The 113,002-nt window shown below is 73.1% G+C and carries 100 protein-coding genes and 1 tRNA gene (2 of these 101 only partly in view); 24 read left to right on the top strand and 77 right to left on the bottom strand.

What is annotated here, in order from left to right; all coding sequences use genetic code 11:
• Positions 1–192, bottom strand: partial view of a DUF4192 domain-containing protein gene (locus AC4BG9_RS05600; RefSeq protein ID WP_490570088.1) — the start only. It extends 810 nt beyond the left edge of the window; 192 of the gene's 1,002 nt are visible here — the first part of the coding sequence; its start codon is at positions 190–192; its stop codon lies beyond the left edge, outside the window.
• 143 nt (positions 193–335) lie between these two features.
• On the opposite strand from AC4BG9_RS05600, the gene AC4BG9_RS05595 reads away from it, so the two are divergent.
• Entirely contained in the window at positions 336–1,646 is a 1,311-nt protein-coding gene (locus AC4BG9_RS05595; protein ID WP_490570087.1) for a DNA polymerase IV, read from the top strand.
• On the opposite strand, the gene AC4BG9_RS05590 is transcribed toward AC4BG9_RS05595, so the two are convergent.
• From AC4BG9_RS05590 to AC4BG9_RS05580, 3 genes are read right to left on the bottom strand one after another with little or no spacing between them, the layout of a single operon-like run.
• Positions 1,633–2,472, bottom strand: coding sequence for a 5-oxoprolinase subunit C family protein (locus tag AC4BG9_RS05590; protein ID WP_490570086.1), 840 nt, complete (start codon positions 2,470–2,472; stop codon positions 1,633–1,635). The genes AC4BG9_RS05595 and AC4BG9_RS05590 overlap by 14 nt on opposite strands.
• Positions 2,469–3,152, bottom strand: a complete 684-nt coding sequence (locus tag AC4BG9_RS05585; RefSeq protein WP_490570085.1) for a 5-oxoprolinase subunit B family protein — start codon at positions 3,150–3,152, stop codon at positions 2,469–2,471. The genes AC4BG9_RS05590 and AC4BG9_RS05585 overlap by 4 nt, the downstream gene beginning before the upstream one ends.
• 3 nt (positions 3,153–3,155) lie before the next feature.
• A complete protein-coding gene (locus AC4BG9_RS05580; RefSeq protein ID WP_490570084.1) occupies positions 3,156–3,854 on the bottom strand; it encodes a 5-oxoprolinase subunit PxpA in 699 nt (232 codons plus the stop codon).
• Between the two features lie 38 nt (positions 3,855–3,892).
• Here AC4BG9_RS05580 and AC4BG9_RS05575 point away from each other — a divergent pair, with 38 nt between their 5' ends.
• Positions 3,893–6,142 carry a S9 family peptidase gene (locus AC4BG9_RS05575; protein WP_490570083.1) on the top strand — a complete coding sequence of 750 codons (2,250 nt, stop codon included), beginning with the start codon at positions 3,893–3,895 and terminating at the stop codon, positions 6,140–6,142.
• 158 nt (positions 6,143–6,300) lie between these two features.
• The gene (locus AC4BG9_RS05570) at positions 6,301–7,263 is read left to right on the top strand and encodes a sigma-70 family RNA polymerase sigma factor (protein WP_490570082.1); all 963 of its coding nucleotides are present in this window, start codon (positions 6,301–6,303) and stop codon (positions 7,261–7,263) included.
• Positions 7,264–7,326: 63 nt separating this feature from the next.
• Here the strand turns inward: AC4BG9_RS05570 and AC4BG9_RS05565 are convergent, their stop codons facing one another.
• Genes AC4BG9_RS05565 through AC4BG9_RS05555 form a run of 3 tightly spaced genes read right to left on the bottom strand, consistent with a single transcriptional unit; the run spans position 7,327 to position 10,191 of the window.
• Positions 7,327–8,619: a glycoside hydrolase family 3 N-terminal domain-containing protein gene (locus AC4BG9_RS05565; protein ID WP_490570081.1), complete on the bottom strand. Its 1,293-nt coding sequence runs from the start codon at positions 8,617–8,619 to the stop codon at positions 7,327–7,329.
• On the bottom strand, positions 8,616–9,224 hold the full coding sequence (gene coaE / locus AC4BG9_RS05560; protein ID WP_490570221.1) for a dephospho-CoA kinase: 609 nt from the start codon (positions 9,222–9,224) through the stop codon (positions 8,616–8,618). The genes AC4BG9_RS05565 and coaE overlap by 4 nt, the downstream gene beginning before the upstream one ends.
• Positions 9,225–9,282: 58 nt before the next feature.
• Complete coding sequence (locus AC4BG9_RS05555) at positions 9,283–10,191, bottom strand: sulfotransferase domain-containing protein (protein ID WP_490570080.1); 909 nt, start codon at positions 10,189–10,191, stop codon at positions 9,283–9,285.
• A 43-nt stretch (positions 10,192–10,234) separates the two neighbouring features.
• Here AC4BG9_RS05555 and AC4BG9_RS05550 point away from each other — a divergent pair, with 43 nt between their 5' ends.
• Positions 10,235–11,524: a class I adenylate-forming enzyme family protein gene (locus tag AC4BG9_RS05550; RefSeq protein ID WP_490570079.1), complete on the top strand. Its 1,290-nt coding sequence runs from the start codon at positions 10,235–10,237 to the stop codon at positions 11,522–11,524.
• A gap of 144 nt (positions 11,525–11,668) precedes the next feature.
• Here the strand turns inward: AC4BG9_RS05550 and rpsA are convergent, their stop codons facing one another.
• A complete protein-coding gene (gene rpsA / locus AC4BG9_RS05545) occupies positions 11,669–13,144 on the bottom strand; it encodes a 30S ribosomal protein S1 (RefSeq protein WP_490570078.1) in 1,476 nt (491 codons plus the stop codon).
• Between the two features lie 207 nt (positions 13,145–13,351).
• Here rpsA and AC4BG9_RS05540 point away from each other — a divergent pair, with 207 nt between their 5' ends.
• A complete protein-coding gene (locus AC4BG9_RS05540) occupies positions 13,352–14,194 on the top strand; it encodes a class I SAM-dependent methyltransferase (protein ID WP_490570077.1) in 843 nt (280 codons plus the stop codon).
• A gap of 66 nt (positions 14,195–14,260) precedes the next feature.
• Here the strand turns inward: AC4BG9_RS05540 and AC4BG9_RS05535 are convergent, their stop codons facing one another.
• Entirely contained in the window at positions 14,261–15,142 is an 882-nt protein-coding gene (locus tag AC4BG9_RS05535; RefSeq protein WP_490570076.1) for a PorA family protein, read from the bottom strand.
• 112 nt (positions 15,143–15,254) lie between these two features.
• On the opposite strand from AC4BG9_RS05535, the gene AC4BG9_RS05530 reads away from it, so the two are divergent.
• Positions 15,255–16,508, top strand: a complete 1,254-nt coding sequence (locus AC4BG9_RS05530; protein ID WP_490570075.1) for an acyltransferase family protein — start codon at positions 15,255–15,257, stop codon at positions 16,506–16,508.
• Here the strand turns inward: AC4BG9_RS05530 and AC4BG9_RS05525 are convergent.
• Together AC4BG9_RS05525 and AC4BG9_RS05520 are read right to left on the bottom strand one after the other, a co-directional pair.
• Entirely contained in the window at positions 16,409–20,548 is a 4,140-nt protein-coding gene (locus AC4BG9_RS05525) for an alpha-(1->3)-arabinofuranosyltransferase domain-containing protein (RefSeq protein ID WP_490570074.1), read from the bottom strand. The two genes, AC4BG9_RS05530 and AC4BG9_RS05525, sit on opposite strands and share 100 nt — an antisense overlap.
• Positions 20,545–21,306 carry a class I SAM-dependent methyltransferase gene (locus AC4BG9_RS05520; RefSeq protein ID WP_490570073.1) on the bottom strand — a complete coding sequence of 254 codons (762 nt, stop codon included), beginning with the start codon at positions 21,304–21,306 and terminating at the stop codon, positions 20,545–20,547. Before AC4BG9_RS05520 ends, AC4BG9_RS05525 begins: the two co-directional genes overlap by 4 nt.
• A gap of 103 nt (positions 21,307–21,409) precedes the next feature.
• On the opposite strand from AC4BG9_RS05520, the gene AC4BG9_RS05515 reads away from it, so the two are divergent.
• A complete protein-coding gene (locus AC4BG9_RS05515; RefSeq protein ID WP_490570072.1) occupies positions 21,410–22,594 on the top strand; it encodes a glycosyltransferase family 4 protein in 1,185 nt (394 codons plus the stop codon).
• Between the two features lie 73 nt (positions 22,595–22,667).
• On the opposite strand, the gene AC4BG9_RS05510 is transcribed toward AC4BG9_RS05515, so the two are convergent.
• Complete coding sequence (locus AC4BG9_RS05510) at positions 22,668–22,829, bottom strand: DUF2613 family protein (RefSeq protein ID WP_490570071.1); 162 nt, start codon at positions 22,827–22,829, stop codon at positions 22,668–22,670.
• A gap of 121 nt (positions 22,830–22,950) precedes the next feature.
• Positions 22,951–24,699, bottom strand: a complete 1,749-nt coding sequence (locus AC4BG9_RS05505) for an MmpA family trehalose lipid delivery protein (protein WP_490570070.1) — start codon at positions 24,697–24,699, stop codon at positions 22,951–22,953.
• A gap of 62 nt (positions 24,700–24,761) precedes the next feature.
• Between AC4BG9_RS05505 and AC4BG9_RS05500 the strand changes: the two genes are divergently transcribed.
• Positions 24,762–26,033, top strand: a complete 1,272-nt coding sequence (locus AC4BG9_RS05500; RefSeq protein WP_490570069.1) for a lipopolysaccharide biosynthesis protein — start codon at positions 24,762–24,764, stop codon at positions 26,031–26,033.
• Positions 26,034–26,142: 109 nt separating this feature from the next.
• Here AC4BG9_RS05500 and polA read toward each other — a convergent pair whose 3' ends face one another.
• Entirely contained in the window at positions 26,143–28,815 is a 2,673-nt protein-coding gene (gene polA / locus AC4BG9_RS05495; protein ID WP_490570068.1) for a DNA polymerase I, read from the bottom strand.
• A 53-nt stretch (positions 28,816–28,868) separates the two neighbouring features.
• On the opposite strand from polA, the gene AC4BG9_RS05490 reads away from it, so the two are divergent.
• Entirely contained in the window at positions 28,869–29,321 is a 453-nt protein-coding gene (locus tag AC4BG9_RS05490) for a hotdog fold thioesterase (protein WP_490570067.1), read from the top strand.
• An 11-nt stretch (positions 29,322–29,332) separates the two neighbouring features.
• On the opposite strand, the gene AC4BG9_RS05485 is transcribed toward AC4BG9_RS05490, so the two are convergent.
• Positions 29,333–29,884: a GNAT family N-acetyltransferase gene (locus tag AC4BG9_RS05485; RefSeq protein WP_490570220.1), complete on the bottom strand. Its 552-nt coding sequence runs from the start codon at positions 29,882–29,884 to the stop codon at positions 29,333–29,335.
• 324 nt (positions 29,885–30,208) lie between these two features.
• Here AC4BG9_RS05485 and AC4BG9_RS05480 point away from each other — a divergent pair, with 324 nt between their 5' ends.
• Entirely contained in the window at positions 30,209–31,555 is a 1,347-nt protein-coding gene (locus tag AC4BG9_RS05480; protein ID WP_490570066.1) for an ABC transporter substrate-binding protein, read from the top strand.
• 119 nt (positions 31,556–31,674) lie between these two features.
• Here AC4BG9_RS05480 and AC4BG9_RS05475 read toward each other — a convergent pair whose 3' ends face one another.
• From AC4BG9_RS05475 to AC4BG9_RS05455, 5 genes are all read right to left on the bottom strand, one after another.
• Entirely contained in the window at positions 31,675–32,454 is a 780-nt protein-coding gene (locus AC4BG9_RS05475; protein WP_490570065.1) for an ABC transporter ATP-binding protein, read from the bottom strand.
• Positions 32,451–33,446 carry an ABC transporter ATP-binding protein gene (locus AC4BG9_RS05470; protein WP_490570064.1) on the bottom strand — a complete coding sequence of 332 codons (996 nt, stop codon included), beginning with the start codon at positions 33,444–33,446 and terminating at the stop codon, positions 32,451–32,453. The genes AC4BG9_RS05475 and AC4BG9_RS05470 overlap by 4 nt, the downstream gene beginning before the upstream one ends.
• A complete protein-coding gene (locus AC4BG9_RS05465) occupies positions 33,439–34,560 on the bottom strand; it encodes a branched-chain amino acid ABC transporter permease (protein WP_490570063.1) in 1,122 nt (373 codons plus the stop codon). The genes AC4BG9_RS05470 and AC4BG9_RS05465 overlap by 8 nt, the downstream gene beginning before the upstream one ends.
• A 12-nt stretch (positions 34,561–34,572) precedes the next feature.
• Positions 34,573–35,868 (bottom strand): branched-chain amino acid ABC transporter permease, encoded by a 1,296-nt coding sequence (locus AC4BG9_RS05460; protein WP_490570062.1) that lies wholly within the window; start codon positions 35,866–35,868, stop codon positions 34,573–34,575.
• 243 nt (positions 35,869–36,111) lie between these two features.
• Positions 36,112–36,720 carry an ANTAR domain-containing response regulator gene (locus AC4BG9_RS05455; protein WP_490570061.1) on the bottom strand — a complete coding sequence of 203 codons (609 nt, stop codon included), beginning with the start codon at positions 36,718–36,720 and terminating at the stop codon, positions 36,112–36,114.
• 72 nt (positions 36,721–36,792) lie between these two features.
• Here AC4BG9_RS05455 and AC4BG9_RS05450 point away from each other — a divergent pair.
• A tRNA-Leu gene (locus AC4BG9_RS05450) sits at positions 36,793–36,866 on the top strand.
• Between the two features lies 1 nt (position 36,867).
• Here the strand turns inward: AC4BG9_RS05450 and pyk are convergent.
• From pyk to AC4BG9_RS05385, 13 genes are all read right to left on the bottom strand, one after another.
• Positions 36,868–38,322 carry a pyruvate kinase gene (gene pyk, locus AC4BG9_RS05445; RefSeq protein WP_490570060.1) on the bottom strand — a complete coding sequence of 485 codons (1,455 nt, stop codon included), beginning with the start codon at positions 38,320–38,322 and terminating at the stop codon, positions 36,868–36,870.
• 149 nt (positions 38,323–38,471) lie between these two features.
• The gene (locus tag AC4BG9_RS05440; RefSeq protein WP_490570059.1) at positions 38,472–39,932 is read right to left on the bottom strand and encodes a glutamate synthase subunit beta; all 1,461 of its coding nucleotides are present in this window, start codon (positions 39,930–39,932) and stop codon (positions 38,472–38,474) included.
• Positions 39,925–44,454, bottom strand: coding sequence for a glutamate synthase large subunit (gene gltB / locus AC4BG9_RS05435; RefSeq protein ID WP_490570058.1), 4,530 nt, complete (start codon positions 44,452–44,454; stop codon positions 39,925–39,927). Before gltB ends, AC4BG9_RS05440 begins: the two co-directional genes overlap by 8 nt.
• Before the next feature lie 122 nt (positions 44,455–44,576).
• Positions 44,577–45,482 (bottom strand): prolipoprotein diacylglyceryl transferase, encoded by a 906-nt coding sequence (gene lgt / locus AC4BG9_RS05430; RefSeq protein WP_490570057.1) that lies wholly within the window; start codon positions 45,480–45,482, stop codon positions 44,577–44,579.
• 16 nt (positions 45,483–45,498) lie between these two features.
• Entirely contained in the window at positions 45,499–46,128 is a 630-nt protein-coding gene (locus AC4BG9_RS05425) for an SCO family protein (RefSeq protein ID WP_490570056.1), read from the bottom strand.
• Positions 46,125–46,928 carry a tryptophan synthase subunit alpha gene (gene trpA, locus AC4BG9_RS05420; protein ID WP_490570055.1) on the bottom strand — a complete coding sequence of 268 codons (804 nt, stop codon included), beginning with the start codon at positions 46,926–46,928 and terminating at the stop codon, positions 46,125–46,127. Before trpA ends, AC4BG9_RS05425 begins: the two co-directional genes overlap by 4 nt.
• Positions 46,925–48,172 carry a tryptophan synthase subunit beta gene (gene trpB / locus AC4BG9_RS05415; RefSeq protein WP_490570054.1) on the bottom strand — a complete coding sequence of 416 codons (1,248 nt, stop codon included), beginning with the start codon at positions 48,170–48,172 and terminating at the stop codon, positions 46,925–46,927. Before trpB ends, trpA begins: the two co-directional genes overlap by 4 nt.
• Positions 48,169–48,951, bottom strand: coding sequence for an indole-3-glycerol phosphate synthase TrpC (gene trpC, locus AC4BG9_RS05410; RefSeq protein WP_490570053.1), 783 nt, complete (start codon positions 48,949–48,951; stop codon positions 48,169–48,171). The genes trpB and trpC overlap by 4 nt, the downstream gene beginning before the upstream one ends.
• Positions 48,952–49,016: 65 nt before the next feature.
• On the bottom strand, positions 49,017–49,217 hold the full coding sequence (locus AC4BG9_RS05405; RefSeq protein ID WP_490570052.1) for an HGxxPAAW family protein: 201 nt from the start codon (positions 49,215–49,217) through the stop codon (positions 49,017–49,019).
• A gap of 61 nt (positions 49,218–49,278) precedes the next feature.
• Positions 49,279–49,899 carry a Trp biosynthesis-associated membrane protein gene (locus AC4BG9_RS05400; RefSeq protein WP_490570051.1) on the bottom strand — a complete coding sequence of 207 codons (621 nt, stop codon included), beginning with the start codon at positions 49,897–49,899 and terminating at the stop codon, positions 49,279–49,281.
• Positions 49,892–50,248 (bottom strand): phosphoribosyl-AMP cyclohydrolase, encoded by a 357-nt coding sequence (gene hisI, locus AC4BG9_RS05395; RefSeq protein ID WP_490570050.1) that lies wholly within the window; start codon positions 50,246–50,248, stop codon positions 49,892–49,894. Before hisI ends, AC4BG9_RS05400 begins: the two co-directional genes overlap by 8 nt.
• A gap of 16 nt (positions 50,249–50,264) precedes the next feature.
• Positions 50,265–52,079 (bottom strand): ABC transporter ATP-binding protein, encoded by a 1,815-nt coding sequence (locus tag AC4BG9_RS05390; RefSeq protein WP_490570049.1) that lies wholly within the window; start codon positions 52,077–52,079, stop codon positions 50,265–50,267.
• Entirely contained in the window at positions 52,076–53,974 is a 1,899-nt protein-coding gene (locus tag AC4BG9_RS05385; RefSeq protein WP_490570048.1) for an ABC transporter ATP-binding protein, read from the bottom strand. The genes AC4BG9_RS05390 and AC4BG9_RS05385 overlap by 4 nt, the downstream gene beginning before the upstream one ends.
• A 200-nt stretch (positions 53,975–54,174) precedes the next feature.
• Here AC4BG9_RS05385 and AC4BG9_RS05380 point away from each other — a divergent pair, with 200 nt between their 5' ends.
• Positions 54,175–54,798, top strand: coding sequence for a TIGR03085 family metal-binding protein (locus AC4BG9_RS05380; RefSeq protein ID WP_490570047.1), 624 nt, complete (start codon positions 54,175–54,177; stop codon positions 54,796–54,798).
• Here AC4BG9_RS05380 and hisF read toward each other — a convergent pair.
• From hisF to hisD, 6 genes are all read right to left on the bottom strand, one after another.
• On the bottom strand, positions 54,795–55,574 hold the full coding sequence (gene hisF / locus AC4BG9_RS05375) for an imidazole glycerol phosphate synthase subunit HisF (RefSeq protein WP_490570046.1): 780 nt from the start codon (positions 55,572–55,574) through the stop codon (positions 54,795–54,797). The two genes, AC4BG9_RS05380 and hisF, sit on opposite strands and share 4 nt — an antisense overlap.
• The gene (gene priA / locus AC4BG9_RS05370; protein ID WP_490570045.1) at positions 55,571–56,338 is read right to left on the bottom strand and encodes a bifunctional 1-(5-phosphoribosyl)-5-((5-phosphoribosylamino)methylideneamino)imidazole-4-carboxamide isomerase/phosphoribosylanthranilate isomerase PriA; all 768 of its coding nucleotides are present in this window, start codon (positions 56,336–56,338) and stop codon (positions 55,571–55,573) included. The genes hisF and priA overlap by 4 nt, the downstream gene beginning before the upstream one ends.
• A 128-nt stretch (positions 56,339–56,466) precedes the next feature.
• Entirely contained in the window at positions 56,467–57,099 is a 633-nt protein-coding gene (gene hisH, locus AC4BG9_RS05365; RefSeq protein WP_490570219.1) for an imidazole glycerol phosphate synthase subunit HisH, read from the bottom strand.
• 77 nt (positions 57,100–57,176) lie between these two features.
• Positions 57,177–57,809 carry an imidazoleglycerol-phosphate dehydratase HisB gene (gene hisB / locus AC4BG9_RS05360; protein WP_490570044.1) on the bottom strand — a complete coding sequence of 211 codons (633 nt, stop codon included), beginning with the start codon at positions 57,807–57,809 and terminating at the stop codon, positions 57,177–57,179.
• Positions 57,806–58,912 (bottom strand): histidinol-phosphate transaminase, encoded by a 1,107-nt coding sequence (locus AC4BG9_RS05355; RefSeq protein WP_490570043.1) that lies wholly within the window; start codon positions 58,910–58,912, stop codon positions 57,806–57,808. Before AC4BG9_RS05355 ends, hisB begins: the two co-directional genes overlap by 4 nt.
• Complete coding sequence (gene hisD, locus AC4BG9_RS05350) at positions 58,909–60,204, bottom strand: histidinol dehydrogenase (protein WP_490570042.1); 1,296 nt, start codon at positions 60,202–60,204, stop codon at positions 58,909–58,911. The genes AC4BG9_RS05355 and hisD overlap by 4 nt, the downstream gene beginning before the upstream one ends.
• 72 nt (positions 60,205–60,276) lie before the next feature.
• Here hisD and AC4BG9_RS05345 point away from each other — a divergent pair, with 72 nt between their 5' ends.
• Complete coding sequence (locus tag AC4BG9_RS05345) at positions 60,277–60,954, top strand: LON peptidase substrate-binding domain-containing protein (RefSeq protein WP_490570041.1); 678 nt, start codon at positions 60,277–60,279, stop codon at positions 60,952–60,954.
• A 13-nt stretch (positions 60,955–60,967) separates the two neighbouring features.
• Here AC4BG9_RS05345 and AC4BG9_RS05340 read toward each other — a convergent pair whose 3' ends face one another.
• From AC4BG9_RS05340 to mraZ, 26 genes are all read right to left on the bottom strand, one after another.
• Positions 60,968–61,531 carry a hypothetical protein gene (locus AC4BG9_RS05340; protein ID WP_490570040.1) on the bottom strand — a complete coding sequence of 188 codons (564 nt, stop codon included), beginning with the start codon at positions 61,529–61,531 and terminating at the stop codon, positions 60,968–60,970.
• Positions 61,516–65,073, bottom strand: coding sequence for a DNA polymerase III subunit alpha (gene dnaE / locus AC4BG9_RS05335; RefSeq protein ID WP_490570039.1), 3,558 nt, complete (start codon positions 65,071–65,073; stop codon positions 61,516–61,518). The genes AC4BG9_RS05340 and dnaE overlap by 16 nt, the downstream gene beginning before the upstream one ends.
• 143 nt (positions 65,074–65,216) lie before the next feature.
• A complete protein-coding gene (locus AC4BG9_RS05330) occupies positions 65,217–66,197 on the bottom strand; it encodes a DUF2332 domain-containing protein (protein ID WP_490570038.1) in 981 nt (326 codons plus the stop codon).
• A 30-nt stretch (positions 66,198–66,227) separates the two neighbouring features.
• Positions 66,228–66,668: a GNAT family N-acetyltransferase gene (locus tag AC4BG9_RS05325; protein WP_490570037.1), complete on the bottom strand. Its 441-nt coding sequence runs from the start codon at positions 66,666–66,668 to the stop codon at positions 66,228–66,230.
• A gap of 53 nt (positions 66,669–66,721) precedes the next feature.
• Positions 66,722–67,660: an RluA family pseudouridine synthase gene (locus tag AC4BG9_RS05320; RefSeq protein ID WP_490570036.1), complete on the bottom strand. Its 939-nt coding sequence runs from the start codon at positions 67,658–67,660 to the stop codon at positions 66,722–66,724.
• Positions 67,657–68,220 (bottom strand): signal peptidase II, encoded by a 564-nt coding sequence (gene lspA, locus AC4BG9_RS05315; RefSeq protein WP_490570035.1) that lies wholly within the window; start codon positions 68,218–68,220, stop codon positions 67,657–67,659. Before lspA ends, AC4BG9_RS05320 begins: the two co-directional genes overlap by 4 nt.
• Positions 68,193–68,981, bottom strand: coding sequence for a TraR/DksA family transcriptional regulator (locus AC4BG9_RS05310; RefSeq protein ID WP_490570034.1), 789 nt, complete (start codon positions 68,979–68,981; stop codon positions 68,193–68,195). The genes lspA and AC4BG9_RS05310 overlap by 28 nt, the downstream gene beginning before the upstream one ends.
• Positions 68,982–69,155: 174 nt before the next feature.
• Positions 69,156–69,923, bottom strand: coding sequence for a DivIVA domain-containing protein (locus AC4BG9_RS05305; RefSeq protein WP_490570033.1), 768 nt, complete (start codon positions 69,921–69,923; stop codon positions 69,156–69,158).
• A gap of 109 nt (positions 69,924–70,032) precedes the next feature.
• Entirely contained in the window at positions 70,033–70,335 is a 303-nt protein-coding gene (locus AC4BG9_RS05300) for a YggT family protein (protein WP_490570032.1), read from the bottom strand.
• A gap of 9 nt (positions 70,336–70,344) precedes the next feature.
• Positions 70,345–70,845: a cell division protein SepF gene (locus AC4BG9_RS05295; RefSeq protein ID WP_490570031.1), complete on the bottom strand. Its 501-nt coding sequence runs from the start codon at positions 70,843–70,845 to the stop codon at positions 70,345–70,347.
• Between the two features lie 58 nt (positions 70,846–70,903).
• Positions 70,904–71,599, bottom strand: a complete 696-nt coding sequence (locus tag AC4BG9_RS05290; protein ID WP_490570030.1) for a YggS family pyridoxal phosphate-dependent enzyme — start codon at positions 71,597–71,599, stop codon at positions 70,904–70,906.
• Entirely contained in the window at positions 71,596–72,285 is a 690-nt protein-coding gene (locus AC4BG9_RS05285; protein WP_490570029.1) for a purine nucleoside phosphorylase YfiH/LACC1 family protein, read from the bottom strand. Before AC4BG9_RS05285 ends, AC4BG9_RS05290 begins: the two co-directional genes overlap by 4 nt.
• Positions 72,286–72,288: 3 nt before the next feature.
• Positions 72,289–73,548 (bottom strand): cell division protein FtsZ, encoded by a 1,260-nt coding sequence (ftsZ, locus tag AC4BG9_RS05280; RefSeq protein ID WP_490570028.1) that lies wholly within the window; start codon positions 73,546–73,548, stop codon positions 72,289–72,291.
• Positions 73,549–73,813: 265 nt separating this feature from the next.
• Positions 73,814–74,569 (bottom strand): cell division protein FtsQ/DivIB, encoded by a 756-nt coding sequence (locus AC4BG9_RS05275; RefSeq protein WP_490570027.1) that lies wholly within the window; start codon positions 74,567–74,569, stop codon positions 73,814–73,816.
• Entirely contained in the window at positions 74,569–75,987 is a 1,419-nt protein-coding gene (gene murC, locus AC4BG9_RS05270; protein WP_490570026.1) for a UDP-N-acetylmuramate--L-alanine ligase, read from the bottom strand. The genes AC4BG9_RS05275 and murC overlap by 1 nt, the downstream gene beginning before the upstream one ends.
• Complete coding sequence (gene murG, locus AC4BG9_RS05265) at positions 75,984–77,054, bottom strand: undecaprenyldiphospho-muramoylpentapeptide beta-N-acetylglucosaminyltransferase (protein ID WP_490570025.1); 1,071 nt, start codon at positions 77,052–77,054, stop codon at positions 75,984–75,986. Before murG ends, murC begins: the two co-directional genes overlap by 4 nt.
• Positions 77,055–77,066: 12 nt before the next feature.
• Positions 77,067–78,317, bottom strand: a complete 1,251-nt coding sequence (ftsW, locus tag AC4BG9_RS05260) for a putative lipid II flippase FtsW (RefSeq protein WP_490570024.1) — start codon at positions 78,315–78,317, stop codon at positions 77,067–77,069.
• Positions 78,318–78,343: 26 nt separating this feature from the next.
• On the bottom strand, positions 78,344–79,801 hold the full coding sequence (murD, locus tag AC4BG9_RS05255; protein WP_490570023.1) for a UDP-N-acetylmuramoyl-L-alanine--D-glutamate ligase: 1,458 nt from the start codon (positions 79,799–79,801) through the stop codon (positions 78,344–78,346).
• Positions 79,798–80,871 carry a phospho-N-acetylmuramoyl-pentapeptide-transferase gene (gene mraY / locus AC4BG9_RS05250; RefSeq protein ID WP_490570022.1) on the bottom strand — a complete coding sequence of 358 codons (1,074 nt, stop codon included), beginning with the start codon at positions 80,869–80,871 and terminating at the stop codon, positions 79,798–79,800. The genes murD and mraY overlap by 4 nt, the downstream gene beginning before the upstream one ends.
• Positions 80,868–82,256 carry a UDP-N-acetylmuramoyl-tripeptide--D-alanyl-D-alanine ligase gene (locus AC4BG9_RS05245; RefSeq protein ID WP_490570021.1) on the bottom strand — a complete coding sequence of 463 codons (1,389 nt, stop codon included), beginning with the start codon at positions 82,254–82,256 and terminating at the stop codon, positions 80,868–80,870. Before AC4BG9_RS05245 ends, mraY begins: the two co-directional genes overlap by 4 nt.
• A 5-nt stretch (positions 82,257–82,261) precedes the next feature.
• Positions 82,262–83,776, bottom strand: a complete 1,515-nt coding sequence (locus tag AC4BG9_RS05240; RefSeq protein WP_490570020.1) for a UDP-N-acetylmuramoyl-L-alanyl-D-glutamate--2,6-diaminopimelate ligase — start codon at positions 83,774–83,776, stop codon at positions 82,262–82,264.
• A gap of 32 nt (positions 83,777–83,808) precedes the next feature.
• Positions 83,809–85,599 (bottom strand): peptidoglycan D,D-transpeptidase FtsI family protein, encoded by a 1,791-nt coding sequence (locus AC4BG9_RS05235; protein WP_490570019.1) that lies wholly within the window; start codon positions 85,597–85,599, stop codon positions 83,809–83,811.
• 133 nt (positions 85,600–85,732) lie between these two features.
• The gene (ftsL, locus tag AC4BG9_RS05230) at positions 85,733–86,221 is read right to left on the bottom strand and encodes a cell division protein FtsL (protein ID WP_490570018.1); all 489 of its coding nucleotides are present in this window, start codon (positions 86,219–86,221) and stop codon (positions 85,733–85,735) included.
• The gene (gene rsmH, locus AC4BG9_RS05225) at positions 86,218–87,183 is read right to left on the bottom strand and encodes a 16S rRNA (cytosine(1402)-N(4))-methyltransferase RsmH (RefSeq protein ID WP_490570017.1); all 966 of its coding nucleotides are present in this window, start codon (positions 87,181–87,183) and stop codon (positions 86,218–86,220) included. The genes ftsL and rsmH overlap by 4 nt, the downstream gene beginning before the upstream one ends.
• Positions 87,184–87,191: 8 nt before the next feature.
• Positions 87,192–87,347 (bottom strand): hypothetical protein, encoded by a 156-nt coding sequence (locus AC4BG9_RS05220; RefSeq protein ID WP_490570016.1) that lies wholly within the window; start codon positions 87,345–87,347, stop codon positions 87,192–87,194.
• Positions 87,348–87,563: 216 nt separating this feature from the next.
• Positions 87,564–87,992, bottom strand: a complete 429-nt coding sequence (mraZ, locus tag AC4BG9_RS05215; protein WP_490570015.1) for a division/cell wall cluster transcriptional repressor MraZ — start codon at positions 87,990–87,992, stop codon at positions 87,564–87,566.
• Between the two features lie 414 nt (positions 87,993–88,406).
• On the opposite strand from mraZ, the gene AC4BG9_RS05210 reads away from it, so the two are divergent.
• Genes AC4BG9_RS05210 through AC4BG9_RS05200 form a run of 3 tightly spaced genes read left to right on the top strand, consistent with a single transcriptional unit; the run spans position 88,407 to position 92,999 of the window.
• Positions 88,407–89,384: an AAA family ATPase gene (locus AC4BG9_RS05210; protein ID WP_490570014.1), complete on the top strand. Its 978-nt coding sequence runs from the start codon at positions 88,407–88,409 to the stop codon at positions 89,382–89,384.
• Complete coding sequence (locus AC4BG9_RS05205; RefSeq protein ID WP_490570013.1) at positions 89,377–90,654, top strand: DUF58 domain-containing protein; 1,278 nt, start codon at positions 89,377–89,379, stop codon at positions 90,652–90,654. The genes AC4BG9_RS05210 and AC4BG9_RS05205 overlap by 8 nt, the downstream gene beginning before the upstream one ends.
• Positions 90,651–92,999, top strand: coding sequence for a transglutaminase TgpA family protein (locus tag AC4BG9_RS05200; RefSeq protein WP_490570012.1), 2,349 nt, complete (start codon positions 90,651–90,653; stop codon positions 92,997–92,999). Before AC4BG9_RS05205 ends, AC4BG9_RS05200 begins: the two co-directional genes overlap by 4 nt.
• Positions 93,000–93,040: 41 nt before the next feature.
• Here the strand turns inward: AC4BG9_RS05200 and AC4BG9_RS05195 are convergent, their stop codons facing one another.
• The 7 genes from AC4BG9_RS05195 to AC4BG9_RS05165 all read right to left on the bottom strand — a co-directional run bounded on the left by AC4BG9_RS05195 (position 93,041) and on the right by AC4BG9_RS05165 (position 100,827).
• Complete coding sequence (locus AC4BG9_RS05195) at positions 93,041–93,448, bottom strand: SCO2097 family morphological protein (RefSeq protein WP_490570011.1); 408 nt, start codon at positions 93,446–93,448, stop codon at positions 93,041–93,043.
• Positions 93,449–93,603: 155 nt separating this feature from the next.
• On the bottom strand, positions 93,604–94,797 hold the full coding sequence (dinB, locus tag AC4BG9_RS05190) for a DNA polymerase IV (RefSeq protein ID WP_490570010.1): 1,194 nt from the start codon (positions 94,795–94,797) through the stop codon (positions 93,604–93,606).
• 24 nt (positions 94,798–94,821) lie between these two features.
• Complete coding sequence (locus AC4BG9_RS05185) at positions 94,822–95,553, bottom strand: class I SAM-dependent methyltransferase (protein WP_490570009.1); 732 nt, start codon at positions 95,551–95,553, stop codon at positions 94,822–94,824.
• Positions 95,554–95,590: 37 nt separating this feature from the next.
• Positions 95,591–99,373 (bottom strand): DNA polymerase III subunit alpha, encoded by a 3,783-nt coding sequence (locus tag AC4BG9_RS05180; RefSeq protein WP_490570008.1) that lies wholly within the window; start codon positions 99,371–99,373, stop codon positions 95,591–95,593.
• Positions 99,363–99,836 (bottom strand): SAV_6107 family HEPN domain-containing protein, encoded by a 474-nt coding sequence (locus AC4BG9_RS05175; RefSeq protein WP_490570007.1) that lies wholly within the window; start codon positions 99,834–99,836, stop codon positions 99,363–99,365. The genes AC4BG9_RS05180 and AC4BG9_RS05175 overlap by 11 nt, the downstream gene beginning before the upstream one ends.
• Before the next feature lies 1 nt (position 99,837).
• Positions 99,838–100,185, bottom strand: coding sequence for a DUF6504 family protein (locus tag AC4BG9_RS05170; protein ID WP_490570006.1), 348 nt, complete (start codon positions 100,183–100,185; stop codon positions 99,838–99,840).
• 177 nt (positions 100,186–100,362) lie between these two features.
• Complete coding sequence (locus tag AC4BG9_RS05165; protein WP_490570005.1) at positions 100,363–100,827, bottom strand: hypothetical protein; 465 nt, start codon at positions 100,825–100,827, stop codon at positions 100,363–100,365.
• Positions 100,828–100,913: 86 nt separating this feature from the next.
• Here AC4BG9_RS05165 and AC4BG9_RS05160 point away from each other — a divergent pair, with 86 nt between their 5' ends.
• Genes AC4BG9_RS05160 through AC4BG9_RS05150 form a run of 3 tightly spaced genes read left to right on the top strand, consistent with a single transcriptional unit; the run spans position 100,914 to position 102,743 of the window.
• Complete coding sequence (locus AC4BG9_RS05160; RefSeq protein ID WP_490570004.1) at positions 100,914–101,048, top strand: hypothetical protein; 135 nt, start codon at positions 100,914–100,916, stop codon at positions 101,046–101,048.
• Entirely contained in the window at positions 101,048–101,434 is a 387-nt protein-coding gene (locus AC4BG9_RS05155) for an ArsC/Spx/MgsR family protein (RefSeq protein WP_490570003.1), read from the top strand. Before AC4BG9_RS05160 ends, AC4BG9_RS05155 begins: the two co-directional genes overlap by 1 nt.
• Positions 101,435–101,444: 10 nt before the next feature.
• Positions 101,445–102,743, top strand: coding sequence for a phytoene desaturase family protein (locus tag AC4BG9_RS05150; protein ID WP_490570002.1), 1,299 nt, complete (start codon positions 101,445–101,447; stop codon positions 102,741–102,743).
• A gap of 46 nt (positions 102,744–102,789) precedes the next feature.
• Here AC4BG9_RS05150 and AC4BG9_RS05145 read toward each other — a convergent pair whose 3' ends face one another.
• Both AC4BG9_RS05145 and metF read right to left on the bottom strand, forming a co-directional pair.
• A complete protein-coding gene (locus AC4BG9_RS05145; RefSeq protein ID WP_490570001.1) occupies positions 102,790–103,374 on the bottom strand; it encodes an SIMPL domain-containing protein in 585 nt (194 codons plus the stop codon).
• Positions 103,375–103,452: 78 nt separating this feature from the next.
• Positions 103,453–104,343, bottom strand: coding sequence for a methylenetetrahydrofolate reductase [NAD(P)H] (gene metF, locus AC4BG9_RS05140; protein ID WP_490570000.1), 891 nt, complete (start codon positions 104,341–104,343; stop codon positions 103,453–103,455).
• 63 nt (positions 104,344–104,406) lie between these two features.
• Between metF and AC4BG9_RS05135 the strand changes: the two genes are divergently transcribed.
• The gene (locus AC4BG9_RS05135) at positions 104,407–105,510 is read left to right on the top strand and encodes a polyprenyl synthetase family protein (protein WP_490569999.1); all 1,104 of its coding nucleotides are present in this window, start codon (positions 104,407–104,409) and stop codon (positions 105,508–105,510) included.
• Positions 105,511–105,563: 53 nt separating this feature from the next.
• Here AC4BG9_RS05135 and AC4BG9_RS05130 read toward each other — a convergent pair whose 3' ends face one another.
• Positions 105,564–105,935 (bottom strand): Rv2175c family DNA-binding protein, encoded by a 372-nt coding sequence (locus tag AC4BG9_RS05130; RefSeq protein WP_490569998.1) that lies wholly within the window; start codon positions 105,933–105,935, stop codon positions 105,564–105,566.
• A 119-nt stretch (positions 105,936–106,054) separates the two neighbouring features.
• Here AC4BG9_RS05130 and pknB point away from each other — a divergent pair, with 119 nt between their 5' ends.
• From pknB to aroF, 4 genes are all read left to right on the top strand, one after another.
• Entirely contained in the window at positions 106,055–108,151 is a 2,097-nt protein-coding gene (pknB, locus tag AC4BG9_RS05125; protein WP_490569997.1) for a Stk1 family PASTA domain-containing Ser/Thr kinase, read from the top strand.
• A 60-nt stretch (positions 108,152–108,211) separates the two neighbouring features.
• Entirely contained in the window at positions 108,212–109,102 is an 891-nt protein-coding gene (locus tag AC4BG9_RS05120; protein WP_490569996.1) for a deoxyribonuclease IV, read from the top strand.
• On the top strand, positions 109,095–109,988 hold the full coding sequence (locus AC4BG9_RS05115) for a DMT family transporter (RefSeq protein ID WP_490569995.1): 894 nt from the start codon (positions 109,095–109,097) through the stop codon (positions 109,986–109,988). The genes AC4BG9_RS05120 and AC4BG9_RS05115 overlap by 8 nt, the downstream gene beginning before the upstream one ends.
• A gap of 238 nt (positions 109,989–110,226) precedes the next feature.
• Positions 110,227–111,273: a 3-deoxy-7-phosphoheptulonate synthase gene (gene aroF / locus AC4BG9_RS05110; RefSeq protein WP_490569994.1), complete on the top strand. Its 1,047-nt coding sequence runs from the start codon at positions 110,227–110,229 to the stop codon at positions 111,271–111,273.
• Between the two features lie 14 nt (positions 111,274–111,287).
• Here the strand turns inward: aroF and AC4BG9_RS05105 are convergent, their stop codons facing one another.
• Positions 111,288–112,301, bottom strand: a complete 1,014-nt coding sequence (locus tag AC4BG9_RS05105; protein ID WP_490569993.1) for a threonine aldolase family protein — start codon at positions 112,299–112,301, stop codon at positions 111,288–111,290.
• A 28-nt stretch (positions 112,302–112,329) separates the two neighbouring features.
• Positions 112,330–113,002 carry the 3' portion of a class II 3-deoxy-7-phosphoheptulonate synthase gene (locus tag AC4BG9_RS05100; protein WP_490569992.1) on the bottom strand. The gene runs 665 nt beyond the window's last position, so 673 of the gene's 1,338 nt are visible here — the last part of the coding sequence; its start codon lies beyond the right edge, outside the window; its stop codon occupies positions 112,330–112,332.

The raw sequence follows: 113,002 nt of genomic DNA, 5'->3' as shown, positions 1-113,002 counted from the left end.
CGGCGCGAGCAGAGCGGCGCAGACGCCCGGCAGGTCCTCGGGGTCGCCGAGGTCGACGCGGGCGTGCGGCGCGCCCGCACCCCCGAGGCCGAGCATCACCACCGACTCCTCCGGCACGAAGCCGAGGAGCAGCGGCACGCAGGCGAGCAGGTCCTCCGAGGAGCGGGCGACGAGGCCGAGCGGGATGTCCATGCCGGCGAGCCTGTCGCGGCGGCCGGCGCCGTGCCGGCGTCCGCCGGCCGGCCTGGGGAGGACCCGCGCATCCCGTCCGGCTGTGCACGGCGAGCGGGCCGGGGAGTCCACAATGGAGGCATGAGGACGCAGGCGCACGAGGCATGAGGTCACACGCCTCGGTGCTCCACCTCGACCTGGACGCCTTCTTCGCCTCGGTCGAGCAGCGCGACAAGCCCTCGCTGCGCGGCAAGCCCGTGGTGGTCGGCGGGATCGGCGGCCGGGGCGTGGTCTCGACCGCGTCCTACGAGGCGCGCCGCTTCGGGGTGCGCTCGGCGATGTCGACCCGGGAGGCCCGGGCCAGGTGCCCGCACGCCGCGTTCCTCTCCGGCCGGTTCCATGCCTACCGGGAGGCCAGCGCGGCGGTGATGGCGGTGCTGCGCGACCTGTCGCCACTGGTGGAGCCGCTCTCCCTGGACGAGGCCTTCGTCGACCTGGCCGCGGCCGACCTGCCCGACCTCGAGGTGCCCACCCTCACCTCGGTCGCGCAGCGGCTCCGCGCGCGGGTCCACGAGGTGACCGACGGGCTCACCGCGTCGGTGGGCCTCGGCTCCTCCAAGTTCATCGCCAAGATCGCCAGCGAGCTCGACAAGCCCGACGGGCTCACCGTGGTGCCCCCCGGCACCGAGCGCGACCTGCTCCGGCCCCTCCGGGTCAGCGTCATCCCGGGCGTGGGGCCCGCCACCACCGAGCGCCTGCGGCGCGCGGGCATCCACACCGTCGCCGAGCTGGAGCGGGTCGAGGAGGAGGAGCTGGTGCGCCTGGTCGGCCGCGCCCAGGGCCAGAACCTCCACGCCCTGGCACGGGCCCAGGACCACCGGCCGGTGGTGGCCGAGCGGGAGGCGAAGTCGGTGAGCGTCGAGGACACCTACGACACCGACCTGACCGACCGGAAGCTGATGGAGGCGCTCGTCTCCCGCCAGGCGAGCACCGTCGCGGAGCGCCTCGCCAAGCAGGGCCTGGCGGGACGCACCGTGAGCCTCAAGGTCCGGCTCCACGACTTCACCACGCTCTCCCGGTCGACGACCCTGCCGACGCCCGTGGAGTCGGGCCCGGTGGTCGCCCGGCTCGCCCGTGGGCTGCTCGCCGACCTCGACACCTCCGGTGGGGTGCGCCTGCTCGGGGTCGGGGTCTCCGGGCTCGCCGACTGGGTGCAGGAGTCGCTCTTCGAGGACGAGACCGAGCAGGCGCCACCCACGGAGGCGACGGACTTCCAGCCGCCGCGCAGCTCGTCCGGCTGGCGCCCGGGCATGGACGTCGTGCACGCCGAGCTGGGGCCGGGCTGGGTCTGGGGCTCCGGACGCGGCGTGGTCACCGTGAGGTTCGAGACGGCCGCGACCGGCCCCGGTCCGGTGCGCTCGTTCCGCGACGACGACCCGGCCCTGGAGGCGGCCGAGCCGCTCAGGCCAGAGTGAGCCGCAGCTCCTCGCCCGGGCGCGCCTGGGCGCACTCGGCCAGGTCGGCGTGGTCGACCACCGCCACCACGGGGTAGCCGCCCGTCACCGGGTGGTCGGCCAGGAAGACCACCGGCTGACCCGACGGCGGGAGCTGGACGGCGCCGAGCACCACCCCCTCGCTCGGGAGCTCCCCCGACCGGCGCAGCGCCGGCCCTGGCCCCTCCAGCCTCAGCCCCACCCGGTTGGAGGACGCCCCGACCCGGAAGCGCAGCCCCTCGAGCCGCGTCAGGTCCCCGATCCAGTCGGTCCGTGGCCCGGGGTGGAGCCGCAGCGCCCGCCGCCGCGGCAGGCGCCGGCTGACGTCCACCGGAACCGGCTGCCGCGCGGCCCGTCCCACCTCCAGCACGTCGCCGGCGGCCACCGGGGGCGGCCCCAGCCAGGAAAGGGTGTCGGTCGACCGCGACCCCAGCACCGGCGGCACGTCGATCCCTCCGGCGACCGCCAGGTAGCTGCGCACCCCGTCGAGGGCGGGCCCCACCCTGATCCGGGCCCCGGCCGGCACCGCGACGGGCTGGTCGAGGGGGACGGCGCGCCCCTCGACCCGTACCTCGCACAGGGCCCCGGTCACCGCCACGACACGGGACCGGCGGGTCACGACCTCCACACCGGTCAGGGTGGTCTCCAGCACCGCGGCGTCGAGGTCGTTGCCGACCAGCCTGTTGGCCAGCTCGGCGGCCGGCGCGTCGCACGCCCCCGCCACCGGGACGCCGAGGTGGGCCCAGCCCCGCCGCCCCCGGTCCTGGACCGTGGTCAGCGCTCCCGCGTCGGTCACCAGCAGGCTCATGCGACGGTGAACCTGACCCGGGTCCCCGGCGGCAGCAGGGCGGGGCCGGCGGCGCGCGAGACGTCCCAGACCGTCGCGGAGGTGCGCCCGAGCAGCAGCCAGCCGCCCGGCGAGGCGGTCGGGTAGACCCCGCACCAACGGTCCGCGAGGGCGACGGAGCCGGCCGGCACCCGGGCCCGCGGGGTCGCGAGCCGCGGCACCGCGAGCTCGTCGGGAAGCCCCGCGAGATAGCTGAACCCGGGGGCGAAGCCGCAGAACGCCGAGACGAACTCCAGCCCGGTGTGCCGGCGCACCACCTCGGCGACCGAGGTCCCCCACAGCGCGGCCACCCGGGACAGGTCCTCGCCGTCGTAGGTCACCGGCACCTCCACCACCGCTGCCGCACCCGACGGGGCCTCGTCGGTCCCGGGCCACCGCGCGAGCAGCCCCGCGAGCGACTCGGGGGGTCCCCCCTCCTCGGCAGGCCCCTCGGCGAGCCCCTCGAGCAGCACCGTGCAGGCCCCCGGGACGACCTCGCGGCACGCCAGCGGCGAGGCACGCAGCCACGCGGCGAGCGAGGCTGCCGCCCGGTGGTCGGCCACCTCGACCAGCACGGCTCCCGGCCCCGCCCGCCGGACGCCCAGGAGGTCGCGGGAGCCGCGTGAGCCCGGTCCGTCGCCGGGGCGGGGGGTGGGGGCCACGGGTCAGAGTCCGCGCAGGGCGAAGCCTGCGTCCTCGAGCGCGCGCCGCACCGCCCGCGCGTGCGCGACCGCGCCCGGCGAGTCGCCGTGCAGGCACAGCGAGTGGGCGGTCCCGGCGCCGGCGAGCGCCACGGCGCGCCGGGCCACCTCCTGCTCCCCCACCACCAGGGCGCCGGGCTGGTCCCGCGGCACCAGAGCGCCGTCGTCGGTGTAGGCGCGGTCCGGGAACGCCTCGTGCCAGGTGGTGCGTCCCTGCTCCTCGGCCATCCGCAGCAGCACGCCGCCCGGCAGCCCCAGCACGGGGAGCCGCCCCGACCCGGCCAGCACGGCCGCGGCCTGGTCCTCGTCGTCGACCACCCGGTGGTAGAGCGCGCCGTGCGGCTTGAGGTAGCGGACCGCCGTCCCCTCCTGCGTCGCGATGTCGGAAAGCAGGCCGACCTGGTCGGCCACCTGCTCGCGCAGCACCTCGGCCGGCAGGTCGGTGCGGCGTCGACCGAAGTTCTCCCGGTCGGCGTAGGAGACCTGGGCGCCGACCGAGACCCCCAGGCGGGCCGCCTCGGCGCAGGCGATCCGGATCACCGCGGGCGTGCCGGCGTGGTAGCCGCAGGCGACGTTGGCGCTGGTGACCAGGGCCAGCAGGGCCAGGTCGTCGGTGACCTCCTCGGCGAGGTCGGCGTTCAGGTCCACGTGCACGGCGACCATTCTGCTCCCGGCCGAGGGCAGGTCGTACCCTCGGCCACATGCCCGAGACCCCCGTCGAGCCGACGTCCGCGCCCTCCGCCCCCGCCCTGACCGCCCCGCCGGTCGCCGAGCCCCGTCCGGTGACGCGGGTGCTGCACGGTCACGAGCGCACCGACGAGTACGACTGGCTGCGCGACAAGGAGTCCCCCGAGGTGCTGGCCCACCTGGAGGCGGAGAACGCCTGGACGGAGCAGCGGACCAGCCACCTGGCCGGCCTGCGGGCCCGGATCTTCGAGGAGATCAAGGCCCGCACCAAGGAGACCGACCTCTCGGTACCCACCCGCAACCGCGGCTGGTGGTTCTACGCGCGCTCCTTCGAGGGCCGCGAGTACGGCGCCAGCTGCCGGGTGCCGGTCCTCGACCCCGACGACTGGACGCCCCCGCGCCCCGACGGCGACGCCTCCCCCGAGCGGCCCGCCCTGCCCGGCGAGGAGATCCTGCTCGACCTCGACGAGCTCGCCCGCGGGCACGAGTTCTTCTCCCTGGGCGGTTCGGCGCTCAGCCTGGACGGCCGCCTGCTGGCGTGGTCGGTCGACACCACCGGGGACGAGCGCTACACGGTGCGCGTCAAGGAGCTGGCCGAGGGCCGGCTGCTCGACGACGTGGTGGAGGGCGTGCTCGGCGGGGTGACCTGGGAGCCCGACGGGTCCGGCTTCTACTACACGACCGTCGACGAGGCCTGGCGCGCGGACAAGGTGTGGCGCCACCGGCTGGGGACCGCACAGGAGGCGGACGAGCTGGTGTTCCACGAGCAGGACCAGCGTTTCTGGGTCGGCGTCGGCCGGAGCCGCGACGACCGGTTCCTCTTCGTGGTGAGCGGCTCCAAGACCACCACCGAGTGGCAGGTCCGCGACACCGCGGAACCCGGCTCCGGGTTCGTCACCTGGTCGCCGCGGCGCGAAGGGCTGGAGTACACGCTCGAGCCCGCGGTGCTGGCGGGCCGCCAGGTCTTCCTCGTCCTGCACAACGGGACCGGACCCGACTTCGAGGTCGCCACCGCGCCCGTCGCGCCGACGCCGCCGCAGGAGTGGACCCCGCTGCTGCCGCACGACCCCGCGGTCCGCCTGGAGGAGGTCGACGCCTTCGCCGGGCACCTCGTCGTCCACCAGCGCAGCCAGGGCCTCACCCAGCTGCGGATCATCGAGCTGGGCGAGGACGGCCCCGGGGACGACTACCTGGTCGAGTTCGACCGGGAGGTCTACACCGTCGGCTCCGGCGCCAACCCGGCCTTCGACCAGCCGACCGTCCGCCTGGGCTACACCTCGTTGGCGGTCCCCTCCTCGGTCTACGACTACGACGTGCGCACCCGCGAGCTCACCCTGCTGCGCCGGACCCCGGTGCTGGGCGGCTACGACGCCGACGACTACGAGGAGCACCGGCTCTGGGCCCCGGCCCGCGACGGGGAGCGGGTGCCGGTCAGCCTCGTCTGCCGCAAGGGCGCCCGGGAGGCCGGGCCCCTGCCGACCCTGCTCTACGGGTACGGCGCCTACGAGGCGTCGATCGACCCCTACTTCTCCCCCTCCCGGCTCTCGCTGCTCGACCGGGGGGCGGCCTTCGCCATCGCCCACGTCCGCGGTGGCGGCGAGATGGGCCGGCGGTGGTACGACCAGGGCAAGCTGGAGCACAAGGAGAACACCTTCCACGACTTCGTCGACGTGGCCCGGCACCTGGTCGAGACGGGCTGGTCCTCGCCGCAGACCCTGGTGGCCGAGGGCGGCAGCGCCGGCGGCCTGCTCGTCGGCGCGGCGCTGAACGAGGCACCCGAGCTCTTCGCCGGGGTGGTGGCCAGCGTCCCGTTCGTGGACACCCTCACCACCATGCTGGACGCGACCCTCCCCCTCACCGTCGGCGAGTACGACGAGTGGGGCAACCCCGAAGCCGACGCCGACGCCTACGCACGGATCGCCGGCTACGCGCCGTACGACAACGTCGCCGCGGTCGACTACCCGCCGGTCCTGGCCGAGACCTCCCTGAACGACACCCGGGTGCTCTTCGTGGAGCCGGCCAAGTGGGTGGCCAGGCTGCGGGCCAGGGCCGTGGGCCGCCGGGACTTCCTGCTGCGCACCGAGATGGCGGCCGGCCACGGCGGCGTCTCGGGCCGCTACAAGGCCTGGCACGACCGGGCCTTCTCCCTCGCCTGGATCCTGGACCGGATGGGCTTGGCCGACACCCCGCCCGCGCCTGCGCATGGCGCCGCACAGGCGGGGGTACCCACCCTTGACGGCGCAACGGGGAGCGACACCCCCTGAGAAGTCCCTGAGAGTTGTCCCAGCCGGCAACTCTCCAGGGCTCCCGCACGTCGTTGCTGGTGAGAGACAGCGACTCCGGGTGCTCGGGAATGACCGATCCCTCCGGGTCGTTGACCACGATGTGACCACGTCGACGGTCACGGAGCAGGAGGCGGCAGATGGCAACCAGAACAGCAGCTCGCACCAGCACGTCCCGCGAGATCGAGGGGCGCGACAGCGTCGGGCTCTACCTGGACGAGATCGCGCGCACGCCGCTGCTGGACGCCGCCCGCGAGGTGGAGCTCTCCAAGAGCATCGAGGCGGGGCTGATGGCCGAGGCGCTGCTGCGCGAGGGCCGGGTCGGCCGCCGCAAGGGCGGCGCCCCCGGGCGCGCCACGCAGGAGGAGCTGGAGTGGCTCGCCGAGCAGGGTCGCGAGGCGGTCAAGACCTTCATCACCGCCAACCTGCGTCTGGTGGTCTCCATCGCCCGCAAGTACGGCCGCGCGCAGATGCCGATGCTCGACCTGATCCAGGAGGGCAACACCGGCCTGATCCGGGCGGTCGAGAAGTTCGACTACACCAAGGGCTACAAGTTCTCCACCTACGCGACCTGGTGGGTCCGCCAGGCCATCACCCGCGGCATCGCCCAGCAGGCGCGGGTGGTGCGTCTGCCCGTGCACGTCGTCGAGGAGCTCAACCAGGTCGGCAGCGCCAGGCGCAACCTGGAGCGCCAGCTCGGGCGCGAGCCCGACCCGATGGAGATCGCCCAGGAGCTCGGCATGGAGTTCGAGCGGGTGCTCGACCTGATGGCCTGGGGGCGCGACCACGTCTCCCTCGACACCCCGATCGACGAGGACGGCGACACCTCCCTGGGTGACCTGATGGCCCAGGAGACCGCCCCGAGCCCCGACACCAACGTCTTGGACGTGGAGTCGCGCGAGCGGCTCAACCGGCTGGTCTCCCAGCTCGACGACCGGTCGGCCGACATCGTCCGGGCCCGTTACGGCCTGGTCGACGGCCGCCAGCACAAGCTGGCCGACATCGGCGCCCGCCACGGCATCTCCGCGGAGCGGGTCCGTCAGCTCGAGCGCGAGGCGCTGCAGAAGCTGCGCCGGCTCGGCGACCCCGACCTCGCGGCCTGAGTCGCTGGTCCTGAGTCGCTGGTCCTGAGTCGCTGGTCCTGACTCACCCGGCCCGAGCCGGCTTCACCAGGCGGCAGCCTCCAGCTCGGAGGCTGCCGCCTGTGCGCGTACCGCGGCGTCCGGCGGCACCGGGGTCCGGGCGGCGGTCCGCTGCTGCCACAGCTGCAGCGCCACCACGTCGGCCGCCGCCTCCTCCACCCGCTCGCGGGAGAGGGTGCCGTCCTTGAGCGCCGAGACGACCGTGCCGTGCGTGGCCCGGGTGTCGACGGGCATCAGCAGCAGGTCGGCGCCCGCCTCAAGCGCCCGGACCGCCGGGAGGTCCAGCGCGGCCACCGCCCCCATCCCCAGGGAGTCGGTGATGGTCACGCCGTCGAACCCCATCTCCTCGCGCAGGTGGCGGTAGACCTTCGGCGCCACCGACGCCGGGAGGCCGGGCTGCAGGGCAGTGACCTCCAGGTGGCTCATCATCACCGCCGGGGCGCCGGCGCGGATGCTGGTCTTGAAGGGGAGCAGGTCGCGCGCGACGAGCTCGGCCATCGGGGTGTCGAGCGTGGGCAGCACCAGGTGCGAGTCCCCGGTGGCGGCGCCGTGCCCCGGGTAGTGCTTGGTGGTGGAGACGATGCCGGCCGCGTTGTAGCCGCGGACCGCGGCCGCCGCGGCGGTGGCGGCCGTCCGGGGGTCGGTGGAGGGCGAGCGGCTGCCGATGGTGGGGTCGGCCGAGCCCACGGTCACGTCGGCCACCGGCGCGAAGACCCAGGTGAACCCCAGGCCGCGCAGCTCGAGCCCCGAGGCCCGCATCGCGGCCCGGACCAGCTTGCGGCCTGCCCGTCCGCCCTCGGCGCGGTCGACGTCGATCGCGTCACCGGCGGCCCGGAAGGGCGGGAAGGTGCTGGCCACGCCGCGCAGGTGAGCCACCGAGCCCCCCTCCTCGTCCACCCCGATGACGGCCGGGTGGGTCCGCCCGTCCTCGGCGTGCGCGGCGGCGATCGCGGCGGTCGTCTCGACCACCTGCTGGGCGTCGACGACGTTGTCCGAAGTCACGGCCACCCCGGCCAGGTGCAGGTCGCGCACCAGCTGGGCGGGCACCTCGGGGTCGGTGGAGTGGTAGCGCCCGACGATCACCTGGCCGGCCAGGCGCTCCGGCCCCCAGCCGGCGACGAGCCGGCGGGCCCGCTCCACCTCGTCGGGTGTGGGGCCCCACAGCAGCGGACCCTCCTGCGCCGCCTCGGCCTTGGCCCGGTCCCCGCCCACGGGGTCGCCCCCGGAGCGCCTCTCCGACGGGCCTGGCGAGGAGTCCCCGACCAGCCCGCAGGCACCCAGGCACAGCACCAGCAGCGCCGCGAGCAGAGGCCTCATCGGTCGTCCTGGGCGGCCGCCCGGGCCGTGAGCTCGGCGTACAGGGACTCCACGGCGCTGCGCAGCTCCTCCAGGGTGCCGGAGTTGTCGAGCACGTGCGTGGCCGCTGCCCGCCGCTGCTCCCGGGTGGCCTGCGCGGCGATCCGGGACCGGGCCTCCTCGGGCGTCGCTCCCCGCTCGGAGATCAACCGGTCCACCTGCGTCTGCACCTCGACGTCGACCACCACCACAGCGTCGAAGGCTCCCGCCTGACCGGTCTCGACCAGCAGCGGGATGTCGTGGACCACCAGCGCGGTGGCCGGAGCCGCCGCCTCGAGCTCGGCGCCACGGGCCCGCACCCGCGGGTGGATGATCGCCTCCAGGGCCCGCCTGCGGCCCTCGTCGGCGAAGACCAGCGCGCCGAGGGCCGCGCGGTCCAGTGCGCCGTCGGGCGTCAGCACGCCGGGGCCGAACTCGGCCAGCACCTCGTCGAGGCCCTCCGACCCGGGCGCGACCGCCTCGCGGGCCAGCAGGTCGGCATCGATCACCACGGCGCCGAGCTCGGCGAGGATCCGCGAGACCGTGCTCTTCCCCGAGGCCACGCCGCCTGTCAGTCCGACCCGCACTGCCGCCACCCGTCCTCCTGCTCGGTGTCCTGGACCCGACGAGGGTACGTGGCCCGCCTCAGGCGCTCTCAGGGGTCCCTGCGCCCGCGGCGACGAGCCCGGCCTTCGCCGCGTAGCGGGCCGCAAGCTCGTCGGGGTCGAGGTCGCCGGCGAGCAGGCGCACGGTGGTCCAGTGGTCGACGCGGAGCCCGGTGAGCTCGGCGAACTCCGCGACCTCGGGCCGGTAGAGCTCCGCCAGCTCCCACAGCTCGGCCCCCGTGGGGGGCGTCCCGGTGATCGTGCCGGTGGCCTTCATCAGGTGGCGCAGGGGCGGGTGCTCCTCGAACCGCGGCAGCCCCAGGAAGTCGGTGCCGAGGTCGAGGTGACGCTCGTGGTCGGAGAGGAAGGAGACGAAGTCCATGAAGAGCCACTGCTCCCGCCCGAAGAGCTCGAGCCCCCGTCGCACCTGGCTGCCGTAGTAGCCCCGGATGACCCCGGAGGCGCGCTGGAAGCGGCCCGGGTCGGCCTTGCCCCGCAGGTCCTGCGGCACCGCGTCGGGCATGCCCTCGGGCCGCCAGGCGGTGAACTCGGCCCAGTCCGGACCCGTCTCGCCGTGCCGGAGCCGGAGCATCGTCCAGTGCGAGACCAGCCGGTCGAGCGGGTCGCGGAAGATAGCCATCAGCTGCATGTCCGGGTCGTAGGCCCGCATCCGCTCCAGCGCCCCCGGCCAAGCCAGGTAGCGCGGGGTCGCGTCGCCCATGTGGCGGTGCGCCCGCCGCCGGCGCGGCACCCGGTAGTCGCGGTGGTCGGTCCGCGCCCAGTCGACGTTGTCCTTGTCGAAGTAGTGGATCTCCTTGCGCGGCGCCTTCGCGATGTTGACGTGGGCGTTGAAGAGGGCCGACAGGGTCGAGGTGCCCGACTTCTGCACGCCGACGATGGAGAAGGTGTAGCGCTGCCAGCCGAGCGGGGGCGGGGTCTCGACGGACATGGTGCCGGAGATTACCAGTCGCGGCGGTGGCAGGATCGGGCCCGTGACCGAGTGCCCCCTCCCCCGCCTGCACGCCGGCGACCGCGTCGTCCTGTCCCTGCCCGGCTCGCTCCGGTACGTCGAGGTGGTCACCGCCCTGCTGGCAGCCGGGGTCTTCCCGGTCCCGCTGGACCCCTCGCTCACCTCGCGCGAGCGGGCCGGGATCCTGGCGGACGTCGACCCCGCCATGGTCGTCGACGACCCGGAGACCCTCGACGCGCTGGCCGCCACGCTGCCCGCAACGGTCACCGGGCTGCTTCCCCTCGGCCGGCCCATGCACGTCACCAGCGGCACCACGGGGCGACCGAAGCCGGTCGACTCCGGCCTCCTGGACCCGGCTGCGGCCCGGTCGCTGCTGGCCGAGGAGCGCGACCTGTGGGAGTTCGCGGCCGACGACGTCAACCTGGTCATCAGTCCCCTGCACCACTCCGCCCCGCTGCGCTTCGCGATGGGCACCCTGCTGGCCGGCGGGAGCCTGGTGGTTCCCGGGCCCTTCGACGCCGCCACCCTCACCCGGGCGATCGAGGAGTCCCGGCCGACCACGATGTTCTGCGTCCCGACCCACCTCCAGCGGCTCTTCGCCCACTGGGACGAGGTCGGCGTGCCGGACCTGAGCTGCTTCCGCCTCGTGGCGCACGCGGGCGCCCCGTGCCCGCCCGCCGTCAAGCGCCGGCTCATCGACCTCTTCGAGCCCGGCACCACCTGGGAGTTCTACGGCTCCACCGAGGGCCAGTTCACCGCCTGCCGCTCCGAGGAGTGGCTGGCCAGGCCCGGGACGGTGGGCCGGGCCAGGCCGGGGCGGTCCCTGCACGTCGAGGAGTCGGGACAGCTGTGGTGCGTGGTCCCCGAGCACGCCCGCTTCACCTACCGCAACGCGCCCGAGAAGACCGCGGCCGCCTGGCGGACGACGCCGGAAGGACCGGCGTTCACCGTGGGCGACCACGGCCGCATCGACGCGGACGGCTACGTCCACCTCGACGGTCGCCGCGAGGACCTGGTGATCAGCGGCGGGGTCAACGTCTACCCGCTGGAGGTGGAGAACGCCCTGCGCGAGCACCCCGGAGTCGACGACGTCGCGGTCTACGGCGAGCCGGACGCCGAGTGGGGTCAGCGGGTCTGTGCCGCCGTCGTCGGGAGCGCCGACGCGCTCACCCTGGACTCCTTCGCCCGGGAACGGCTCGCGCCGGCCAAGCGCCCCAAGCACTGGACCTTCCCACCGGACCTGCCTCGTACGGCCAGCGGCAAGGTCCGCCGCGACCGCCTGGGCTCCTCGGGCGCCGCTGAGCACCGCTGACGACTCCTCAGGGCTGCTGAGGCCCTGAGTGCTCCCGGAGGAGCTCACGAGCTCGTCCGGACGCGGAACCCGTCCGGACGCGGAACGTCCCGCCCACCCTGACGGGTGGACGGGACGTCCGACAGACGCGGGTGGGGCCTGGACTCAGGCGCCGCCGCCGGTGAGCTTCTCGCGGAGAGCCTGCAGGGCCTCGTCGGAGGCCAGCGAGCCGCCGGTCTCCTGCGCGGCCACGGCCTCGCCGCCCGAGCTGTACGAGGTCGCCTCGCCAGCCTCGACCTCGGCCACCTTGGCCTCGGCCTGCTGCTTGACGTGGGCCTCCCAGCGCGCGTGCGCCTTGGCGTACTGCTCCTCCCAGATGGCCCGCTGCTCGTCGAAGCCCTCGAGCCACTCACCCGTCTCGGGGTCGAAGCCCTCGGGGTAGATGTAGTTGCCCTGCTCGTCGTAGGTCGCAGCCATGCCGTAGAGGGTCGGGTCGAACTCCTCGACGTCCGTGGCGGTGGCCGTCTCGTTGGCCTGCTTCAGCGACAGCGAGATCCGGCGACGCTCGAGGTCGATGTCGATGATCTTGACCATGACGTCGTCGTTGACCTGCACGACCTGCTCCGGGATCTCCACGTGGCGCTCGGCCAGCTCGGAGATGTGGACCAGGCCCTCGATGCCCTCCTCGACCCGCACGAACGAGCCGAAGGGCACCAGCTTGGTGACCTTGCCCGGCACGATCTGGCCGATCTGGTGGGTCCGGGCGAAGTGCTGCCACGGGTCTTCCTGGGTGGCCTTGAGCGAGAGCGAGACCCGCTCGCGGTCCATGTCGACGTCGAGCACCTCGACGGTGACCTCGTCGCCCACGGTGACGACCTCGGACGGGTGGTCGATGTGCTTCCAGGACAGCTCCGAGACGTGCACGAGGCCGTCGACGCCGCCGAGGTCCACGAAGGCACCGAAGTTGACGATCGAGGAGACGACACCCTTGCGGATCTGACCCTTCTGGAGCTGGGTCAGGAAGCCGTGGCGAACCTCGGACTGGGTCTGCTCGAGCCAGGCACGGCGCGACAGGACCACGTTGTTGCGGTTCTTGTCGAGCTCGATGATCTTGGCCTCGAGGGTCTGACCGACGTAGGGCTGAAGGTCGCGCACCCGACGCATCTCCACCAGCGAGGCCGGCAGGAAGCCGCGCAGGCCGATGTCGAGGATCAGGCCGCCCTTGACGACCTCGATGACGGTGCCCTCGACGACGCCGTCCTCCTCCTTGACCTGCTCGATCGTGCCCCACGCGCGCTCGTACTGGGCGCGCTTCTTGGACAGGATCAGGCGGCCTTCCTTGTCCTCCTTCTGGAGCACCAGGGCCTCGACCTTGTCGCCGACGGCGACGACCTCGGACGGGTCGACGTCGTGCTTGATCGACAGCTCGCGCGAGGGGATGACGCCCTCGGTCTTGTAGCCGATGTCGAGGAGCACCTCGTCACGGTCGACCTTGACGATCGTGCCGTCGACGATGTCGCCGTCGTTGAAGTACTTGATGGTCGCGTCGATAGCCGCGAGGAAGTCCTCTTCGGACCCGATGTCGTTGATCGCCACCTGAGGGGCGTCGTAGTCCGGAAGAGCGGAGATGGTACTCGTCATAGGGGCGGGATGTCCTTGGGATGGATGGAGTCGTGCGGGCACACCTGAAGTCGGTTTCGTCGTCCGCGAGGGGCGACGAGCGGGGGTCCGCTCCGTATGGGACCCGGGCAGACGACTGGCGCAATCCACAAGTCTACGCGCCCGCCGCGGCCAGCGTCCAACCCGGCACCGCGCACGGACCGGGCAGGCGCGCGTTAGCCTCGTGCTGTGCCCGAATCCTCGCGCCTCCCACCCACCGACCACCAACCACAGGCCGTGCGGGTCGAGCGCCGGGACGTGGACGAGGCGGAGTCCAGGCGGGCCAACGGCCCCGACTGGGACCGGTACGCCGACGAGTACCAGGCCACCCACGGCGAGTTCCTCGGCGACGTCGGCTTCGTCTGGGGCCCCGAGGGCCTCACCGAGGCCGAGGCCTCGGTGCTGGGCGAGGTCGCCGGCCGCCGGGTGCTGGAGATCGGCAGCGGCGCCGGGCAGTGCTCGCGCTGGATCCGCGCCCAGGGCGGGGTCGCCTTCGGCCTCGACCTCTCCCACCGCCAGCTCCAGCACTCGCGGCGCCTCGACCTCGACACCGGCGTCGCCGTCCCCTCGGTGCTGGCGACCGCGACCGAGCTCCCCTTCGTCGACGCCGCCTTCGACGTCGTCTTCTCCTCCTTCGGGGCCTTGCAGTTCATCAGCGACCTCGGGCGCTGCCTCGACGAGGTCGTCCGGGTGCTGACCCCCGGCGGCCGGCTCGCCTTCTCCATCACCCACCCCACGCGGTGGATGTTCCCCGACGACCCGGGCGAGGCGGGGCTCACCGCCACTCAGTCCTACTGGGACCGCACCCCGTACGTGGAGATCGACGACGAGACCGGGACGGTGGCCTACGTGGAGCACCACCGCACCCTGGGCGACTGGGTCGAGCTGCTCTCGGCCCGCGGGTTCGTGCTGCGCCGGCTGCTGGAGCCGGAGTGGCCCGCGGACCACGACCGGACCTGGGGCGGGTGGTCGCGCACCCGCGGCCTGCTGACACCGGGCACCGCGATCCTCGTCGCCGACCTGGGGGGCTGACGCACGACGGCTCCCGCACCGCGCGAGGCGGTACGGGAGCCGTGGGCCCCGAGAGGAGTGGAGCGACTAGCTCTTGCTCCGGCGCGGCTGGCGAGCCAGCAACAGCGCGATGATGATGAGGATCGGACCGCCGATGACGCCGACGAGCGGGACGGTGCTGGTGATGAGCTTGAGGCTCGCCCCGTTGTCCTTGGCGTCCGCCACGTTGGTGGCGACCTGCTCGTCGGTGAAGGAGACGTCGAGGTCGAGCAGGACCTGACCGTCCTCGCTGGTACGCAGCTCCTTCTGCTCCTGGTCGATGAGCGCCCCGGTCACCTGGTCGACCCAGACCGTCTTCTCCTGGCTGTAGAGGCCGGAGATGTCGCCCGACACGATCGCGGGCTCCTCGCTGACGTTGACGGTGTACTCGTAGGTCGGGAGACCGTCGATCTCGCGCTCCCCGATGTAGGTCGCCGGCACGCCCATCTCCAGGATGCTGTCCCACGAGACGTAGTCACGCTTCTCGGGGTCGAAGGGCCACTTGTTGACGACGCCCTCGTGCTGGACGACGGTGTCGGGCAGGTAGCCCTCCTGGTCGACCGACTCCGCGGTCACCCGGTCGGTGGCGAACATGTCGTCGCCGATGTTGATGACGTTGGGGTCGGCGTCGTCGCCGGTCCCGCCCCGACCGCAGTCCGGGGTGTTCGGGATGTCCTTGACGAGACAGGTGTTGGTCACGAAGACGGCCGTGCCGTCGTCCGAGGCCTCGGAGTCGACCTTGGTGTAGTTCGCGACGCGGACGTCGTACGGCTCACCGACATAGACGGCCGTGCCGGACAGGCGGGTCACCTGGTCGATGTCCAAGGGGGTCTTCTTGACCTGGCCGGGCGCCCAGAACGCACCGATGGCCGCAGCGACGAGCAGGAATGCCCCCAGAAAGAGCAGCACCCAGCTGGTGATCTTACGCACTTATTTCCTCCAGTCCCGTGTGGTGAGCGGCACACTAACAGGTTGTTACTGGTCGGTCAGGCTTCGGCGCAAGCGTCTCGCCCTCGAGTCGCCCCGTGAGATAGTCACGGGCGTGGAGCAGCCAAGGGAGCAGGCAACGGTGCACGCGACGGCGCAGGCGACGGCGGGGTCGAGGGAGCAGGACTCCTACCCCGTCCTCGACACGCTGCGGTTCGTCGGCGCCCTGGCGGTGCTGACCACGCACGTCGCCTTCTGGACCGGGTCCTACGGCTCGCACCCGGTGCTGGGACCGTTCTACTCCCGGCTGGACGTGGGGGTGGCGCTGTTCTTCGTCCTCTCCGGCTTCCTGCTCTCCCGCAAGTGGATCTCGGCCCGTGCGGAGCGGCGCCCCACGCCGGAGGTCCGGCGCTACCTGTGGCACCGCCTGCTGCGGATCTACCCCCTCTACATCGTGACCGCGCTGCTCGCGATCTGCTTCGTCAGCGACAACGCCGACCTGAGCGCCGGCGAGGTGCTGACGACGCTCGCCATGGTGGGGATCTACATCGACCCGTCGCTGCCGGCGGGGCTCTCCCACACCTGGAGCCTGGCGACCGAGGTCTCGTTCTACCTCGCGCTCCCGGCCCTGATGGCGCTCGGCCTGGGCCGCCCCGGGCGCGGACGCGGGCTGCCGGTGCGCCGTCTGCTGCTGCTGGTCGCCGGCATGCTGGTGCTCAGCGTCGCCTGGCTCAGCGGCCTGGCCGCACGGCTGCCCGGCACCGAGAACCTCCCGGTCAACGAGTGGCTGCCCGCCTTCGGAGGATGGTTCGGTGCGGGGATCCTGCTCGCCCTCGCCGAGGTGCTGATCGCGCGGGGCGAGGCCCCGCGCTGGCTGCGTCGGACCGTCGACGCGATCGCGCTGCAGCCCGGCGCCTGCTGGGTGCTGGTGCTGGGGCTGATGCTGGTCGCCACCACACCCCTGGCCGGACCGACGCTGCTGGTGCCGCCCACCACGGCCGAGGCGGTCACCAAGAACCTGCTCTACCTGCTCGTCGGCCTCCTCGTCGTCTCCACCGGCGTCTTCGCCCGCCCCGGGACGGGCTACCACCGCGTGATGAGCACGCCGCTGCTGCGCCACCTGGGCCGGACGTCCTACGCCATGTTCTGCATCCACCTCCCGATCCTGCACGCAGTCGGCTGGCTCACCGACTACCCGCTCTTCTCCGGTCAGATGCTCGGCATGTGGCTGGCCACCCTGGCGCTCACCGTGGTGGCCTCCGAGGTGCTCTACCGGTCGGTGGAGACACCCTTCCTGCGCTTCAAGGACCGCGTCCCCGGCTCCACCGACAAGAAGAGGACCCCGGCCAGGGCCGCCAGGACCAGGTAGTGGGGCCAGGACCAGTCGCCCGCCCACCCCTGGCTGCTCCCCCACGGCCGGAAGAAGTAGGCGCTGGCGGCGACCCACACGGTCGCTCCGCACAGCCACGGCGCGACGTCGTCGCCCAGTCGCTGCAGCCCGGCCACGACGATCCCGACGCCGATCCCGACGCCGACACCGACCCACCCGCCCAGGGTGCCGAGCGCGAGCAGCCCGATGACCGAGACGCTCACCCAGCCCAGCCGCCGGGGACCGGCGGGGGCGGTCCGGCTCCCGGACGACCATCCCCTGCCCTGGAAGGCGAGGAAGGCCAGGATCAGGAGGAGCGCGAGGCCGAAGACGACCCCGGTCTGGTAGGTGCGGTCCGGCTTGAACTCCGCGAAGACCGGGTCCAGGCCCGTCCGGCCGGTGCGCCAGCCCTGCTGCCAGCCGTCGACCGTCACCGGCGTGAGCGTCTCGCCGCCCTGCTGCGCGACCCAGCCCGGGTTGACGTTCTGGCGGAGCACCACCACCTCGTCGGCCGCGGTGGGCGAGATGCGGGTGGTGACCCGGGTTCCCTGCGTGGCGGCCGGGTGGACCGTCGCCCCGGCCGGCGACGACGCCGCGGAGGACTCCCGCAGCGCCACGGTCTCGGCGACCACGGCGCCGGTCGGCACCGAGCGCACCCGGCTCTCGCCGGGACCCAGCCGGACGGCGCCCTGCTCGCAGGGACGGGCCTCGACCACCTCCATGGCGTAGAGCGCGGCCGGGCTGGTCACCAGCTGGGTGGGGAGCTGCTCGCCGTCGACCTCCAGGGAGGGTCCTGAGCCGCACTCGTAGCGCCGCTCCTGCCTCGTGAGCGACTGCGCGGGCAGATCGAGGCCGCGCAGCTGGACCTCCCCCATCCCCAGGGGCAGCACCTCCGTCGCGCCGGTGCTGGTCACCGAGCTGGCGTTCTCGCCGTCGGTGGGCTGCAGGCTGATCCACTCCGCACTCACCGGCGCGAAGGTGGCCCGGCCCCGCTCGTCGAGCTCGACCTTGCGGGAGCCGCCCGGCCAGCGCATCTTCACCTCGGTGGGACGGCGCACGGGCGCGTCGTCGTCGACCAGGATCGTGACGCCGTCGACGGTGCGCTCGTCGGGGAAGCGCAGGGTGAGCTTCGGCTCGTCGTCCTCCGTGCTGGGCGTCCAGCTGGTCCCCAGGTCGCCGTCGACGGCGGCCACGGCCGAGGCCCGGGCGTCGGCGGGTCCGGTGGAGCTGGCCTCGGCCTTGATGAGCTGGTCGCGCTGGAGCAGGTCGACGAGCGCGTCGCCCATCCGGGGCCGAGCGGTCATCGACACCTCGTAGTCGACCTCGGCGGGCAGGGGGACGATCCGGTCGAAGCCCTCGGGCTCCTCCGGCGCGACGACCCGCGACTCCCGGCACGGCACCCGGTCCTCGAGCAGCACGCACCCGGTGCGTCCGTCGGAGAGGGTGCTCAGCAGCACCCCCTCGGGGGCGGGCGCGCCGTTGGGCAGCGGTGGCGTCACGAGCGGGCGGGCGACCTCGAGGCCGTCGTAGGACACCTCGGCCAGCGCCAGCCGGCCCAGCGTGCCGGCGCCCTCGACGCGCACCCGCGACACGGCCTCGTCGCCGAGGTCGAAGTAGCGGACCTCACCGGCGGGCACCGTGCGCACGGCGGAGGCACCGCGGTCGGTCACCACGCGCACCTGCGCACGGGCCGCACCGTCCCGGCCGAGCCGCACCGCGAGCCGGCGCAGCACCTGGGGCTCGTCGAGCTCCATCTGCCACCACGGCGTCCCCTGGCCCTCTCCGACGACCCACTCGGTCTCCTCGGAGCCGTCGACGGCGGCGTAGGGCAGGTGGGCGCGCCGCGCGCCGCCCACCGCGTTGGGGTCCGAGCGCGAGCTCGATGCGGAAAGGGCGGTGGCGCCGAGAAGCCGGGTGGTGGTCAGCCACCGGGTGCCGTCCTCGAGCCGGTAGTCCTCGGCCCGGTTGAGGGAGCGCCGCACGTCGCCGGCGGTGCGCACCGGGGAGATCGCGTCGTGGATCCGCCCGAAGTTGCGCTCACGCTCCTGCATGCCGTCGGTGAGCAGGAGGCGGGACTCGGGGTTCAGGAACGTCTCCTCCTCCGACCCGGCCGCGAGCTGCGCGGGCTCGTCGCCCAGCAGCCCCGCGGTCGAGAGGTCCAGCAGGTCCTCGGGACCACCGACCACGACGGACAGCGCGTCGGAGGTGGCCGCGCGGGCGGGCTGGTCGACGAGGGCGTAGACGTCGATCGCGGAGCGCTCGAAGTCCCAGCCGCCGTTGGGCAGCAGGCGCCCCTCCTCGCTGACCAGGCTGCCGTCGCCGCCGATCTCGGGGCCGAAGCCCCGGACCCGCCGGATGCCCGGGGAGTCGATGAGAGCCTGGTGCACCAGTGCCGGATCCGGGATCTCCGGGGAGGGGGCCAGGTCGTTGCGGACCAGCACGTAGCCGATGCCCGCCCGCCGCAGGTAGGCGGCGAGGCCCTCCGCCCCCTCCCCCTGGTTGAACCGCTCCTCGATGGCATCGAGCATCCGGATGTTGCCCGGAGGGGTCAGCGGGATGGCGTTGCGCGTCGTCCAGCGGTCCAGGCCGAGATACTGCACGGGCTCGTCCTGGGGCTGGCCCCACAGGTACTCGGCGAACTCCGAGCCGGGCGCCACCAGCACGGCCGACTCGCCGGTGTTGTCGTCCAGCCAGCCGACCGCCTCCTGCCAGTAGGCAGGCGTCTCGGCCACGCGCTCGGTGGTGAGCAGGCTGCCCGACATCAGCGGCATGGAGGCACCCACCACCCCGAGGACGGCGAGGCCACCGAAGGTCCAGCGCGGCTGGAGCCAGCCCGGCACCTGTCGCCCGGCGGTGCGCCGGGCCGCGCTGGCCCGCACCGCCTCGTCGACGAACCAGGCGAGGCCCAGCACGAGCGGCAGCCGCACCACCGGGTCGAACTTGTGCACGTTGCGCACCGGGGCCAGCACCCCGTCGAGCGCCTCGTGGAGGGAGCCGGCGAACCAGCCCTGGACCGAGCCGAGGTGTCCCATGGTGACCAGGAAGAGGCCGGCGAGCGTGCTCAGCACCAGGAACTGCCGGTGCCGGTTGGAGCGCAGGGACATGCCGATCACACCCAGCATCAGCACGATCCCGCTGTTGAGGGCGGCGTACGGCGTGGTGGTCAGGCCGCGGCCGCCCTGGCGGGTCTCGTCGATGTAAGGCACCCACGCCGACGTGCCGCGCAGGGCGTCGAAGATGGTGGTCGGGAAGGTCGTGACCCGGGCCGACTCGATGTAGTCCAGGAAGGGCGGGCTGTAGGCCCCGAGCAGGAACAGCGGGACGAGCCACCACAGGGTGCCCATCAGGGTGAAGATCGGCCACCAGATCATCAGGCTGCGACGGCGGGCTCCCGGCTGCCGGGTGAGGAGCCAGATGACGCCCAGCGGGATCACCGCGAAGGTCGCGGCGGCGTTGACGCCGCCCACCAGCGCCACGCCGAGCCCGGCGAGCAGCGCCGCCCGCCGCGTCGAGCCCTGGACGCTCCCGCGCACCAACGGCAGCAGCACCCAGGGCGCCACCGCGCTGGGCCAGGCCTCGATGGAGATCCAGCCGGCGGTGCTCAGGATGCGGGGCGAGGCCGCGAACGCGAACCCGGCGAGCAGGGCGGCCGCGTGCGAGCGCACGCCGACGGCGCGCGCCACCTTGGCGCCGCCGACGAAGGCCACGCACAGCACCAGCGCCAGCCAGAGCCGCTGGATCACCCACTCGGGGAACTGGTAGCCCCACAGGAGCAGGAAGAACGAGCCCATCGGCCACAGGTAGCCGTAGGCCTGGTTCTGCAGCTGCCCCAGCGCCCCGGTGTCCCACAGGTGGAGGGCGCGCGAGAGGAACTGCAACGGGTCGGCCACGAGGTCGAACTTCGTGTCGGCCACCTGGAATCCCGAGGCCTGGACGAAGGCCAGGCCGGTGAGGAGCGCGCAGCCGGCCAGCAGCCGCATCCGCCACTTCCCGGCGTCACGGCCGGAGTCGACGGAGGGAAGGTGGTGGTCCGGGGTCACCTCTTGCGCAGCACGAGCACGAGGTTCCACGTCACCACCTCACGGATCACCGGGACGCGCAGCAACCACCAGGACCACCACGGGTTGTAGCGGGGCAGCACGGCCACGACCTCGGCCGAGGTCGTGGCGGCGGCCCAGGCCAGTCCATCACGGACGGTGACCTTGTACAGGGATTCACCGAACTTGTTCTTCGGCTCGTGACCGTGGCGGCGGGCGTAGCGCCGACGGGCGAACCGGCCACCGAGGTAGTGCCACGGAGCGGTCTCGTGGCCGCCCCAGGGGCCGTACCAGACGGTGTAGCTGATGAACACGAGCCCCCCGGGGCGCGTCACCCGGACCATCTCCTCGGCCATGGTCCAGGGCTCGGGGACGTGCTCGAGCACGTTGGAGGAGTAGGTGACGTCCAGCGACCCGTCCCGGAAGGGGAGCTCCATGCCGCTGCCCAGCACGGTCCCCTCCGCGATCTGCCCGGCGCTGGAGAGCTCGCCGACGTCCGCGTCGAGCGCGTAGTAGGTGGCCCCGCGGGCACGGAAGGCGTCCCGGAAGTAGCCGGGGCCACCACCCACGTCCAGCATCTTCATGCCGGTGAGGTCCTGGTAGCCGGAGAGCTGCCTCGCGGAGTCCTCGGCCAGGGCGGTGTAGAACCTGGCCGGGTCGGTCTGCTCGACCCGGAACTCGCGGAAGAGCCGGATGGAGCGCCTCAGGGTCTCCCAGCGGGCGCTCGGCCGCTCGTCGGCGGACAGGGTCGGCGTCGTCACGGCGGCGACCATACCTGACCGATGAGTAACTCCGGCGCCACTTGTGTCGTAGTGTGCTTCGCCAGGGATGAGGGAGTGGCCGGACTTGAGGGAGGAGCCCGCTGTGGGAGGCACGACGCAAGGAGCCGGCGCAGGAACGCTCTCGCTCGAGGGGCGGCACGTGGTCTTCCTGAGCTGGCGCGACGTCCGCAACCCCGAGGGGGGTGGCGCGGAGGTCTACCTCGAGGAGATCGCCCGGGGGCTGGTCTCCCGCGGTGCCCGGGTCACCGTCTTCTGTGCGGCCCACCCGGCGGCGCCGGCCGAGGGGATGACCGACGGGGTCCGCTTCGTCCGCCGGGGCTCCAAGCTCACGGTCTACGCCTGGGGCATGCTGCTGCTGGCCGCCCGGCGCTTCGGGCGGGTCGACGCGGTCGTCGACGTCCAGAACGGTCTCCCCTTCTTCTCCAGGCTGGTCACCCGCAGTCCCGTGGTGGTCCTGGTCCACCACGTGCACCGGGAGCAGTGGCCGGTGGTCTACCCGGGACCGATCGCCCGGGTCGGCTGGTGGATCGAGTCCTGGCTCGCCCCCCGCCTCTACCGCCGGTGCCAGTACGTCGCGGTCTCGCGCGCGACCCGCGAGGAGCTCGCCGAGGTCGGCGTCGACACCGCGCGGGTGGCGGTGGTCCACAACGGCACCGCCCCCACCGCGGCCCTCGACCTGCCGAGGACGCAGGCGCCCTCCATCTGCGTGGTCGGCCGTCTCGTGCCGCACAAGCAGGTCGAGCACGCGATCGACGCGTGGGCGCGGCTGCGCGAGGACATCCCCGGGCTGCGCCTGCGGATCGTGGGCTCGGGCTGGTGGGAGGACGAGCTGCGCGCGCACGCCGCGAAGGTCGACCCACTCGGCGAGGTGGAGCTGCTCGGTCACGTGAGCGAGGCCGAGAAGCAGCGGGTCTACGCCGAGTCGTGGGTGATGGCGCTGCCGTCGCTCAAGGAGGGCTGGGGGCTGGTAGTCGGCGAGGCCGGCGCGCACGGCACGCCGACGGTCGCCTACCGCTCAGCGGGCGGGACGCAGGAGTCCATCGACGAGAACGTCTCTGGCCTGCTGGCCGACAGCTACGAGGAGTTCGTCGAGGGCCTGCGCCGCGTCCTCACCGACGCCGCGCTGCGCGGCGACCTGGCCGACGGCGCCCGGAAGACCAGCCACCGCTTCACCTGGGAGCACTCCCACGGCTCGTTCGCGCGTGTCCTCCACGAGGTCTGGCACGGAGTCACGGTGCATGCACAAGACCCCGAGGAGACCGTGTAGGTCCTCGGGGTCCTGGGCGGCTGAAGAGTTCCGGAGGTATGGAGCGCCGGTCCTCAGGGGTGCCGGTCGTGCGTCAGTTGCTGCCGTAGTCGACGATGATCGACGACTCGTTGACGTCGGCGGGCGACGACTCGGGCGCGCTCGTCTGGGACGAGATCACACCGACCACGGTCGCGGCGGCGACTCCCGTACCGACCAACAGACTCACAAAGGCACCGATGACGGAGCTTCCCACAGTTGTCCTCCCTCAATTGACTACTCCCCTCTACGCTACCAGCCGGTAGAGGCCCAGGGCCATCTTCGTCCCAAAAAAGCGGGGCGCGTCGGGGGCGTAGGGGCGCCCTGGACGCGTCGGGCTAGGCGGAGCGGCCGCGACGACGACCGGCCCAGGGCAGCGCGAGACCCACGAGGACGAGGCCGACCCAGGCCGCCCAGGCGCCCGCGACCGCCGGGCGCCAGGCCGGCGGGTCGCCGCCGGGGTCGGCGTCACCGAGGTCGACCACCTCGAACGCCTCGTTGCCGAAGACGACCGTCCCGGCGATCGGGGGCACGGCCGCATCCAGGTCACGCTCGATCAGCACCCGATCGACCCCCGCGGCCCGCAGGCCCGCGGCTACGGCGGCGGGGTCGTCGTGGCGCAGCGCGGCGGCGACCCGCCGCGCCAGCGGGTCCTCCCCCGCCAGCACGCGGCCGTCGACGGCCAGCTGGTCGGAGGTGACCACGGGGGCGGAGAAGTAGCGGCCGGCCGGGTTGAGCACCTTCGCGCGGTCGTTCCACTCCGGCGCCCGGTAGCTGGCGAACGGCAGCACCACCACCCGCCCCCCGTCGCCGGCCAGGGCCGGTCGGGCCTCGGCCCAGGTCGCCGGGAAGTCGGTGGGCGCCGGGAGCCCCGCCCCCCAGGCGGCGTCGGGCAGGAAGGTCACCGGCAGGCAGGCCAGCGAAGCCGCCACCAGGCCCCGCTGCCAGCGCTGCCACCTCCCCGCCAGGAGCGAGACGAGCCACGCCACGCCGTGCCCGACGAGGCAGGCCAGCAGCGGCATGCCCAGCCCGAGCAGCCGCGAGCCGTCGCGCAGCAGTCCGCCGCCCGGGACGTGCGCGGCCAGCCAGCCGGTGGCGCCGGGCGAGGCCCAGGTGAACAGGGCCAGGACCAGGCCCACGACCCAGAGGGCCAGCAGCGCGATGCGCAGCCGCGCCTCGGTGCCCGCCCACCAGGACCGGGCCCCGAGGGCGGCCAGGGCCACCAGGGTCACGAGCCCGACCACGGCGAGCAGGGTGTCGCGGCTCGCCGGCACGACCTCGCTGTTCCAGATGCCGCCCAGGGCCAGCGCCTCGAGGGGCGCCGGGAGGAGGGCGCCCCGCAAGGCGAACACCTCGGCGGCCCTCGGGTCGGAGGTGGCGGAGCTCGCGTGGAGCAGTCCCGAGACCACCCAGGGTGCGTTGGCGGCCGCCACCAGGGCCAGCACCACCAGGGCGGTGCCCCGGCGTGCGGCGGCCGCGACCACCGCGAGCGCGAGCATCAGGCCGGCGCTGGGGCTCAGCGAGGCGAGGGGCAGCACCACCGCCAGGGAGGCGGGCAGCCGCCCGGTGGCGTGCAGCCGGTGCGACCACAGCAGCACCCACGGCAGGGCGGCGTAGGCGACCAGCATCGTCCAGTGGCCGAGCAGGAGTCGCTCCACGACGTAGGGGTTCCACACCGCCACGCTCGCGGCGACCAACCGGCCGGGCAGCGGGAGCCCTCGGACCAGCGCCGCGGCCCCGGCACCGGCGCCGACGAGCGAGGCGACCAGGACCAGCTTCTGCAGCACCATGCCGCCGACGACCTCGTCCAGCACGGCGACGACCGCGTCGGCCGGCACCGCCCGGGGCAGCGCCGGACCCAGGCCGAACGAGTCGGCCCGCAGCGTCAGGTCGGGCACCCACACCATGTCGTAGGCCAGCACGAACCCCGGGCCCAGTGCCGGACCGAGCAGGAGGACGGCCAGCACCGCGGACCAGGCAGCCGGCAGCCACCTCTCCCACCCCACCACGCGGCCTCCGTTCCCCACGACGCTGGGCACACCGTAGTCGGTCGACAGTCGGTCGGCCCGCCCGGTCAGGGGCAGCATCGCGGCATCCACCGCGTGCCCCCTACCAGCGGGGACGGCGGTTCGGCGTAGTCTCGGCCGACGTGAGAACTCTGAGCGGGCGCCTGCGCGACCTCATGCACAGCGGGGCCGGCATCGCGGTCGCCATGGCGATCATGAACGTCGCCTCCTACGGCTACACGATCGTGGCCGCCCGGCTGCTGGGGCCCCAGCAGTACGGCGCGTTCGCGTCCATGATGAACCTGCTGCTGGTCGTCAGCGTCGTCAGCCTGGGACTCCAGACGACCGCCGCCCGCCGGATCTCCGCCGATCCCGATCACGTCGACCAGATCCAGCGGCAGGTCCTGCGGGTCACCACCCGGGTGGCTCTGGTGCTGGGCCTCGCCCTGCTCCTCCTGTCCCCGGTGATCAACGTCCTGCTCAACCTGGACAACCTGGCGATGGCGGCACTCATCGGGCCGGCGATGGTGCCCCTGACGATGATGGGCGGCCTGGCCGGGACGCTGCAGGGAGAGCGCCGTTGGCTGCCGCTCGGCGTCCTCTACGTGGCCGCGGGCCTGCCCCGGCTGCTCGTGGGCGTCGCCCTGCTCGCCTGGCAGCCGACCGAGTTCTCGGCGATGCTGGCCGTCACCCTCACCTCGGTCGCTCCCGTCCTGGTCGGGTGGTGGGCGCTGCGGCACGACCGGGCCCCGGGGGCCTCCTCCGCGACCCACCGGGGCCGTGCGGTCGCCAAGGAGGCGCTGCAGAACTCCCAGGCGCTGCTGGCGTTCTTCATCCTCTCCAACGTCGACCTGATCGTGGCCCGCAACGTGCTGAGCGGCCACGACGCCGGCCTCTACGCCGGCGGCCTGATCCTGACCAAGGCCATGCTCTTCCTCCCCCAGTTCGTGGTGATCGTGGCCTTCCCGGCGATGGCCTCCACCCGGGGCCGCCGGCGTGCCCTGGCCCGGGGGCTGGGGCTCGTGGGGGCGATGGGGGTGCTCGGCACCCTGGCCGCGTGGCTGCTGTCGTCGCTGGCGCTGAAGTTCGTCGGCGGCCCGGAGTTCGTGGAGATCCAGGACCGCCTCTGGGCCTTCGCGGTCCTGGGCACCGCGCTGGCGATGCTGCAGCTGCTCGTCTACTCCGTGATCGCCCGGCAGGGCCAGCGCTCGGTCTACCTGCTCTGGGCCGCGCTGGCCGCGCTGATCACCGGCGCCGTCTTCACCGACTCCATCGACGGGCTGCTGGCCTGGGTCGCCCTGGTCGACCTCGGGCTGCTCGCGGCGCTCGCCGCCACCAGCCTCTACCTGCTCAGCGACGACGAGGAGCCGCAGCCGCTCGAGGAGACGCCGGCGGCCCTGCCCGACCAGCCCTAGCCCTGCCGAGCCGGTCGAGGCCTGCTGGGGGGCCGGCCGGGCTGGCCGCAGCCGTCGGCCGGCGCACCTTCGTCCTGGTGCGCCGCGTCGTCTGGTGCGCCGCGTCGTCCTAGTGCGCCGCGTCGTGCCAGCTGCGACCGGTGCCGACGGAGACGTCGAGGGGCACGGTCAGGTCCGCGGCGCGCCCCATCTGGTCGCGGACCAGCGTCTCGAGGGCCTCCAGCTCGCCCTCGGCCACCTCGAAGACGAGCTCGTCGTGGACCTGGAGGAGCATCCGGGAGCGGAGTCCCTGACGAGCCATCTCGCCGTGGACCCCGTGCATGGCCACCTTGACCAGGTCGGCCGCGGAGCCCTGGATCGGGGCGTTGAGGGCCATCCGCTCCGCCATCTCGCGGCGCTGGCGGTTGTCGCTGGTCAGGTCGGGCAGGTAGCGCCGACGCCCCATGATCGTCTCGGTGAACCCGCACCGCCGCGCCTCGTCGACGATGCCGCCGAGGTAGTCCCGCACTCCCCCGAAGGTCTCGAAGTAGTCGTCCATCAGGACCCGCGCCTCGGACGGCTCGATCTTGAGCTGCTGGCTCAGCCCGTAGGCCGAGAGCCCGTAGGCCAGGCCGTAGTTCATCGCCTTGATCTTGGCGCGCATCTCGCCGGTCACCGCCTCGGCGTCGACCCCGAAGACGCGCGAAGCGGTGATGGAGTGGAAGTCGCGCCCGGAGCGGAAGGCGTCGACGAGGAGCTCGTCCTCGGAGAGGTGCGCCATGATCCGCATCTCGATCTGGCTGTAGTCGGCCGTCATCAGGGTCTGGTAGCCCGACCCCACGACGAAGCCGGCACGGATCCGGCGGCCCTCCTCGGTGCGCACCGGGATGTTCTGGAGGTTGGGGTCGGTGCTGGAGAGCCGGCCGGTCGCCGCGATGATCTGGTTGAACGTGGTGTGGATGCGTCCGTCGGGTGCCACCGTCTTGAGCAGGCCCTCGACCGTCTGGCGCAGGCGGCTCACGTCGCGGTGCCGCAGCAGGGCCAGCAGGAACGGGTGCTCGGTCTTGACGAAGAGCTGCTGGAGGGCGTCGGCGTCGGTCGTGTAGCCGGTCTTGGTCCGCTTGGTCTTGGGCATCCCGAGCTCGTCGAAGAGGACGACCTGCAGCTGCTTGGGCGAGCCGAGGTTGATCTCCTTGCCGATGACCGAGAACGCCTCCTCGGCCGCCCGGCGCACCTCGTCGCCGAACTCCTCCTCCAGGCCCTGGAGGTGCTCGAGGTCGACCGCGATCCCGGTCTGCTCCATCCCGGCCAGGATGTGGACGAGCGGGAGCTCGACGTCGGCCAGCAGGCGGGTCCCGCCGTGCTCCTCCACGGCGTCCTCCAGGGCCGCGGCCAGCTCCACCACGGCGCGCGCCCGCAGCATCGCGACGTCGGCCACCGCCTCGTCCTGGTCGAAGAGGAGGGCCTGCCCGTCCTCCACCTCCTCGCGGAGCTCGCGGCGCAGGTAGCGCATGGTGAGGTCGGCGAGGTCGTAGGAGCGCTGGTCGGGGCGGACCAGGTAGGCGGCCAGGGCGGTGTCGCTGCGCAGCCCGCCCAGGGACCAGCCGTGGGCGGCCAGCGCCAGCATCGGCCCCTTGGCGTCGTGCATCACCTTGGGCCGGTCCTCGTCGCAGAGCCACGCGGCCAGGGCCTGGTCGTCGGCGGGCGAGAGAGTGGAGACGTCCAGGTAGGCGGCCTCGCCGGACGCGGTGGAGAGCGCGAGCGCCTCGACGTGCCCGGTGCCCGAGCCCCAGGCGCCGCGCACGTGCAGCCCGATCGTCGAGGTGGCGTGCTCGGCGAGCCACCCCGCGACCTCGTCGGTGGCCAGCACCACGCCGCTCAGCTCGAAGCCGGCCTCCTCCACGTCCTCCTCGGAGGTGAGGGACTCGAAGAGACGGTCGCGCAGGACGCGGAACTCCAGCCCGTCGAAGAGGGTGTGCACCTCCTGCCTGTCCCACGGCTGCCGGAGCAGGTCGTCGGGGCTCAGCGACAGCTCCAGGTCGCGCACCAGCGCGTTGAGCCGGCGGTTGCGGATCACGTCGCCCAGGTGGAGACGCAGGTTCTCCCCGGCCTTGCCCTTCACCTTGTCGGCATGGGCGATCACGTTGTCCAGACCGTCGTACTCGTTGATCCACTTGGCCGCGGTCTTGGGCCCCACCCCGGGGATGCCCGGGAGGTTGTCGGAATCCTCGCCGACCAGCGCCGCGAGCTCGGGGTAGCGATGCGGGGGGACGTTGTACTTCGCCTCGACGGCCTCCGGGGTCATCCGGGCCAGCTCGGAGACCCCGCGCATCGGGTAGAGCACGGTGGAGGTCTCCCCCACCAGCTGGAGGGAGTCGCGGTCCCCGGTGAGGATCAGCACCTCCATGCCCTGGGCGACCCCCTGGGTGGCGAGGGTGGCGATGATGTCGTCCGCCTCGTAGCCCTCGACGGACAGGTGGGGGACGTGCAGGGCGTCCAGCACCTCCTGGATCAGCGGCAGCTGGCTCTTGAACTCGTCGGGGGTCTTGTTGCGCTTGGCCTTGTACTCGGCGTACTCCTCGAGCCGGAAGGTCTGCCGGGACCGGTCGAAGGCCACCCCGACGTGGGTGGGCTCCTCGTCGCGCAGCACGTTGATCAGCATCGAGGTGAAGCCGTAGACGGCGTTGGTCGGCTGACCGGTCGTCGTGGAGAAGTTCTCCACCGGCAGCGCGAAGAAGGCGCGGTAGGCCAGGGAATGGCCGTCGAGCAGGAGCAGGCGGGGGCGGGAGGGTGTCGCGGTCACGTCCTGACCCTATCCGCCGACGGCGACGGGGCCGCGTCCCCCAGAATGGGGCCATGAGCGAGCAGCGGAGCACCCCCGACCACGACACCCCCCTCGACGACCTCGTCGCCCTGATGTCCGAGCACAACGGAGCGCTCGGCGACAAGATGGGGATCAAGGTCCTCGAGCTCTCCGCCGAGCGGGCCGTCGCGACGATGCCCGTGGAGGGCAACACCCAGCCCTTCGGCCTGCTCCACGGAGGTGCGTCGGTGGTGCTCGCGGAGTCGCTGGGCTCCATGGCCTCCGCCGTCCACGCCCACCCCGACCGCATCCCGGTGGGCGTCGACATCAACGCCACCCACCACCGCTCGGCCACCTCGGGACTGGTGACCGGCGTGGCCACCGCCATCCACCGCGGGCGGACCAGCACCGCCTACGAGATCGTGATCAGCGACGACCAGGGACGCCGGCTGTGCACCTCCCGGATCACCTGCGCGCTGATCCCGGCAGTCCGCCCCACCGACTGAGGCCGCGGGGGTCAGGAGACCCGCTCACCCCGCCGGCTCCGCCGGGCCGCGAGGACCCGGTCGAGGTGACGGCTGCCCTGCTGCCCCGCCCGCTCGGGGCGCAGGGCCACCAGCCGGTGGCGCACGCTCTGGGTGGTCGCCATGCGCAGGGTCGCGCTCGCGCCCAACGAGAGCCTCGCGAAGAAGCGGTTGGCCTCGCGGGACCCCGAGATGGCGGCCGCGCCGAGCAACGGGACGTGGCGCTCCTCGGCGAAGGCCACGGCGGCCTCCATCAGGGCGGTGCCGACGCCTCGCCGGCGGTGGTCGGGATGAACGTGAGGGGCGACGACGTGCACCACCGGCTCGCGGTTGACCGGGGAGATCGTGCTCACCTGGAGGTAGACCGCGCCGGCGGTCCGGCCGTCGACCTCGGCCACCAGCACCCGGACCCCGGAGGAGGGGGCGGCCGCCGTCCCCAGGATGCGCGCGACGTCGTCGGCCTGCTGCTCCTGCGAACCCCGACGCAGCGCGTCGCCCCACAGCTCGACCAGCGCCTCCGCGTCGTCGGGCGTGGCGGGTCGCATCGTCACGCTGGCTCGCACCATGGTCAACCTCCGACAGCCAGGACCCGGCCACGCTCTTGCCCCCCGCACGCGCCGGGTGAACACGATAGCGGCTCCGCCTGCACTCCGGCAGGGGCGGTTCGGACCGGTGGAGGAGGAGGTGTCCGGAGATCCGCGCATTCCACTGCCCGGGTCCGGATGCCGGGCACATGGGTAACGAATCGGCAACGACCCGGGACGGGCGGGGCTCGTCGGGGTCTCTCAGCCCTACCTTGACAGGGCTGAGCCCACCCTGTCTGGAAAGGGCGCCGGTGGAAGACAACTCCTGAAAGAAAGGTTCACGACGTGAATCGATCCACGACAGCCTCCTGGCTGAAGGTGATGGCGGGCGCTGCCACGCTGTCCCTCGCGCTCACCGCCTGCGGTGGCGACACCGATGAGTCTGAGTCCGGCAACGAGGCCAGCGACTCCCCGTCGGCCGAGGCCGCCGAGATGACCTTCACCAACGACGAGTGCAGCGGCGACGTCACCAGCGCCGACACGTTCAAGGTCGGCGGCATCCTGCCCCTGACCGGCAACCTGGCCTACCTCGGCCCCCCGGAGATCTCGGGCGTCGGCCTCGCCGTCTCCGACATCAACGCGGCCGGTGGCGTCGGCGGCGCGGACGCCTGCCACACCATCGAGGACTCCGGCGACTCCACCGACATGTCGATCTCCACCTCGGCCGCCCAGAACATGGTCTCGGGCAAGCCCTCGGTCGTCATCGGCGCGGCGTCGTCGAGCGTGTCCCTCAACTTCGTGGACACCCTCACCGACAACAAGATCGTCCAGATCTCCCCGGCCAACACGGCGCTCGACCTCAGCGGCTACTCGGACTTCTACTTCCGCACCGCTCCCCCGGACACCATCCAGGGCAACGCGCTGGGCAACCTGATCGCCCAGGACGGCCACCAGCGACTGGCCTTCCTGGTCTTCAACGACACCTACGGTACCGGGCTGCGCAACGCGGTCGAGAAGACCTTCACCGAGGCCGGTGGCGAGGTCGTCTACGGCGGCAAGGGCGACGGGGACGAGTTCCCGGCCGGCCAGACCACCTTCTCGGCCGAGGTGACCGCCGCGCTCAACTCCTCGCCGGACGCCATCGTGGTCCTCGCCTTCGACGAGACGAAGGCCATCGTGCCCGAGCTCGCCTCGCAGGGCTGGGACATGCCGAAGACCTACTTCACCGACGGCAACACCGCCGACTACACGAAGGACTTCGAGGCCGGCACGCTCGAGGGCGCGCAGGGCACGATCCCCGGTGGTGAGGTCGCCGAGGACTTCGGCGACAAGCTGATCGCCTGGTACGAGCAGGCCGAGAACGAGACCCTCAACGACTTCGCCTACGGGCAGGAGTCCTACGACGCCGTGATCCTGGCCGCGCTGGCCGCGGTCAAGGGCGGCGACACCAAGTCGACGACCGTCCAGAAGAACCTGGCGGCCGTCTCCGGTGCCACCGACGGCGAGGAGTGCACCTCCTACGCCGACTGCGTGGAGCTGATCGAGGCGGGTGAGGAGATCCGCTACGTCGGTCCCTCCGGCATCGGCCCGATCAACGAGGACAACGACCCGTCCTCTGCCTACGTCGGCATCTACACCTTCGACGGCAACAACAAGAACGAGCGCTCGGGCACGGTCGAGGGCAAGATCTGACCTGCACCACCGCGCACGCGGAAGGCCCCGGACCGAGAGGTCCGGGGCCTTCTTCGTGCGCTGTTCCGGGTGCTGATCCGTGTGGGCTGGGCGGAGGTCGCCCTCGCCCGGCGGAGCCGTCAGGCGGGGGCCTGGGTCTCGGTGCCCTTGGTCTCCACGTCGGCTGCCAGCGTGCCGAGGTAGAGCTCGATCACCCTGGGGTCGTTGGCCAGCTCGCGGCCCGAGCCCGTGTGGGCGTCGCGGCCCTGGTCGAGGACGTAGCCGCGGTCGCAGATCTGCAGGCAGCGGCGCGCGTTCTGCTCCACCATCACCACGCAGACCCCGGTCTTGTTGATCATCCGGGTGCGCAGGAAGGTCTCGTCCTGGCGCACCGGCGAGAGCCCGGCCGACGGCTCGTCGAGCAGCAGCACCGAGGGCTCCATCATCAGGGCCCGGGCCATGGCCAGGGACTGGCGCTCACCACCGGAGAGCGCGCCGGCGCTCTGGTTGCGCCGGTCGTGGAGCACCGGGAAGAGGTCCCACATGGCGGCCAGCCGCTCGCTGACCTTCTTCGGCCGCAGGAAGAGCCCCATCCGCAGGTTCTCCTCGATGGAGAGGCTGGGGAAGACGTTGTTGGTCTGCGGGACGAAGCCCACCCCCATCTCCACCAGCTTGTTGGTCCGCGCGTTCGTGATGTCCTCGCCGTGCAGGCGGACCGTCCCCTCGTGCACGTTGACCAGGCCGAAGATCGCCTTGAGCAGCGTCGACTTGCCGGCGCCGTTGGGCCCGATGATGCCGATCATCTCGCCCGGGTAGGCGGTGAGGCTGCACCCGTTGAGGATGTTGACGCCCGGCAGGTAGCCGGCGACGATGTCCTGCGCCTCGATGACGGGCACGGACCCGTCCGTGAGCTGGCTCATCGGCTCTCCTCCGTCGTGCCGGCCGGGTGGGGCTCGGCGGGCTCCTCGTCCTGCGCCTCTTCGGCGAGCTGTTCCATGGTCTCGTCGGTGAGCAACGAGTCGTCGCCCAGGTCGGTGTCGTGGTGGGCACCCAGGTAGGCGTCGATGACGGCCGGGTTGCTCATCACCTCGCCCGCGGCTCCCTCGGCCACGATCCGGCCCTCGGCCATCACGACCACCCAGTCGGAGATGTGCCGGACCATGTGCATGTCGTGCTCGACGAACAGGACGGTCATCCCCTCGTCGCGCAGGCTCTGGATGTGGCCCAGGAGCGACTGGGTCAGAGCCGGGTTCACCCCGGCCATCGGCTCGTCGAGCATGATCATCTTCGGGTCCGTCATCAGCGCCCGCGCCATCTCGAGCAGCTTGCGCTGACCGCCGGAGAGGCTGCCGGCGTAGTCGTCCTTCTTCTCCAGAAGCTTGAAGCGCTGGAGGAGGTCCTTGGCCTTGGCCTCGATCTCCCGCTCCTGGGCCCGCCACAGCGGCGAGAGCCAGGACTTCAGCAGGTTCTCCCCCGCCTGTCCGGTGGCGCCCAGCATCATGTTGTCGAGCACCGTCATCCGGTTGAGCGCCTTGGTCAGCTGGAAGGTGCGGACCATGCCGGCGCGGGCCACGTTGGCCGGCGACGTCTTGTCGAGCTTGGCGCCGTCGAAGGACCAGTGGGCACCGCTGCGCGCCGAGGTGGGCTTGTCGAAGCCGGTGATCAGGTTGAAGAAGGTGGTCTTGCCGGCTCCGTTGGGACCGATCAGGGCGGTGATCACCCCGCGCTGGACCTCGAGGTGGCCGACGTCGACGGCGGTCATGCCGCCGAAGGTGCGCACGATGTTGTCGACCTTGAGGATCGGGTCGGGCTTGGCGGAGCCGGGCTCCGCGGCGACGCCCGCCATCAGCGCTCGGCGCTGCTCGGGGTCGGCACTGTCGAACCGGGCGGTCCCGGTCGTCGTCTCAGACATTGAACCGAAGCTCCCTCTTGTCGCCGAGGATTCCTTGTGGTTTGAAGATCACCAGCAGCATCAGCGCGACGCCCACCACGATCCAGGAGAACTGCTCGGTCTGCTGGCTGTTCATCAGCGAGTTGGGCACCACCACGTCGGCGGTCCCCTTGATGAAGATCCGGACGGTGAAGAACAGGATCGAGCCGAGCACCGGGCCGAAGATGGTGGCCGCGCCGCCCAGCAGCAGGGCGGTCCACGCGAAGAAGGTCAGGGCGCGACCCATGGAGTCGGGCTGCACCGCCGAGGGCAGCACGTAGACCATGCCGCCGAGGGCACCGAGAACGCCGCCGATGACCAGCGCCTGCATCTTGACCGCGAAGGCGTTCTTGCCGAGGCTCAGGATGGCCATCTCGTCCTCGCGGATGCCGCGCAGCAGACGCCCCCAGGGGCTGCGCACCAGCAGGAAGATGCCGAGCACGCACAGGCCGACCAGGGTCCAGGCCACGAACCTGACCCACCACCCGTTGACGCCGGTCATCTGGTAGTTGAGGAAGCCGATGCTGGCCTCCCCGCTGCCGAAGAACGAGAGGTCGGTGAAGGGGTCGCGGTACGTCTTGCCCTGGATGCCCTGGGCGGCACCGGTGAAGTCGGTCAGCAGCGCGGAGCGTCCGACGTAGCGGATGATCTCCGCGGCCGAGATGGTCACGATCGCGAGGTAGTCCCCGCGCAGCTTCAGGGTCGGCAGGCCGAGGATCAGGGCGAAGACCACCGCCGAGAGCAGCCCGATCAGGACCGCCGGCACCAGGGGGACGTCGTACCTGATGGAGATGGTGAAGCCGTAGGCGCCCAGCAGCATGAACCCGGCCTGGCCGATGTTGAGCAGGCCGGTGAAGCCGAAGTGCACGTTGAGCCCGATCACCGCGATGGCGACCGCGGCGGTCTGCGGCGAGATGGCCTCGCGCATCATGGCCCGGGCGATCGAGCCGACGTCGCCGGGGGCGAACTGGCCCACCAGCCACAGCGCGACGAGCCCGCCGACCATCCCGGCGGTGATCACGAGTCCGCGGCGGAGCTTGCTCGGCTCCTGTGCCGGCGCCTCGGCGAGCGTGCGTGCCTCTGCATCCATGGTCATGGGTTTCCCTTCCTACCCGACCCGCTCAGCCTTGCCGAGCAGGCCCTGGGGCCGCACCAGCAGGAGCAGGATGAGAATGAGCATCGCGGTCGCGTACTTGAAGTCGCCGGGCATCCCGAAGACGGGGGCGAGCTCGACGACCATGCCGATGATGAGCGCCCCCAGGAGGGCGCCGAAGGCGGTGCCGAGGCCGCCGAGGGTCACCGCGGCGAAGAGCAGGAGCAGGATCTGCATCCCGGAGTCCCACTTGATGCCGTTGGTGACCAGGGCGTACATGATCCCCGACAGCCCGGCCAGGCCGGTGGCCACCACCCAGACCAGCCGGATCACCTTGTCGACGTCGATCCCGGAGGCCGCCGCGAGGGCGGGGTTGTCGGAGACGGCGCGGGTCGCCCGGCCCACCCGGGTGCGGAGCAGGCCGTAGCCCACCCCGGCGAGGACCAGGACCGAGATGCCCATCGCGGCCAGCGACTGGTAGGTGAGCGTGATCGGGCCCATGTCGAGGACCTCGGGGTTGTCCTGGATCACCCGGACGGTCCGGGCGCCCACGAAGTACTGGAAGCAGTACTGCATGGCCAGCGAGAGACCGATGGTGACGATCATCATCTGGGTGAGGCCGAGCCCGCGGCGTCGCAGGGGCTGCCACATGATGCGGTCCTGGGTCCAGCCGGTGGCGGCGCAGATCAGCACGGTCAGGGCCCCGCCGATCCAGAGGTTGAGCCCGACCACGTTGACCAGGCCGTAGGCGACCATGCCGCCCAGGGTCACCTGCTCGGCGTGGGAGAAGCTGGAGAGCCGCGTGGTCCCGTAGATCAGGGAGAGCCCCACCGCCGCCAGCGCGAGCAGCAGCCCCAGCCGCAGGCCGTTGACGGCGCTCTGGGCGAGGTACTCGGTGAAGCTCCGCTCGGAGCTGAAGTTCTCGGTGCGGATCGGGATGAGGCCGGGGATGGTGGCCCCGAACCGGGCCTGGACGGTGACGACCTCCTCGCCGGTGGTGCCCACGCCGTCGGGGAGCGTCTCGGGGTCGACCTGGAGGGTCCACGGACCCTCCTCCTCGACCGTGAGGTTCCACTTGCCCTGGTCGTTGGTGGTGAGAACCGTCTCCTCACCCGACGGGCTGGTCACCTTGACGTCAACGTCGGGGACCACGCCCTCCTCGGTGCGCAGGGTGCCGCCCAGGCAGCCGGTGGTCTCGCTCGGCATGCACAGCGTCATCACCGCCTGGGCCGGTGGCACCAGCGACCAGGCGATCCCCGCCACGAGCATGACCAGCAGCAGCCGGAGGCTGCCGGCGGCTCGTGGCGACACCTGGGGCGAATCTTGGCGAACCTTCACTCGAGGCCTCCCATCAGCACGCCCCGTCGCGGACGCACACGGAAGTGTAGGTGTGACACGCCACATTGGGGAGGACCGGCCGGACCATGGCCGCGAGTGATGCCAAACGGTGACCTTTTTCAACCGTCGTGCTCGTCAGGCGTCGCGGCTCACCCGGCCAGGCACGGCCCGGGTCACCCGCTCAGGCCCGGTCGGGCCAGGTCAGGCCAGGACAGGTCAGGACTGACCGGCGATGCCGGGGCCGTGGGTGATCACCCCGTCGGCCACCTGCCGCATCGAGAGACGCAGGTCCATCGCGGTCTTCTGGATCCAGCGGAACGCCTCGGGCTCGCCGATGCCCAGCTCGGACTGGAGGACCCCCTTGGCCCGGTCCATCGCCTTGCGGGTGGCCAGCCGCTCGGTCAGGTCCCCGATCTCGGCCTCCAGGCTGCGGACCTCCGCGAAGCGGCTGACCGCCATCTCGATCGCCGGCACCAGGTCGGACTTGCTGAACGGCTTGACCAGGTAGGCCATCGCGCCCGCGTCGCGGGCGCGCTCCACGAGGTCGCGCTGGGAGAAGGCGGTCAGGATCACCACGGGGCAGATGCGCTGGGTGGCGATCCGCTCCGCGGCGGCGATCCCGTCGAGCACCGGCATCCTGACGTCGAGGATGACCAGGTCGGGGCGCAGCTCCTCGGCGAGCTCGATCGCCCGCTGCCCGTCACCGGCCTGGCCGACGACCTGGTAGCCCTCCTCGGTGAGCATCTCGGCCAGGTCCATGCGGATCAGCGCCTCGTCCTCGGCGATGACGACACGGGGGGCGGATCGGGGCTCGCTCGCGTTCACGCAGCAGAGGGTATCGGCCCGGCCCGTGTCCGGGGGCGCCGATACGGTTCGGGTACGGTGTCGCCTGGCCAGGCCCCGGTATCCCAACCGGCAGAGGAAGCGGTCTCAAACACCGTCCAGTGTGGGTTCGAATCCCACCCGGGGCACTCAGCGCTCGCCGAGCCGGCGGTAGGCCGGCGCCTTCCCGTGGATCGCGTCGCCCATCCGGTGGATCCGCAGGGCGTTGGTCGACCCGGCGATCCCGGGCGGGCTGCCGCCGATGATGACGACCTGCTCGCCCTCCTGGACGCGACCGATCGCCAGCAGCGCCTCGTCGACCTGGCGCACCATCTCGTCGGTGTGCTCCACGTCGGAGGTCTTGAAGGTCTCCACACCCCAGGTCATCGACAGCCGGGAGCGGGTGCTGGCCAGGGGTGTGAAGGCGAGGACCGGGATGGCTCCGCGGTAGCGGGCGAGCCGTCGCGCCGAGTCGCCGCTCTGGGTGAAGGCGACCAGGTAGCGGGCGCCGATCCGGTCGGCCACCTCGGCGGCCGCCTTGGCGATGATGCCGCCCCGGGTCCGGGGGGCCCAGGCCACGCCCGCCATCCGCGCCAGGCCGTGGTCCTCGGTCGACTCGATGATGCGGGCCATGGTGCGGACCGCCTCCAGCGGATACTGCCCGACGCTCGTCTCCCCCGACAGCATGACCGCGTCGGCGCCGTCCAGGACCGCGTTGGCCACGTCGGAGGCCTCCGCGCGGGTGGGCGCGGGGGCGCCGATCATCGACTCCAGCATCTGGGTCGCGACGATCACCGGCTTGGCGTGGCGCCGGGCCAGCTCGACCAGGGCCTTCTGCATCAGGGGGACGTCCTCGAGCGGGCACTCCACGCCGAGGTCGCCGCGGGCCACCATGAGTCCGTCGAAGGCGTCGATGATCGACTCCATGTTGTCGATCGCCTGGGGCTTCTCGATCTTGGCGATCACCGGGACGCTGAAGCCCTCCTCCAGCATCACCGCCCGCACGTCGTTGACGTCGGAGGCGGAGCGCACGAAGCTGAGCGCGACGAAGTCGACGCCCTGGCGCAGGGCCCACCGGAGGTCCTGGACGTCCTTGCCGGAGAGCGCGGGCACCGAGACGGCGACGCCGGGCAGGTTGATCCCCTTGTGGTCGGAGACCCGGCCGGGGACCAGCACCCGGGTGTGCACGTCGGCGCCGTCGACGCCGGTCACCTGCAGGCGCACCTTGCCGTCGTCGATCAGGATCGGGTCGCCTGCCGCCACGTCTCCGGGCAGCCCCTTGTAGGTCGTCCCGCAGGCGACCGCGTCACCGGGGACGTCGCGGGTGGTGATGGTCCAGGCCTGGCCCGCCTCCAGCTCCACCGGGCCGTCCCGGAAGCGCTCGAGCCGGATCTTGGGCCCCTGCAGGTCGGCGAAGATGCCGACCCCGCGACCGGTCGCGTCACTGGCCTCGCGCACCATCCGGTACATGCGGGCGTGGTCCTCGTAGGAGCCGTGACTCATGTTGAGCCGGGCGACGTCCATCCCGGCCTCGACCAGGTCGAGGATCTTCTCGGGGGTGCCCACGGCCGGGCCGAGGGTGCAGACGATCTTTGCTCTACGCACACCTCGAGCCTACCCCTTGAACGTTCCAACCGAAGGCGGGCACCGGGTCCGGGCGCCGGGACGACGGCCCCGGCAGGGTGCCGGGACGCGGCACGCCCCGGGTCGGTGGCCGACCCGGGGCGTGCGACACGCGTGCTGCTCGGAACCGCTCAGACCACCAGTGGCCGGTCGGTCGGCGCCACCGGCGCGGGGAGCGCGGTGGAGCCGGTGAGGAACGCGTCGACGGCAGCGGCCGCGGCACGCCCCTCCGCGATGGCCCAGACGATGAGCGACTGGCCCCGGCCGGCGTCGCCGGCCACGAAGACGCCACGCTCGGAGGTGGCGTAGGACCCGTCGCGCGCCACGTTGCCGCGCTCGTCGAGCTCGAGGGCCAGCTGCTCGACCAGGCCGGCGCGCTGCGGGCCGGTGAAGCCCATGGCCAGCAGCACCAGGTCGGCCGGGATCTCCCGCTCCGTGCCGGGCACCGGGGCGAAGCTGCTGTCGACCTCGACGAGGCGCAGCGCACGCACCCGGCCCTGCTCGTCGCCGAGGAACTCCTGGGTGGAGACCGCGTAGACGCGCTCCCCGCCCTCCTCGTGCGCCGAGGAGACCCGGAAGGTCATCGGGTAGGTCGGCCAGGGCTGACCCGCGGGACGCTCCACCGGCGGCTGGGAGAGGATCTCCAGCTGGGTGATGCTCGCCGCACCCTGACGGATCGAGGTGCCGAGGCAGTCGGCCCCGGTGTCGCCACCGCCGATGATCACCACGTGCTTGCCGTCGGCGCGGATCTGGTCCGGCACCTCCTCGCCGAGGGCCACCCGGTTGGCCTGCGGCAGGAACTCCATGGCCTGGTGGATCCCCGCCAGCTCGCGTCCCGGGACGGGCAGGTCGCGCGGCAGGGTCGAGCCCGTGGCCAGCACCACCGCGTCGTACCGCTCGCGCAGCCGCGAACCGGTGAGGTTGCCCGTGCCGACCTCGACGCCGGTGCGGAAGATCGTGCCCTCGCGGCGCATCTGGTCCAGACGCCGGTCCAGGTGCTTCTTCTCCATCTTGAACTCGGGGATGCCGTAGCGCAGCAGTCCCCCGGCCTTCTCGTCGCGCTCGTAGACCGCCACGGTGTGCCCGGCCCGGGTCAGCTGCTGGGCGGCGGCCAGCCCGGCGGGGCCGGAGCCGATCACCGCGACGGTGCGCCCCGAGAGCCACTCCGGCGGCTGGGGCCGGACGTAGCCGGACTCCCAGGCGCGGTCGATGATCGCCACCTCGACGTTCTTGATGGTGACCGGGTCCTGGTTGATCCCCAGCACGCACGCGGTCTCGCACGGCGCGGGGCACAGCCGCCCGGTGAACTCCGGGAAGTTGTTGGTCAGGTGGAGCCGGTCCATCGCCCCGTCCCAGTCGTCACGCCAGACCAGGTCGTTCCACTCCGGGATGATGTTGCCCAGCGGGCAGCCCTGGTGGCAGAACGGGATGCCGCAGTCCATGCAGCGCCCCGCCTGGGTGTTGATGATCGGCAGCAGCGCTCGGCCGATGCCGTCGGGGTAGACCTCGTTCCAGTCCTTCACCCGCTCCTCGACGATCCGCCGGGTGGCCACCTGGCGCCCGTGCTTGAGGAATCCCTTGGGGTCAGCCATGAAGCACCTCCATGATCCGCGCTGCGGCCTCGTCTTCGTCGAGACCCTCCTCGAGGGCCTCCGCACGGGCCTCGAGCACCCGCTTGTAGTCGCTGGGCATCACCTCGGTGAACCGTGTCACCGCGGTGGCCCAGTCGTCGAGCAGTTCCTGGGCGACCGAGGAACCGGTCTCCTCCAGGTGCTCGCGGACGATCCCCTGCAGCTCGGCGACGGTCTCCCCGGTGACGGGGGCCAGCTCCACCAGCTCGCGGTTGACCCGGCCCTCGTCGAGGTCCAGGACGAAGGCGTAGCCGCCCGACATGCCGGCGGCGAAGTTGCGGCCCGTGGGGCCGAGCACCACCACCCGGCCACCGGTCATGTACTCGCAGCCGTGGTCGCCCACCCCCTCGACCACCGCGGTCGCCCCGGAGTTGCGGACGCAGAACCGCTCGCCGGCCTGGCCGCGCAGGAAGATCGAGCCCGCGGTCGCGCCGTAGCCGATCGTGTTGCCGGCGATGACCTGCTGGGAGGCGTCGAACGCGGCCGCCCGGTCCGGGCGGACCACGATCCGGCCACCCGAGAGCCCCTTGCCGACGTAGTCGTTGGCGTCGCCCTCGAGCCGCAGGGTCATCCCCCGCGGCACGAACGCCCCGAACGACTGACCGGCCGACCCGGTGAAGGTCAGGTCGATGGTGCCGTCGGGCAGGCCCTCGCCGCGGTAGCGCTTGGTGACCTCGTGCCCGAGCATCGTGCCGACCGTGCGGTTGACGTTGCGCACCTCGATCTGGGCGCGCACCGGCTCGCCGGACTCCAGCGCCGGCCGGGCGATCTCGATCAGCCGGTTGTCCAGCGCCTTCTCCAGGGCGTGGTCCTGGGTCTTGGTGCACCGCAGGTCCTGGCCGCCGAACTGCTCCTGCTGCTCGACCTGGTGCAGGATCGGCGACAGGTCCAGCCCGGAGGCCTTCCAGTGGTCGACCGCCTCGACCACGTCGAGGGCCCCGACCTGGCCGATCGCCTCGTCGAGGCTGCGGAAGCCGAGCTCGGCCAGCAGCTCGCGCACCTCCTCGGCGATGTACTCGAAGAAGTTGACGACGAACTCCGGCTTCCCGGTGAACCGCTCACGCAGCACCGGGTTCTGGGTGGCGACGCCGACCGGGCAGGTGTCCAGGTGGCACACCCGCATCATGATGCAGCCGGAGACCACCAGCGGCGCGGTGGCGAAGCCGTACTCCTCGGCACCGAGGAGGGCCGCGATGACCACGTCGCGCCCGGTCTTGAGCTGGCCGTCGGCCTGCACCACGATCCGGTCGCGCAGCCCGTTGAGCAGCAGCGTCTGCTGGGTCTCGGCGAGGCCGAGCTCCCAGGGACCGCCGGCGTGCTTGAGCGAGGTGAGCGGCGAGGCGCCCGTCCCGCCGTCGTGCCCGGAGATGAGCACCACGTCGGCGTGGGCCTTGGAGACCCCCGCCGCGACGGTGCCGACCCCGACCTCCGCGACCAGCTTGACGTGCACCCGTGCGGACGGGTTCGCGTTCTTCAGGTCGTGGATCAGCTGGGCGAGGTCCTCGATGGAGTAGATGTCGTGGTGCGGCGGGGGCGAGATCAGCCCCACGCCCGGGGTGGAGTGCCGGGTCTTGGCCACCCACGGGTAGACCTTGTGACCGGGCAGCTGCCCGCCCTCGCCGGGCTTGGCGCCCTGGGCCATCTTGATCTGGATGTCGTCGGCGTTGGTGAGGTACTCCGAGGTGACCCCGAAGCGGCCCGAGGCGACCTGCTTGATCGAGCTGCGGCGCTCGGGGTCGTAGAGGCGGTCGGGGTCCTCCCCGCCCTCGCCGGTGTTGGACTTGCCGCCGAGCCGGTTCATCGCGATCGCCAGGGTCTCGTGAGCCTCCTGGCTGATCGACCCGTAGGACATGGCACCGGTGGAGAAGCGCTTGACGATCTCCGAGACCGGCTCCACCTCCTCCAGCGGCACGGGGGTCCGGTCGGAGCTGAACCGGAACAGCCCGCGCAGGGTCATCAGCCGGGCGGCCTGCTCGTCGACGCGGCGGGTGTACTCCTTGAACAGGTCGTAGCGTCCGCTGCGGGTCGAGTGCTGGAGCCGGAAGACCGTCTCGGGGTCGAAGAGGTGCGGCTCCCCGTCGCGGCGCCACTGGTACTCGCCGCCGGTGGCCAGCTCGCGGACGCCCGGCACGATCCCGCCCCGGGGGTACGCCGTCGCGTGGCGCCGGGCGACCTCCTCGGCGATGGTGTCGAGGCCGATGCCGCCCAGCTTGGAGGTGGTGCCGGTGAAGTACTTGTCGACGACCTCCTGGGAGAGGCCGACGACCTCGAAGATCTGCGCGCCGGTGTAGGAGGCCACCGTGGAGACGCCCATCTTGGACATCACCTTCAAGACGCCCTTGCCGAGCGCCTTGACCAGGTTGGCGACCGCCTTGGCGGGCTCCTCCTTGACGTAGTAGCCCTCACGGGCGAGGTCCTCGACGGACTCCATGGCCAGGTAGGGGTTGACCGCGGCCGCGCCGTAGCCCATCAGCAGCGCGACGTGGTGCACCTCGCGGACGTCGGCGGCCTCGATCACCAGGCCGACCTGGGTCCGGGTCTTCTCCCGGACCAGGTGGTGGTGGACGGCCGCCGTCATCAGCAGCGACGGGATCGGCGCCAGCTCGGCGGTGGAGTGCCGGTCGGAGAGCACGATGATCCGTGCGCCCCGCGCGATCGCGTCGGAGACCTCGCGGCAGATCTCCTCCAGGCGCCGGGCGAGCGCCTCGCCTCCCCCGTCGACCTCGTAGAGGCCGCGGGAGACGTGGGTGATGAAGCCCGGCATGTCGCCGTCGTGGTTGATGTGGCGCAGCTTGGCCAGGTCGTCGTTGGAGATCACCGGGAAGGGGATCACCACCTGACGGCACGAGGCCGGCGTCGGGTCGAGCAGGTTGGCCTCAGGGCCGACCGTGCCGTAGAGGGAGGTGACGAGCTCCTCGCGGATGGCGTCCAGCGGCGGGTTGGTCACCTGCGCGAAGAGCTGGGCGAAGTAGTCGAAGAGCAGCCGCGGCTTGTCCGACAGCGCGGCCAACGGGGTGTCGGTGCCCATCGAGCCGATCGGCTCGCCGCCGGTGTTGGCCATCGGGGTGAGGAGGATGCGGAGCTCCTCCTGGGTGTAGCCGAAGACCTGCTGGCGCCGGGTCACCGAGGCGTGGGTGTGCACCACGTGCTCGCGGTCCGGGATCTGGTCGAGGTTGATCAGGCCGGCGTGCAGCCACTCGTCGTAGGGCTGCTCGGCGGCGAGCTCGCTCTTGATCTCCTCGTCCTCGACGATCCGGTGCTCCTGGGTGTCGACCAGGAACATCCGGCCGGGCTGGAGCCGGCCCTTGCGGACCACCGTGGCGGGGTCGAGGTCGAGCACCCCCACCTCGGAGGCGAGCACGACCAGGCCGTCGTCGGTCACCCAGTAGCGGGAGGGGCGCAGGCCGTTGCGGTCGAGGACCGCGCCGATCTGGCGTCCGTCGGTGAAGACCACGCAGGCCGGGCCGTCCCACGGCTCCATCAGCGTGGAGTGGAACTCGTAGAACGCGCGGCGGGCGGCGTCCATCTCGGTGTGGTTCTCCCACGCCTCGGGGATCATCATCAGCACCGAGTGCGGCAGGGAGCGGCCGCCGAGGTGCAGGAGCTCGAGCACCTCGTCGAAGGAGGCGGAGTCCGAGGCACCGGGCGTGCAGATCGGGAAGAGGCGCTCGAGGTCGCCGGGGATCAGGTCGGAGGCGAGCAGCGCCTCGCGGGCCCGCATCCAGTTCCGGTTGCCCATCACGGTGTTGATCTCGCCGTTGTGGGCGATGAAGCGGAACGGGTGGGCCAGCGGCCAGCTCGGGAAGGTGTTGGTGGAGAACCGCGAGTGCACCACGGCGAGCGCGGAGGCGACCCGCTCGTCGCGCAGGTCGGGGAAGAACGTGTCGAGCTGGTCGGTGGTCAGCATGCCCTTGTAGGCGAGCGTCCGCGAGGAGAGCGAGGGGAAGTAGACGCCCGTCTCGCGCTCGGCGCGCTTGCGCAGGCAGAAGGCCATCCGCTCCAGGGCCATGCCGGTGCGGCGCGCGCCGCGCGCGGCGACGAAGAGCTGGCTGAAGGCCGGCATCACGCTGAGCGCGGTCGCCCCCAGGATGCCCGGCTCGATCGGGACCTCGCGCCAGCCGAGGACGGCGAGGTCCTCCTCGGCGGCGATCTCCTCGATCCGCTGCCGGGTCTTGGCCGCCTCCTCGGGGCTGCCGGGGATGAAGGCGGTGCCCACGGCGTAGCCCTGCGGGACCGGGAGCTCGAAGTCGACGACCTCGCGCAGGAAGGCGTCGGGCACCTGCATCAGGATGCCGGCACCGTCCCCGGAGTTGGTCTCGGCGCCCGCGGCACCGCGGTGGTCGAGGTTGCGCAGCGCGGTGAGCGCCTTGGCAACGATGTCGTGGCTGGCAACGCCGGTCAGGGTCGCCACGAAGGCCACACCACAAGCGTCACGCTCGTGGGTGGGGTCGTAGAGCCCTTGGGGCGGAGGGAATGCATGCATGGGCATCCTCCCGTCGTCTGCGCCCGGGCCGGAGGGCCGAAGGGCGAACTGGCAAGGCGTGGTGCGAGCACGGGACGACGTTGGCCAGCGCGAGGACCGACTTTACCACCCTGTAACAGGCCTCAGTCACGCCGTTCCGCGTCGACCGCCTGCGCCTCGGACGTCCGGGATCCAGTGTAGACCTGGGTCTCCCGGCCGGGGTGGCGTCGGGCGGAGACCACGAAGAAGACCAGCGCCGCGACGAAGAGGACCAGCGAGGTCCACACGTTGAGCCGCAGTCCGGCGACGTCGGAGAGCTGGACGTCGTCGATGCGCAGGGTCTCGATCCAGCCGCGGCCGGCGGTGTAGACCATCACGTAGAGCGCCAGCACCCGGCCGTGCCCGAGCCGGAAGCGGCGGTCGGCCCACACGAGGAGCGCGAAGCCGGCCAGTGCCCACAGGGACTCGTAGAGGAAGGTGGGGTGGAAGAGCAGGTCGGCGTCCTCGGGACCGCTGTACGGCTCGACCCGGTGCGCCTGGTCGATCTCCAGCCCCCAGGGGAGGTCGGTCGGCCGGCCGTAGAGCTCCTGGTTGAACCAGTTGCCCCACCGCCCGACCGCCTGGGCGACCAGCACCCCGGGCGCCAGGGCGTCGAGCATCGGCGCGAGGCGGATGTGGTGGAGCCGGGCGCCGATCATCACCCCGACCGCGCCCAGGGCGATGGCACCCCAGATCCCCAGTCCGCCCCGCCAGATCTGCAGCGCGGCCCACGGGTCGCCGCCGGGTCCGAAGTAGCGCTCGTAGTCGGTGGCCACGTGGTAGAGCCGGCCGCCGACCAGGCCGAAGGGGACCGCCCAGATCGCCAGGTCCTGGACCTCGCCGAAGTCGCCGCCGCGCGCCACCCACCGCCGTTCGCCGATCCAGATCGCCGCGACGATGCCGAGGATGATCGCCAGCGCGTAGCCGCGCAGCGGGACGGGACCGAGGTACCAGACCCCGTGGTCGGGGCTGGGGATGGCGAACGCCGACAGCGACGCGAGCATGGTCATCGACTCCTGGGGCGGTTCACGGGGAGAGCAGCTCCTCGATGTCCTCGGCGAGCTGTTGGGCGGAGGTGTCGGCCGACCAGACGGTGTGTGCCCGACCCTGGTCGTCGAGACCCAGCACGGGGTCGCTGTGCACGACCTCGTACCCGCCGCCGGGCAGCTTCTCACCCTTCTCCACGAAGACGGCCAGCTCGCGCGCGGTCTCCACGATCGTGCTCATCCCACCGGTCGCCCCCTCGAACTCCGGGTCGTAGGCGTCGAGGTACCTCCGCAGCGTCCGCGGGTCGTCGCGGGCCGGATCGGTGGTCACGAAGACCACGTCGACCCGCTCCCGGTCGGCCTCGTCGAGCCGGACCAGGGCGCTGGCGATCGAGGACATCACGATCCCGCAGATGTCCGGGCAGTGGGTGTAGCCGAAGAAGACCAGGGTCAGGTCGGCCTCGGCCTCGGCCAGGGAGTAGTCGGCGCCGGAGGTGTCGACGAGGCGGGTGTCGGGCACCACGTAGGGCTCGTCCAGGGCGGTGCCGTGCAGGCCGTCGCCGTCGAGGTCGGCCGCGGCACCCTCGGCGCCGCCCCCGCCTCCGCAGCCGGCCAGCAGGGCCAGCGCGAGCAGGAGGCTGACCAGGGTGGTGACCGGGCGGCGGCTCATGCGTGCTCCCCCCGCACTCCCCGCGCGAGGCTCTCGGTCAGGGTGGCCAGGGCGCGCAGCCCGGCCCGGCGGTCCTCGCGGTGCTCCTGGAGGGTGCGCACGAAGGCCGAGCCGACGATCACGCCGTCGGCGTAGCCGGCGATCTCCGCGGCCTGCGCGGCGTTGCTGACCCCGAGGCCCACGCCCACCGGCAGCCCGGTGACGGCCTTGGTCCGGGCCACCAGGGGCGGCGCGAGGTCGCTGGTGGTGGTCCGGGCGCCGGTCACCCCCATCACCGCGGTGGCGTAGACGAACCCGCGGCAGTGGGAGGTGGTCATGGCGATCCGGTCGTCGGTCGAGCTGGGCGCGACCAGGAAGATCTTGTCGAGGTCACGGGCGTCGGCCGCCGCGAGCCACTCCTGCGCCGAGTCGGGCGTCAGGTCCGGGGTGATCAGCCCGGCACCGCCCGCCCCGGCCAGGTCGGCGGCGAACCGCTCCACGCCGTAGCGCTCGACCGGGTTCCAGTAGGTCATCACCACGGTGGGCACGCCGGTCGCGGCCACGGCCTCGACCACGCGCAGCACGTCGCGGGTGCGGGTGCCGGCGTCCAGGGCCTGCTGGGCGGCGGCCTGGATGGTGGGCCCGTCCATGACGGGGTCGCTGTAGGGCAGCCCGATCTCGATCACGTCGCAGCCGGACTCGACCAGCACCCGCAGGGCGTCGATGGAGCCCTCCACGTCCGGGAAGCCGGCCGGCAGGTAGCCGACGAGGGCGGCGCGGGCCTCGGAGCGCGCCCGGTCGAACGCGGCGCGGGTGCTCATCGCGACTCCTCCGGGGCGTCGGCGTCGGTGCGGCCCAGGCCGAACCACTCGATCGCGGTGCCCATGTCCTTGTCGCCACGGCCCGAGAGGTTGACCAGCAGGGTCGCCTCGGGTCCGTGCTGCTCCACCAGGGCGGGCACCTCGCGCAGCGCGCCGGCCAGCGCGTGGGCGCTCTCGATGGCCGGGATGATCCCCTCGGTACGGCTGAGCAGCGCCATCGCCTCCATCGCCTCGGTGTCGGTGACGGGCCGGTAGACCGCGCGCCCGACCCGGGCCAGGTGGGCGTGCTGCGGCCCCACGCCGGGGTAGTCGAGCCCGGCGGAGATCGAGTGCGACTCGACGGTCTGCCCGTCCTCGTCCTGGAGGACGAAGGTCCGGGCGCCGTGCAGCACGCCGCTGGCACCGGCGTGGATGGTGGCGGCGTGCCGGCCGGTCTCCACCCCGTCGCCGCCGGGCTCGAAGCCCAGCAGGGCGACCTCGGGGTCGTCGAAGAAGGCGGTGAAGATCCCGATGGCGTTGGAGCCGCCGCCGACGCAGGCGGCCACCGCGTCGGGCAGCCGGCCGTACTGCTCCAGGCACTGGGCCCGCGCCTCGTCGCCGATCCCGCGGCAGAAGTCGCGGACCATGCTCGGGAAGGGGTGCGGCCCGGCGGCGGTGCCGAAGAGGTACGCGGTGTGGTCGACGCTGGCGACCCAGTCGCGCAGCGCCTCGTTGATCGCGTCCTTGAGCGTCGCACTGCCGGAGTCGACCGGCACGACGGTGGCGCCCAGCAGCTGCATCCTGGCCACGTTGAGGGCCTGGCGTCGGGTGTCGACGGCGCCCATGTAGACGGTGCAGTCCAGGCCGAAGTAGGCCGCGGCGGTGGCGCTGGCCACGCCGTGCTGACCGGCCCCGGTCTCCGCGATCACCCGGGTCTTGCCCATCCGCTTGGTGAGCAGGGCCTGACCGAGCACGTTGCGGATCTTGTGGGCACCGGTGTGGTTGAGGTCCTCGCGCTTGAGCAGCACCCGGGCGCCGACCTGCCGGGAGAGCCGCTCGGCGTGGTAGAGCCGGCTGGGGGCACCGGCGTAGTCGCGGATGATCGCGTCAAACTCGGCGACGAAGACCGGGTCGGCCATCGCCTCGCGCCACGCGAGGTCCAGCTCGTCGAGCGCGGCGATCAGCGCCTCGGGCATGAAGCGGCCGCCGAAGTCGCCGAAGAAGCCGCGCTCGTCGGCGCCGAAGGCTCCGGGAACGGGGCTCATGCCGTCACCCCCGTCATCGTGCGGACGGCCTGCTCGGGGTCCCCGTGACGCACCAGGGCCTCCCCGACGAGCACCGCACCGGCCCCCTGGGCGACGAAGGCGGCCACGTCGGAGGCGTCGTTGATCCCGGACTCCGCGACCTTGACCCGGTCCTCGGGCACCAGCGGGGCCAGGCGGCCGAAGGTGGCGCCGTCGACGGCCAGGGTCTTGAGGTTGCGGGCGTTGACGCCGATCAGCCCGGCACCCAGCTCGACCGCGCGACGGGTCTCGTCCTCGTCGTGCACCTCGACCAGCACCGTGAGGCCCAGCTCGCCGGCCAGGTCGTAGAGGCCGCGCAACCGGTCGTCGTCCAGCGCAGCCACGATCAGCAGGGCCAGGTCGGCCCCCGCCGCCCGGGCCTCGAGGAGCTGGTAGGGCTCGACGATGAAGTCCTTGCGCAGCACCGGCACGTCGACCGCGGCGCGCACCGCCCGGAGGTCGGCCAGGGAGCCGCCGAAGCGCCGCTCCTCGGTCAGGACCGAGATGGCGGCGGCCCCGCCCCGGGCGTAGGCGGCGGCGAGCGAGGCGGGATCGGGGATGTCGGCGAGGTCGCCCTTGCTGGGGCTGCGCCGCTTCACCTCCGCGATGACGCTCGAGCCTGGTGCCCGGAAGTGCGGCATCGGGTCGCGGGGCGGGTCGACGTCGGCCAGAGCGGCCCGGAGGTCGCGCAGCGGGACCTCGGCCTCTCGGCGCGCCAGATCGACCCGGACACCGGCGACGATGTCGTCGAGAACGGACACGGGCTCACTCGCTTCTGCAGATCGGGATGACGGCGTTCGGGCGGGGTGCCCGACGCCGCCGGCGCTCAGTGGCTGGACTGGTGGTAGCCCATCTTGTCCATCACGAGGAAGACGGGCAGCCCCGCGACGGCCAGCGCGACGCCGACCCAGAAGAGCACCATGCTGACGGGGTTGAGCATGAGCGCGATGCTGCCGACCACGAAGCCCAGGAAGGCGACCGACACCGCGGTCCATGCTGCAGGGGTGTTGCCGTGATTGTCAGCCATTCAGGTGCGCTCCAAGGTCAGCGGTGGGCGAAGGTCCGCGGCCATTCTAGGGGGCGCGGTCTCAGGTCGGGTCCCGGCCCTCGTCCAGCGACTTCCACAGCTCGGTGGGGTCCGGCGGCGCCGCCCCGGCGCCCGGGGTGCCGGCGGTGGCGTCCTCCGCGGGGCGCCGCGCGGAGCCGGTGCCGGTGCCGGTGCCGGGAGCGTCGTACCGCGCCCCCATCGCGGGCCAGCCCGGGGCCAGGCGGACGGCCACCGCGCAGGCCGCCACGCACAGCAGGGCGGCCGGCAGCGCCACCCAGAACCACCCGGTGCGCTCCAGCTCGCCGTGGGCGACACCGGCGTCGGCGAGCCGGCCGGCGACCTGGTCGGGCAGCTGCGCCAGCGCGACCGCCCAGGTGACCACCAGGCCGAGCGAGGCCAGCAGGCCGGCCACCGCGACCAGGCGCCGCCAGCGTCCGCGGCTGACCAGGATCACGCCCCAGCAGGCCAGCACGACCAGGCCGAGGGCGGCGGCCAGGGGCATCTGGGCGATCCCCGGCGAGCTCGTCCAGAACACCTGGGCCAGCGCGTCGTCGCGGGTGCCGGCGTCCAGGGCCACCCAGTCGCGGCTGCCGCTCAGGGCGGCCAGTCCGCCACCCGCCAGCCCCGCGAGCACGGTGGGGGCGAAGGTGCGCTCACGCACCGGCGGGGCCCTCCCAGAGGAGGTCGGCGTCGAAGCAGGTCCGGTCGCCGGTGTGGCAGGCGGCGCCCTCCTGGTCGACCTTGACCAGCAGCGTGTCCTTGTCGCAGTCCAGGCGGACCTCCTTGACCCACTGCCGGTGGCCCGACGTCTCACCCTTGACCCAGTACTCGCGACGGCTGCGCGACCAGTACGTCGCCCGGCCGGTGGCCATCGTCCGGGCCAGGGCCTCGTCGTCCATCCAGCCCAGCATCAGCACCTCCCCGGTGTCGTACTGCTGCACGACCGCCGGGACCAGGCCCTCCGCGGTGTGCTTGAGACGTTCGGCGACGGCGGGATCCAAGGTGCTCACGGCGTCCAGTATCCGCTCAGCGGCCCTGCTGCGCGACCCAGGAGTCGTGCAGCCCCGCATAGACCGAGCCCCGCTGGGCCGCCAGCACCGCGTGCGGCCCGCGCTGGACCACCCGGCCGCCGTCGACCACCACGACCTCGTCGGCCTGCTCGGCGGTGGAGAGCCGGTGCGCGATCGTCACCGAGGTCCGGCCCGACATCAGCCGCTCCAGGGCGCGGCCGATCCGCATCTCCAGCTCGGGGTCCACGGCGCTGGTCGCCTCGTCGAGCACCAGCAGGTCGGGGTCGGCCAGGTGCGCCCGCAGCAGGGCGACGAGCTGGCGCTCGCCGGCCGAGAGCGACTCCCCCCGCTGGCCCACCCGGGTCGCGAGACGGTCGGGGAGCGCGTCGATCCAGTCGGCCAGGCCGAGCTCGCGGGCGGAGGCCATGATCTCCTCCTCGGTGGCCTCGAGCCGGCCGTAGCGCACGTTGGCCGCGACCGTGTCGTCGAAGAGGAAACCCTCCTGGGGCACCAGCACGACACTGCGGCGCAGGCTCTCCTGACGGATGTCGCGCACGTCGATGCCGTCCAGCAGGACCGCGCCGCCGGTCGGGTCCATCAGACGGGCCAGCAGCTTGGCGAAGGTGGACTTGCCCGACCCGGTCTCGCCCACGATCGCGACCCGGGTGCCGGCGGCGATCGCCAGGTCGACGTCGTGCAGCACCGGCGGGCCGCCCGGGTAGGCGAACGTCACGTCCTCGAACCGGACGTCGATCGGCCCCCGGGGCAGCACCCGGCCGCTCTCCCCCGGGTCGACGAGGTCGGCCGGCGTCTCCAGGATGCCGACCACCCGGCGCCAGCTGGCGATCGCGTTCTGGGCGTCGGTGAGGATCTGGGTGCCCATCTGCACCGGGCCCACGAACAGGGTCACCAGGAAGGCGAAGGCCAGCACCTGGCCGGCGGTCATGTCCCCGGTGAAGCCGAGCAGCACGCCCACCACCAGCACGCCGGCGTTCGCCAGCCCGGCCGAGAGCCCGCCCAGGGAGAACGAGACCACCGTGTACATCTGGGCCTTGGTGCTGGCGGTCTTGAAGTCGTCGATCGCGTGGTCGATGCGCTCCTGGGTCCTGTCCTCCACCGCGTAGGAGCGGACGACCGGCGCACCGACGACCGGCTCGGCGATCGCCGAGAGCAGGGTGCCGACGTGGCGGCGGACGATCCCGTAGGCCTCGGAGAGCTTGCGCTGGAAGTACCGGATGGAGACGAAGAGCGGGGCGAAGCAGAGCCAGACCACCAGGGCCAGCTGCCAGCTGTAGACGACCATCACCACGGTCGCGACCAGCACCTGCCCCACGCTGACCACCAGCAGCAGGCCGCCGAAGACCAGGAACTGGCTGACCTGGTCGACGTCGGTGGTCACCCGGGAGACCAGGGCGCCGCGCCGCTCGGTGCTCTGGGTGAGCATCGGCAGGTCGTGGACGTGCCGGAAGGCCTTGACCCGCAGCGTGGCCAGCCCGCGCTCGGCCGCGGCGAAGAGCCGGCTGGTCATCAGCGAGGAGGCGACGCCGGTGACCAGGACGCCGAGGGCGCAGACCAGGCCGATCCGGACCACCAGGGCGACGTCGGGGCCGCCCGGGCCGTCGAGGCCGCGGTCCAGGGTCTGCTGGACCGCCACCGGCACGATCACCTGCCCCGCCGAGGCCAGCACGGCGAGCAGGAAGGTCACCCGGATGCCGTTGAGGATCTCCGGGGAGTGGGCCAGGCCGCGACGGATGGTCGCGAGCGCACCGATCTCCTCGCCGGTGGTCACCCGGGTGCCGGAACGGCCGGCGGGCCGGCTCACGTCGCTCATGCCCGCTCCCCCACCGTCTCCTGCCGACCGGCGCCGGGCGCGTCCGGGTCGGGCGCGTCCGGGTTGGGCGCGTCCGGTTCGGGCGCCGCCTCCTGCGCGTGGTCGTGGTCGTGCTCGTGCTCGTAGGCGTTGACCAGGCGCGCGTAGTCGAGGTCGCGGGCCAGCAGCTCGGCGTGCGTGCCCCGGTCGACGACCCGGCCCTCGTCGAGGTGGATCACCTCGTCGGCCAGGGCGATGGTGGCCTTCCGGTAGGCCACGACCACCAGGGTCGCCTCCCGGTCGGCGCCGCCGGCCCCCTGGCGCAGCGCGGCCAGGATCCGCGCCTCCACCTCGGGGTCGACCGCGGAGGTCGCGTCGTCCAGCACCAGCAGGCGCGGCCGGCGGACCAGGGCACGCGCCAGCGAGACCCGCTGACGCTGGCCGCCGGAGAGGGAGGTGCCGCGCTCGCCCAGCTGGGTGTCCAGTCCCTCGGGCAGCGCGGCCACGAAGCCGTCGGCCTGGGCGGCCCGCAGCGCGTCCCAGACCTCCTCGTCGCTGAAGTCACCACCGAGGGTGACGTTGCCCCGCAGGGTGTCGTCGAAGAGGAAGGCGGTCTGCGGCACCAGCGCCAGCGCGCCGGCCAGCTCGCCCTGCCGCAGGTCGCGCAGGTCGGTGCCGTCGACCAGCACCCGGCCTCGGTCCGGGTCCAGCAGCCGGGCCAGCAGCGCGGTGAGCGTGCTCTTGCCCGACGCGGTCGGGCCCACCAGGGCGACGGTGCGCCCGGCGGGGACGTCGAAGGTGACCTCGCGCAGCACCGGCGAGGCGGGGTCGTAGGCGTAGCCGACCTCCTCGACCCGCAGCGTCGCCCCCCGGGTGGAGGCGGGCAGCGCCTCCTCGCCGAACGGCATCGACCCGGTCGCCTCCAGCACCGCGTTGGTGCGGCGGAAGCCCACCACGCTGCGGGGGAACTCACCGAGCAGCCACCCGATCGCCCGGATCGGGAACGCCACGATGGTCAGCAGGTAGGCGACCGTGACCACGTCTCCGGCCTCCGTGGCGCCGGAGAGCACCCGCGAGACGCCGACCGCCAGCACCACGAGGACCCCGAGGCTGGGCAGGGCCGCGAGCACGGGGTCGAAGACGGCCCGTATCCGGCCGGCCCGGATCAGCACGTCGCGCAGCTGGTGCGCCTTCGCCTCGAACCGGCGGGTCTCCTCGGTCTCCCGGCCCAGGGTCTTGACCACCATCGCGCCGTCGAAGGACTCGTGGGCCACCGCGCTCAGCTCGGCCCGCAGCCCCTGGGCCTTCGTCATCAGCGGCGAGGAGAGCTTCTGGTAGACCAGGTTGGCCAGCACCACGGCCGGGAAGACCAGCATGCCCACCGCCGCCATCACGACGTCCGCGGCGAGCATCTGGGCGACCGCGATCACCATCATCACCACGGTGCCGAGCGCCATCGGGAGCGGCGCGATCGGCCCCCAGGCCGCCTCCACGTCGGAGTAGGCGTTGGAGAGCAGCTGACCGGTGGGGTGCCGCTGGTGCCAGGACATCGGCAGGGAGAGGTACTGCCGGGTCACCGCCCGTCTGGTGTGCGCCTGCATCCGGTACTGCATGAGCCCCGCGCCGAGCCGGCGGGCCACGATCCCCACCGCCCGCAGCACCGCCACGCCGAGGAAGAGCCCGACAACCGCCCACAGCAGTCCGGTCCCGATCTCGCCGTCCTCGAAGGCCGGGATCACCACGTGGTCGGTGGCCCAGCCCAGCACCCACGCGTCGGCGACCGTGAGGACCGCGAAGAGGACGCTGCCCAGGGTGGAGACGGCGAAGATGAACGGCTCTCGCCGGATCGCCACGCCCAGGACCGCGAAGCCCTCCCGGGTGGTCGTGGCCCGCAACGGGTCCTGCTCCTGCACCACGTGCGCTGCGCCTCCTCGTCGTCCCCGCCCGGGCCCGGGCGGGCGCGGCGCCACCGCCGGTCGCGGCGGTTCCTGGGGGCAACCCCCGCGGCCGCCCAGGCTATTCCCGCTGTGCGGGCCCTCCGGGCCGCGACGGGCGCATCCCCCCGGGGCCCTCGCAAACCGTGACCGGCCGGGGGTCACCCCCCTAGGGTGGGTCCATGAGCGACTCCCTGGCCCGCCGGGAACGACAGGGCCTGTGTGACACCGCGCTGGCCGTGGGCGCAGGCGCGCCCACCTGCTGCGAGGGCTGGGACGCCCGCCGCCTGATCGCCCACCTCCTGGTCCGGGAGCGCTCGGCCGCGGCGGTGGGCCTGGCGGTTCCCCCGCTGGCGGGGCGCACCGAGCGGGCGATGGACGGGCTGGTCCAGCGCGACCTCCCCGACCTCGTCGCCCGGCTCCGCCGGCCCGCACCCTGGCTGGTGGGGCCGGTGGACAACGCGCTGAACACCACCGAGTTCTTCGTGCACCACGAGGACCTGCGTCGGGCGCAGCCGGGCTGGGAGCCGCGGGCGCTGGCGGGGGCCGACGAGGACACCCTGTGGCGCCACCTCTCGCTGGCCGGCCGGGCCCTGGTCCGCCCCGCCGGCGTGCCCGTGGTGGCGGTCCGCGACGACGGGCAGCAGACGGTGCTGCGCCGCGGCGAGGACCCGGTGGTCCTCACCGGGCGCGCCTCGGAGCTGGTGCTGCTGCTCTTCGACCGGCCCAGCGTGGACGTCGCCGTGGAGGGCCTGGAGGAACCGGTGCACCGGTTCCGGGCGGCCTTCGACCGGCTCGGGTCCTAGCCCGCGGAGGGCGGCTGCCGCACGGGGTACCCGGCCGCCGCCATCGCCTCCTTGACCTCCGGCACCGTCAGGGTGCCGAAGTGGAAGACCGACGCCGCCAGCACGGCGTCCGCGCCGGCGGCCACCGCCGGGGCGAAGTGCTCGCGGCGACCCGCTCCCCCGCTGGCGATCACCGGGACCGACACCTCGCGGCGGACCGCGGCGATCAGGTCGAGGTCGAACCCGTCCTGGGTGCCGTCGGCGTCCATCGCGTTGAGCAGGATCTCCCCGGCGCCGAGCTCGGCGGCCCGCGCCGCCCACTCCAGGGCGTCCAGCCCGGCCGAGCGCCGTCCGCCGTGGGTGGTGACCTCGAAGCCCGAGCCGGTGCCCTCGGCCCGCCGGGCGTCGACGGAGAGGACCAGGACCTGGTTGCCGAACCGGTCCGCGATCTCGGCCACCAGCTCGGGACGGCGGATCGCGGCGGTGTTGACCGCCACCTTGTCGGCCCCCGCCCGCAGCAGCTGGTCGACGTCGGAGACCGAGCCGACGCCGCCGCCCACGGTGAGCGGGATGAAGACCTCCTCGGCGGTGCGCGAGACGACCTCCATGGTGGTGGCCCGTCCCTCGTGTGAGGCGGAGATGTCGAGGAAGGTCAGCTCGTCGGCGCCCTGGGCGTCGTAGGCCCGCGCCAGCTCGACGGGGTCGCCCGCGTCACGCAGACCCTCGAAGTTGACGCCCTTGACCACCCGGCCGCCGTCCACGTCCAGGCAGGGGATCACCCTGATCGCGAGGGTCATGCCGGCGAGGGCAGGGTCAGCGCGAGCGCCTCCTCGAGGGTGAACCGACCCTCGTAGAGCGCGGTCCCGATGATGGCCCCCTCGACCCCCACGGGGACCAGGCCCTGCAGCGCCTCGAGGTCGGCCAGCTCGGTGACGCCGCCCGAGGCGACCACCGGACGGTCGGTCCGCGAGCAGACCGAGCGCAGCAGCTCCAGGTTGGGGCCCTGGAGCATCCCGTCCTTGTCGACGTCGGTCACGACGTACCGGGCGCAGCCCTCGGAGTCCAGCCGGGCCAGCACCTCGTAGAGGTCGCCGCCCTCCTGGGTCCAGCCGCGGGCCGCGAGGGTGGTGCCGCGCACGTCCAGGCCGATGGCCACCCGGTCGCCGTACGTCGCGATCGCCCGCGCGCACCACTGCGGCTGCTCCAGCGCCGCGGTGCCGATGTTGACCCGCCGGCAGCCGGTCGCCATGGCCGCGGCCAGCGACTCGTCGTCGCGGATGCCGCCGCTCATCTCCACCTTGATGTCGAGCCGGCCGACGATCTCCGCCTGCAGCTCGCGGTTGTGGCCACGACCGAACGCCGCGTCGAGGTCGACCAGGTGCAGCCACTCCGCACCCGCCTCCTGCCAGCGCAGGGCGGCCTCGACCGGGTCGCCGAAGCGCTTCTCCGAGCCGGCCACCCCCTGCACCAGCTGGACGGCCTGGCCGCCGGCGATGTCGACGGCGGGCAGCAGCTCGAGGTAGCGGGGGGCGGCGGAGCCGGAGGTGGTGGGTTCGGACACGGGAGTGCTCCTCGGAAAGGTGGTGAGGGACGGCGGCAGCTCGCCGACCGGGGGGATGGGAGGCATGGGACGGGGCGCAGGTAGGTGTCGCGGCGCAGCCGCGGCGGCCTGCCGGCGCGCCCGCCGGATCACAAGGTCGAGACCCAGTTGCGCAGGAGCCCGGCTCCCGCGTCGCCGGACTTCTCGGGATGGAACTGGGTGGCGCTCAGCGGGCCGTTCTCCACGGCGGCGACGAACCTGTCCCCGCCGTGCTCGGCCCAGGTCACCAGCGGCGCACGGGTGCGGTCGTTGGTCACCAGGTCCCAGGACCGCACGCCGTAGGAGTGGACGAAGTAGAAGCGCTCGTCGCCCAGCCCCTCGAAGAGCTTGCTCTCGGCCGGGGCCTCGACGGTGTTCCAGCCCATGTGGGGCACCACGTCGGCCTGCAGCCGCTCGACGACGCCGGGCCACTCGTCGCAGCCCTCGGCCTCCACGCCGTGCTCCACGCCCTTGGCGAAGAGGATCTGCATGCCCACGCAGATGCCGAGCACCGGGCGTCCGCCGGCCAGCCGCCGGCCGATCACCTCGTGCCCGCGCACGGAGCGCAGCCCCTCCATGCAGGCGGCGAACGCACCCACGCCCGGCACGACCAGGCCGTCGGCGTCCTCGGCCACCCGCCGGTCGGCGGTCAACGTGACCCGGGCGCCGGTGCGCTCCATCGCCCGCACCACCGAGCGCAGGTTGCCCGAGCCGTAGTCGAGCACCACGACGTCCTTGTCCACGGGGTCCACGGGGTCCACGGGGTCCACGGGGTCCACGGGGTCCACGGACTCCTCGGCGGGCTGGGCCGGGCTCGCGGTCACAGGGCGCCCTTGGTGGAGGGCACCCCGGTCTCGCGGGGGTCGAGGGCCACCGCGTCGCGCAGGGCCCGGGCGAACGCCTTGAACTGGGTCTCGACGATGTGGTGCGGGTCCCGGCCACCGAGCACCCGGACGTGGATCGCCATCTGGGCGTGGTGGGCCACCGACTCGAAGACGTGCCGGGTCAGCGAGCCGACGTAGCCGGCGCCGGTGCCGCCGATCAGCACGTACTGCTGCCCTTCCGGCTCGCCGTCGTGCACGCAGTAGGGGCGCCCGGAGACGTCCACCACGGCCTGCACGAGCGCCTCGTCGAGCGGCACCGTGGCGTCGCCGAAGCGGCGGATCCCGACCTTGTCGCCCAGGGCGGTGCGGATCGCCTCGCCCAGGGCGATGGCGGTGTCCTCGACCGTGTGGTGGGCATCGATGTGGGTGTCGCCCTCGACGTGGACCACGAGGTCGACCAGGGCGTGCCGGCCGAAGGCGGTGAGCATGTGGTCGTAGAAGCCGACCCCGGTGCTGACGTCGGTGCGGCCGGTGCCGTCGAGGTCGAGCTCGAGGTGGACCTTGGTCTCCCGGGTCTGGCGGTCGACCACCGCGGTACGGCGGCGCTGGAGGCCCTGCTGCTCGTTCATCCCTGCTCCTCGCTCGTGCCCCGGGTGGTCACGTCCACCAGGGCCTGCCTGAATGCTGCCATCTCCTGAGGCGTCCCGACCGAGACCCGCAGCCAGCCGTCGGGGCCGACCTCGCGGATCAGCACCCCCCGGTCGAGCAGACCCTGCCAGACCGCGTGCCGGTCGGCGAACCGGCCGAAGTAGACGAAGTTGGCGTCACTGTCGGCCACCTCGTGCCCCCGGCCGCGCAGCCAGTCGACCAGCTCGTCGCGTTCGCGCCGCAGGTCGTCGACCCGGCCGAGCAGCTCGCCGGCGTGCCGCAGCGCCGCCAGCGCGGTGGCCTGGGTGACCGCCGAGAGGTGGTAGGGCAGGCGCACCACCCGGATCGCGTCGCAGATCGCAGGGTCGGCGGCGAGGTAGCCCAGCCGGGCCCCGGCCAGCGCGAACGCCTTGCTCATGGTGCGGGTGACCACCAGGTTGCGGTGCCGCGGCAGCAGCTCCAGCGCGCTGGGCGTGCCGGTACGCCGGAACTCGCCGTAGGCCTCGTCCACCACCACCACGCCGTCCCCGGCGGCCTCGCACAGGGTGGTGATCGCCTCGGGTGGCAGCGCCGTCCCGGTGGGGTTGTTGGGCGAGGGCAGCAGCACCACGCTCGGCCGGTGCTCGAGCACCAGCTCGCGCGCGGCGGCCAGGTCGAGGGAGAAGTCCTCGGCCCGCCGCCCCTGGACCCACTCGGTCACGGAGTCGCGGGCGTACTCCGGGTACATCGCGTAGGTGGGCGCGAAGCTGAGCGCGCACCGCCCCGGGCCGCCGAAGGCCTGGAGCAGCTGGAGCATCACCTCGTTGGAGCCGTTCGCCGCCCACACCTGCGCGGGAGTGATCCCCGAGCCGCCGGAGGAGTTGAGGTAGTCGGCGAGCCGGGCGCGCAGCTCGACGAGCTCGCGGTCGGGGTAGCGGTTGAGGGTCGTGGCCGCCTCGGCCACCGACGCCGCGATGTCGGCGACGACGGCAGGCGAGGGCGGGTAGGGGTTCTCGTTGACGTTGAGCTGGACGGGGACGTCGAGCTGGGGCGCGCCATAGGGCTCGAGGCCGACGAGCGCCTCGCGCAGGGGTGGGAAGGTCACCGGAGGCGGACCTTCACTGCCTCGCCGTGGCCGGGCAGGTCCTCCGCCTCGGCCAGGGCCACCACGTGGCCGGCGACCTGCTCGAGCGCCTCGCGGGAGTAGTCCACGACGTGCACCGACCGGGTGAAGGCGCGTACCGAGAGCCCCGAGGAGTGGCAGGCGCAGCCCGCGGTGGGCAGCACGTGGTTGGAGCCGGCACAGTAGTCGCCCAGCGAGACCGGCGCCCAGGTGCCGACGAAGACGGCCCCGGCGTTGCGGACCCGGGCCGCCACGGCCGAGGCGTCGACGGTGTGGATCTCGAGGTGCTCGGCGGCGTAGGCGTTGACCACCGCCAGCCCCTGCTCGAGGTCGCGGACCAGCACGATGCCCGACTGCTCGCCGGTCAGGGCGGTCCGCACCCGCTCGACGTGCCGGGTGACGGCGACCTGCTTGTCCAGCTCGGCCTCCACCTCGCCTGCGAGACGCTCGGAGTCGGTGACCAGGACCGAGGCGGCCATCGGGTCGTGCTCGGCCTGGGAGATCAGGTCGGCGGCGACGTGGGCGGCGTCGGCGGAGTCGTCGGCGAGGATCGCGATCTCGGTCGGTCCGGCCTCGGAGTCGATGCCCACGACTCCCTTGAGCAGCCGCTTGGCGGCCACGGTGTAGATGTTGCCCGGGCCGGTCACCAGGTCGACGCGGGCGCACGGCCCGGCGCCGTAGGCGAGCATCGCGATCGCCTGGGCACCGCCCACGGCGTAGACCTCGTCGACGCCGAGCAGCGCGCACGCCGCCAGGATGGTGGACTCCGGCAGGCCGCCGTTGTGCTTCTGCGGCGGGCTGGTCAGGGCGATCGAGCCGACCCCGGCGACCTGCGCGGGCACCACGTTCATCACGACCGAGGAGACGAGCGGGGCCAGCCCGCCGGGCACGTAGAGGCCGACCCGGTCGACCGGCACCTTGCGGTGGGTGACCACGGCGCCCGGGGCCAGCTCGGTGACCACGTCGTGCTCGAGCTCGGCCTCGCAGGTGGCCCGGAGCCGACGGATCGACTCCTCCAGCCCCGCACGCACCGTCGGGTCGAGCTTCTCCAGGGCCTCGCCCAGCGCCTCGACCGGCACCCGGATGTCGTCGAGGCGGACGCCGTCGAAGCGCTCGGAGAGCTCGCGGACGGCCTCCACTCCCCTGGTGCGCACGTCCTCGCAGATCGGCTGCACGACATGGACCGCGGACTCGACGTCGAAATCGGCGCGCGGCACGGCGGCGCGGTAGTCGAAGGACGCGTCGGCGTCCCGGAGGTCGAGGCGGCGGATCATGGGGCCAATTGTAGGTCTGCACCTCTGCGTGCCCCTTGCCCGGACCCGCGGTGGACAAACTACGTTGGGCGGGTGAGCCAGACCCCGCCCGAGGTGCTGCCGATGTTCCCGCTGAGCACCGTGCTGTTCCCGGGGGTCTCGGTGCCGCTCCACGTCTTCGAGGACCGCTACCGCGCCCTGGTGCGCCACCTCGCCGCCGAGCCGGACCCCGCCAAGCGCCTCTTCGGCACGGTGGCGATCCGCGAGGGCTACGAGGTCGGGGACCATGGCTCCCAGTCCCTCTACCGGGTGGGCTGCCTGCTCCAGCTCTCCGACATCGAGCCGCTGGCCGACGGGGGGTTCGACATCGTCGCGGTGGGTCGGGGACGCTTCCGGCTCGACCGGCTGGTCACCACCCAGGACTATCCCGCCGCCCAGGTCACCACGCTCGCCGACGGCGAGGTGCCGGTCCCCGACGCGCTGGTGGCCCGGGCCCGGGCCACCTTCACCGCCTATCGGGCCGCCCTCGCCCAGTTCCGCGAGGACCCCTTCTCGGGCGCCCTGCCGCGGGACCCGCACTACCTGTCGTGGACCCTCTCGGCGCTGGTGCCGCTGCCGATGGCCGAGCGGCAGTCGCTGCTCGAGGCCGACGACACCGCTGAGCGGCTGGAGCTGGTGACGCGGCTGCTGCGCGAGGAGCTGCGTGCGATGAACGTCATCCCGTCGCTGCCCGCGACCGAGGTGGCCCGCACCCGCTGGTCCCCCAACTGAGTGCCGCCCGCCGTCACTCGTCGGGGTCGGCGGGGGCGCGGGACCCCGAGAGGAACACCCCCACCAGGCCCAGGAGCGCGCCGGCCGGCAACGCACAGAACGCGCTCGACTCGAACCAGAAGGGCCACGGGTGGTCGCCGGCCCCCGCCAGCGTGAGGTCCGCGGGCACCGACGTCATGTCGGCGGCAGTGGCGGCCACCGTGGCCGGGTCGGGCGGGCCGAGGGCGTGGCCCACCTGGAACATCACCCAGGCCGCGAGGAGCGAGCCCAAGCAGGCGCCGGCCAGCGCGACGAGCTCGGTGCCGCGGGACCACAGGGCGAGGACCACCCCCAGCACCAGCCCACCGGCCACGCCGATGACGGCGAAGAGCGCGGTGGCCGAGACCTCCTGGGCCAGGCCCGCCCGGGTGAGGAACCACTCGCCCTCGAAGACCATGCCCTCCGGCGGCTGCCACACCGCCACCCAGACCACGCCGAGCACCGCCCCCCAGACCGCCCAGGCCAGCAGGAGCACCAGGAAGCGGCGCAGCAGGACGCGGCGCGGCGGACCCGACGGCGGACTCAGCTCGTCAGGCATCCGGGACCGAGCAGCTGCTTGAGGTCGGCGAACAGCGCCGGGCTGGCGGTGACCCGCAACCGGTTGTCGAGCTTCATCACGGTCGTGGAGGTGCGGGTGAGCAGGCGCAGCTGCACCTCGGTCATCCCCGGGTGGGTGGAGAGCACGTCGCGCAGCTGCTCGACCACGGGTGCGGTGCACCGGGTGGAGGGCAACGAGATGACCACCGGACCGCTGGGTCCGTCGGTCAGGTCGGGCACCGTGACCTCCTGGCCGCGCAGCTCGGGCTGGTCCTTGTCCCGGGAGAGCTGGCCCTTGACGCGCAGGATGGCGTCCTGGGAGAGGTAGGGCGCGGCCAGCTGGTAGGAGCTGGGGAAGAGCAGCACCTCGATCGCGCCGTCGAGGTCCTCCAGGGTGAGGGTGGCCCAGGCGTCGCCGCGCTTGGTGATCTTGCGGTTGACCGCGGTGACCAGGCCGCTGACGGTGAGGGTGCTGCCGTGCGGCCGGTCCTCGTCGAGCATGAGCTGGCCGATGGTGCAGTCGGTGCCGGCGGAGAGGACGTGCTCGAGCCCCATCAGCGGGTGGTCGGAGACGTAGAGGCCGAGCATCTCGCGCTCGTGGCCCAGCAGCGTCATCTTGTCCCACTCGTCGATGTCGGGGACGGTCACCGAGATGCCGAACCCCTGGTCGGCCTCGTCGAGCCCGCCGAAGAGCGAGTCCTGCCCGATCGCCTCGTTCTTCTTGATGTCGACGTACTGGTCGACCGCGCTCTCGTGGATCGTCACCAGGGCCCGGCGGCGGTGCTTCATCTCGTCGAAGGCGCCGGCCTTGATCAGGGACTCGATCACCCGCTTGTTGCAGACCAGGGCGGGCACCTTGCCCATGAAGTCGTTGAAGTCGGTGAAGCGCCCCTTCTCCTCCCGCGCGGCCACGATGCCGTCCACGACGTTGGCGCCGACGTTGCGCACCGCGGTGAGCCCGAACCGGATGTCGGTGCCGACCGGGGTGAAGTTGGCCGCGGACTCGTTGACGTCGGGCGGCAGCACCGAGATCTTCATCCGGCGACACTCGTTGAGGTAGATCGCCATCTTGTCCTTGTCGTCCTTGACCGAGGTCAGGAGCGCGGCCATGTACTCGGCCGGGAAGTTGGCCTTGAGATACGCGGTCCAGTAGGAGACGAGGCCGTAGGCGGCCGAGTGGGCCTTGTTGAAGGCGTAGTCGGAGAACGGCAGGAGGATGTCCCACAGGGTCTTGATCGCGGCCATCGAGTAGCCGCGCTCCTGCATGCCGCCGGAGAAGGTGGCGAACTGCTTGTCCAGCTCCTCCTTCTTCTTCTTGCCCATGGCGCGGCGCAGCAGGTCGGCCTGGCCCAGCGTGTAGCCGGCGAGCTGCTGGGCGATCGCCATCACCTGCTCCTGGTAGACGATCAACCCGTAGGTCTCGCCCAGGATGTCCTCGAGCGCCTCGGCGAGCTCGGGGTGGATCGGCTCGACCGGCTCGCGGCCGGTCTTGCGGCGTGCGTACTTGTTGTGGGAGTCGGCCCCCATCGGTCCGGGCCGGTAGAGGGCGCCGACCGCCGAGATGTCCTCGAAGGTGTCGGGCCGCATCGAGCGCAGGAGCGCCCGCATCGGGCCGCCGTCCAGCTGGAAGACGCCCAAGGTGTCTCCGCGCTGGAGCAGGCCGTAGGTGGCGGGGTCGTCGAGGGTGAGGTCCTCCAGGACCACGTCCTCGCCCCGGTTGGCCTTGATGTTCTTGACCGCGTCGTCGAGGACCGTGAGGTTGCGCAGCCCCAGGAAGTCCATCTTGATCAGGCCCAGCGACTCGCACGTCGGGTAGTCGAACTGGGTGATCATCGCCCCGTCGGAGGGACGCTTGAGCAGCGGGATCACGTCGAGCAGCGGCTCGCTGGACATGATGATGCCGGCGGCGTGGACGCCCCACTGACGCTTCAGGCCCTCGATGCCCATGGCGGTGTCGACGACGCGCTTGACGTCGGGCTCCGCCTCGTAGAGGGCGCGGAACTCGCCGCCCTCGCCGTAGCGCTTGTGGTCGGGGTTGAAGATCTCCTTGAGCGGGACGTCCTTGCCCATCACCGCGGCCGGCATCGCCTTGGTGATCCGGTCACCCATGGAGAAGGGGTAGGCCAGGATCCGCGAGGAGTCCTTGACGGCCTGCTTCGCCTTGATCGTGCCGTAGGTGATGATGTAGGAGACGCGGTCGTCGCCGTACTTGTCGGTGACGTACTTGATGACCTCGCCGCGCCGGCGCTCGTCGAAGTCGATGTCGAAGTCGGGCATGGAGATGCGGTCGGGGTTGAGGAACCGCTCGAAGATCAGGCCGTGCTCGAGCGGGTCGAGGTCGGTGATCCGCATCGCGTAGGCGACCATCGAGCCCGCACCCGAGCCGCGCCCGGGACCGACCCGGATGCCGTTGTCCTTGGCCCAGTTGATGAAGTCGGCGACCACGAGGAAGTAGCCGGGGAAGCCCATCTGGGTGATGACGCCGACCTCGAAGTCGGCCTGCTTGCGCACCTTGTCGGGGATGCCCTCGGGGTAGCGCACCCTCAGACCGCGCTCGACCTCCTTGACCAGCCAGGAGTTCTCGTCCTCGCCCGGGGGGCAGGGGAAGCGCGGCATGTAGGTGCCGTTGCCCTCGGTGAACTCGACGTCGCACCGCTCCGCGATCCACAGGGTGTTGTCGCACGCCTCGCGCAGGTCGTACTTGTCGACCCACAGGGAGCGCATCTCGGCCGGGCTCTTGATGTAGTAGCCGTTGCCGGAGAAGGCGAACCGCTGGCCGGGGCCGTCGCCGGCCGGGATGTCCATCGTCGAGCCGGAGTTGATGCACAGCAGGTGCTCCTGGCTGGCGGCGTCCTCCTGGCGCACGTAGTGGGAGTCGTTGGTCGCCAGCAGCGGGATGTTGAGGTCCTTGGCGAGGCGGAGCAGCCCGTCGCGGACCCGGGTCTCGATGGAGAGGCCGTGGTCCATCAGCTCGAGGAAGTAGTTGTCGCGCCCCAGGATCTCCTGGAAGTCACCGGCCGTCTGCCGGGCCGCCTCGTAGTTGCCGTGCCGCAGGTGGACCTGGATCTCGCCCGAGGGGCAGCCGGTGGTGCCGATCAGGCCCTTGCCGTACTGGCTCAGCAGCTCGCGGTCGGCGCGCGGGTGCTGGAAGAAGCCGTCGCGCCAGGCGCCGGTGGAGAGCCGGAAGAGGTTGTGCATCCCCTCCGTGGTCTCCGAGAGCAGGGTCATGTGGGTGTACGCACCACGGCTGGAGACGTCGTCGGGCCCGCCCTGGTAGAAGTTCACCCGCTTGCGCTCGAACCGGGAGATGTTGGGGGTGAAGTACGCCTCGATCCCGATGATCGGCTTGATCCCGGCGTTCTTGGCCTTCTTGTAGAACTCGTAGGCGCCGAAGACATTGCCGTGGTCGGTCATGGCGATGGCTGGCATGCCGAGCTCGGCCGTCCGCTCGGCCATGTCCTGCAGGCGCGCGGCGCCGTCGAGCATCGAGTACTCGGTGTGGACGTGCAGGTGCACGAAGTTGTCGTTGGAACCGGCCGACATGAGTGGTTCTTCCACACCTTCCGAGGGGGTTGCTGGAGCACGCGCGGCTGGCGCGTCCTGGGGAAGGAAGCCAGCCTACGACAGCCTCTCAGACCCCTCCGACAGGACACGGGCACCGAGGTACGGCGGACCCCGACGCCCGCTCACCACCACCGGATCGCCTGGCCGTGGCCATGGGTCCAGGCGACGCTGCGGCCGTCCAGCGCCAGCACGAAACCGGGGTGGCCCGGGGGCGGGAGCGGGCCGGTGGCGGAGACCTCAGGCAGCACCGTTGCCCCCTCGTTGCTCACCCAACGGCAGCGACTGCGGGCCACCAGGTCCGCCGCGAGCTCGGCGAACCGGGCCCGGTCGGCGTCGTCCAGGTAGGCGATCACCGCGCTGTGGAAGAGGACCGGGACGCCGTGCCGACCGGCGTCCTCGACCAGCCCGGGCAGCAGCTCGAGCAGGTCCCCGCCTCGCACCTGGGGCGGGTCCAGGCGCGCCACCTCCATCGCCGCCCGCAGCCGCTCACGCCGCTCCTGCTGCTCCGGCCAGACCAGCACCTCGAGCCAGGCCCGCTGGTCGGGGTCCGAGACGTCCACGGGCGACAGGTCGCACCCCGCACGCCAGGTGACCACGGGGTGCCGGGACGGGACCGGCACCGGGCCTTCCACCTCCGCGGTGAGCACGGGTCCTCGCCCGTCCTGCAGGTTCCCGGCGCCCGGCCACCGGTAGTCGTAGCGGTCCGGGAAGAGACAGAGCCCGGCGCTGGCCCCCGCCTCCACCAGGGCCAGCGGCTCCCCCGCCTCCTGCTCGATCCGCGCGAACAGCGGCACCAGCGTCGCCAGCCTGCCCACCTCGTTGGTCTGGGTGGCTCGTGCCAGGATCGTCGCCCGGACCTGGTCCGGACGGGAGAGGAGCGTCTCGCGGAACCCCTCGTAGTGGCCGGGCGCCAGGGCTCCGTGCCACCGTGCGGCGGCGAAGACCAGGTTGGGCTGCTGCTTGACCGTTGGCAGGTCGGCCAACCAGTCGAGCACCTCGGGGTCGTTCGCCACCCCGAGTGCCCAGTCGGCGAAGCACGGCGAGTCCGCCGCCTCCGTCGCGAACGTGAGGTACCGGTGGGTCAGGCTGCCGCGCATCTCCATCGGGCCATCATGGCCGAGACCAACCGCTGGTCAGCCCGACCAGCCCGGCCAGGAGAGGTGGATGTCGGGCGCCTGCTCCTCGTTCTCCGACCCGTCCGTGCGGGCCACCTCGACGAACCCGTGGCGGGCGTAGAACCGACGCGCGGCGTGGTTGGACTCGAAGACCCACAGCCCGACGCCGTCGGGGCGCAGCGTCTGGACCAGCTGGAGCAGGGCGGTGCCCGCCCCGCGGTTCTGGGCGTGCGGGGCGACGTAGAGGTGGTCGATCCAGGTGGCGGTGACGAGCGCGAAGCCCAGCAGCGCGGCCCCGCCCTCCTCGGACCCGGCCGACGACCCCGCCTCGGCCAGCCACAGCTCGTGGTCGGTCAGGTCCCAGTCCGACACCCAGGCACGCACCTCGTCGGCGGTGTGCACCAGGGGCGGGATCGCCGGCACGGCGGCCGCCCGCGCGGCCAGGAAGAGCTCGGCCACCGCCGGCAGGTCGACCGAGGCACCCGGCCGGAGGACGAGCTCGTCGGAGCCGGTCAGCGCTCGTCCCGGATGGTCTCCAGGGCCTGGGCCAGGTCGTCGGGGTAGTCGGTCTCGAACTCGACGTACTCGCCGCTGTCCGGGTGCACGAAGCCGAGCTTGACCGCGTGCAGCCACTGCCGCTCCAGGCCCACCCGCTTGGCCAGCACCGGGTCGGCGCCGTAGGTGATGTCCCCGACGCACGGGTGCTTCAGCGCGGCCATGTGGACCCGGATCTGGTGGGTGCGCCCCGTCTCGAGGTGGACCTCCAGCAGGCTGGCGAAACGGTGTGCCTCGAGGGTCTCGTAGTGGGTGACGCTGTGCCGGCCGTCGGCCATCACCGCGAACTTGTAGTCGAACCTGGGGTGCCGCCCGATGGGGGCGTCGATCGTGCCCTCCAGCGGGTCGGGATGACCCTGCACCAGCGCGTGGTAGGTCTTGTCCACGATGCGCTGGCGGAAGGCGTCCTTGAGCACCGAGTAGGCCCGCTCGGACTTGGTGATCACCATGACGCCCGAGGTGCCCACGTCGAGGCGCTGCACGATCCCCTGGCGCTCGGAGGCGCCGGAGGTGGCGATCCGGAACCCGGCGGCGGCCAGGTGGCCGACGACGGTCGGGCCGTTCCAGCCCGGGCTCGGGTGGACCGCCACTCCCACCGGCTTGTCGATCACCACGATGGAGTCGTCGTCGTGGACGATCTTGATGCCCTCCACCACCTGCGGGACGACGGCCAGCGGGTCCTTCTCCACCGGGATCGAGACCTCGAGCATGGAGCCCGGGTGGACCCGCTCGCTCTTGGCGACCCCGACCCCGTCGAGCCGCACCAGGTCCTGGGCGATCAGCTCGGAGGCCCGGGTCCGGGAGAAGCCGAACATCCTGGCCATCGCCGCGTCGACCCGCTCGCCCGCGAGCCCCTCGGGCACCAGGACGGTGCGGTGCTCGGCGTGGCCGCTCATGCCTCGTCCTTCGTCGCCGCGGCGGTGTCCCGCTCGCCGCTCAGGGTGATGCCGCGGAAGCTCTGCAGGATGATGATGCCCGCCGCGACGTTGATGAAGACGTCGGCGAAGTTGAAGACCGGCCAGTTGGGCAGGGCCAGGAAGTCGATCACGTGGCCGCGGAACGGCGACGGGTCGCGCAGGATCCGGTCGACGAGGTTGCCACCCACGCCGGCCAGCAGCAGTCCCATGCCGACGGCCCAGAAGACGCTCCCGATCCGGCGGCTCAGGAAGCCGATGACCAGCACGGCCACGATCGCCAGGCAGGTGAGCACCACGGTGAACTCCGTGCCCATGCTGAAGGCGGCACCCGGGTTGAACACCAGGTGCAGCGTGAACCAGTCACCCAGCAGGGGGCGGTCGCCGTCCTCCAGCGCGGACAGGGCCCACGCCTTCGAGCCTTGGTCGACCGCCAGGCCCAGAACGGCCAGGAGCAGGAAGACCCGGCGGGCTCGGCGTCGCCGATCGGACGTGTTGACCTGGTCGCTGGAACTCAGCGACGCTCCTCGCGTTGCTTGCATGACAGGCACAGTGTGGCACGCGGGAATGCCATGACCCGCATCTTGCCGATCGCCTCATCACAGGACTCGCAGACGCCGTAGGTGCCGTCGTCGATGCGGCCTAGCGCCCGCTCGATCTGCTCGAGCATCTCTCGCTCGCTGTTCATCAGGGTCAGCTCGTGGTCGCGCTCGAAGCTGGTGGCCCCGAGGTCGGCCTGGTCGTGGCCGGCGCCGTCGCCGGCGTCGCGCATCAGACCGTCGAGCTCGCGCTCCTGGGCCTCCATGATCTCGACCAGGCGGTCACGGTGCACGTGGAGGTCGGCCAGGACCTCGTCGAGCTCGGCCTTCGTCCAGGCGTCCTCGCCCTCCTTGACCCGGAGCGCCGTGGCAGGCGTGTTCTTGGGTGACGCGTTCTTCACCGGGGTCGACCTCTCGCTCGTCGGGCTGGACGTCTTCTTGGCCGGGGCACCCGATCCGGCCGCAGCCTTCTTGGCCGACGGGGCCTTCTTGGCCGGAGCCGCCTTCTTCGCCGGAGCCGCCTCCTTCGCCGGAGCCGCCTCCTTCGCCGGAGCCGCCTTCTTGGCCGGAGCCGCCTTCTTGGCAGGCTCAGACTTCTTGGCGGCGGCCGCCTTCTTGGTCGCCTTCTTCGCAGGCGCGGTCCGGGAGGCGGGAGGCGGGGTGCTCACCTCGACGGGCGTCTCCCCCGCACCGGACAGCCCGACGACCCGTCGCGCCACGGCGGCGGCCGATCCGGCCAGGGACTTCCGAGCACTGCCAGCCATGGAGCACGCCCCTTTGACAAGAAAAGGATGTGGCAGATGCCACATGCTGGGTAGGGACAGTAACCCCTGGGGGGTCGCCACTCAACCCGCCCGACGCAGCGTCTCACCGGCAAGCAGAACGGCTGGCTCCCCGGGGGGAGCCAGCCGTTGCGTTGCCGATCGGGTGAGGGAGTCTCAGCCCTCGTCGTCGCCCAGGATGGAGCGGAGGCGCTTGGGAGCCACCACGCCTTCTCCGGGCGAGGGGTTCTCCAGGCTCCCGGTGCCCTCGAGGGCCTCCAGCTGCTGGGTGAAGTAGGTCTTGAGCCGCGAGCGGTACTCGCGCTCGAAGGACCGGAGGGTCTCCACCTCGCCGTTGAGCTTGTCCCGCTCCTTCTCGAGGTCGCCGAACATCTGCTGGCGACGCTCCGCGGTCTCGGAGTCGAGCATCTGCGCGCGCTGCCGGGCCTCGGCCTCCATGCGGTCGGAGTTGGTCTTCGACTCGGCCTCGAGGCGCTCGGCCTTGGTGCGCGCCTCGCCCACGATGCGGTCCGCCTCGTTCTTCGCGGCGTCGACGAGCTCGTCGGCGTTGCGGGTGGCGATCTCCAGCAGCCGCGCGGCGGCGTTGGAGGCGTCGGGCACCGTCTCGACCTTGATGGTCTCCACGGCGGGCGCCGGGGCGGCGGCCACCGGCTCAGGGGCCCGCACGGGCTCCGGCACGGGCTCCGGCTCCGGCGCCCTGACCGGCTCCGGGGTGACGGCGAACGGCGAGGGGGCGGGGGCCCCGGCGCCGGCCTTCTGCGCGGCCGAGAGCTTGGCCCTCAGGTCGTCGTTCTCCTTGGTCAACCGGGCAAGCTCTGCCTCGACCTCGTCCAGGAACTGGTCGACCTCCCCCATGTCGTATCCCTCGCGGAGACGGACAGGAGTAAAGCGCTTGTTGCTCACGTCCTCAGGCGTCAGCGGCATGACCTCACCCAATCTCTTCGTCGGCAAACTTGTGGTGCTGCTGTTGGAACAATAGCGCCCGTGGGGCCACCGTGTTCAGGGACCCGTGTGGCTGGTGGTTCACAGGCGGTCAGGCACCCACGACGCCGAAGGTGCGGCCGACCACCCAGAGCAGCAGATAGGCGGCCAGCAGGACGAGCATGAAGCTCAGGTCGAGGGCCACCGAGCCCAGCCGGACGGGCGGCACGAAGCGCCGCACCGCCTTGATCGGCGGGTCGGTGAGGGTGTACACGACCTCGAGCACGACCAGCAGGGGCCCCTTGGGGGACCACTGGCGCGCGAAGACCTGGACCCAGTCGACCACGAAGCGGACGAACATCAGGGCCAGGAAACACCACAGGACGGCGTACAGGACCGTTCCGATGACAACCACCGGGGCGCCTCAGCTCTGGTTGAAGAAACCGCCCTCGACGAGGCGTTCCTTCTCCTCGGCCGCGACGGTCACGTTGGGGGGCGAGAGGAGGAAGACCTTGTTGGTGATCCTCTCGATGGTCCCCCGGGTGGCGAAGACCAGCCCCGCCGCGAAGTCGACCAGGCGCTTGGCGTCGGAGTCGTCCATCTCGGAGAGGTTCATGATCACCGGGATGCCCTCCCGGAACTGCTCACCGACGGTGCGCGCCTCGTTGTAGGTACGGGGGTGCAGCGTGGTGATTCGACTCAACTCGTGGACCGTTCCAGGGTCGGGGACCGGTGCCGGACGGCGCCGCTCGGTGAGGTCGGCGACCGGGGCGGGCTGGCGCTCGCGCGCGGGCACCCGCTCCTCGACCCGGCCGTTGACCGTGCTGGTCTGGGCTTCGTGGTCATCGGCGGCGTAGTCGTCGTACCGTCCGGTGTCCTCGAGCAGGCCGAGGTACTCGCCGATCCTGCGCATCGCGCCGCTCATGACAATTTCCTCCGGTACGTCGTGGCGCCCCACAGGGGCACGATCCTCTTCTCGGACATTACAAGACCTCCGGCCTGGGACCCAGGACCGCGGAGCCGACACGCACGTGTGTCGCCCCGTGCGCGATGGCGGCCTCCAGGTCGGCACTCATCCCCGCCGACAGCTGGGTCGCGCCGGGGTGCTCGGCGAGGAAGGACTCCCTCACCCGGGCGAGACGCTCGAACGCCCGGGCCGGCTCCTCGCCCAGCGGAGCGACGGCCATCAGTCCGGCCAGCCGCAGGTGGTCGTGGGCCGCTGCCCGGTCGGCCAGGGCCGCGAGCTCGTCGGGGGCGACCCCGGACCGGTGGGTCGCCCCGGGCCCGTCGAGGCTGACCTGCAGCAGCACGTCGAGCCGGCGGCCGGCGCGCTCGGCGCCGCGGTCCAGCGGCCCGAGGAGCCGCGGGCGGTCCACGGACTCCACGACGTCGGCGTAGGCGGTCACCGCGGCGGCCTTGTTGCTCTGCAGCCCGCCGATGAAGTGCCACCTCAGGTCCAGGTCGTCCAGCTCGGCCGACTTGGCGGCCGCCTCCTGGTGCCGGTTCTCCCCCACCTCCCGGACCCCCAGCTCGTGGAGCAGCCGCACGTCGGCGGCCGGGAAGAACTTGGTGACCACCACGAGCGTCACCTGGTCGTCGCGGCCGGCCGCGGCGCGAGCGCGGTCGATGCGCTCGCCCACCACGCCCAGGTTGGCGCTCAGCTCCTCGCGCCGGCTCATGCGCACCACACCAGGCCCGCGAACCGGCCGGCGCGCTCGCCGTCGCGTCGGTAGGAGTGCAGCTCCGGGTCCTCCCGCGTGCACCGGCCGACCTCCACCACCTCGGCGCCCGCCCGCACGAGCTGGGCGCGCACCCCCGCGCCGATGTCGAGGGCGGGGGTGCCCCAGGAGGTCTCGGCGAAGGACTCGGGGACGCGCCGGGCCACCTCGTCGCGCATCGCCTCGGGGACCTCGTAGCAGCGTCCGCAGACGTGGGGGCCCAGCCACGCCACCAGGCGCTCGGCGCCGAGCGCACGCATCGCGTCGACCGCGCGGGCGACCACCTCGAGCGCCATGCCCGGGCGCCCGGCGTGGACGGCACCCACCACACCGGCGTCCGGGTCGGCCAGGACCACCGGGACGCAGTCGGCGACGCGGACCATCAGGCCGAGCCCGGGTGTGTCGGAGACCAGCGCGTCCCCGGTGGGGACCTCGTCGGGCACCATCGGCCCGGTGGCCCGGACCACCTCGGCGCCGTGCACCTGGGTCAGCCGGGCGAACGGCACGCCCGCCGCCGCCTCCACCTCGGCGAGGGCGTCGGGGAAGCCCGGCCGCAACCCCTGGAGGTCGCGGGACGCGCCGGTGAAGGCGACGTCGACCCGCTTGCGGGTGACGTCGCCCTCACGGGAGTCGCGGTAGACGAACACGGCCTACTTCAGGAAGTCGGGGATGTCGAGGTCGTCGTCCTCGAACTCGACCTGCCGCGACGGGCGGGGGCGGGTGGTGGCGGGAGCGGCCTCGCGCGCCGGGGACTGGCGCGCCCCACCGGACTCACCGGCGCCGCGGCCCTCGCCCTCGGCGGAGGCCTGTGCCATCGCCGGGCTGGGCGTCCGGCGCTCGGGGGCGTCGGCCTGGCGACCGGAGTCGCGACCCTGGGGGGCCGGGACGGCGGGCCGGGCCTGGGACTGCTGCGACTGCACCGACGGACGGTTGAAGCCGGAGCTGTTCTCCCGCCGCTTCGGCATCCCGCCGTCGAAGCCGGCCGCGATCACCGTGACCCGGACCTCGTCGCCGAGGGCGTCGTCGATGGTGGCGCCGAAGATGATGTTGGCCTCCGCGTGGGCGGCCTCGGAGACCAGGGCCGCGGCCTCGTTGATCTCGAAGAGCCCCAGGTCGGACCCACCCGCGATGGAGAGCAGCACGCCGTGGGCGCCCTCGATCGAGGCCTCCAGCAGCGGGCTGGAGACGGCCATCTCGGCAGCCGCGACGGCACGGTCCTCGCCACGGGCCGAGCCGATCCCCATCAGCGCGGAGCCGGCGTTGGCCATCACGGACTTGACGTCGGCGAAGTCGAGGTTGATCAGGCCGGGGGTGGTGATCAGGTCGGTGATCCCGGAGACACCCTGGAGCAGCACCTGGTCGGCCTGCTTGAAGGCGTCGAGGATCGAGACGTTGCGGTCGCTGATCGAGAGCAGGCGGTCGTTGGGGATCACGATGAGGGTGTCGACCTCTTCGCGCAGCTGGCTGATGCCCTCCTCCGCGGAGTTGGCCCGCCGGCGTCCCTCGAACGCGAACGGCCGGGTCACCACCCCGATGGTCAGGGCGCCCAGGGAGCGGGCGATGCGCGCCACGACGGGGGCGCCGCCGGTGCCGGTGCCGCCGCCCTCGCCGGCCGTCACGAAGACCATGTCGGCCCCCTTGATGACCTCTTCGATCTCGTCGGCGTGGTCCTCGGCGGCCCGGGCCCCCACGTCGGGGTTCGCCCCGGCACCGAGACCGCGGGTGAGCTCGCGGCCGATGTCGAGCTTCACGTCGGCGTCGCTCATGAGCAAGGCCTGGGCGTCGGTGTTGATCGCGATGAACTCGACGCCCTTGAGGCCGACCTCGATCATCCGGTTGACGGCGTTGACGCCACCACCACCGATGCCCACGACCTTGATGATCGCCAGGTAGTTCTGGGCTGCTGCCACGGTCTACGCCTTCCTTGGTCCGGACCCCTCCCGGGGGCCCTCGGTGGTCTGTGGTGGAGAGGAACGAGATCGCCCTCGCTCGGATCGGGTGCGGAACCCTAACCGTGAGCCTGAGGGTTATAGTTATGTCAACCTCGCGTTGGAGAAGACACTAAGCAGACGCGTCCCCGATCGACGCACCAACACGCCGCCGACGCGCGTGAAATGCACACGGACTGTTGACGTCTCGGTCACCTCGGGCCGGACGCCGGGAGCAGGCCGGGGCTCAGCCGGAGGTGACGGGCTGGCCGGGCACGCTGACGTCGTACCGCTGGGCCTCCCGGGCGCGCAGCAGCGCCGCCAGCACCTCCGCCTTCTGCTCCGACTCCTCCGCGGAGCCCCAGAGCACCACCCGCGCGTCGCGCAGCACCAGGGAGATCTGGTCGACGGTCTCGACGTCGACGTGGTCGACCCGCCCGGCGATGTCGGCCGGCAGCGCCGCGATCACCTCGGCCCCCTCCTCGAGCGCGTCCTGACCCGGCTCCCCCACCATCAGCACCCGCGGGAGTCCGGCGGGCGCCTTGCGGTACTGGGTGAAGACCACGCCCTCGCGGTCGAGCCCGCGCAGGGTGCCGCCCAGGTCGACCACGGCGATCGCCACCCGCTCGTCGACCTCGACGAGGACCTCGTCGGGCCACTGGCGCCGCACCCGGGCCCCACGCACCTCCGCCAGGGTCTCGACCCGGCGCCGGATCGCGTCGAGATCCAGGCGGGCCAGCGGCGCACCCGCCTCGATGCCCGCGGCCTCGCGCACCTGCGCGTCCGAGAGGAGCCCCTCGCCGGTGACCTCGACCCGGTCGACACCCAGCACGTCGGAGAACCACACCAGCCAGGCCCCGGTGGCCAGCAGCGCGACCACGAGCAGGGCCACGCCCAGGCGCCGCCACACCCCCCAGCGGCGGGCCCACTGACGGCGCAGGAAGCGCCGGCGGGTCCGCTCCGCGGGAGGCAGGTCGCCGGCCCGGCCGGGTAGCCGGACCATCAGTCCCCGGCCCCGGCCAGGAGCTCGAGGACGCGCGGCCCAAGGTCGGTGACCGAGCCGGCGCCCAGGGTCACCACGAGGTCGCCCGGACGCGCGCGCCGCACCAGCTCGGCCGGCACGTCGTCGAAGCCGGGGACGAAGGCGACCCGGTCGGCCGGCAGCGGGCAGGCCCGGGCCACCAGCTCGCCGGTGACCTCGGGGTCCGGGTCCTCGCGCGCGACGTAGACGTCGAGGACGACCACCTCGTCCGCAGCCCCGAGCGCCTCACCCATCTGCTGGCCGAAGATGCGGGTCCGCGAGACCAGGTGGGGCTGGAAGGCGACCACCACGCGTCCTTCCCCGGCCACCGCGCGGGCGGCCTGGAGGTCGCCGGCGATCTCGACGGGGTGGTGGGCGTAGCTGTCGTAGACGCGGACACCGCCCGCCTCGCCCTTGAGCTCCATCCGCCGGCGGGTGCCGGTGAACCCCGAGAGCCCGCGGACGAGGTCGTCGAAGGTGAAGCCGAGCCGGAGCCCCGCGCCCAGGGCCGCGGCGGCGTCGAGCACGTAGTGGCGCCCGGGGATCTGCAGCCGCAGCCGCCCGAGCTCGGTGCCGTCGCGCACCACCGTCGCCGAGGAGCGCGTGCCCTCGAAGCCCACGTCGACCAGGCGCAGGTCGGCCTCCTCGGACTCGCCGACGCCGACGACGTCGAGCCCCCGAGCCCTGGCCTCCCGGGCGAGCGAGGCGGCGCCGGGGTCGTCGACGACGCAGACCAGGAACCCGTCGGGGTCCAGGCGGTCCAGGAAGTCGGAGAACGCCGCGCGGTAGGCCTCCTCGGTGCCGAAGTGGTCGAGGTGGTCGGCCTCCACGTTGGTCACCACCGCGCCGTGGGGGCGGTAGACCAGGAACGCGCCGTCGCTCTCGTCGGCCTCGGCGACGAAGAGGTCGCCGGACCCCTGCTGGGCGTTGGTCCCGGTGGCCGCCAGGTCGCCCCCCACGGCGTACGTCGGGTCGGCGCCGGCCGCCTGCAGGGCGACGGTCAGGAGCGAGGTGGTGGTCGTCTTGCCGTGGGTGCCGGCCACCGCGATGGTGCGCCGGCCGGCCATCAGCGAGGCGAGCCCGGCCGAACGGGGCAGGACCCGGAGCCCGCGGGCCAGCGCCGCCACGACCTCCGGGTTGTCCTCGCGGACCGCGGTGGAGACCACCAGGGTGTCGGCGTCCCCCAGGTGCGCGGCGTCGTGACCCACGTGGACCACGGCACCGAGCTCGGCGAGCCGGTCCAGGGTCGGGGAGGCGGAGCCGTCGCTGCCGGAGACCTGGATCCCGCGGGCCAGCATCAGCCGCGCGATGGCGGAGAGGCCGGCGCCGCCGATGCCGACGAAGTGCACCCGGCCGAGCTCGTCGGCGGGCAGCAGCTGATCGGGCACGGGGAGCTTCACCTTGCGGCCTCCAGGATCATCCGGGCGAGCCGCTCGTCGGCGTCCAGGGTGACGGCCGCCGCCGCTGCGATCCCCATGTCGTGCAGGCGCTCGGCGTCGGTGAGCAGCCCGGGCAGGGTGGCCCGCACCCACTCGGGGGTGAGAGCGGCGTCGGCGACCAGGAGCCCCCCGCCGGCGTCGACGACGGGCCGGGCGTTGAGCGCCTGCTCGCCGTTGCCGATCGGCAGCGGGACGAAGACGGCCGGCAGGCCCACGCCGGAGACCTCGGTGACCGTGTTGCTGCCCGCGCGGCACAGCACGGCGTCCGCGGCGGCGTAGGCCAGGTCCATCCGGTCGACGAAGTGCCGCACCACGTAGGGCACCTCGCCCACCGGGGCGAGCGCCTCCTGCTTGGGCCCGACCACGTGGAGCACCTGGACGCCGGCCGCGGCGAGGTCGGAGGCGGCGCCCAGCACGGCCGCGTTGATGCGGGCCGCCCCCTGGGAGCCGCCGGTCACCAGCAGCACCGGGAGGTCGGACCGGAGCCCGAACTCCGCGCGGGCCTGCGCCCGCAGGGCCGGCCGGTCCAGGGTCGAGATCATCCGGCGCACCGGCAGGCCCGTGTGGACGGCGTGCGGGAGGTCGGTGTCGGGGAAGCTGGTCGCCACGTGGCGGGTCAGCCGCGCCCCGAGGCGGTTCGCGATCCCCGGCAGGGCGTTGCCCTCGTGCACCACCAGCGGGAGGCGACGGGACCTGGCGGCCAGGTAGGCGGGGACCGAGACGTAGCCGCCGAACCCGACCACCACGTCGGGACGCACCCGGTCGACGATCTCCACCGCGGCCCGGCGCGCGGCCAGCAGGCGCGCCGGCGTGCGCAGCAGGTCGGGTCCCGGACGGCGCGGGAGGGGTACCCGCGGCACCACCTCCAGGGGGAGGCCGGCCTCGGGGATCAGCCGGGCCTCGAGGCCTGTGCTGGTCCCCAGGCAGGTGATCCGGGTGGCGGGCTCGAGCCGCCGCAGGGCGTCGGCGGTGGCGAGCAGGGGCGAGGTGTGGCCGGCAGTTCCCCCGCCGGCGAGCAGGACGCGCATATCCGTTCCAGACTAGGCGGTGCCGCGGCCGGTCGGAGACGCGGCCGCCACCCCGGTGGTCGGCGAGGGACGGCGGGCCGCGAGGGCCGCGGCGGCCTCCGGCTCGCGGCGGGCGAACCCGATGAGGAGGCCGAGGGCGACCAGGGACGGCAGCAGGGCCGACCCGCCGTAGGAGATGAGGGGCAGCGGGATCCCGATGACCGGCAGCAGCGCCAGCACCATCCCGACGTTGATGATCATCTGGCCCAGCAGCCACACCACGATCCCGAAGGTGGCGTAGCGCACGAAGGGGTCGGCGGTGGCCACCGCGACCCGGGTCGCCGCGTAGGCGATGGTCAGGAAGAGCAGGATCACCAGCAGCGTCCCGACCAGGCCGAGCTCCTCGCCGAGCACCGCGAAGATGAAGTCGGTGTGCGCCTCCGGCAGGTCGCCCCACTTCTGGGTCGAGCCGCCGATCCCCTGCCCGAGCCAGCCGCCCGTGGAGAGGGCGTAGAGGCCGTGGGCGGGCTGCCACCCGGTGTCGTGGTAGTCCTTGAACGGGTCGACGAAGTTGGTCAGCCGCTCGCGGCGCTCCACACTCGTGGAGGCCAGGTAGAGGGCGACCACCCCGACCACCGAGCTGGAGAAGACGAAGAGCCGGCTGGGCGCCCCCACGATCCACAGCATGGCCAGCAGGATCGCGAAGAGGACCAGCGCCGTGCCGAGGTCCCGCCCGATGACGACCAGCACGATGACGGCCAGGATGCCGGGCACCACCGGGACCATGACGTGGTGGAGCTGGTCGAGGCGCCGTTCCTTGTGGGCGTACACGTGGGCCGCCCACAGCACGATCGCCAGCTTGGCGATCTCGGAGGGCTGCACGGAGAAGGGTCCGACGCCGAGCCAGTTGGTGTTGCCGTTGACGGTGATGCCCAGGCCCGGCACCTGCACCAGGCCGAGCAGCACCACCGAGACACCGAGCCCGGGCCAGGCCAGGCGCCTGATCGCGGCGTACGGCATCCGCGAGGCCACCCAGGCGGCGGGGATGCCGATGGCGACCCACAGCAGCTGTCGCTTCACGATGGCGTAGGAGTCGTCGTAGAACTTGAAGGAGCGCACGCTGGAGGCGCTGAGCACCATGATCAGGCCGATGGTCAGCAGCAGCGCCGAGGCCCCCAGCAGCAGGTAGTAGGAGGTGAGGGGCCGGTCCATCGCGTGCCGCAGGGTCCTCCCCCACGACATGAGGCTGCGCGAGGCGACGTGGTCGGGGTTCGCGGTGGTCATCTGCGTTCCCCTCTCACCGGTCCGTCTCAGTCCTCGTGCCCGCCTCTGCGCCGCACGGCCGCGGCGAAGGCATCGCCCCGGGCTCCGTAGCCGGGGAACATGTCCATGGACGCGCATCCCGGCGCCAGCAGGACGGTGTCGCCCGGGCGGGCGAGTCCGGCTGCCGCGTCGACGACACGCTCCATGGGATCTCCAGTCTCCCCGTCCCCTATCTCGATGACAGGCACATCGGGCGCGTGTCGCGAAAGCGCGTCCGCGATCACCCGACGGTCCCGGCCGAGCAGCACCACGCCCCGCAGCCGGCCCGCGACCGAGCGCACCAGGTCGTCGAAGTGGGCCCCCTTGGCCAGCCCGCCGGCGACCCACACCACCGGGTCGTAGGCCTGGAGCGAGGACAGGGCGGCGTGCGGGTTGGTGGCCTTGGAGTCGTCGACCCAGGTGACGGAGTCGAGGGTCGCGACGTGCTCGATGCGGTGGCCGTCCGGGCGGAAGGCGCGCAGCCCGTCGCGGACCGCGGCCTGGGAGACCCCGTGGGCGCGGGCCAGCGCGGCGGCGGCCAGGGCGTCGGCGACGAAGTGCGGCGCCCGGGAGGCCAGGTCGTCGAGGGTGCACAGCTCGGCCGCGCTGGAGCCGCGCTCGGCGATGAACGCCCGGTCGGCGAGGATCTCGTCGACGAGCCCGAGCATGCCGACCCCGGGCACCCCGAGGGTGAAGCCGATCGCCCGCGCCCCCTCGACGACGTCGGCCTCCTCGACCATCCGCCGGGTCCGCTCGTCGGCCACGTTGTAGACGCAGGCGCGCTGGACCTGGTCGTAGATCTTCGCCTTGTCGGCGGCGTAGTCCTCCATGGAGGCGTACCAGTCGAGGTGGTCCTCGGCGAGGTTGAGGACCGCGGCCGACTCGGCGCGCACCGAGGAGGTGTAGTGCAGCTGGAAGCTGGAGAGCTCGACCGCGATCACGTCGTAGGGCTCGGGGTCCATGACCACCTCGACCAGCGGGAGGCCGACGTTGCCGGCGGCGACCGAGCGCAGCCCGGCGGCGCGCAGGATCGAGTCGAGCATCTGGACGGTGGTCGTCTTGCCGTTGGTGCCGGTGACCGCGAGCCACGGCGCGGGGGCCTCGGGGTGCCGCAGCCGCCAGGCGAGCTCGACCTCGCCCCAGACCGGGATGCCGCGCGCGTGCGCCTGCGCGATCAGGGGGGCGTCGGGGCGCCAGCCGGGCGAGACGACCAGGAGGTCGGCGTCGGCGGGCAGCCGGTCGGTGCTCCCCTCGCCCAGGCGGACGTCGGCGCCGAGGACCTCGAGCAGCTCGGCCCGCTCCTCCTTCTCGGCCGACGAGGTCTCGTCCAGGGCGACGACGCCCGCGCCGAGGTGGTTGAGGTTGTCCGCGGCGGCGAAGCCGGAGACGCCGAAGCCGGCGACGACGGCGCGGACGCCGTCCCAGGAGTCGGTGCGTCCGAGAGAGGTCGGGTCGTGGCCGCTCATCCGATGCCCGCCACCCACTCGGCGTAAAAGATGCCGAGGCCGGCGGCCACGGCCAGGCCGGTGATGATCCAGAAGCGGATCACCACCGTGACCTGCTCCCACCCGAGCATCTCGAAGTGGTGGTGCAACGGCGCCATCCGGAAGATCCGCCGCCCCTTGGTGATCTTGAAGAAGCCCACCTGGAGCATCACCGAGAGCGTCTCGATCACGAACAGGCCACCGATGACCACGAGCAGCAGCTCGGTCCGGGTGAGGATGGCCAGGCCGGCGAGGGCGCCGCCGAGCGCCAGGGAGCCGGTGTCGCCCATGAAGATCTGGGCCGGCGAGGCGTTCCACCACAAGAACCCGAAGCAGGCTCCCATGATCGCCGCCGAGACCACCGCCAGGTCGAGCGGATCTCGGACCTCGTAGCAGGTGCTGCCCTGCTGGATCGAGCAGGACTGGTTGTTCTGCCAGATGTTGACCAGCGTGTAGGCGGCGAAGACCACCGTGCAGGCCCCGGTGGCCAGCCCGTCGAGCCCGTCGGTCAGGTTGACGGCGTTGCTGAAGCCGGTGATCAGGAACCAGATGAAGACCAGCAGCAGGGCGGTCGGGACCACCCAGGAGTCGAAGTCCCGGATGAAGGAGATGTGCCGCGAGGCGGGTGTCTCGCCCCGCTCGTCCTCCAGCATCGGGGAGAGCGCGAGCCATCCGAAGACCAGCGCGACGACCGTCTGCCCGATCATCTTGGCCTTGCTGCGCAGGCCCAGGCTGCGTTGCTTGACGATCTTGATGAAGTCGTCGAGGAACCCCACCGTCCCGAGCCCGACGAAGAGGAAGAGCAGCAGCAGCGCGGAGGCGGTCGGCACCTGGCCGGTGATCAGCTTGGCGAGGAAGTAGGCCACCACCGAGGCCCCGATGATGACGATGCCGCCCATGGTGGGCGTGCCGCGCTTGGTGTGGTGGGTCGTGGGCCCGTCGTCGCGGATCTCCTGACCGTAGCCGCGCTTGGACAGCACGGTGATCGCCACCCGGGTGCCGAGCAGCGAGAAGATGAGGGCGAGTCCGCCTGCGAACAGGATGGCTCTCATCGAGCAGCGTTCCCTTCCTCGAGAAGTCCGTCCGCGATGTGCTCGAGCTCCGCACCGCGTGATGCCTTGATCAGGACCGCATCCGCGGTCCCCACATTCTCCCGCACCCAGGCCAGCGCCTCGTCACGGGTCTGGGTCGTCACCGCCGCGCCCCGCCAGCCGGGGTCGCGCCGGGCGCCCTCGGCGATCGCCGCGGCCGCGGCACCCACCGTGACGAGCACGTCGACGCCGGCGGCCGCGGCGGCGGCCCCGACCCGCTGGTGCTGGGCCACGGCGTCGTCGCCCAGCTCGCGCATCTCCCCCAGCACCGCGACTGTCCGCCCCGTCCGGGCGGCCCCGAGGTGGCGCAGGGACTCCAGCGCGGCCTCCATCGACTCCGGGTTGGCGTTGTAGGCGTCGTTGACCACCAGCAGGCCGTCGGAGCGGCGGTGCAGCTCCATCCGCCACCGCGAGGCCGCGACCGAGGCGCTGAGCCGCTCGGCCACGTCGTCGAGCCCCACCCCGACCGCCAGCGCCATGGCGCCGGCGGCGAGGGCGTTGTCGAGCTGGTGCGGCCCCAGCTGGGAGAGCCTGACGGGGCGCCACCGACCCTGGTGGCCGATCTCGAAGGAGGCGCGGCCGAGCTCGTCGAAGGTGAGCCCGCGCACCCCCACGTCGCCCTCGACCCCGAAGGTGAGCACCCGGGCGCGGGTCCGCGGCGCCATGGCCGCCACCAGCTCGTCGCCGGCGTTGAGCACCGCCGTCCCGTCGGCGGGCAGCGCCTCGACGATCTCGCCCTTGGCCAGCGCGATCCGTTCCCGGCTCCCGAACTCGCCCAGGTGGGCGGTGCCCACGTTGAGGACCGCCGCCACCCGCGGCGGGGCGATGGCGCACAGGGTGGCGATGTGACCGACACCGCGGGCGCCCATCTCCACCACCAGGAACCGGGTCGCGGGCGTGGCCCGCAGCACCGTGAGCGGCACACCCAGCTCGTTGTTGAAGTTCCCGGCGGTGGCCACCGTGGCGCCCTCGCCGGCCAGCACCTGGGCCAGGTAGTCCTTGGTGCCTGTCTTGCCCTGGGAGCCGGTCAGCGCGAGCACGGTCGTGCCGGGCAGCCGGTCGACCAGGTGGCGCGCCAGCCGGCCGAGCGCCACCACCGAGTCGGGGACGACGACCCCCGGCACGCCGACGTCGCGGGTGCCCAGGTAGGCGGCCGCACCGGCGGCGACGGCGGCAGCCGCGTGGTCGTGGCCGTCGGAGCGCTCCCCCGCGACGGCGACGAAGAGGCCGCCCGGCGCCGGCGACCGGCTGTCCAGGAAGGCCTCCCCCGTCACCACGGTGGCGGAGGGGTCCGCGGGCCCCACGACCCGCCCGTCGAGCACCGCCGCGATCTCCCGCAGAGTCATCTCGATCACAGTGCTGCCAGCTCCTCACGGACCACGACACGATCGTCGAAGGGATGGACCACGCCGTCGACCTCCTGGCCGGTCTCGTGCCCCTTGCCGGCCACCAGCACGATGTCGCCGGAAGCGGCGCGCCGCAGGACCTCCCGGATCGCGCGGCGCCGGTCGCCGACCTCGAGCACCTCGGCGCGCGCCCCGTCCGGCACCCCGGCCAGGACGGCGCGGCGGATCGCCGCCGGGTCCTCGCTGCGCGGGTTGTCGTCGGTCACCACGAGCACGTCGGCCAGGCGGGCCGCGATCTCCCCCATCAGCGGGCGCTTGCCCGGGTCGCGGTCCCCGCCGGCGCCGAGCACCACCAGGACCCGCCCGTCGGTCAGCGGCCTCAGCGTGCGCAGCGTGGCCTCGACGGCGTCCGGCTTGTGCGCGTAGTCGACGACCACGGCGAAGTCCTGCCCCTCCTCGATGCCCTCCAGGCGGCCCGGGACCCCCGGTCCGGAGAGCAGGGCGCCGGCGACGAGGGCCGGGTCGTAGCCCGCCTCGGCGCAGGAGGCGAGAGCGGCCAGCGCGTTGCTCACGTTGAAGTCGCCCGCCAGCGGCACCCCGGCGGCCACCTCCACCCCGCCCGGTCCCAGCACCGTGAAGGTGGAGCCGTGGGCCGTGGTCGTCACGTCCACCGCCCGCCAGTCGGCCTCGGCCCCAGCGGTGGAGAAGGTGCGCAGCGGGATCTCGACCGTCCCGGCCAGCCGGCGGCCGTGGGCGTCGTCGACGTTGACCAGGGCCAGCCGGGCCCGCTCGGGGGTGAAGAGCGCGGCCTTGGCGGCGAAGTAGTCCTCGAGGTCGTGGTGGAAGTCGAGGTGGTCGCGGCCCAGGTTGAGGAAGGTGGCCACGTCGAAGACCAACCCGTCGACCCGGCCCATCACCAGCGCGTGGCTGGAGACCTCCATGGCGCAGACCTCCACCTCCCGCTCCCGCATCAGGGCCAGCAGCGCCTGCAGGTCCGGTGCCTCGGGAGTGGTCAGCGTGGTCGCGACGTCATGGCCGGCGATGCGGGTGCCGACGGTGCCGATCACGGCGGCACCCACCCCGGCGGCGTGCAGGGCGCCCTCGGCCAGGCGGGTGGTGGTGGTCTTGCCCTGGGTGCCGGTGACCCCGATCATCCGCAGCCCCGCGGCGGGGTCGCCGTAGACGTGGGCGGAGAGCTCCCCCAGGACGCGACGCGGCTGCTCCACCACGAGGGTCGGCACGTCGACCTCCATCAGGCCGACGCCCTCGGCGTCGGTGAGCACCGCCACGGCCCCGGACGCCACGGCCGCGGCGGCGTACCGGGCACCGTGCACCCGGGATCCCGGCAGCGCGGCGTAGAGGTCGCCCGGCCGGACCCGGGCCGTGCTCAGGGTCAGCCCGGTCACCGTGGTGCGTCCCTCGCCCAGCACCCGCGCCGCGACATGGGTGCCGAGCCACTCGGCGAGCTCGGCCAGGGTCGAGCTCTCGGGCCGCAGGGGTCTCGTCGTCTCACTGCCCATCACGGGGACACTAGCGCCGACGTGGTCCGGGGTCACCACTCCACCGGGAGCTGCGACGGCTTCGAGCCCGTGGGCGGCACCCGGTAGCGGGAGAGCAGGTAGCCCATGATGCGGGAGAAGACCGGGCCGGCCACCGAGCCGCCGCCGCCGTCGACGGCCGGGTTGTGGATGACCACGTAGACGGTGAAGCGCGGGTCGTCGGCCGGGGCGAAGCCGCCGAAGGACAGCGAGAACGAGCCGTCGTAGCAGCCGCACTCGGGGTCGACCCGCTGGGCGGTGCCCGTCTTGCCGGCCACCCGGTAGCCCGGGACCTGGGCCCGCGGCGCCACGCCGGCCTCGGGGTCGACCACCCGCTCCATCATCTTGGCGGTCTGCCGGGCGGCCCGGCGGGAGACCACCCGCTCGCGCGTGGCCACGTCGGTGCCGACCACGGTGCCGTCGTCGGCGGTGGCGGTGCCCTGGACCAGGCTGGGAGACACGCGCACCCCGTCGTTGGCGATGGTGTTGACCGCCGCCGTCATCTGCACGGCGTTGACCGAGAGCGACTGCCCGAAGGCGATGCGGTCCTTGGTCTGGGAGGTCATCACGTCGCCGGCCGGGAGCAGCCCGCGGGTCTCGCCCCGCACGCCCACCCCGGTCTTGGCGCCGAGGCCGAAGCGGGTCAGGTAGCCGGCCAGCTCGGCCGGGGTGAACTGGTCGGCAGCGAGCACGGTGCCGATGTTGGAGGACTTGGCGATGACCCCGGCCATGGTCAGCTTGATGGTGCCGTGGTCGAACCAGTCGTTGATCACGCGGTCCTGCCGGGCCAGGCTGGAGGGCACCTTGATCCGGGTGCGGGCGGTGACCTTGCCGGCGTCCACCAGGGCCGCCGCGGTGAGGACCTTCTGCACCGAGCCCGGCTCGTAGACGTCGCTGAAGGCCCGGGAGCCCAGGTCGGCCTCGTCGCTCTCGGTCGGGGCGTTGGCGTCGAAGGTGGGGACGTCGGCCACGGCGAGCAGGTGGCCGCTGCGGGTGTCCATGACCACCGCGGCCGCACTCTCGGCCTGGTAGGCCTCCAGCTGCTCGCCCAGCACCTTCTGGACGAACCACGACAGGTCGCGGTCCAGGGTGGTGCGCAGCGGCTCGCCGTTGTCGGGCTTGGTGACCGAGCGCTCCCCCAGCGGCACCCGGTGACCGCTCCCGACGGTGTAGCGCGCCTTGCCGTCGGTGCCGGAGAGCTGGGCGTCGAAGGTCCGCTCCAGGCCGCCGAGCGGCTCGTCCACGCCCATGAAGCCGACCAGGTTGGCGGCCACGTCGCCCGCGGGGTAGTCGCGGACCGGGTCGTCACGCAGGCTGATCCCCTTGAAGCCCTGCGCCTTGACCAGTGCCACGACCCGGTCGGCCTCGGTGGCGGGCACCCGCCGGTCGATGTACTCGAAGCGGCTGCCCTCCTCGCGCAGGCGCTCCAGGACGGTGAAGTAGTCGACCCCCAGCTCGTTGCTCAGCAGGGTGGCCAGCGCCGGGGCGTCCTCGGCGGTCATCTTCGGGTCGGCCACGACCATGCGACCGGTGACCGACCCGGCCAGCGGCTCGCCGCGGCGGTCGAGGATCTGGCCACGGGCGGCGGGCAGCGTGACGTCGATGACGCCCTCCGCGGCGGCCATCTGCGCGTACGAGCGGGGGTCGATGCCCTGGAGCTGGACCAGCCGCCCGCCGAAGACCGAGAGCACCATGGCGATGAGCACGAAGCCGAACCGCAGGCGGAACATCGGCGAGCCGCGGCGGCTCAGCCGACCCGACCGTCGACTCCGCGGAGCCGGGGGCGGACCGGGGGTGCTGGACACGGGAGCTCTCCTTCGAACGACTGCTGCTCATTGATACCCGGCCCGGGACGCCGTGGCGCTCAGGCGGCGGCCGTGTCGGCTCTTTCCTTGTGGGAGTCGCACCACAGCCGTAGGCCACCACGGCGGGCAGGGCTCACGGTGCGGGCGGCGCCTCGACGAACTCGACCGAGGGACGCAGGCCGGCGGGCAGCCCCGGCGGCCGCGGGGTCAGGCGCAGCCCGTCCTCGGGGGTCGCGGGGCCGGGTGTGCCGACGATCTCGCCGTCCAGGGAGAGGAAGACCGGGGTGCTGGGGATCACCATCCCCATCCGCTGGGCCTGCAGCGCCACCCGCTGGGGGTCGCGCAGGTCGTCGAGCTCCATCCGCAGGGACTGCTCCCGGGCGGCCATCGTGGCCGCCTGCTCGTCGAGGCGGGTCGCGGTGAACGAGGCCTGCTGCATGGAGGTGTTGAACATCAGGAGCCCGATCACCCCGGTCAGCAGGATCACCGAGACCAGGAACACGAACGGGACCCGGGGCGCCTCCCGGCGGGTGGGCGGCACCACGGTGAGGCGGGCCCGCGAGACCGCGGCCTCGCCGATCGAGGCGACGCGGGAGCGGATCTGCACTGCGGGACTGCTCATCTGACTGCTCCTCGGTCGGGTCGGACACGTTCGACGGCGCGCAGGCGGACCGAGGCCGCGCGGGGGTTCTGGGCGATCTCGTGCTCGTCGGCCACCTCGGCACCCCGGGTGACCAGCCGCATGGCGGGCTCGCTGCCCTCCGGGACGAAGGGGAGGTCCTCGGGGACGTCGAGCCGGGTGACCTCGACGAAGGCGCGCTTGACCATGCGGTCCTCCAGCGAGTGGTAGGACTCCACGACCACCCGCCCGCCGACGCCGACCACGGCCAGGGCCGCGGGCAGGGCCCGGCGCAGGACGCCGAGCTCGTCGTTGACCTCCATCCGCAACGCCTGGAAGGTGCGCTTGGCGGGGTGGCCCCCGGTGCGTCGCGCGGGTGCGGGGATCTCGTCGTAGAGGAGCTCGACGAGGCGCCCCGACCGGGTGAAGGGCTCCTTCTCCCGCTCCCGGACCACCGCGCCGGCGATCTTGCGGGCGAACTTCTCCTCGCCGTACTCCTTGAGCACCCGGGTCAGCTCGGCGGCCGAGTAGGTGTTGAGCACGTCGGCCGCGGTGAGGCCGGCGCTGCCGTCCATCCGCATGTCCAGCGGCGCGTCCTGGGCGTAGGCGAAGCCCCGCTCCCGCACGTCGAGCTGCATCGAGGAGACGCCGAGGTCGAACAGGACGCCGTCGACGTGGTCGAGGCCCTGGTCGGCGACCACCTCCCCGATCTGGTCGTAGACCGCGTGCACGCCGGTGAACCGGTCGGCGAAGGGGGCGAGCCGCTCCCCCGCCATCGCGAGGGCCTCGGTGTCCCGGTCGATGCCGATCACCCGCACGGAGGGGAACCTCTCCAGGACGGCCTCGGTGTGCCCGCCCAGGCCCAGCGTGCAGTCGACCAGGACGGCGCCCTCGCCGCCGAGCGCAGGCGCCAGAAGCGCGACGACCCGGTCCAGCAGGACCGGGACGTGTCGGGAGCCCTCCATGTCCGGTCCTACTCGCCCAGCGTGGTCAGCAGCAGGACGGCGACCACGACGGACGCCGAGGCGAGGAACGAGAAGGCCATCACGGCCAGGGCCTCACGGGCCTGGTCGCGCACCCGGCCCGGCCGGGCCGGGCCGGCCGTGGCGGCGGCATACGTCTTGTGCATGATCTCGACCCTTCACGTGCTGGTCCGGCTGGTTCCCGGATGGTGTGCTTCGCGTGCTGCGACGTCGCAGTGGTCAGGTCCCTGCCCGCTCCCCTCGATGGGAAGACCGTCTGGTGCCGGGGAAGTGACCCCAGAAGGTTCGGTGGGAGCGGGCACGAGACCTGGCCCTGCGCTGTCGCTGTGGAGTTGTGTCACTGGTGGGGCAGGCGGTCGTGCTCAGATGCCGGGGAAGACCTCGTCGCTCAGCTCGGAGAAGACCTGCTCCTGCTCCTCGCTGTAGCTGGCCCACGAGGCCGGATCCCAGATCTCGATCCGGTTCATGGACCCGATCACCACGACGTCCTTGCTGAGGGAGGCGTACTCCCGCAGCACCGGGGGGATCGAGATCCGCCCCTGCTTGTCCGGCACCTCCTGGCTGGCGGCGGCGAACAGCATGCGGACGTAGTCGCGCGTGCCCTTGTTGGTCACCGGGGCCTGGGCCAGGCGCTCGGTGAGCCGACCGAAGTCCTCGAGCGACCAGATGGTGAGGCAACGCTCCTGCCCTCTGGTCACGACGAGTCCCTCCGTCAGCTGGTCCCTGAACTTCGCGGGGAGGAAGAGCCGGCCCTTGTCGTCGAGCTTGGGCGTGTAGGTCCCGAAGAACATCCGGGCACCCCCCTGCAAGTCGACCCTCCACCACTTTCCACCACACTACCCCACGATCCCCCACTTTGAACCAATTTTGGTGAGTTCTCCGGTGGGTCTTCCGTGGGCGGCCGGCCGGGTGGCCGCCGGACGAACACCCCGGGCCGGGACGGCTCGGAGGCCCGAAGTGGAGGAAACGTGCAGGTCAGGGGGCGTACGGCGGGGTCCGGTGCCGCTGGAGAGGTCGCGGTGGAGCGTGGGTGGGGGACGTGGCCGCGCCGGTGGGGCGAAGTGGAGGGAAAGCCGGTGGGGCGAAATGGAGGGGAAGAAGGCCCCGGGAGCAGGCCCATGCCCGCTCCCCCACCGTTCGACTACCGTGGACGGCTCCAGGGAAGACCGGCGCGCAGCCCGCGTCGCGACGAGGGGAAGACGAGCGTGAGCGTGCCTGCTGCCGGCGGCGCAGATCTCGACACCCTGCAGCGGGTCACCACCCGGGTGCGGGAGAACGTCGAGCGGGTCATCGAGGGGAAGCCGGACGTGGTCACCGCCGCCCTCGTCGTCCTCCTGGCCGAGGGCCACCTCCTCATCGAGGACGTCCCCGGGGTCGGGAAGACCATGCTGAGCAAGGCGCTGGCCCGCAGCATCGACTGCACGGTGCGGCGGATCCAGTTCACCCCCGACCTGCTGCCCTCCGACGTCACCGGCGTCTCGGTCTTCAACCAGGACACCCGGCAGTTCGAGTTCCGCCCCGGGGGCGTCTTCGCCAACATCGTCGTCGGAGACGAGATCAACCGTGCCTCGCCCAAGACGCAGTCGGCGCTGCTGGAGTGCATGGAGGAGCGCCAGGTGACCGTGGACAACACCACCTACCACCTCGAGGCGCCGTTCATGGTGATCGCGACCCAGAACCCCATCGAGATGGAGGGCACCTACACCCTCCCCGAGGCTCAGCGGGACCGCTTCATGGCCCGGGTCTCCGTCGGCTACCCGGTCGCCGCCGCGGAGATCGCGATGCTCGACTCCCACACCAGCCGCAACCCGCTCGACGACCTCGAGCCGGTGACCGACGCCGGGGCGGTGCGCAAGCTGGTCGACATCGTCGGCCAGGTGCACGTCTCGGACGCGGTGCGCCACTACGCGGTCGCCCTGACCACCGCGACCCGGCACTCCCGCGAGCTCAACCTCGGCGCCTCTCCCCGCGCCACCCTCCACCTGGTCCGGGCGAGCAAGGCCGTGGCGGCCCTGGCCGGGCGCGACTACGTGCTGCCCGACGACGTCCACCGCCTCACCGAGCCGGTCCTCGCGCACCGACTGATCCCCACCGTGGAGGCCACCATGAGCGGCCGCACCAGCCAGGCGGTGCTGGCCGAGCTGGTGGCGACCGTCCCGGTCCCGGACCCCGGTCGTGCGTGAGGCTCTCGGCGCCCTGACGCTGCGCGGACGGGCCTTCCTCGCCGGCGGGCTGACCGCCATCGCCTGTGCCGTCGTGCTGGGCCAGTCCTCGCTGGTCCGGGTGGGGATCCTGGTGGCCCTGCTCCCCCTCGTCTCCGCCCTGGTCCTGGCCCGTTCCCGCTACCGGCTCGCCCTGGAGCGGGAGGTCTCGCCCCGGCTGGTCTCCGCCGGCCAGCCGGCCACCGTGTCGCTGACCCTGACCAACGAGGGGCGCACCCCCACCGGCGTGCTGCTGCTCGAGGAGCAGATCCCCTACGCCCTGGGGGGCCGGCCGCGCTTCGTCCTGGAGGGCATCACCCACGGGTGGCGACGGAACGTGACCTACCGGCTGCGCTCGGAGGTGCGCGGCCACTACGAGGTCGGCCCGATGTCGATCCGCGTCACCGACCCGTTCGGCCTGGTGGAGCTGGGCCGGGCCTTCCACACCACTGCCTCCCTGACGGTGACGCCCCGGGTCGCCCCGCTGCCCGCGATCCCGCTCGACGGCGTCTGGTCGGGCGCGGGCGACAACCGTCCTCGCTCGTTCGCCACCGGCAGCGCCGAGGACGTCACCGTGCGCGACTACCGGCGCGGGGACGACCTGCGCCGCGTCCACTGGCCCAGCTCGGCACGGATGGGCGAGCTCATGGTGCGCCGCGAGGAGCAGCCCTGGCAGTCCCGGGCCACCGTGCTCCTGGACAACCGCCTGAACGCCCACCGCGGTCACGGCGCCGCCTCGTCGCTGGAGACGGCCGTCTCGGCCGCGGCGTCGGTCGCCGTGCACCTCGCCCAGCGGGGCTACGCGGTGCGCCTGGTCACCGCCGCCGGCGAGGACCCGAGCACGGCCTGGCACGCCCGCGACTCACGGGCGAACACCGCGCCCCTGCTCGAGGCGTTGGCGGTGGTCGGCCTCGAGCCGCGTCACCTGATGGAGAGCGGCTGGATGTCGGAGGCGGGCCACGGCCTCGTGGTCGCCGTCGTCGGCGCCCTCGACCCGGTCGACCGCCCCTTCCTGACCCGCCTGCACCACCACGCCGGGACCGCCCTGGCGCTCGCTCTCGACGTGGACGCGTGGGCGCCCCACCTGCCCGCCACGGGCGAGGGGGCGCGGAACCTGCTGACCACCTGCGGCTGGCGCGCGACGTCGCTGGGGCCCGACGACCGTCTGGAGAGCGTCTGGCCCGAGCTGGGCCGGCAGGCGGGCCGGGGCGCCGCGACGGTGCGGGCCGCGCCCGCCGGGACCGCGCCGTGACGGGCTCGCTGGGCCGCGGCCTGCTGGTCTCCGCGGTCGCCGCCCTCACCGTCTGGCTGGCCGTCTCCACCTGGGGCGCCCTCACCGTGCGCGGGGACTTCCTCGGCCCGCTCCTCCTGCTCGCGGCCGCGTGCGCGGGCCTCGGCACCGTGCTGCGGCGGCTCGAGCTGCCGGTCCTGGCGATCGCCGCCGCCCAGTGCCTGCTCCTCGGATCACTCCTCCTGCTCGAGGTCACCGGCTCGCCCCTGCCGACCGCCGAGGGCGTCGCCGCCCTCACCGAGGCGGTCCGGGACTCCGTGGCGTCGGCCAACCGCTACGTGGCCCCGATCCCTGCCACCGGCGCACCGCTGGCCCCGCTCGTCCTGGTCGTCGGCGCCGTGGCCCTGGTCGTGATGGACCTGGTGGCGGTCTCCCTGCGCCTGGTGGGCTCCTCGGGCCTGCTGCTGCTGGCCCTCTACAGCGTGCCGGTGACCTTCGTCGACCAGAGCGTGGCGTGGTGGTCCTTCGCCGCGGTCGCGGCCGGCTTCCTGGCGCTGCTCTTCCTCCAGCAGGAGGACGCGGTCCTGCGCTGGGGGCGGGCAGCCGGCGGGCCCGGCGACGACGCACTCACCACCAGGAGCGGGCGCCGAGGTCCCCTGTTCTCCTCGGCCCTGGTCATCGGGACCGGCACCACCGCCCTGGCGGTGGCACTGCCGGCCCTGCTGCCCACCCTCGACCTGGCAGTGTGGGACGGCCCCGGCCGCGGCAACGGCGGGGACGGCATCTCGATCCAGAACCCCCTGGTCGACATGCGCCGCGACCTCTCCCGCGGGGCCGACGTCCCGCTGCTGGAGGTCACCACGAACGGCCCGCGGCCCACCTACGTGAAGCTCTCGGTGCTGACCCGCTTCAACGGCGAGGAGTGGAGCAGCGGGGATCGCGAGGTGCCGTCGGACCAGGTGGCCCGCGGCGACATGCCTCCCCTGCTGGGGGTGGCCGCCGAGCTCGACCGGACCGAGGCCCGCCACGAGTTCGTGGCGAGGGCGGGCCTGGAGTCGCAGTGGCTGCCCACCGTCTCCCACGTCTCGCGGATCGACGCGCCGGGCGACTGGCGCTACGACCGGGAGACGATGGACTTCATCGCCGGCGACGACGAGGCGACCGTCGCCGGCCTGGCGTGGTCCATGCGCGGCGTGCAGCTCGAGTACGACATCGACTCCCTCGACGAGGCCTCCTCCGGGGTCTCCCAGGTCGGCAGCGACATGGTCCAGCTCCCGGCCGACCTGCCCGGCGTGGTGCGCGCGCTCGCCCAGAGCGTGACGAGTGAGGAGACCAGTCGCTTCCGCAAGGCCCGCGCCCTGCAGGACTGGTTCCGCACCGAGTTCTCCTACAGCCTGGCCCAGGTGGACGCGGTGGGCAGCAACGAGCTGGGGGCCTTCCTCGCCGAGGGCGGCCGCGAGGGCTACTGCGAGCAGTTCGCGGCGGCGATGGCCGTGATGGCGCGTGTCCTCGACATCCCCTCCCGCGTCGCCGTCGGCTTCCTGGAGCCGACCGAGGTCGGGCAGGGCCGGTGGGAGTTCTCCTCGCACGACCTGCACGCCTGGCCCGAGCTGTTCTTCCCCGGCTCGGGGTGGGTGCGCTTCGAGCCGACCCCGCCCGACCGGGCCCGCCTGGCGCCCGACTACACCACCGGCCAGCTCCCGGTGCTCGACGAGGTGGAGCGTCCCTCGCTGCCGCGCGAGACCACCGGCCAGTCACCGCAGGACCGGACCCAGGCCCTGGCCCCGTCCGAGGACGAGGGCGAGCAGGGGGACGACGGCGGGAGGTCCTGGGCCGGCCTGCTGGCCTCGCTGGCGCTGCTGGTCCTGCTGGTCTCGCTCGTCCTGGCGCCGCGGCTCGTGCGCTCCCGGCGCCGCGAGGCTCGCCAGCGTCGCGGCGACATCGAGAGCGTGTGGGCGGAGCTGCGCGACGAGTGCCTCGACCTGGGGCGGCCCTGGCCCGTGGGGCGGTCACCGCGAGTGACGTCCGAGGTCGTGACCGGCTGGTTCGGTGCCACCGCGCCCGGCCCCTCGGCGGGGTGGCCGGAGGGCGGTCCCGCGCCGACCCTCGCGGCCGAGGCCGCCCTGGGCCGGTTGGTCGACGCACTGGAGCGCTCGCGCTTCGGCCGCCCCGGTGCGCTCCAGCCCGCGGAGCGGAGCTGGGCCAGGGACCTGGCCACGTGCGTGGCCGCGGTCAGGGCCGGGGTGGGCCCGCGCCGGGCGCGACTGGCCGGGTGGTGGCCCCTCTCGCTCGTCCGGCAGCCCGCGAAGGGCCCGGCGTCACTCGTCTCGAGCGGGCGTACCGACCTGGTCGACCACGTCGACTGACCGGGCCGAGAGACAGCGCTCTCGTCGGGTGCTGCGCAGGCTCAGTAGCCGCCGGACTCGCGGCGACGGCGCCACCGCTCCTCCATCCGCTCCATGAAGGAGTGGGAGGAGCGAGCCTGCGAGGACTGCCCGGAGCGGGACCGGCGACGGCTGCGCCCGCCCTCGATCACGCTGAAGCCCTGGGGGGCGTCCTTGAACGGGATGGGCTGCGCGGCGCGGCCCGGGTTGCGGAGCGAGGTGACGACCACGGTGGCGGAGGCCAGCATCACCACGAAGCCGACGACCCCGACGACGGGCATGGAGGCGATGGCGCCCGTCATCATGATCGCGATGCCGGTGACGAAGACGACGCCGCCGAGAACGGCACGTCGGCGGGCGGCTCGTTGGAAGGCCGTCCCCCGCAACGTGTGGGCGAACTTGGGGTCTTCCTCGACGAGAGCACGTTCCATCTGCTCGAGCAGTCGGAGCTCTTCTTCCGAGAGCGGCACGTTTCCTCCCGACCGGTGTGATGCGCGGCACATCCGCAAGGTGAAGTCTAGGCAGCGGTTTCCCACCACGGTAGCCGCAGGGGAAAAAATGATCACCACCGGTTCCCGGTCGTCGTTCACCCGAGCAGGGTGGCTGGACGCACCGCGCCGGATCCGAATCTCCGGGTGGCTGCGTCGACGGCCCGGTCGGCGGCCTCCCAGCCATGGCTCGGCTCCCCCAGCACCAGCTGCCTCTGGACGCGCTCGACCGGGACGAGTCCTTCGACCCTGACCCCGACCAGTCGCAGCCGCGCGCGCTGGAGCCCCAGCGCGTCGAAGAGGCGCACCGCGGTGCGGTAGACCTCCACCGTGACGTCGGTGGCCTCCGGCAGGGTGCGGGACCTGGTGAGCGTGGTGAAGTCGGCGAACCGGACCCGCAGCGTCACGGTCCGCCCGGCCACGCCGGCGGTCCGCATCCGGCCGGTCACCCGGGCCGAGAGCCGCAGCAGCTCGCGCAGGACCCGCTCCCGGTCGTCGGTGTCCCGGGCGAAGGTCTCGTCCGCCCCCATCGACCGATCCGGCTCGTCGGGCCCCCGGCGCACCACGACCTGTCGCCGGTCCACCCCCCAGGCCATCTCGTGCAGCTGGGTGCCCAGTGCGGGACCCAGCGCCCGCTGGAGGGTGCGCAGGGGCGTGTGGGCCAGGTCGGCCACCGTCCTGAGACCGAGCCGGTGCAGCAGGGCCCGGGTCTTCTCCCCCACCCCCCACAGCTCACCCACGTCGAGCGGGTGCAGGAAGGAGATCGCCTCGTCGGGCGGGACCACCACCACGCCGTCGGGCTTGGCCCGTCGGCTGGCCAGCTTGGCCAGGGTGGGCGTGGCGGCGATCCCCACCGAGCAGGTGATGCGCTGCTCGTCGTGGATGGTCGCCCTCAGCCGCTCGGCGACCTCCCGGGGGGACCCCAGCCGCCGAGCGGCACCCGAGACGTCGAGGAACGCCTCGTCCAGCGACATCACCTCCACCACCGGGGTGATGCTGCGGAAGTTCTCCATCACGGCCGCCGAGACCCGGCCGAAGGTCTCGAAGTCGGGCGCCAGGACCACGGCGTCGGGGCACATCCGCCGGGCCCGCGTCATGGGCAGCGCCGACCGCACGCCGTAGGCGCGCGCGAGGTAGTTGGCCGAGAGGACCACCCCGCGGCTCCCGCCCCCCACGATCACCGGCACGTCAGCCAGGTCCGGGCGGTCGCGCACCGCCACGGACGCGTAGAACGCGTCCATGTCGACGTGCAGGATCGCCGGACGGGACGGCGACTGCGGGGCACGGCTCACCGGGCCACCGCCCGGGCGCCGGGGTCAGCGAGAGGCCAGCACGTGCAGCTGCGCTGCGAGGGGTCGGTACTCGGGGCGCTCCGCCACGGCCCGCTCGAGCTCCACCAGCGCGGCGGTGGCGCCGGGCTCGAGGTCGAGGAGGGTGCCGGGGACCAGGTCGGCGAAGACCCGGACCGCGTGCACCATCGAGGGCTCGAAGCCCGCCTCGGCCAGCAGCTCGAGGAGCTCCTCATGGGTGAACCGGTGGCCCCCACGCACGGGATCGGCGCCCTCGAGGAGGTCGCGGGCCTGCTGGAAGTGGCCCGCCATCGCACGCGCCACCACGGCCGCGTGGCGCTGGGCGACCAGGAGGCTGAGCGTGCCACCGGGACGCAGCACCTCCGCCAGGACGCCCAGGCCGGCGGCGGCGTCGTCCACGACCTCCAGCACCCCGTGACAGAGCACCACGTCGGCCGTGTCCGGCCCGAGGGTCGCCAGCAGGTCGGAGAGGTCCCCCTGGCGGCCGGTGACGTCGACCGCACGCTCCCGGGCCCGTCGGTCCAGGGCCGCCAGTGCATCCGGGCTGGGGTCGACGACGGTGACCCGGTGGCCCAGCTCGGCCACTCGGACCGCGAAGCCCCCTGTCCCGCCTCCGATGTCGAGGACCTCCAGCCCTCCGCCTCCGGCGAAGAGGGGCTCCAGTGCGTCCCAGACCACCGAGGAGCGGGCTGCGCTGCGTCGTTCGCTGGGTCGGTCGGTCCGCTCACTCGCTGGCATGAGGAACACCCTAGGACGTGGACGGATGCCATCGCGCTCACCCCGGGGTCCCCGGGCTCCGGTGCCACAGGGCGCGCGAAGGCGCCTGCCCCTGACCGTGCCCCTCACCCTCCAGGGCCCGGCTGAGCGCCCCCGCGCTCGCGGCGTCCTCACCGGCGGGCCTGATGTCGGCATAGGGGGACATCCGGAACCCGCTGCTGTGCACCAGCACCCGGCGCCGGGCGGGATCCGACCCGGTCGCCGGGCGGCCCGCCAGCACCGAGCGGACCGCGCCCAGGCCCTCCTCGAGGGAGGGCGCGCCTTCCCAGAGGGCGCGCAGCTCGGGCAGGGACCAGGCCCCGGTGGCCCGGAGCGAGACCCCGCGCCGGCCCGTGCGGCGCAGCTCGCCGCGGACGAGCAGCAGCCAGGACCCGAAGACGGTGGCCGCGTAGGGCCCTTGGGCGTCCTCGAAGAAGGTGGCGTCGACCGGACCGGTCGAGTCGTCGAGGGTCAGGAAGATCACCCGTCGGCCCGAGCGGACCGGAGGGGTCTGGGTGGCCACCTTGACCCCCGCCACCAGGATCTCGGCCTTGCTGCGGCACCGCAGCAGGTCCTGGCTGCGGACCACGTCCAGGGCCCGGAGGAGGTCGGCGTAGCCGTCGACGACGTGCCGGCTGACGTCGAGGCCGAGGATCTCCAGCTCGGCCGCCACCCGCTCGGCCGGCGTGAGCTCCGGCAGCCCCGAGGGCTGGTCCTCGACGGGCTCGTCGCCGAGCCCGAGGGCGAGCTGGACCGACTCCACGTGGACGGGCCGTGAGGACCTGGCCTGGGCCGAGGCCTGGCCCCACACCCCGCTGCGGGTGACCTGGTCGCTGCTGTTGCGCGAGGTCGCCTGGGCCGCCCTCCCCGCCGCCCGGTCGACCGCCGGGCGCGCCCCGAGCCCGCGCCCTCGGGCCGATCTCTGCAGCACCCGGCTGTGCCGGTCGAGCTCGGCGACCTGCAGCAGCAGGTCGCGACGGGTCGGTCCGGTCCGCAGCCGCACGGTCTGCTCGGAGCCGCCGATCCGGTGGACCCGGTCGAAGCCGCCGGCCAGCACCAGGCGCTCCACCACGGGCCGCGAGACCGCGGCCCGGTGCCAGAAGTCGCTGACCGAGGCGAAGGGACGAGCCGCGACGATGCGGGCCGTCTCCGCCTCGCTGATCCCCTTCACCTCGCTCAGTGCCAGCCGGATCGCGTAGCCGGCCGGATCGTCCGGCGAGGACTCCACGGCGTAGTGACCCTCGGAGCGGTCGACGTCGAGCCCCCTGATCCCGATCCCGAACCGGCGGGCGTCGTCGAGGATGAACCGCTTGGGGTACATGCCCGGATCGTGGGTCAGCACCCCGGCGAGGAAGTGGGCCGGCCAGTGCGTCTTCAGCCAGGCGGACTGGAACGTGGGCAGCGCGAAAGCGGCCGCGTGCGCCTTGCAGAAGCCGAAGGAGGCGAAGGCCTCGAGCACCTTCCACACCTGCGCGACCACCTCGGGCGGGTAGCCGCGAGCGATCGCCGTCGGCTCGAACCACTCGCGCGTCCGCGCCATCCCCTCCACGTCGCCGAGCGCGCGACGCCTCTCGTCGGCCTCGGCGAACGAGACCCCGCCGAAGCAGGCGATGATCTCGATGACCTGCTCGTGGAAGACCACGACCCCGTGGGTCGAGGCCAGGATGGGGACCAGGTCGGGGTGGAGGTAGGAGGCGGGGCGCCACCCCTGCTTCACCTCCAGGTAGGGGGTGATCATGTCGCTCTTGACCGGTCCGGGCCGGAAGAGGGAGATGTCGGTGACGATCTCCTCGAAGGTCTCGATCCCTGACTTCCCCACCAGCTCGCGCTGCCCCGGCGACTCGATCTGGAAGACGCCCAGGGTCTTGGCTGAGCTGACCAGCTCGAAGGTCTCGGGGTCGTCGAAGGGGACCTGCTCCTCGTCGTCGAGATCGACCGCGACCCCGTCGACCCGCTGGATCTCGGCCACCGCGTGGGCCATGGCCGACTGCATCCGGATGCCCAGCACGTCCAGCTTGAGCAGGCCCAGGTCCTCCACGTCGTCCTTGTCGAACTGGCTCATCGGAAAGCCGGCATGACTGGCCTCGACCGGGGTCCGGTCGAGCAGCGTGGCGTCGGAGAGCAGCACCCCGCAGGGATGCACCGCGATGTGGCGGGGCAGGCCGTCCAGCCGCTCCACCAGGGAGAACATCAGGTCGAGCCGCTCCTCGGCCAGCCCGCTGGCCCGCAGCTCGGGGAGGTCCTGCAGCGCCCGCCGGGCGTCCCGGGCCCGCACGTGCGGGAACGCCTTGGCGATCGAGTCGACCTCGCCGGGAGGCATCCCCAGGGCCGCTCCCACGTCACGCACCGCATGCCGGACCCGGTAGGTCTCCATCATCGAGACGCAGACGCAGCGCTCTGCGCCGTAGCGGTCCAGGATCGCCTCGTAGACCTCCAGCCGGCGGGCCGACTCCACGTCGATGTCGATGTCGGGCAGCGACTGACGCAGCGGGGACAGGAACCGCTCCATCAGCAGGCCGTGCCGCAGCGGGTCGACCCCGGAGATGCCGAGGAGGTAGTTGACCAGGCTCCCGGCCCCGGACCCGCGCGCCGCGCACCTCACCCCCATCTCCCGGACCAGGTCGGTGACGTCCCCGACGGTGAGGAAGTAGGAGGCGTAGCCGAGCGAGGCGATGACCCGCAGCTCGTCGTCGAGGCGCTTCCAGATCCGTTGCCGCGGGGAGCTGCCGTAGCGCCACCCGATCGCGGACTCGCACCGGACCCGGAGCGCGGCGTCGGCTCGGGTCTCTCCGGCGAGCCGGGCCACCGGCTCGCCGGCCCCGGCCGCCGTCTCCAGCTCGGGGAAGTGGACCTCCCCGATCCCCAGGTCGGCGCCCGGGTCGAGCGCACAGCGCTCGGCCACGGCACGGGTCCCGGCGAGCAGCCGGTCGACCTCGCGCGGCCCCAGGCCGGCGTTCCGGCAGACCTCCTCGGCCACCTCCCGCATCTGCCGGCCGGACTTGAGGAAGCCCTCGGCGTTGCCCCGGTCGACGTGCCGGCGGTCCAGCGGCACCAGCCGCCGGGCCGCGTCGAGGACATCCACGGTCGGGGCGTCGGCGCGGTCGGCGTAGCGGACCGCGTTGGTGAGGACGGCACCCAGGCCCAGCTCCCGGGAGAGCCCGGCCATCCGGGCCGCGTGCGGGGTCGACCCGGGCCCCCACCCGCCCCCGGAGCCGGGGAGGCGGTGGGAGACCAGCTCGACCAGCAGGTTCTCCCGGGGCACCAGCCGCAGCCAGGAGGCCACGACCTCGCGGGCCAGGTCGTCGCGGTGCCGGGCCACCTCGAGGCCCAGCTCGGAGGTGGGCCCCAGCAGCACCAGCAGCCGCCCCTCGGCGAGGTGGGGCGCCAGCAGGTCGGGGGTCGCCACCGGCCGCCCGCGCTCGCCGGCGAGGTGGACCGAGGAGACCAGGCGGCACAACGCCGTCCAGCCGGCCCGGCCCTCGGCGAGCAGGGTGACGCGAGGCCGCCCCTCCTCCCGGAAGGCTCCGCCCCGTACCGGCGTGCGGCGGCGCGGACCGGTGGGGCGCCCGGGGACGCCGGGTGGCTCCACCGCCAGGTCGACGCCCAGCACCGGGCTGATGCCCGCCGCCGCGCACGCCTTGGCGAACTTCACCGCACCGTAGGTGCCGTCGCGGTCGGTGAGGGCCAGCAGGTCCATCCCGTGGTCGGCGGCCCGCTCGACCAGCCCACCCGGGTGCGAGGCGCCGTACTGGAGGGAGTACCCGGAGGCGACGTGGAGGTGGGCGAAGGGATCAGGCGACACCGGCCCGACCGCCCGGCCCTGTCGCAGCCAGCAGACGACCCGGGGCCGCGGTGTGCGGCACCAGGCCCAGCGTCGACTCGACGACCGCCAGGAAGCGGTCCGCGTCGCGCACCAGGTCGTCCGCCTCCCGCTCGCTCACCGCGCGGGCGGAGCCCGCCTCGGCCGCCGCCCGCTTGCCGGCACCCGCGGCGAAGAAGGTCGCCCACTCCGTGAGCTCCGGTGCCACCTCGCTGAGCAGCACCCACGCGTTCTTCTGGCGGCGCCGGGCCCCAGCGGCGGGGTGGGCGCGGGCGGCCAGCAGGGCGGCCGCCGCCCGGAGGGCGGCGACGTGGGCGCAGGCGTAGCGGCTCGGCACGTCGCGGGCGAGCATCGCCTCCTGCAGCGACTCCGCCGCTCGGGCGAGGTAGGAGTGGGTGGTGGCGGGCAGCAGGTAGGGGTTGGTGGGCCTCGTGGGATCCGTCATCTCAGTCCACGCACCCGACGAGCTGCCAGCGGCCGTCGCTGCCGTCGAAGGAGAGGTCGAAGACTCCCCCGGCCGATCCCTCGCCGAGGGGGCCGCGACCGGCCTCGACGCGCCAGATCTGGCGCTCCGTCAGCAGGTCGGCCTGCGGGGCACCCGGAGCCGGCGCGCCTCCCGCCGCCAGGACGGTGGCGGTCGCGGAGTGCCACCAGGGCGGCGTCTCCACCCAGTGGGCCACCACGGCCCGGACCTTCCACAGCCTCCCCCGCCACAGGAACTGCTCCGGGGCCTCCTCACCACTGCCGGGCACCGGGCCCCTGCGCACGTCCACGGGATCGTCGTACCGCCTCATGGCTCCTCCTCGGAAGCGTCGCTCGACCCACCTGCCGGACCCGGTGCCGGTGGGGTCGAGGCACCGCCACCGGGTCCGCCTTCGAACATTTGTTCGAACGGGACCAAGGTACACCTCTCCCCCGACAACGGGTCAACGTCTGGACCCGAGAGGCTCGACGTCCGGGGCCGAGGAGGCTCAGACCTCCCGGATGAACCGGTTGGTGTCCTTGTGGAAGAGGAGGACCAGCAGGGCCAGGCAGAGCCCGATCATCAGCACCGACATCACCACGAAGAGGGTCGGGATCCCGCTGGCCACGCACAGCACCGCGAGGAAGATCCCGAAGAGGGCGATCACCGCGAGCGAGAGCCGGGCCCAGCCGAAGCCCTCGACGAAGAAGGCGAGCAGCACGCCCACCAGCATGGCCAGGACGACGAAGGAGGTGACCGCCACCGGCACGAGGGCCGGCACCGCCAGCGAGGCCTCCACCGCCACCAGGCCGCCCTGGCGGAGGATCACCCGGGCCCCGGCGTTGCCCTCGGCCCAGGAGGTGAGCAGGTCCTCGCGCCGCCACCAGGTCAGCACGGTGGTGATCCCCGCCATCACCAGCAGGGCCAGGGCGACGCGGGTGGCGAGGACCACCGAGGTAGGCCGGACGATCATGTGACTCCCTGCAAGGGTCGGGCTGGACGGGACGCACCGCCCCCGCCGGGCGAGCCGGGAGGACGGCACTGGCTAAGGTCGCGGTCATGGCGACCGAGCACGCATCCATCACGGCGTTCCGGGACGAGCACGCGCGCCGCAACCGTACCGGCGGGGCAGGGGCGGGCGCCGACACCCTCCTCCCCGAGGCCGCCGGCGCCCGGCGGGCCGGGGTCCTCTGATGGAGATCTGGCTCAACCCCGCCTGCAGCAAGTGCCGGACCGCGGCCGCGGCGCTCGACGAGGCCGGCATCGAGGCAACCGTCCGGCGCTACCTGGACCAGCCCCCCACCGCCGAGGAGATCGCCGACGTGACGGCGCGCCTCGGGGTCGAGCCGTGGCACCTGGCCCGGCCCCGTGAGGCGCGGGAGGCGGGCATCGACCTTCCTCGCGACCCCGAGCACCGCGAGCGGTGGCTGGCCGCGCTCGCCGCCCACCCGCAGGCGATCCAGCGCCCGATCCTGACCGCCGCCGACGGGACCACGGTGGTGGGCCGCGACCCCGAGTCCCTGGCCCGGGTGATCGCCGCGGAGGAGCCGCCCGCCGGTCGCCGGGTCCCGAACAGCTAGCCTCGCGGCCATGCGCGTGGTCGTGATCGGCGGTGGCCTCGGGGGCGCCGCCACCGCAGCCCGGCTGGCCAAGCTCGGCCACCAGGTGGTGGTGGTGGAACGGTCCCAGGCCGTGGGCGGCGCCCTCGCCACGGTGCGGGCCGGCGACCACACCTGGGACGCCGGCCCCAGCACCACCCTGCTGCCCGCCGTGCTGCGCGACCTCTTCCGCAAGACCGGACGCCCCCTGGAACGAGAGCTGGACCTCGTCCCGGTCGAGGCCGTCCGCGAGCACCGCTTCACCGACGGCACCAGCGTCCTGGTCACCGCGGGCTCGAGGGCCGAGCAGAAGGCGGCCTTCGACCGGCTGGGCCCGGGCCTCGGCAGCCGGTGGGCGGCCTACGTCGACATGCTGGGCCGCGAGTGGGAGCTGCTGCGCCGCGACTACCTCGAACGTCCGTGGGACCCCGCCCTGGCTGAGCGCGAGACGGTCCGCCTGCTGCGCCGGCGAGAGTCGCTGGACCGGCGACTGCGCGCCGTGCTGGGCGAGCAGCGGCTGCGGCTGGTCGCCGGGCACCCGTTCACCGCCGACGGGCACGCCCTGCGCCGGGTGCCGAGCTGGCTGGGCACCGTCTCCTACGTGGAGCACAAGTTCGGCGCCTGGACCGTCCCCGGCGGCCTCGCGGCCGTGGGTGAGGCCCTGGCCCGCCGGCTGGCGACCCGCAAGGTCGAGGTCCTGCTCGGCACCACCGCGCACGACGTCGTCCTGCGCGGCGGCCGGCCGGTCGCGGTGGCCACCTCCGCCGGCGACCTGGACGCGGACGCCGTGGTGTGCGCGATCGATCCCGGCCACCTCCCGGCCCTGCGCAGCCGGGTCGCCCGGGCCCGGGTCGCCGCGCCACCCACCGTGGTCCACCTCGGCCTCGCCGGCGACGTGCCGCCGCTCGGCCACGACCTGGTGCTGCACGGCGACCCGGACCTCGTGGTCCGCCCGGGGGGCAGCGCCCCCGAGGGCGCCGTCTCCTGGACGGTCTCGCACCGCGGCGTCGCCGGCGAGGACGTGCTGGAGGTGCTGGCCCGGCGCGGCCTCGACGTCCGCGACTCCGTCGTGGTCCGGGTGGACCGCCGTCCCGGCGACCTGCTGGAGCAGTGGGGCGGCTCGCCGCTCGGCCCGCGGTGGCAGGGCCGCCGCACCGTACGCCGCCGCCCCGGTCCCACGACACCGGTCCCGGGCGTCTACGCGGCCGGGGCCCACGCCGTCCCGGGCGCCGGGATCCCCTTCGTGGGACTCTCCGCCGCCCTGGTCGCGCAGGTCGTCGGGCCAGCCTGAGCCCCCGTCCCAGACCTCCGGCGGAGGACCTCGCAGTGCCCGCGGGTCAGACGACCTGCCAGGTGCCCCGCACCCGGGCCGTGAGGGTGGTCTCGCCCGGCTCCAACGTCGCGGCCCGCAGCAGGCCCGGGCCCGCCCCCTCGCCCGGCTCCTCGGCCACCTCGAGCAGGTCGCCGAGGGAGAGCCCCTCGAGGCCGGCGAGATGGGCGGCACGGCGCCGGGCGTCGAGGTAGGCGGCCTCCCTGGCCTCGTCCTGCAGCGAGGACTGCTCCGCGACCTCCAGCTGGACTCCCTCGATCCGCAGCGCCTCGCCCACCTCCTCGGCCAGCCCGACCACCAGGGCGGAGGCCACCGGCAGGTTGGGGCAGCCGATCGTCAGCTGGTGGGTGGCCTCGAACGCCTCGAGGGCCCCGTCCGGGTCCCGCAGCGGCCACAGGGTCAGCCCCGTGGTGGAGACCGTCACCTCCGCCAGGCCGCGGGCGACCCGTCCGATGGCGGTGACGGCCGAGTCCACCCCTGCCACCGCCTCGGCCACGGTGCGCGCCCGGTGGGTCGCGGCGACGCGCACCACCGCCGAGTCGGGGACGGCGCGGACGCCGCCGTGACCGACGACCGACACTGTGCGAGGCATGGCCAGACAGTAGCCCCCTCGGGGCCCGGCCGAGCCCGGCCCGGGGCCCGCTCACCCGCTCGGGCCCCTCAGGCCGACTCAGACGGCGAGCCGGAGCGCCTTCCAGATCTCCCGGGTGGCCCGGGAGCGGTTCAGCGTGTAGAAGTGCAGGCCCGGTGCGCCGCCGGCGAGCAGGTCGTCGCACAGCTCGGTGGCGATCCGGATCCCCTCGCCGCGGACCGCGGCCGGGTCCTCGGCCAGCGGCCGGATCCGGGCCTCGACCTCGACGGGCATCTGGCGGCCCGACATCTCGACCATCCGTCGCATGGAGGCCAGGCCCAGGATGGGCATGATGCCCGGGATGATCGGGAAGTCGACGCCGAGCTCCCGGGCCCGCTGCACCAGGCCGAAGTAGTCCGAGGCCCGGAGCACCATGTCGGTGATCGCGAACTCAGCGCCCGCGTCGTACTTGGCCCGCAGCACCTGGGCGTCGGCCTCGAGGCTCTCCGCGTCGCGGTGGCCCTCGGGGAAGGCCGCCACCCCGACACAGAGGTCCCCGTGCTCCCGGACCAGGGTGACCAGGTCACAGGCGTGGTCGACCCCGCCCTCGGTGGCGGTCCACGGGGTCCCCGGACCGGCAGGCGGGTCACCGCGCAGGGCCAGCACGTTGCGCACCCCGGCCTCCTGGAGGGCGGCCAGGACGGTGCCGATCTCCGCGCGGGTGTGGCCCACGCAGGTCAGGTGCGCCATCGGCAGCAGGCTCGTCTCCCGCGCCATCCGGCCGGTGATCGCGACCGTCCGGTCGCGGGTGGAGCCGCCGGCGCCGTAGGTGACGGAGACGAAGGTGGGACGCAGCGGCTCGAGGTCGCTGATGGAGTCCCAGAGCACCTGCTCCCCCGCCGCGTCCTTGGGCGGGAAGAACTCGAAGGAGAACGAGCGCTCCCCCTGACGCAGGAGGTCGCCGATCCGTGCCGGACGCGGAGCAGTCATGCCGCGATCCTAGGGAGGAGACCGTGCCCGGCTCGGGGACGGTCCACTGGCTAGTCTGGCCGCGTGCCCGAGCCATCCTCCTCGCCCCGTCCGCCCGCGAGCGTGCGTGAGGCCTGGGACCCCACCGACTTCCGCGCCCGCGTCCAGCACGAGCTCGACGAGTTCCTCACCCTCCAGGAGGCGCGGCTGGCCCCCCTGGGCCCCGACGCTGCCCGGCTGGTCGCCGAGGCCCGCGCGGCCACCGGCGGCGGCAAGAGGTTCCGGGCGGCCTTCTGCTGGTGGGGCTACCGGGCGCTGGAGCCCGAGGTGCCCGACGAGCGTGCCCTGGCCCGCGCCGCTGCCGCCCTCGAGCTGCTGCACGCCAGCGCCCTGGTCCACGACGACCTGATGGACGCCTCCGACACCCGGCGCGGACGCCCCGCCACGCACCGCGGCTTCGAGGCCGAGCACCGGGCTGCGGGCTGGGGCGGCGACCCCGAGCAGTACGGCGCCGCGGCCGCGATCCTCCTCGGCGACCTGCTCCTGTCCTGGTCCGACGAGCTGCTGCGCCGCTGCGGCCTGCCGCTGGACCGGGTCGTCCCCGCGCTCGGCGTGCTGGACCTGTGCCGCTCGGAGGTGATCGCGGGACAGTTCCTCGACGTCTCCGTGCAGGCCCGCGCCCACGCCGACGAGGCGACGGCGATGACCGTGCTGCGCTACAAGTCGGCGAAGTACTCGGTGGAGCGGCCGCTGCACGTGGGGGCCGCCCTGGGCGGCGCCACCGCGGAGGTGCTGGAGCAGCTGACCTCGTTCGGCCTGCCGCTGGGCGAGGCGTTCCAGCTCCGCGACGACGTCCTCGGGGTCTTCGGCGACCCCGAGGTCACCGGGAAGCCGGCCGGCGACGACCTGGTCGAGGGCAAGCGCACGGTGCTGGTGGCCAAGGCCCTGGCCGCCGGTGGCGACGCCGCGGCCGAGCTGGACGCGGCCCTGGGCACCCCGCTCGACCCGGCCACGGTGGACCGGCTCCGGGAGGTCATCGACACCTCCGGGGCGCGGGCCGAGGTGGAGACGCTGATCGAGCGGCTCGTCGAGGAGGCGCTCGCCGCCCTGGAGGACGCCGACCTCGACCCGGACGCCCGGCAGGTGCTGCGTGAGCTGGCCACGGCCGTCACCCAGCGCTCCGTGTGAGGCGGCCGGACCTCGGCGCAGCCCCGCGCGAACCCGGAGCCCCCGGCGAGGGCCTAGAGAGCCATCGCCTGGGCGCGCCGCTTGACCTCCGACCCGCGGTTCTCCCGCAGGGCGTCGATCGGGCGCCCCGGGAGCTGGAGGTCGGTGAAGAGCCAGGCGATGATCTCGCGGTCGTCGTACCCGCCGTCGTGCAGCACGGTGAGCAGGCCGGGCAGCCCCTTGACCACCAGACCGTCCTGGAGGAAGTCGGCCGGCACCTGCTGGCCGGCGCCGGGCCGCGGCACGGCGGCGGCGAGCTCGTGCTCGCGGATCATGGTGCGGACGCGGCCGACGGAGACCCCCAGGATCTGCGCGACGGTCGACCAGTCCACCCACTCCGGCACCAGTGCGTCGAGGTCGGCTTCGGCGAGCGGGACGTCATCCATGGGGACCATGCTGCCACCCGCCGCGCCACGCCGTGGGACAGGCCACCCCACGCCCCCGTCGCGGCGTCCGTACGATGGCGCCACGCACACTTCCCCATCCGGTGACGTCGGAGGTCCCCGTGCAGCCAGACGAGCGAGCCTCCAGGCGCGCCTCGCAGGCGACCTCCGACCCCTTGGTCGGGCGTCTCCTGGAGGGCCGCTACCGGCTCGGGCGCCGGATCGCGCGAGGCGGCATGGCGGGCGTCTACGAGGCCCACGACACCCGGCTGGACCGCACGGTCGCGATCAAGGTGATGCACCCCGGCATGGGCGACGACGAGGCGTTCGCCGCCCGCTTCGTCCGCGAGGCCAGGGCCGCCGCCCGCCTCTCCCACCCGCACGTGGTCGCGGTCTACGACCAGGGCGACGACCACGGCACGGTCTTCCTGGCGATGGAGTACGTGCCGGGGCACACGCTGCGTGACGTCATCCGCGCCGAGGCACCGCTTGGCCCCGCCCGCGCCCTCGAGCTCCTCGAGCCGGTGGTCTCCGCGCTGGCCGCCGCCCACCGGGCCGGGCTGGTCCACCGCGACGTCAAGCCCGAGAACGTGCTGATCGGCGACCGTGAGCACGGCGAGCAGATCAAGGTGGCCGACTTCGGGCTGGCCAAGGCCGTCAGCGCCGAGACCCAGCACACCGCGACCGGCGTGCTGATCGGCACCGTCTCCTACCTGGCCCCCGAGCTGGTGGTGCACGGGCAGGCCGATCCCCGGGCCGACGTCTACGCCGTGGGCGTGGTCCTCTACGAGCTGCTCACCGGGCACAAGCCCCACGAGGGCGAGTCCCAGATCCAGGTGGCCTACAAGCACGTCCACGAGGACGTGCCCGCCCCTTCGGCCCGGGTGCCGGCGATCCCGCCGTACGTCGACGCCCTGGTGGCCCGCGCCACGGCCCGGGACGCCAGCCAGCGGCCGGCCGACGCCGGCGTGCTGCTCCACCAGCTGCACCGGGTCGCCCAGGCGCTGCGCGAGGGGGTCCGCGAGGACCCCGAGCTCGAGGCCGACCTGCGACCGGCCCGCCCGGCGGCTCCCCTGGACGTCGAGGTCGAGGCGGAGCGCGACGGCTTCGTTGACCTGGTCGAGGACCTCGGCCTCGGCGTGCCCGACGAGCAGGGCCCCGAGGACGCGGAGCTCGCCGCCCGGGACGGGGACGCCTGGCACGACGACGCCGCCGGGCCCGACTCGACCCGTCAGATCCAGGCCGTCCCGCCGCCGGGCCAGGTGAGCCGTCCGGCGATCCCGCGCCTGCCCAGCCCGCACGCGGACCCCCTCGTCGCCCCGGCCGCGCGCCGGCGGCGGTGGCGCGGTCCGCTGCTGCTGGCCCTCGCCCTGCTGCTGGTGGTCGGGGTGGGCACCGGCGCCTGGTGGTTCGGCTACGCACGCTGGACCACCACCCCCGGCGTGCTGGGCCTCACCGAGGCCGAGGCCGCGCAGACCCTGGACTCCGCGGGCCTGGAGGCACGCGTGGGCGACCCCGCCTTCTCCGAGACCGTGCCGCCCGGCCACGTCGTCTCCACCGACCCCGAGCCCGGCGGCCGGGTGCTGGACGGCGGGGCGGTGACCCTCGCCCTCTCCCAGGGCCCGGAGCGCTACGAGGTGCCGGCACTGGCCGGGGTGGGTCTCGACGAGGCGCAGGACGCCATCCTCGGCACCAACCTCGCCTACGGCGAGCGGGTGGACCGCTGGAGCGAGACCGTCCCCGAGGGGGCCGTGATCAGGACCGACCCGGCCGCGGGCACCGTGCTCAAGCCCGGGGACGTGGTCGACGTGATCGTGAGCAAGGGACGCAAGCCGCGCCAGGTCTCCGACTGGACCGGGAAGAGCGCCGCGCGGGCCCAGCAGGCGCTGGAGCGCAAGAAGCTGGTGGTCGTCCGCGAGGAGGAGCACAGCGACACCGTCCCCGAGGGCGTGGTGATCAGCCAGGACCCGCCCACCGCGACGCTCTACCAGGGCGACGCGGTCACCCTGGTCGTCTCGCTGGGGCCCGAGCTGGTGGAGATGCCGGGCGTGGTCGCCTCCGGCGTCGACGCCGCCCGGGAGGAGCTGGAGGCGCTCGGGTTCGAGGTCGTGGTGGAGGAGTCCGGCCAGTACATCGGCCTCGGCTTCGTGCTGCGCACCGACCCCTCCAGAGGCGACCTGGTGCCGAAGGGCTCGACGGTCACCCTGTACCTGATCTAGCACGAGCCGCGCCTGCGCCCGGCCCGTGGTGGCTCCCCGTGCGGGACCTACGATGGGAGCATGACACCCGAGGTCCGGAACCCCATCGGGACCCACGTGCAGGTCGGGAAGGGGCTCGCCCGCGGCGCCCTGGCAAGCGCCCGCGAGCTCGGCTACGAGACCCTCCAGGTCTTCGTCGGCAACCCGCGCGGCTGGGCCCTCTCGGCCGGCGACGCCGGAGAGGACGCGCTCTTCCGTCGCAGCTGCGAGGCCACCGGCACCCGCAGCTTCATCCACGCCCCCTACCTGGTCAACCTGGGCTCCCCCACCCCCGCCACCTACGAGCGCTCCGTCGCGGTGGTGGCCCACAACCTGCGCCGGGCGGCCGCGATCGGGGCCGAGGCAGTGGTGGTGCACACCGGCTCCTTCGTGGACCCGTCCGGCAGCCAGGAGACCTACGCCGCCGCCCTGCGCCAGGTGCGTGAGGGCCTGCTGCCCCTGCTGGACTCCCTCGACGGCGAGGACGCGCCGTGGCTGCTGCTGGAGCCGACGGCCGGGCAGGGCCGCTCGCTGTGCGCCGGCGTCGAGGACCTGCAGCCCTACCTCGACGCGCTCGACCACCACCCCCGGGCCGGGATCTGCCTCGACACCTGCCACGTCTTCGCCGCCGGTGCGCCGCTCGACGAGCCGGGGGGCGCCCGGGCCACCGTCGACCGGATCGTGGAGATCGGCGGCCCCGGCCGGCTGCGGCTCATCCACGCCAACGACTCGATGGACGTCCGCGGCGCCTTCAAGGACCGCCACGAACGGATCGGCGAGGGGCACATCGGCCTGGGCGCCTTCTCCGAGCTCTTCGAGCACCCGGCGACCGCCGGCGTCCCCTTCATCCTGGAGACACCGGGCTCCCGCTCGCCCGAGACCCCGGACCTGCCCCTGCTCCGCAAGCTGCGCGAGGCGGCCCACCTTGGGTGAACGGCGTACGACGCTGGTCGCCACCCTCGCTCTGCTCGCCATGACGGCCTCGTGGGGATCCACCTTCTACCTCACGAAGGATCTGCTGGACCGGGTGCCGACCCTGGACTTCCTGGCGGTGCGCTTCGCCATCGCCGGCGTGGCCATGCTGCTCGTCGCTCCCCGCGCGCTGGCCCGGCTCTCTTCGGAGTCGCGCCGTCACGCCCTCGTGCTGGGCCTGCTCTACGGGCTCGCCCAGATCCTGCAGACCGCGGGGCTGGCCGAGACCGCCGCCAGCGTCAGCGGCTTCATCACCGGCATGTACGTGGTGTTCACCCCGTTCCTCGCCGCCCTGCTCCTGGGCACCCGCATCACCCGGGTCACCTGGGGCGCGGTGCTGCTGGCCACCGCCGGCCTGGCGGTGCTGACCCTCCAGGGGATCAGCGTCGGGTACGGCGAGGCCATCACCCTGGTGGCCGCCGGCATCTACGCCCTGCACATCGTGGGCCTCGGGGCCTGGTCCAGGCCCGAGGAGGCGATGGGCATGTCGATCCTGCAGATCCTGGTGATCGCGCTCCTGTGCTTCGTGGTCACCGCGCCCGACGGGATCGTGCTACCCGCCACCCGCTCCGACTGGCTCTCCCTGGTCTACATGGCAGTGGTGGCCGGCGGGGCGGCGCTCTTCATCCAGACCTGGGCCCAGGGACACCTGCCACCCACCCGGGCCGCCATCATCATGAGCATGGAGCCGGTCTTCGCGGCGGGCTTCGCGGTGCTGCTGGGCGGCGAGCAGGTCACCGCCCGGCTGCTGCTCGGCGGGGTGATGGTGCTCTCGGCGATGGTGCTGGTCGAGCTGGCGCCCCGGCGCCGCCGGGTGGAGGCCGAGGTCCAGCACCTGGTGGTGTGAGGAGACGCCGGACCCGCCGAGGTCGTGGCGTCCACATGGTGAGGAGGCGCAGCCGGGCCGGCGGGTGCTCGGTTAACGTCATCGTCGTGAAGGCGACGTATTTCTTCGGACACCTGCCGGGAGCACCCGCGCAGGGCGTCTCGTCGTAGTCCGCCCGCGCACCTCACACCGCCCCCGGCTCCGGCCCGGGGCGTTTTCCGTCTGGGGGTCGGAGCCGCCACACGAAGGAGCAGAACCCATGGTCGTCGTCATGTCCCCCGGAGCCACCGACGAGGAGATCGCCCACGTGGTCGCCCGCGTCGAGAGCGTCGGCGGTGAGGCGTTCGTCTCCACCGGGGTGGAGCGGGCCATCATCGGGCTCGTCGGAGACATCGAGTCGTTCCACCACCTCAACCTCCGTGCCCTGCCCGGGGTCGCCGACGTGCACCGCATCTCCGACCCCTACAAGCTGGTCAGCCGGCAGCACCACCCCCAGCGCTCGACGGTCTGGGTCGGCCCCGAGGGGAACCAGGTGCCGATCGGCCCGGACACGTTCACCTTCATCGCCGGCCCGTGCGCCGTCGAGACCGCCGAGCAGACCCTCTCGGCCGCCCGGATGGCGCAGTCGGCGGGGGCGACCCTGCTGCGCGGCGGCGCCTACAAGCCGCGCACCTCGCCCTACGCCTTCCAGGGCCTGGGCGAGGAGGGCCTGCAGATCCTCGCCTCGGTGCGCAACGCCACCGGCCTCCCGATCGTCACCGAGGTGGTCGACGCCCGCGACGTGGAGGTGGTCGCCGCGTACGCCGACATGCTCCAGATCGGCACCCGCAACATGGCCAACTTCGGCCTCCTCCAGGCCGTCGGCCGCTCGGGCAAGCCGGTGCTGCTCAAGCGCGGCATGACGGCCACCATCGAGGAGTGGCTGATGGCGGCCGAGTACATCGCCCAGCGCGGGAACCTCGACATCGTCCTGTGCGAGCGGGGCATCCGGACCTTCGAGCCGGCGACCCGCAACACCCTCGACATCTCCGCCGTGCCGGTCGTCCAGGCGACCAGCCACCTGCCGGTGATCGTGGACCCGTCCCACGCGGGCGGCCGCAAGGACCTCGTGGTCCCGCTCACCGGGGCGGCGATCGGCGTGGGCGCCGACGGCGTCATCGTCGACGTCCACCCCAACCCCGAGGAGGCCCTCTGCGACGGGCCGCAGGCGCTGCTGGGCAACGACCTGCGTGAGCTGGCCCAGCTGGTGCGGCGCCTGCCCGCCGCCGTGGGCCGCAGGGCGGCGGCGCCCCGGGTGGGCGCCTAGCTGGGCGGCCCGGCTCAGGCGTCCCGGCTCAGGCGCCCCAGGACGGCGGCCGCCCGCTCCACCCCGGCGTCGTCGACGCCGAGGTGGGTGACCAGCCGCACCGTCCGGGGACCCACCTGGCTGACCCGCACGCCCTCCTGCGCCGCGGCGGCGACGAAGGCGGGCGCGTCGTCGCGCTCCAGCAGGACGATGTTGGTCTCGACGCCGGAGGGGTCGACACCGCAGGCCTCGGCCAGCCGCCGGGCCCGCGCGTGGTCGTCTGCGAGCCGCTCCACGTGGTGGTCCAGGGCGTGGAGCCCGGCCGCGGCCAGGATGCCGACCTGGCGCATCCCGCCGCCCAGCCGCTTGCGGCGCACCCGTGACTGCGCCACGACGTCGGTCGAGCCGACCACCAGCGACCCCACCGGCGCCCCCAGCCCCTTGGAGAGGCAGACGGCCAGCACGTCGGCACGGGCCCCGTAGTCGGCCAGCGGCACGCCGGAGGCGACGTGCGCGTTCCAGATCCGGGCACCGTCGAGGTGGACGGCCGCTCCGTGCCCGAGGGCGAAGGCGCGCAGGGCGTCGAGCTCGGCGAGCGGCAGCACCGTGCCCCCGGCGAAGTTGTGGGTGTTCTCCACCGAGACGGCCCGGGTCTGCACGAAGTAGGGCCCCAGGTCGGGGGCGAACATCCGCTCCACCGCCGCCAGGTCGACCCCGCCGCGTGGGTGGCTCCAGGTGCGCATCGTCACCCCGGAGACGGCTCCGTGGGCGCCGAGCTCGGCCCGCGCGATGTGGGCCGAGGCCTCGCACAGCACCTCCTCCCCCGGTCCGACCAGGGCGGCCACGGCGAGCACGTTGGCCATCGAGCCGGTGGGGGTGAAGAGCGCAGCCTGGTGGCCCAGCAGGGCCGCCACCCGCTCCTCCAGCCGCCGCACCGTCGGGTCCTCCCCGAAGACGTCGTCCCCCACCTCGGCCCGGGCCATGGCCCGGCGCATCTCGGGGGTGGGCGCGGTCAGGGTGTCGGAGCGCAGGTCGACGAGATCGGTCACGGCACCGATCCTAGGTCGGTGCGCCCCCTCAGGCCTTGCGCAGCATCTCCGCGACGAGGAACGACAGCTCCAGCGACTGCACCCGGTTGAGCCGCGGGTCGCACACCGACTCGTAGCGGTCGGAGAGCCCCGCCTCGTCCAGCAGCTCGCCGCCGCCGACGCACTCGGTGACGTCGTCGCCGGTCAGCTCCACGTGCACCCCGCCCGGCCAGGTGCCCACGGTGCGGTGCACGTCGAAGAACCCCTGGACCTCCTCGATCACGTCGTCGAAACGGCGCGTCTTGTAGCCCGAGGACGCCTCGAAGGTGTTGCCGTGCATCGGGTCGCAGACCCACGCGACCTGCACGCCGGCCGCCGTGACCTTCTCCACCAGCTCGGGCAGGCCCTCGCGGATCCGGTTGGCACCGAACCGGGTGATGAAGGTCAGCCGGCCGGGCTCGTTGGCCGGGTTGAGCCGGGCGGCGAGCGCCAGGGCGTCGTCCGGGGTCGTGGTGGGACCGAGCTTGACGCCGATCGGGTTGCGCACGTGGCTGAGGAGCTCGACGTGGGCTCCGTCGAGCTGACGGGTCCGCTCACCGATCCACAGGAAGTGCGCCGAGACGTCGTACGGCTCCTGGGTGCGGCTGTCGATGCGCGTCATGGCGTGCTCGTACTCCATGAGCAGGGCCTCGTGGCTGGAGTGGAAGTCGACCCGGTGGAAC

The sequence above is a fragment of the Nocardioides sp. Z40_12 genome, assembly GCF_058215795.1.
Note: the sequence above shows the minus strand (reverse complement) of the source record. Positions and strands in the feature narration are given on the sequence as shown.

Excerpts from the sequence above, each read along its gene's own strand:
- AC4BG9_RS05595 (WP_490570087.1), top strand. The coding sequence starts at position 336 with ATGAGGTCACACGCCTCGGTGCTCCACCTCGACCTGGACGCCTTCTTC.
- AC4BG9_RS05590 (WP_490570086.1), bottom strand. The coding sequence starts at position 2,472 with ATGAGCCTGCTGGTGACCGACGCGGGAGCGCTGACCACGGTCCAGGAC.
- AC4BG9_RS05580 (WP_490570084.1), bottom strand. The coding sequence starts at position 3,854 with ATGGTCGCCGTGCACGTGGACCTGAACGCCGACCTCGCCGAGGAGGTC.
- AC4BG9_RS05575 (WP_490570083.1), top strand. The coding sequence starts at position 3,893 with ATGCCCGAGACCCCCGTCGAGCCGACGTCCGCGCCCTCCGCCCCCGCC.
- AC4BG9_RS05570 (WP_490570082.1), top strand. The coding sequence starts at position 6,301 with ATGGCAACCAGAACAGCAGCTCGCACCAGCACGTCCCGCGAGATCGAG.
- AC4BG9_RS05565 (WP_490570081.1), bottom strand. The coding sequence starts at position 8,619 with ATGAGGCCTCTGCTCGCGGCGCTGCTGGTGCTGTGCCTGGGTGCCTGC.
- AC4BG9_RS05555 (WP_490570080.1), bottom strand. The coding sequence starts at position 10,191 with ATGTCCGTCGAGACCCCGCCCCCGCTCGGCTGGCAGCGCTACACCTTC.
- rpsA (WP_490570078.1), bottom strand. The coding sequence starts at position 13,144 with ATGACGAGTACCATCTCCGCTCTTCCGGACTACGACGCCCCTCAGGTG.
- AC4BG9_RS05505 (WP_490570070.1), bottom strand. The coding sequence starts at position 24,699 with ATGCTGCCCCTGACCGGGCGGGCCGACCGACTGTCGACCGACTACGGT.
- AC4BG9_RS05490 (WP_490570067.1), top strand. The coding sequence starts at position 28,869 with ATGAGCGAGCAGCGGAGCACCCCCGACCACGACACCCCCCTCGACGAC.
- AC4BG9_RS05485 (WP_490570220.1), bottom strand. The coding sequence starts at position 29,884 with ATGCGACCCGCCACGCCCGACGACGCGGAGGCGCTGGTCGAGCTGTGG.
- AC4BG9_RS05475 (WP_490570065.1), bottom strand. The coding sequence starts at position 32,454 with ATGAGCCAGCTCACGGACGGGTCCGTGCCCGTCATCGAGGCGCAGGAC.
- AC4BG9_RS05470 (WP_490570064.1), bottom strand. The coding sequence starts at position 33,446 with ATGTCTGAGACGACGACCGGGACCGCCCGGTTCGACAGTGCCGACCCC.
- AC4BG9_RS05465 (WP_490570063.1), bottom strand. The coding sequence starts at position 34,560 with ATGACCATGGATGCAGAGGCACGCACGCTCGCCGAGGCGCCGGCACAG.
- AC4BG9_RS05440 (WP_490570059.1), bottom strand. The coding sequence starts at position 39,932 with ATGGCTGACCCCAAGGGATTCCTCAAGCACGGGCGCCAGGTGGCCACC.
- gltB (WP_490570058.1), bottom strand. The coding sequence starts at position 44,454 with ATGCATGCATTCCCTCCGCCCCAAGGGCTCTACGACCCCACCCACGAG.
- lgt (WP_490570057.1), bottom strand. The coding sequence starts at position 45,482 with ATGACCATGCTCGCGTCGCTGTCGGCGTTCGCCATCCCCAGCCCCGAC.
- AC4BG9_RS05425 (WP_490570056.1), bottom strand. The coding sequence starts at position 46,128 with ATGAGCCGCCGCCCGGTCACCACCCTGGTCAGCCTCCTGCTCGCGCTG.
- trpA (WP_490570055.1), bottom strand. The coding sequence starts at position 46,928 with ATGAGCACCCGCGCCGCGTTCGACCGGGCGCGCTCCGAGGCCCGCGCC.
- trpB (WP_490570054.1), bottom strand. The coding sequence starts at position 48,172 with ATGAGCCCCGTTCCCGGAGCCTTCGGCGCCGACGAGCGCGGCTTCTTC.
- AC4BG9_RS05405 (WP_490570052.1), bottom strand. The coding sequence starts at position 49,217 with ATGGCTGACAATCACGGCAACACCCCTGCAGCATGGACCGCGGTGTCG.
- AC4BG9_RS05390 (WP_490570049.1), bottom strand. The coding sequence starts at position 52,079 with ATGAGCGACGTGAGCCGGCCCGCCGGCCGTTCCGGCACCCGGGTGACC.
- AC4BG9_RS05380 (WP_490570047.1), top strand. The coding sequence starts at position 54,175 with ATGAGCGACTCCCTGGCCCGCCGGGAACGACAGGGCCTGTGTGACACC.
- hisF (WP_490570046.1), bottom strand. The coding sequence starts at position 55,574 with ATGACCCTCGCGATCAGGGTGATCCCCTGCCTGGACGTGGACGGCGGC.
- hisB (WP_490570044.1), bottom strand. The coding sequence starts at position 57,809 with ATGAACGAGCAGCAGGGCCTCCAGCGCCGCCGTACCGCGGTGGTCGAC.
- hisD (WP_490570042.1), bottom strand. The coding sequence starts at position 60,204 with ATGATCCGCCGCCTCGACCTCCGGGACGCCGACGCGTCCTTCGACTAC.
- AC4BG9_RS05340 (WP_490570040.1), bottom strand. The coding sequence starts at position 61,531 with ATGCCTGACGAGCTGAGTCCGCCGTCGGGTCCGCCGCGCCGCGTCCTG.
- dnaE (WP_490570039.1), bottom strand. The coding sequence starts at position 65,073 with ATGTCGGCCGGTTCCAACGACAACTTCGTGCACCTGCACGTCCACACC.
- AC4BG9_RS05330 (WP_490570038.1), bottom strand. The coding sequence starts at position 66,197 with ATGGAGATGCGCGGCAGCCTGACCCACCGGTACCTCACGTTCGCGACG.
- AC4BG9_RS05320 (WP_490570036.1), bottom strand. The coding sequence starts at position 67,660 with ATGAGCGGCCACGCCGAGCACCGCACCGTCCTGGTGCCCGAGGGGCTC.
- lspA (WP_490570035.1), bottom strand. The coding sequence starts at position 68,220 with ATGCAAGCAACGCGAGGAGCGTCGCTGAGTTCCAGCGACCAGGTCAAC.
- AC4BG9_RS05310 (WP_490570034.1), bottom strand. The coding sequence starts at position 68,981 with ATGGCTGGCAGTGCTCGGAAGTCCCTGGCCGGATCGGCCGCCGCCGTG.
- AC4BG9_RS05305 (WP_490570033.1), bottom strand. The coding sequence starts at position 69,923 with ATGCCGCTGACGCCTGAGGACGTGAGCAACAAGCGCTTTACTCCTGTC.
- AC4BG9_RS05295 (WP_490570031.1), bottom strand. The coding sequence starts at position 70,845 with ATGAGCGGCGCGATGCGCAGGATCGGCGAGTACCTCGGCCTGCTCGAG.
- AC4BG9_RS05290 (WP_490570030.1), bottom strand. The coding sequence starts at position 71,599 with ATGAGCCGGCGCGAGGAGCTGAGCGCCAACCTGGGCGTGGTGGGCGAG.
- AC4BG9_RS05275 (WP_490570027.1), bottom strand. The coding sequence starts at position 74,569 with ATGGTCCGGCTACCCGGCCGGGCCGGCGACCTGCCTCCCGCGGAGCGG.
- murG (WP_490570025.1), bottom strand. The coding sequence starts at position 77,054 with ATGCGCGTCCTGCTCGCCGGCGGGGGAACTGCCGGCCACACCTCGCCC.
- ftsW (WP_490570024.1), bottom strand. The coding sequence starts at position 78,317 with ATGACCACCGCGAACCCCGACCACGTCGCCTCGCGCAGCCTCATGTCG.
- murD (WP_490570023.1), bottom strand. The coding sequence starts at position 79,801 with ATGAGCGGCCACGACCCGACCTCTCTCGGACGCACCGACTCCTGGGAC.
- mraY (WP_490570022.1), bottom strand. The coding sequence starts at position 80,871 with ATGAGAGCCATCCTGTTCGCAGGCGGACTCGCCCTCATCTTCTCGCTG.
- AC4BG9_RS05245 (WP_490570021.1), bottom strand. The coding sequence starts at position 82,256 with ATGACTCTGCGGGAGATCGCGGCGGTGCTCGACGGGCGGGTCGTGGGG.
- AC4BG9_RS05240 (WP_490570020.1), bottom strand. The coding sequence starts at position 83,776 with ATGGGCAGTGAGACGACGAGACCCCTGCGGCCCGAGAGCTCGACCCTG.
- ftsL (WP_490570018.1), bottom strand. The coding sequence starts at position 86,221 with ATGAGCAGTCCCGCAGTGCAGATCCGCTCCCGCGTCGCCTCGATCGGC.
- rsmH (WP_490570017.1), bottom strand. The coding sequence starts at position 87,183 with ATGGAGGGCTCCCGACACGTCCCGGTCCTGCTGGACCGGGTCGTCGCG.
- AC4BG9_RS05220 (WP_490570016.1), bottom strand. The coding sequence starts at position 87,347 with ATGCACAAGACGTATGCCGCCGCCACGGCCGGCCCGGCCCGGCCGGGC.
- mraZ (WP_490570015.1), bottom strand. The coding sequence starts at position 87,992 with ATGTTCTTCGGGACCTACACGCCCAAGCTCGACGACAAGGGCCGGCTC.
- AC4BG9_RS05195 (WP_490570011.1), bottom strand. The coding sequence starts at position 93,448 with ATGGAACGTGCTCTCGTCGAGGAAGACCCCAAGTTCGCCCACACGTTG.
- AC4BG9_RS05185 (WP_490570009.1), bottom strand. The coding sequence starts at position 95,553 with ATGCCAGCGAGTGAGCGGACCGACCGACCCAGCGAACGACGCAGCGCA.
- AC4BG9_RS05175 (WP_490570007.1), bottom strand. The coding sequence starts at position 99,836 with ATGACGGATCCCACGAGGCCCACCAACCCCTACCTGCTGCCCGCCACC.
- AC4BG9_RS05170 (WP_490570006.1), bottom strand. The coding sequence starts at position 100,185 with ATGAGGCGGTACGACGATCCCGTGGACGTGCGCAGGGGCCCGGTGCCC.
- AC4BG9_RS05165 (WP_490570005.1), bottom strand. The coding sequence starts at position 100,827 with ATGATCGTCCGGCCTACCTCGGTGGTCCTCGCCACCCGCGTCGCCCTG.
- AC4BG9_RS05160 (WP_490570004.1), top strand. The coding sequence starts at position 100,914 with ATGGCGACCGAGCACGCATCCATCACGGCGTTCCGGGACGAGCACGCG.
- AC4BG9_RS05155 (WP_490570003.1), top strand. The coding sequence starts at position 101,048 with ATGGAGATCTGGCTCAACCCCGCCTGCAGCAAGTGCCGGACCGCGGCC.
- AC4BG9_RS05150 (WP_490570002.1), top strand. The coding sequence starts at position 101,445 with ATGCGCGTGGTCGTGATCGGCGGTGGCCTCGGGGGCGCCGCCACCGCA.
- AC4BG9_RS05145 (WP_490570001.1), bottom strand. The coding sequence starts at position 103,374 with ATGCCTCGCACAGTGTCGGTCGTCGGTCACGGCGGCGTCCGCGCCGTC.
- metF (WP_490570000.1), bottom strand. The coding sequence starts at position 104,343 with ATGACTGCTCCGCGTCCGGCACGGATCGGCGACCTCCTGCGTCAGGGG.
- AC4BG9_RS05130 (WP_490569998.1), bottom strand. The coding sequence starts at position 105,935 with ATGGATGACGTCCCGCTCGCCGAAGCCGACCTCGACGCACTGGTGCCG.
- AC4BG9_RS05120 (WP_490569996.1), top strand. The coding sequence starts at position 108,212 with ATGACACCCGAGGTCCGGAACCCCATCGGGACCCACGTGCAGGTCGGG.
- aroF (WP_490569994.1), top strand. The coding sequence starts at position 110,227 with ATGGTCGTCGTCATGTCCCCCGGAGCCACCGACGAGGAGATCGCCCAC.